The organism is Pseudonocardia sp. ICBG1293, from assembly GCF_020131355.1.
Classification (GTDB): Bacteria; Actinomycetota; Actinomycetes; order Mycobacteriales; family Pseudonocardiaceae; genus Pseudonocardia.
The window spans coordinates 1-111,233 of the sequence record NZ_JAHLEL010000009.1 but is presented as its reverse complement, the minus strand read 5'-3'; the positions used below and the strand labels follow the sequence as shown (position 1 = coordinate 111,233).

General features: G+C 74.0%; 123 protein-coding genes, 1 tRNA gene and 4 pseudogenes. 64 read left to right on the top strand and 64 right to left on the bottom strand.

Features of this window, described 5'->3' with window-relative positions; all coding sequences use genetic code 11:
- The first annotated feature begins 95 nt into the window (after nt 1-95).
- From KPF47_RS07020 to KPF47_RS06980, 9 genes are all read left to right on the top strand, one after another.
- Entirely contained in the window at nt 96-674 is a 579-nt protein-coding gene (locus tag KPF47_RS07020) for a L,D-transpeptidase (protein ID WP_224387711.1), read from the top strand.
- Between the two features lie 62 nt (nt 675-736).
- Nucleotides 737-1,552 carry a trans-aconitate 2-methyltransferase gene (locus KPF47_RS07015; protein WP_224387710.1) on the top strand — a complete coding sequence of 272 codons (816 nt, stop codon included), beginning with the start codon at nt 737-739 and terminating at the stop codon, nt 1,550-1,552.
- Nucleotides 1,553-1,661: 109 nt separating this feature from the next.
- Nucleotides 1,662-2,135 carry a hypothetical protein gene (locus KPF47_RS07010; RefSeq protein WP_224387709.1) on the top strand — a complete coding sequence of 158 codons (474 nt, stop codon included), beginning with the start codon at nt 1,662-1,664 and terminating at the stop codon, nt 2,133-2,135.
- A gap of 278 nt (nt 2,136-2,413) precedes the next feature.
- A complete protein-coding gene (locus KPF47_RS07005) occupies nt 2,414-2,875 on the top strand; it encodes an Asp23/Gls24 family envelope stress response protein (RefSeq protein ID WP_224387708.1) in 462 nt (153 codons plus the stop codon).
- Nucleotides 2,872-3,273, top strand: a complete 402-nt coding sequence (locus KPF47_RS07000; RefSeq protein ID WP_224387707.1) for a hypothetical protein — start codon at nt 2,872-2,874, stop codon at nt 3,271-3,273. Before KPF47_RS07005 ends, KPF47_RS07000 begins: the two co-directional genes overlap by 4 nt.
- A 68-nt stretch (nt 3,274-3,341) precedes the next feature.
- Nucleotides 3,342-3,554, top strand: a complete 213-nt coding sequence (locus KPF47_RS06995) for a hypothetical protein (RefSeq protein ID WP_224387706.1) — start codon at nt 3,342-3,344, stop codon at nt 3,552-3,554.
- 5 nt (nt 3,555-3,559) lie between these two features.
- Entirely contained in the window at nt 3,560-4,063 is a 504-nt protein-coding gene (locus tag KPF47_RS06990) for an Asp23/Gls24 family envelope stress response protein (protein WP_224387705.1), read from the top strand.
- Nucleotides 4,060-4,605, top strand: a complete 546-nt coding sequence (locus KPF47_RS06985) for a DUF6286 domain-containing protein (RefSeq protein WP_224387704.1) — start codon at nt 4,060-4,062, stop codon at nt 4,603-4,605. The genes KPF47_RS06990 and KPF47_RS06985 overlap by 4 nt, the downstream gene beginning before the upstream one ends.
- On the top strand, nt 4,605-5,204 hold the full coding sequence (locus tag KPF47_RS06980) for an alkaline shock response membrane anchor protein AmaP (protein ID WP_224387703.1): 600 nt from the start codon (nt 4,605-4,607) through the stop codon (nt 5,202-5,204). Before KPF47_RS06985 ends, KPF47_RS06980 begins: the two co-directional genes overlap by 1 nt.
- A 75-nt stretch (nt 5,205-5,279) precedes the next feature.
- Here KPF47_RS06980 and KPF47_RS06975 read toward each other — a convergent pair whose 3' ends face one another.
- From KPF47_RS06975 to KPF47_RS06965, 3 genes are all read right to left on the bottom strand, one after another.
- The gene (locus KPF47_RS06975) at nt 5,280-5,429 is read right to left on the bottom strand and encodes a hypothetical protein (protein ID WP_224387702.1); all 150 of its coding nucleotides are present in this window, start codon (nt 5,427-5,429) and stop codon (nt 5,280-5,282) included.
- A 9-nt stretch (nt 5,430-5,438) separates the two neighbouring features.
- Nucleotides 5,439-5,906, bottom strand: a complete 468-nt coding sequence (locus tag KPF47_RS06970) for a hypothetical protein (protein ID WP_224387701.1) — start codon at nt 5,904-5,906, stop codon at nt 5,439-5,441.
- A gap of 265 nt (nt 5,907-6,171) precedes the next feature.
- The gene (locus KPF47_RS06965; RefSeq protein ID WP_224387700.1) at nt 6,172-7,263 is read right to left on the bottom strand and encodes an aldo/keto reductase; all 1,092 of its coding nucleotides are present in this window, start codon (nt 7,261-7,263) and stop codon (nt 6,172-6,174) included.
- Between the two features lie 196 nt (nt 7,264-7,459).
- On the opposite strand from KPF47_RS06965, the gene KPF47_RS06960 reads away from it, so the two are divergent.
- Genes KPF47_RS06960 through KPF47_RS06945 form a run of 4 tightly spaced genes read left to right on the top strand, consistent with a single transcriptional unit; the run spans nt 7,460 to nt 11,803 of the window.
- On the top strand, nt 7,460-8,026 hold the full coding sequence (locus KPF47_RS06960) for a Chromate resistance protein ChrB (protein ID WP_224387699.1): 567 nt from the start codon (nt 7,460-7,462) through the stop codon (nt 8,024-8,026).
- Nucleotides 8,027-8,073: 47 nt separating this feature from the next.
- On the top strand, nt 8,074-10,602 hold the full coding sequence (locus tag KPF47_RS06955) for a cation-transporting P-type ATPase (RefSeq protein WP_224387698.1): 2,529 nt from the start codon (nt 8,074-8,076) through the stop codon (nt 10,600-10,602).
- A gap of 20 nt (nt 10,603-10,622) precedes the next feature.
- Nucleotides 10,623-11,336, top strand: a complete 714-nt coding sequence (locus KPF47_RS06950) for a S9 family peptidase (RefSeq protein ID WP_224387697.1) — start codon at nt 10,623-10,625, stop codon at nt 11,334-11,336.
- 35 nt (nt 11,337-11,371) lie between these two features.
- A complete protein-coding gene (locus KPF47_RS06945) occupies nt 11,372-11,803 on the top strand; it encodes an acyl-CoA thioesterase (protein WP_374108811.1) in 432 nt (143 codons plus the stop codon).
- Between the two features lie 64 nt (nt 11,804-11,867).
- Here KPF47_RS06945 and KPF47_RS06940 read toward each other — a convergent pair whose 3' ends face one another.
- The 5 genes from KPF47_RS06940 to KPF47_RS06920 all read right to left on the bottom strand — a co-directional run bounded on the left by KPF47_RS06940 (nt 11,868) and on the right by KPF47_RS06920 (nt 16,401).
- A complete protein-coding gene (locus KPF47_RS06940) occupies nt 11,868-12,260 on the bottom strand; it encodes a hypothetical protein (protein ID WP_224387695.1) in 393 nt (130 codons plus the stop codon).
- Between the two features lie 101 nt (nt 12,261-12,361).
- The gene (locus tag KPF47_RS06935) at nt 12,362-13,426 is read right to left on the bottom strand and encodes an IS630 family transposase (RefSeq protein WP_255658826.1); all 1,065 of its coding nucleotides are present in this window, start codon (nt 13,424-13,426) and stop codon (nt 12,362-12,364) included.
- Between the two features lie 287 nt (nt 13,427-13,713).
- Complete coding sequence (locus KPF47_RS06930; protein WP_062398646.1) at nt 13,714-14,061, bottom strand: hypothetical protein; 348 nt, start codon at nt 14,059-14,061, stop codon at nt 13,714-13,716.
- A 260-nt stretch (nt 14,062-14,321) separates the two neighbouring features.
- Nucleotides 14,322-15,323, bottom strand: coding sequence for a manganese catalase family protein (locus KPF47_RS06925; protein ID WP_224387694.1), 1,002 nt, complete (start codon nt 15,321-15,323; stop codon nt 14,322-14,324).
- 148 nt (nt 15,324-15,471) lie between these two features.
- A complete protein-coding gene (locus KPF47_RS06920) occupies nt 15,472-16,401 on the bottom strand; it encodes an oxygenase MpaB family protein (protein ID WP_224387693.1) in 930 nt (309 codons plus the stop codon).
- Nucleotides 16,402-16,489: 88 nt separating this feature from the next.
- Here KPF47_RS06920 and KPF47_RS06915 point away from each other — a divergent pair, with 88 nt between their 5' ends.
- Nucleotides 16,490-17,131, top strand: a complete 642-nt coding sequence (locus tag KPF47_RS06915) for a TetR/AcrR family transcriptional regulator (protein ID WP_224387692.1) — start codon at nt 16,490-16,492, stop codon at nt 17,129-17,131.
- Here KPF47_RS06915 and KPF47_RS06910 read toward each other — a convergent pair.
- The 4 genes from KPF47_RS06910 to KPF47_RS06895 form a co-directional block, all read right to left on the bottom strand.
- Nucleotides 17,119-17,517 carry a hypothetical protein gene (locus KPF47_RS06910; RefSeq protein ID WP_224387691.1) on the bottom strand — a complete coding sequence of 133 codons (399 nt, stop codon included), beginning with the start codon at nt 17,515-17,517 and terminating at the stop codon, nt 17,119-17,121. The genes KPF47_RS06915 and KPF47_RS06910 overlap by 13 nt on opposite strands.
- Nucleotides 17,466-18,815 (bottom strand): hypothetical protein, encoded by a 1,350-nt coding sequence (locus KPF47_RS06905; RefSeq protein ID WP_224387690.1) that lies wholly within the window; start codon nt 18,813-18,815, stop codon nt 17,466-17,468. Before KPF47_RS06905 ends, KPF47_RS06910 begins: the two co-directional genes overlap by 52 nt.
- Nucleotides 18,816-18,920: 105 nt before the next feature.
- Complete coding sequence (locus KPF47_RS06900) at nt 18,921-19,067, bottom strand: hypothetical protein (RefSeq protein WP_224387689.1); 147 nt, start codon at nt 19,065-19,067, stop codon at nt 18,921-18,923.
- The gene (locus KPF47_RS06895) at nt 19,064-19,213 is read right to left on the bottom strand and encodes a hypothetical protein (protein WP_224387688.1); all 150 of its coding nucleotides are present in this window, start codon (nt 19,211-19,213) and stop codon (nt 19,064-19,066) included. Before KPF47_RS06895 ends, KPF47_RS06900 begins: the two co-directional genes overlap by 4 nt.
- 78 nt (nt 19,214-19,291) lie before the next feature.
- Here KPF47_RS06895 and KPF47_RS06890 point away from each other — a divergent pair, with 78 nt between their 5' ends.
- Nucleotides 19,292-19,894 (top strand): DUF5134 domain-containing protein, encoded by a 603-nt coding sequence (locus KPF47_RS06890; protein WP_224387687.1) that lies wholly within the window; start codon nt 19,292-19,294, stop codon nt 19,892-19,894.
- Here KPF47_RS06890 and KPF47_RS06885 read toward each other — a convergent pair.
- From KPF47_RS06885 to KPF47_RS06850, 8 genes are all read right to left on the bottom strand, one after another.
- The gene (locus KPF47_RS06885) at nt 19,872-20,654 is read right to left on the bottom strand and encodes a nitrile hydratase subunit alpha (protein WP_224387686.1); all 783 of its coding nucleotides are present in this window, start codon (nt 20,652-20,654) and stop codon (nt 19,872-19,874) included. The two genes, KPF47_RS06890 and KPF47_RS06885, sit on opposite strands and share 23 nt — an antisense overlap.
- Nucleotides 20,655-20,746: 92 nt before the next feature.
- Entirely contained in the window at nt 20,747-21,154 is a 408-nt protein-coding gene (locus KPF47_RS06880) for a nitrile hydratase accessory protein (protein WP_224387685.1), read from the bottom strand.
- Nucleotides 21,151-21,783: a nitrile hydratase subunit alpha gene (gene nthA / locus KPF47_RS06875; RefSeq protein ID WP_224387684.1), complete on the bottom strand. Its 633-nt coding sequence runs from the start codon at nt 21,781-21,783 to the stop codon at nt 21,151-21,153. The genes KPF47_RS06880 and nthA overlap by 4 nt, the downstream gene beginning before the upstream one ends.
- A gap of 3 nt (nt 21,784-21,786) precedes the next feature.
- The gene (gene nthB / locus KPF47_RS06870) at nt 21,787-22,491 is read right to left on the bottom strand and encodes a nitrile hydratase subunit beta (protein WP_224387683.1); all 705 of its coding nucleotides are present in this window, start codon (nt 22,489-22,491) and stop codon (nt 21,787-21,789) included.
- Nucleotides 22,488-24,047 carry an amidase gene (locus KPF47_RS06865; RefSeq protein ID WP_224387682.1) on the bottom strand — a complete coding sequence of 520 codons (1,560 nt, stop codon included), beginning with the start codon at nt 24,045-24,047 and terminating at the stop codon, nt 22,488-22,490. Before KPF47_RS06865 ends, nthB begins: the two co-directional genes overlap by 4 nt.
- A 107-nt stretch (nt 24,048-24,154) precedes the next feature.
- Nucleotides 24,155-25,588 (bottom strand): substrate-binding protein, encoded by a 1,434-nt coding sequence (locus KPF47_RS06860; RefSeq protein WP_224387681.1) that lies wholly within the window; start codon nt 25,586-25,588, stop codon nt 24,155-24,157.
- A 31-nt stretch (nt 25,589-25,619) separates the two neighbouring features.
- Nucleotides 25,620-25,994 carry a helix-turn-helix transcriptional regulator gene (locus KPF47_RS06855; protein WP_224387680.1) on the bottom strand — a complete coding sequence of 125 codons (375 nt, stop codon included), beginning with the start codon at nt 25,992-25,994 and terminating at the stop codon, nt 25,620-25,622.
- A 46-nt stretch (nt 25,995-26,040) separates the two neighbouring features.
- Complete coding sequence (locus tag KPF47_RS06850) at nt 26,041-26,625, bottom strand: hypothetical protein (RefSeq protein WP_224387679.1); 585 nt, start codon at nt 26,623-26,625, stop codon at nt 26,041-26,043.
- 104 nt (nt 26,626-26,729) lie between these two features.
- Between KPF47_RS06850 and KPF47_RS06845 the strand changes: the two genes are divergently transcribed.
- Nucleotides 26,730-27,335 (top strand): TetR/AcrR family transcriptional regulator, encoded by a 606-nt coding sequence (locus tag KPF47_RS06845; protein WP_224387678.1) that lies wholly within the window; start codon nt 26,730-26,732, stop codon nt 27,333-27,335.
- A gap of 198 nt (nt 27,336-27,533) precedes the next feature.
- Here the strand turns inward: KPF47_RS06845 and KPF47_RS06840 are convergent, their stop codons facing one another.
- A complete protein-coding gene (locus KPF47_RS06840; protein WP_224387677.1) occupies nt 27,534-28,481 on the bottom strand; it encodes a LysR family transcriptional regulator in 948 nt (315 codons plus the stop codon).
- Nucleotides 28,482-28,642: 161 nt separating this feature from the next.
- On the opposite strand from KPF47_RS06840, the gene KPF47_RS06835 reads away from it, so the two are divergent.
- The gene (locus tag KPF47_RS06835; RefSeq protein WP_224387676.1) at nt 28,643-29,242 is read left to right on the top strand and encodes a hypothetical protein; all 600 of its coding nucleotides are present in this window, start codon (nt 28,643-28,645) and stop codon (nt 29,240-29,242) included.
- 20 nt (nt 29,243-29,262) lie between these two features.
- A pseudogene (locus KPF47_RS40750) lies at nt 29,263-30,103 on the top strand (mycofactocin-coupled SDR family oxidoreductase).
- A gap of 34 nt (nt 30,104-30,137) precedes the next feature.
- Here KPF47_RS40750 and KPF47_RS06825 read toward each other — a convergent pair.
- Together KPF47_RS06825 and KPF47_RS06820 are read right to left on the bottom strand one after the other, a co-directional pair.
- The gene (locus tag KPF47_RS06825) at nt 30,138-30,437 is read right to left on the bottom strand and encodes a GNAT family N-acetyltransferase (protein WP_374108803.1); all 300 of its coding nucleotides are present in this window, start codon (nt 30,435-30,437) and stop codon (nt 30,138-30,140) included.
- Nucleotides 30,438-30,696: 259 nt separating this feature from the next.
- Nucleotides 30,697-32,565 carry a GAF domain-containing SpoIIE family protein phosphatase gene (locus KPF47_RS06820; RefSeq protein WP_224387675.1) on the bottom strand — a complete coding sequence of 623 codons (1,869 nt, stop codon included), beginning with the start codon at nt 32,563-32,565 and terminating at the stop codon, nt 30,697-30,699.
- A 189-nt stretch (nt 32,566-32,754) separates the two neighbouring features.
- Here KPF47_RS06820 and KPF47_RS06815 point away from each other — a divergent pair, with 189 nt between their 5' ends.
- Nucleotides 32,755-33,456: a GAF and ANTAR domain-containing protein gene (locus tag KPF47_RS06815; RefSeq protein ID WP_224387674.1), complete on the top strand. Its 702-nt coding sequence runs from the start codon at nt 32,755-32,757 to the stop codon at nt 33,454-33,456.
- Between the two features lie 302 nt (nt 33,457-33,758).
- A complete protein-coding gene (locus KPF47_RS06810) occupies nt 33,759-34,142 on the top strand; it encodes a hypothetical protein (RefSeq protein WP_224387673.1) in 384 nt (127 codons plus the stop codon).
- Between the two features lie 97 nt (nt 34,143-34,239).
- Here the strand turns inward: KPF47_RS06810 and KPF47_RS06805 are convergent, their stop codons facing one another.
- From KPF47_RS06805 to KPF47_RS06785, 5 genes are all read right to left on the bottom strand, one after another.
- A complete protein-coding gene (locus KPF47_RS06805) occupies nt 34,240-35,223 on the bottom strand; it encodes a ferritin-like domain-containing protein (RefSeq protein WP_224387672.1) in 984 nt (327 codons plus the stop codon).
- A gap of 124 nt (nt 35,224-35,347) precedes the next feature.
- Entirely contained in the window at nt 35,348-35,572 is a 225-nt protein-coding gene (locus KPF47_RS06800) for a hypothetical protein (RefSeq protein ID WP_224387671.1), read from the bottom strand.
- Between the two features lie 230 nt (nt 35,573-35,802).
- The gene (locus KPF47_RS06795) at nt 35,803-36,573 is read right to left on the bottom strand and encodes an SDR family oxidoreductase (RefSeq protein ID WP_224387670.1); all 771 of its coding nucleotides are present in this window, start codon (nt 36,571-36,573) and stop codon (nt 35,803-35,805) included.
- Nucleotides 36,570-36,830 carry a hypothetical protein gene (locus KPF47_RS06790; RefSeq protein ID WP_224387669.1) on the bottom strand — a complete coding sequence of 87 codons (261 nt, stop codon included), beginning with the start codon at nt 36,828-36,830 and terminating at the stop codon, nt 36,570-36,572. The genes KPF47_RS06795 and KPF47_RS06790 overlap by 4 nt, the downstream gene beginning before the upstream one ends.
- Nucleotides 36,827-37,576 carry a polysaccharide deacetylase family protein gene (locus KPF47_RS06785; protein WP_224387668.1) on the bottom strand — a complete coding sequence of 250 codons (750 nt, stop codon included), beginning with the start codon at nt 37,574-37,576 and terminating at the stop codon, nt 36,827-36,829. The genes KPF47_RS06790 and KPF47_RS06785 overlap by 4 nt, the downstream gene beginning before the upstream one ends.
- A gap of 109 nt (nt 37,577-37,685) precedes the next feature.
- Here KPF47_RS06785 and KPF47_RS06780 point away from each other — a divergent pair, with 109 nt between their 5' ends.
- Nucleotides 37,686-38,885: a CdaR family transcriptional regulator gene (locus tag KPF47_RS06780; protein ID WP_224387667.1), complete on the top strand. Its 1,200-nt coding sequence runs from the start codon at nt 37,686-37,688 to the stop codon at nt 38,883-38,885.
- Here the strand turns inward: KPF47_RS06780 and KPF47_RS06775 are convergent.
- Nucleotides 38,872-39,861, bottom strand: a complete 990-nt coding sequence (locus tag KPF47_RS06775) for an NADP-dependent oxidoreductase (RefSeq protein ID WP_224387666.1) — start codon at nt 39,859-39,861, stop codon at nt 38,872-38,874. The two genes, KPF47_RS06780 and KPF47_RS06775, sit on opposite strands and share 14 nt — an antisense overlap.
- A 109-nt stretch (nt 39,862-39,970) precedes the next feature.
- Between KPF47_RS06775 and KPF47_RS06770 the strand changes: the two genes are divergently transcribed.
- Nucleotides 39,971-41,581, top strand: coding sequence for a long-chain fatty acid--CoA ligase (locus KPF47_RS06770; RefSeq protein WP_224387665.1), 1,611 nt, complete (start codon nt 39,971-39,973; stop codon nt 41,579-41,581).
- A gap of 71 nt (nt 41,582-41,652) precedes the next feature.
- On the opposite strand, the gene KPF47_RS06765 is transcribed toward KPF47_RS06770, so the two are convergent.
- A complete protein-coding gene (locus tag KPF47_RS06765; RefSeq protein ID WP_224387664.1) occupies nt 41,653-42,252 on the bottom strand; it encodes a TetR/AcrR family transcriptional regulator in 600 nt (199 codons plus the stop codon).
- 89 nt (nt 42,253-42,341) lie between these two features.
- Between KPF47_RS06765 and KPF47_RS06760 the strand changes: the two genes are divergently transcribed.
- The 3 genes from KPF47_RS06760 to KPF47_RS06750 all read left to right on the top strand — a co-directional run bounded on the left by KPF47_RS06760 (nt 42,342) and on the right by KPF47_RS06750 (nt 45,481).
- Nucleotides 42,342-43,091, top strand: a complete 750-nt coding sequence (locus tag KPF47_RS06760) for an SDR family NAD(P)-dependent oxidoreductase (protein WP_224387663.1) — start codon at nt 42,342-42,344, stop codon at nt 43,089-43,091.
- A 137-nt stretch (nt 43,092-43,228) separates the two neighbouring features.
- On the top strand, nt 43,229-45,154 hold the full coding sequence (locus KPF47_RS06755; protein WP_224387662.1) for a S9 family peptidase: 1,926 nt from the start codon (nt 43,229-43,231) through the stop codon (nt 45,152-45,154).
- Nucleotides 45,155-45,157: 3 nt separating this feature from the next.
- Entirely contained in the window at nt 45,158-45,481 is a 324-nt protein-coding gene (locus tag KPF47_RS06750; RefSeq protein ID WP_224387661.1) for a multidrug efflux SMR transporter, read from the top strand.
- Nucleotides 45,482-45,519: 38 nt separating this feature from the next.
- On the opposite strand, the gene KPF47_RS06745 is transcribed toward KPF47_RS06750, so the two are convergent.
- Complete coding sequence (locus KPF47_RS06745; RefSeq protein ID WP_224387660.1) at nt 45,520-46,401, bottom strand: SDR family oxidoreductase; 882 nt, start codon at nt 46,399-46,401, stop codon at nt 45,520-45,522.
- A gap of 84 nt (nt 46,402-46,485) precedes the next feature.
- Here KPF47_RS06745 and KPF47_RS06740 point away from each other — a divergent pair, with 84 nt between their 5' ends.
- Nucleotides 46,486-47,058, top strand: coding sequence for a TetR/AcrR family transcriptional regulator (locus tag KPF47_RS06740; protein ID WP_224387659.1), 573 nt, complete (start codon nt 46,486-46,488; stop codon nt 47,056-47,058).
- 190 nt (nt 47,059-47,248) lie between these two features.
- Here the strand turns inward: KPF47_RS06740 and KPF47_RS06735 are convergent, their stop codons facing one another.
- Both KPF47_RS06735 and KPF47_RS06730 read right to left on the bottom strand, forming a co-directional pair.
- Entirely contained in the window at nt 47,249-47,911 is a 663-nt protein-coding gene (locus KPF47_RS06735; RefSeq protein ID WP_224387658.1) for a GntR family transcriptional regulator, read from the bottom strand.
- A 67-nt stretch (nt 47,912-47,978) separates the two neighbouring features.
- On the bottom strand, nt 47,979-48,764 hold the full coding sequence (locus KPF47_RS06730) for a carboxymuconolactone decarboxylase family protein (RefSeq protein WP_224387657.1): 786 nt from the start codon (nt 48,762-48,764) through the stop codon (nt 47,979-47,981).
- A 66-nt stretch (nt 48,765-48,830) separates the two neighbouring features.
- On the opposite strand from KPF47_RS06730, the gene KPF47_RS06725 reads away from it, so the two are divergent.
- From KPF47_RS06725 to KPF47_RS06685, 10 genes are all read left to right on the top strand, one after another.
- A complete protein-coding gene (locus KPF47_RS06725; RefSeq protein WP_224387656.1) occupies nt 48,831-49,538 on the top strand; it encodes a nuclear transport factor 2 family protein in 708 nt (235 codons plus the stop codon).
- Between the two features lie 74 nt (nt 49,539-49,612).
- On the top strand, nt 49,613-50,359 hold the full coding sequence (locus tag KPF47_RS06720) for an N-acyl homoserine lactonase family protein (protein ID WP_224387655.1): 747 nt from the start codon (nt 49,613-49,615) through the stop codon (nt 50,357-50,359).
- 43 nt (nt 50,360-50,402) lie between these two features.
- Nucleotides 50,403-51,875 (top strand): aldehyde dehydrogenase family protein, encoded by a 1,473-nt coding sequence (locus KPF47_RS06715; RefSeq protein ID WP_224387654.1) that lies wholly within the window; start codon nt 50,403-50,405, stop codon nt 51,873-51,875.
- Nucleotides 51,850-52,470 carry an FAD-dependent oxidoreductase gene (locus KPF47_RS38445; RefSeq protein ID WP_308015341.1) on the top strand — a complete coding sequence of 207 codons (621 nt, stop codon included), beginning with the start codon at nt 51,850-51,852 and terminating at the stop codon, nt 52,468-52,470. The genes KPF47_RS06715 and KPF47_RS38445 overlap by 26 nt, the downstream gene beginning before the upstream one ends.
- Nucleotides 52,451-53,290: an FAD-binding protein gene (locus KPF47_RS38440; protein ID WP_255659237.1), complete on the top strand. Its 840-nt coding sequence runs from the start codon at nt 52,451-52,453 to the stop codon at nt 53,288-53,290. Before KPF47_RS38445 ends, KPF47_RS38440 begins: the two co-directional genes overlap by 20 nt.
- Nucleotides 53,287-54,351, top strand: a complete 1,065-nt coding sequence (locus tag KPF47_RS06705) for a PrpF domain-containing protein (protein WP_224387653.1) — start codon at nt 53,287-53,289, stop codon at nt 54,349-54,351. Before KPF47_RS38440 ends, KPF47_RS06705 begins: the two co-directional genes overlap by 4 nt.
- Nucleotides 54,348-55,220 (top strand): oxaloacetate decarboxylase, encoded by an 873-nt coding sequence (locus tag KPF47_RS06700; RefSeq protein WP_224387652.1) that lies wholly within the window; start codon nt 54,348-54,350, stop codon nt 55,218-55,220. The genes KPF47_RS06705 and KPF47_RS06700 overlap by 4 nt, the downstream gene beginning before the upstream one ends.
- 2 nt (nt 55,221-55,222) lie before the next feature.
- A complete protein-coding gene (locus KPF47_RS06695) occupies nt 55,223-56,209 on the top strand; it encodes a tripartite tricarboxylate transporter substrate binding protein (RefSeq protein WP_224387651.1) in 987 nt (328 codons plus the stop codon).
- A complete protein-coding gene (locus KPF47_RS06690; protein ID WP_224387650.1) occupies nt 56,206-56,766 on the top strand; it encodes a tripartite tricarboxylate transporter TctB family protein in 561 nt (186 codons plus the stop codon). Before KPF47_RS06695 ends, KPF47_RS06690 begins: the two co-directional genes overlap by 4 nt.
- Nucleotides 56,767-56,781: 15 nt before the next feature.
- The gene (locus KPF47_RS06685; RefSeq protein ID WP_224387649.1) at nt 56,782-58,296 is read left to right on the top strand and encodes a tripartite tricarboxylate transporter permease; all 1,515 of its coding nucleotides are present in this window, start codon (nt 56,782-56,784) and stop codon (nt 58,294-58,296) included.
- A 125-nt stretch (nt 58,297-58,421) separates the two neighbouring features.
- Here KPF47_RS06685 and KPF47_RS06680 read toward each other — a convergent pair whose 3' ends face one another.
- Complete coding sequence (locus tag KPF47_RS06680; RefSeq protein ID WP_224387648.1) at nt 58,422-58,802, bottom strand: helix-turn-helix domain-containing protein; 381 nt, start codon at nt 58,800-58,802, stop codon at nt 58,422-58,424.
- Nucleotides 58,803-58,907: 105 nt separating this feature from the next.
- On the opposite strand from KPF47_RS06680, the gene KPF47_RS06675 reads away from it, so the two are divergent.
- A complete protein-coding gene (locus KPF47_RS06675; RefSeq protein WP_224387846.1) occupies nt 58,908-59,714 on the top strand; it encodes an alpha/beta fold hydrolase in 807 nt (268 codons plus the stop codon).
- A gap of 174 nt (nt 59,715-59,888) precedes the next feature.
- Here KPF47_RS06675 and KPF47_RS39920 read toward each other — a convergent pair whose 3' ends face one another.
- The 7 genes from KPF47_RS39920 to KPF47_RS06640 form a co-directional block, all read right to left on the bottom strand.
- Nucleotides 59,889-60,278, bottom strand: coding sequence for a DUF4190 domain-containing protein (locus tag KPF47_RS39920; RefSeq protein ID WP_224387647.1), 390 nt, complete (start codon nt 60,276-60,278; stop codon nt 59,889-59,891).
- 758 nt (nt 60,279-61,036) lie between these two features.
- Nucleotides 61,037-61,113, bottom strand: a tRNA-Thr gene (locus KPF47_RS06665).
- A 54-nt stretch (nt 61,114-61,167) separates the two neighbouring features.
- Nucleotides 61,168-61,674, bottom strand: coding sequence for a 2'-5' RNA ligase family protein (locus tag KPF47_RS06660; RefSeq protein ID WP_224387646.1), 507 nt, complete (start codon nt 61,672-61,674; stop codon nt 61,168-61,170).
- A complete protein-coding gene (locus KPF47_RS06655; protein ID WP_224387645.1) occupies nt 61,667-62,818 on the bottom strand; it encodes a DNA polymerase III subunit delta' in 1,152 nt (383 codons plus the stop codon). Before KPF47_RS06655 ends, KPF47_RS06660 begins: the two co-directional genes overlap by 8 nt.
- The gene (locus tag KPF47_RS06650) at nt 62,815-64,089 is read right to left on the bottom strand and encodes an MFS transporter (protein WP_224387845.1); all 1,275 of its coding nucleotides are present in this window, start codon (nt 64,087-64,089) and stop codon (nt 62,815-62,817) included. The genes KPF47_RS06655 and KPF47_RS06650 overlap by 4 nt, the downstream gene beginning before the upstream one ends.
- A 127-nt stretch (nt 64,090-64,216) precedes the next feature.
- The gene (locus KPF47_RS06645; RefSeq protein ID WP_224387644.1) at nt 64,217-64,933 is read right to left on the bottom strand and encodes a hypothetical protein; all 717 of its coding nucleotides are present in this window, start codon (nt 64,931-64,933) and stop codon (nt 64,217-64,219) included.
- 127 nt (nt 64,934-65,060) lie between these two features.
- On the bottom strand, nt 65,061-67,463 hold the full coding sequence (locus KPF47_RS06640; RefSeq protein ID WP_308015340.1) for a penicillin-binding protein: 2,403 nt from the start codon (nt 67,461-67,463) through the stop codon (nt 65,061-65,063).
- A 193-nt stretch (nt 67,464-67,656) separates the two neighbouring features.
- On the opposite strand from KPF47_RS06640, the gene KPF47_RS06635 reads away from it, so the two are divergent.
- Nucleotides 67,657-67,980 carry a WhiB family transcriptional regulator gene (locus KPF47_RS06635; protein ID WP_224387843.1) on the top strand — a complete coding sequence of 108 codons (324 nt, stop codon included), beginning with the start codon at nt 67,657-67,659 and terminating at the stop codon, nt 67,978-67,980.
- Nucleotides 67,981-67,998: 18 nt separating this feature from the next.
- A complete protein-coding gene (locus KPF47_RS06630; RefSeq protein WP_224387643.1) occupies nt 67,999-68,676 on the top strand; it encodes a class I SAM-dependent methyltransferase in 678 nt (225 codons plus the stop codon).
- Nucleotides 68,677-68,678: 2 nt separating this feature from the next.
- Here the strand turns inward: KPF47_RS06630 and KPF47_RS06625 are convergent, their stop codons facing one another.
- Nucleotides 68,679-69,122, bottom strand: coding sequence for a MarR family winged helix-turn-helix transcriptional regulator (locus KPF47_RS06625; protein ID WP_224387642.1), 444 nt, complete (start codon nt 69,120-69,122; stop codon nt 68,679-68,681).
- Between the two features lie 90 nt (nt 69,123-69,212).
- On the opposite strand from KPF47_RS06625, the gene KPF47_RS06620 reads away from it, so the two are divergent.
- A complete protein-coding gene (locus tag KPF47_RS06620; protein WP_224387641.1) occupies nt 69,213-69,476 on the top strand; it encodes a hypothetical protein in 264 nt (87 codons plus the stop codon).
- Between the two features lie 24 nt (nt 69,477-69,500).
- Here KPF47_RS06620 and KPF47_RS06615 read toward each other — a convergent pair whose 3' ends face one another.
- Entirely contained in the window at nt 69,501-70,640 is a 1,140-nt protein-coding gene (locus KPF47_RS06615) for an ArsA family ATPase (RefSeq protein WP_224387640.1), read from the bottom strand.
- On the bottom strand, nt 70,637-71,689 hold the full coding sequence (locus KPF47_RS06610; RefSeq protein ID WP_224387639.1) for an ArsA-related P-loop ATPase: 1,053 nt from the start codon (nt 71,687-71,689) through the stop codon (nt 70,637-70,639). The genes KPF47_RS06615 and KPF47_RS06610 overlap by 4 nt, the downstream gene beginning before the upstream one ends.
- Before the next feature lie 165 nt (nt 71,690-71,854).
- Here KPF47_RS06610 and KPF47_RS06605 point away from each other — a divergent pair, with 165 nt between their 5' ends.
- From KPF47_RS06605 to KPF47_RS06590, 4 genes are all read left to right on the top strand, one after another.
- Complete coding sequence (locus KPF47_RS06605; RefSeq protein ID WP_139282840.1) at nt 71,855-72,025, top strand: DUF4177 domain-containing protein; 171 nt, start codon at nt 71,855-71,857, stop codon at nt 72,023-72,025.
- Nucleotides 72,022-72,480, top strand: coding sequence for a RidA family protein (locus KPF47_RS06600; RefSeq protein ID WP_224387638.1), 459 nt, complete (start codon nt 72,022-72,024; stop codon nt 72,478-72,480). Before KPF47_RS06605 ends, KPF47_RS06600 begins: the two co-directional genes overlap by 4 nt.
- A gap of 1 nt (nt 72,481) precedes the next feature.
- Nucleotides 72,482-73,045 carry a hypothetical protein gene (locus KPF47_RS06595; protein ID WP_224387637.1) on the top strand — a complete coding sequence of 188 codons (564 nt, stop codon included), beginning with the start codon at nt 72,482-72,484 and terminating at the stop codon, nt 73,043-73,045.
- Between the two features lie 67 nt (nt 73,046-73,112).
- Entirely contained in the window at nt 73,113-76,187 is a 3,075-nt protein-coding gene (locus KPF47_RS06590) for a hypothetical protein (protein ID WP_224387636.1), read from the top strand.
- Nucleotides 76,188-76,220: 33 nt separating this feature from the next.
- On the opposite strand, the gene KPF47_RS06585 is transcribed toward KPF47_RS06590, so the two are convergent.
- On the bottom strand, nt 76,221-77,114 hold the full coding sequence (locus KPF47_RS06585) for a Gfo/Idh/MocA family protein (protein ID WP_224387635.1): 894 nt from the start codon (nt 77,112-77,114) through the stop codon (nt 76,221-76,223).
- A 52-nt stretch (nt 77,115-77,166) separates the two neighbouring features.
- Between KPF47_RS06585 and KPF47_RS06580 the strand changes: the two genes are divergently transcribed.
- The 5 genes from KPF47_RS06580 (at nt 77,167) to KPF47_RS06560 (ending at nt 81,035) form a co-directional block, all read left to right on the top strand.
- On the top strand, nt 77,167-77,970 hold the full coding sequence (locus KPF47_RS06580; protein WP_224387634.1) for an NUDIX hydrolase: 804 nt from the start codon (nt 77,167-77,169) through the stop codon (nt 77,968-77,970).
- Nucleotides 77,967-78,755, top strand: a complete 789-nt coding sequence (locus KPF47_RS06575) for an MBL fold metallo-hydrolase (RefSeq protein ID WP_224387633.1) — start codon at nt 77,967-77,969, stop codon at nt 78,753-78,755. The genes KPF47_RS06580 and KPF47_RS06575 overlap by 4 nt, the downstream gene beginning before the upstream one ends.
- Before the next feature lie 109 nt (nt 78,756-78,864).
- Nucleotides 78,865-79,617 carry an amino acid ABC transporter substrate-binding protein gene (locus KPF47_RS06570; protein WP_224387632.1) on the top strand — a complete coding sequence of 251 codons (753 nt, stop codon included), beginning with the start codon at nt 78,865-78,867 and terminating at the stop codon, nt 79,615-79,617.
- Nucleotides 79,618-80,286, top strand: coding sequence for an amino acid ABC transporter permease (locus KPF47_RS06565; protein ID WP_224387631.1), 669 nt, complete (start codon nt 79,618-79,620; stop codon nt 80,284-80,286).
- Entirely contained in the window at nt 80,283-81,035 is a 753-nt protein-coding gene (locus tag KPF47_RS06560) for an amino acid ABC transporter ATP-binding protein (protein WP_305080410.1), read from the top strand. The genes KPF47_RS06565 and KPF47_RS06560 overlap by 4 nt, the downstream gene beginning before the upstream one ends.
- On the opposite strand, the gene KPF47_RS06555 is transcribed toward KPF47_RS06560, so the two are convergent.
- The 4 genes from KPF47_RS06555 to KPF47_RS06540 all read right to left on the bottom strand — a co-directional run bounded on the left by KPF47_RS06555 (nt 81,032) and on the right by KPF47_RS06540 (nt 84,109).
- The gene (locus KPF47_RS06555) at nt 81,032-81,724 is read right to left on the bottom strand and encodes an HD domain-containing protein (protein ID WP_224387630.1); all 693 of its coding nucleotides are present in this window, start codon (nt 81,722-81,724) and stop codon (nt 81,032-81,034) included. The genes KPF47_RS06560 and KPF47_RS06555 overlap by 4 nt on opposite strands.
- Complete coding sequence (locus tag KPF47_RS06550; protein WP_224387629.1) at nt 81,721-82,983, bottom strand: MFS transporter; 1,263 nt, start codon at nt 82,981-82,983, stop codon at nt 81,721-81,723. The genes KPF47_RS06555 and KPF47_RS06550 overlap by 4 nt, the downstream gene beginning before the upstream one ends.
- Nucleotides 82,984-83,023: 40 nt before the next feature.
- On the bottom strand, nt 83,024-83,698 hold the full coding sequence (locus tag KPF47_RS06545) for a Crp/Fnr family transcriptional regulator (protein ID WP_224387628.1): 675 nt from the start codon (nt 83,696-83,698) through the stop codon (nt 83,024-83,026).
- A 162-nt stretch (nt 83,699-83,860) separates the two neighbouring features.
- The gene (locus KPF47_RS06540; protein WP_043282623.1) at nt 83,861-84,109 is read right to left on the bottom strand and encodes a hypothetical protein; all 249 of its coding nucleotides are present in this window, start codon (nt 84,107-84,109) and stop codon (nt 83,861-83,863) included.
- Between the two features lie 318 nt (nt 84,110-84,427).
- Here KPF47_RS06540 and nth point away from each other — a divergent pair, with 318 nt between their 5' ends.
- The 5 genes from nth to KPF47_RS06515 all read left to right on the top strand — a co-directional run bounded on the left by nth (nt 84,428) and on the right by KPF47_RS06515 (nt 89,074).
- A complete protein-coding gene (nth, locus tag KPF47_RS06535; RefSeq protein ID WP_255659254.1) occupies nt 84,428-85,192 on the top strand; it encodes an endonuclease III in 765 nt (254 codons plus the stop codon).
- On the top strand, nt 85,189-85,860 hold the full coding sequence (locus tag KPF47_RS06530; RefSeq protein WP_224387627.1) for a TlpA disulfide reductase family protein: 672 nt from the start codon (nt 85,189-85,191) through the stop codon (nt 85,858-85,860). Before nth ends, KPF47_RS06530 begins: the two co-directional genes overlap by 4 nt.
- Nucleotides 85,857-86,603, top strand: coding sequence for a CoA pyrophosphatase (locus tag KPF47_RS06525; protein ID WP_224387626.1), 747 nt, complete (start codon nt 85,857-85,859; stop codon nt 86,601-86,603). Before KPF47_RS06530 ends, KPF47_RS06525 begins: the two co-directional genes overlap by 4 nt.
- A 2-nt stretch (nt 86,604-86,605) precedes the next feature.
- Nucleotides 86,606-87,805, top strand: coding sequence for a MarP family serine protease (locus KPF47_RS06520; RefSeq protein WP_374108810.1), 1,200 nt, complete (start codon nt 86,606-86,608; stop codon nt 87,803-87,805).
- Nucleotides 87,806-87,868: 63 nt separating this feature from the next.
- Complete coding sequence (locus KPF47_RS06515; RefSeq protein WP_224387624.1) at nt 87,869-89,074, top strand: MFS transporter; 1,206 nt, start codon at nt 87,869-87,871, stop codon at nt 89,072-89,074.
- Here KPF47_RS06515 and KPF47_RS06510 read toward each other — a convergent pair.
- Nucleotides 89,056-89,871: an MBL fold metallo-hydrolase gene (locus tag KPF47_RS06510; protein ID WP_224387623.1), complete on the bottom strand. Its 816-nt coding sequence runs from the start codon at nt 89,869-89,871 to the stop codon at nt 89,056-89,058. The genes KPF47_RS06515 and KPF47_RS06510 overlap by 19 nt on opposite strands.
- Before the next feature lie 92 nt (nt 89,872-89,963).
- Here KPF47_RS06510 and KPF47_RS06505 point away from each other — a divergent pair, with 92 nt between their 5' ends.
- Nucleotides 89,964-90,815 carry a helix-turn-helix domain-containing protein gene (locus KPF47_RS06505; protein ID WP_224387622.1) on the top strand — a complete coding sequence of 284 codons (852 nt, stop codon included), beginning with the start codon at nt 89,964-89,966 and terminating at the stop codon, nt 90,813-90,815.
- On the opposite strand, the gene KPF47_RS06500 is transcribed toward KPF47_RS06505, so the two are convergent.
- On the bottom strand, nt 90,805-92,079 hold the full coding sequence (locus tag KPF47_RS06500) for an adenylosuccinate synthase (RefSeq protein ID WP_224387621.1): 1,275 nt from the start codon (nt 92,077-92,079) through the stop codon (nt 90,805-90,807). The two genes, KPF47_RS06505 and KPF47_RS06500, sit on opposite strands and share 11 nt — an antisense overlap.
- A gap of 204 nt (nt 92,080-92,283) precedes the next feature.
- Between KPF47_RS06500 and KPF47_RS06495 the strand changes: the two genes are divergently transcribed.
- The gene (locus tag KPF47_RS06495) at nt 92,284-92,865 is read left to right on the top strand and encodes a hypothetical protein (RefSeq protein ID WP_224387620.1); all 582 of its coding nucleotides are present in this window, start codon (nt 92,284-92,286) and stop codon (nt 92,863-92,865) included.
- Here the strand turns inward: KPF47_RS06495 and KPF47_RS39670 are convergent, their stop codons facing one another.
- Together KPF47_RS39670 and KPF47_RS06480 are read right to left on the bottom strand one after the other, a co-directional pair.
- A complete protein-coding gene (locus tag KPF47_RS39670; RefSeq protein ID WP_305080408.1) occupies nt 92,866-94,410 on the bottom strand; it encodes a hypothetical protein in 1,545 nt (514 codons plus the stop codon).
- Between the two features lie 11 nt (nt 94,411-94,421).
- Nucleotides 94,422-94,799, bottom strand: coding sequence for a hypothetical protein (locus tag KPF47_RS06480; protein WP_224387617.1), 378 nt, complete (start codon nt 94,797-94,799; stop codon nt 94,422-94,424).
- Nucleotides 94,800-95,010: 211 nt separating this feature from the next.
- Here KPF47_RS06480 and KPF47_RS06475 point away from each other — a divergent pair, with 211 nt between their 5' ends.
- From KPF47_RS06475 to KPF47_RS06465, 3 genes are all read left to right on the top strand, one after another.
- On the top strand, nt 95,011-95,304 hold the full coding sequence (locus KPF47_RS06475; protein ID WP_224387616.1) for a transposase: 294 nt from the start codon (nt 95,011-95,013) through the stop codon (nt 95,302-95,304).
- Nucleotides 95,305-95,351: 47 nt separating this feature from the next.
- Nucleotides 95,352-96,185, top strand: coding sequence for an IS3 family transposase (locus KPF47_RS06470; RefSeq protein ID WP_308015338.1), 834 nt, complete (start codon nt 95,352-95,354; stop codon nt 96,183-96,185).
- 438 nt (nt 96,186-96,623) lie between these two features.
- Nucleotides 96,624-97,469, top strand: a complete 846-nt coding sequence (locus tag KPF47_RS06465; RefSeq protein ID WP_224386179.1) for an IS5 family transposase — start codon at nt 96,624-96,626, stop codon at nt 97,467-97,469.
- A 31-nt stretch (nt 97,470-97,500) separates the two neighbouring features.
- Here KPF47_RS06465 and KPF47_RS06460 read toward each other — a convergent pair.
- Nucleotides 97,501-98,093: pseudogene (locus tag KPF47_RS06460) on the bottom strand (plasmid pRiA4b ORF-3 family protein).
- A gap of 294 nt (nt 98,094-98,387) precedes the next feature.
- On the opposite strand from KPF47_RS06460, the pseudogene KPF47_RS06455 reads away from it, so the two are divergent.
- Nucleotides 98,388-99,245 (top strand): annotated as a pseudogene (locus KPF47_RS06455) (IS5 family transposase).
- A 3-nt stretch (nt 99,246-99,248) separates the two neighbouring features.
- On the opposite strand, the gene KPF47_RS06450 reads toward KPF47_RS06455, so the two are convergent.
- The 5 genes from KPF47_RS06450 to fbaA all read right to left on the bottom strand — a co-directional run bounded on the left by KPF47_RS06450 (nt 99,249) and on the right by fbaA (nt 103,057).
- Entirely contained in the window at nt 99,249-99,533 is a 285-nt protein-coding gene (locus KPF47_RS06450) for a DUF3558 domain-containing protein (RefSeq protein WP_224387615.1), read from the bottom strand.
- A 74-nt stretch (nt 99,534-99,607) separates the two neighbouring features.
- Nucleotides 99,608-100,285, bottom strand: coding sequence for a 1-acyl-sn-glycerol-3-phosphate acyltransferase (locus KPF47_RS06445; protein WP_224387614.1), 678 nt, complete (start codon nt 100,283-100,285; stop codon nt 99,608-99,610).
- Between the two features lie 120 nt (nt 100,286-100,405).
- Nucleotides 100,406-101,551, bottom strand: a complete 1,146-nt coding sequence (locus KPF47_RS06440; protein WP_224387613.1) for an aromatic acid exporter family protein — start codon at nt 101,549-101,551, stop codon at nt 100,406-100,408.
- Between the two features lie 5 nt (nt 101,552-101,556).
- Nucleotides 101,557-101,970, bottom strand: coding sequence for a DUF3151 domain-containing protein (locus KPF47_RS06435; protein ID WP_224387612.1), 414 nt, complete (start codon nt 101,968-101,970; stop codon nt 101,557-101,559).
- 58 nt (nt 101,971-102,028) lie between these two features.
- A complete protein-coding gene (fbaA, locus tag KPF47_RS06430; RefSeq protein ID WP_224387611.1) occupies nt 102,029-103,057 on the bottom strand; it encodes a class II fructose-bisphosphate aldolase in 1,029 nt (342 codons plus the stop codon).
- Nucleotides 103,058-103,246: 189 nt separating this feature from the next.
- Here fbaA and KPF47_RS06425 point away from each other — a divergent pair, with 189 nt between their 5' ends.
- The 3 genes and pseudogenes from KPF47_RS06425 to KPF47_RS39915 form a co-directional block, all read left to right on the top strand.
- Complete coding sequence (locus tag KPF47_RS06425; RefSeq protein WP_224387610.1) at nt 103,247-103,936, top strand: RNA polymerase sigma factor; 690 nt, start codon at nt 103,247-103,249, stop codon at nt 103,934-103,936.
- The gene (locus tag KPF47_RS06420) at nt 103,933-104,280 is read left to right on the top strand and encodes a hypothetical protein (RefSeq protein WP_224387609.1); all 348 of its coding nucleotides are present in this window, start codon (nt 103,933-103,935) and stop codon (nt 104,278-104,280) included. The genes KPF47_RS06425 and KPF47_RS06420 overlap by 4 nt, the downstream gene beginning before the upstream one ends.
- A 69-nt stretch (nt 104,281-104,349) precedes the next feature.
- Nucleotides 104,350-105,000 (top strand): annotated as a pseudogene (locus tag KPF47_RS39915) (DedA family protein); the annotation flags it as partial.
- Between the two features lie 380 nt (nt 105,001-105,380).
- On the opposite strand, the gene KPF47_RS06410 reads toward KPF47_RS39915, so the two are convergent.
- The 3 genes from KPF47_RS06410 to KPF47_RS06400 are packed head-to-tail and all read right to left on the bottom strand — an operon-like array spanning nt 105,381 to nt 107,355.
- Nucleotides 105,381-106,028, bottom strand: a complete 648-nt coding sequence (locus tag KPF47_RS06410; RefSeq protein WP_224387608.1) for an RNA methyltransferase — start codon at nt 106,026-106,028, stop codon at nt 105,381-105,383.
- Nucleotides 106,025-106,585, bottom strand: a complete 561-nt coding sequence (pyrE, locus tag KPF47_RS06405; protein ID WP_224387607.1) for an orotate phosphoribosyltransferase — start codon at nt 106,583-106,585, stop codon at nt 106,025-106,027. The genes KPF47_RS06410 and pyrE overlap by 4 nt, the downstream gene beginning before the upstream one ends.
- Entirely contained in the window at nt 106,582-107,355 is a 774-nt protein-coding gene (locus KPF47_RS06400; RefSeq protein ID WP_224387606.1) for an SDR family oxidoreductase, read from the bottom strand. Before KPF47_RS06400 ends, pyrE begins: the two co-directional genes overlap by 4 nt.
- Before the next feature lie 152 nt (nt 107,356-107,507).
- Here KPF47_RS06400 and KPF47_RS06395 point away from each other — a divergent pair, with 152 nt between their 5' ends.
- A complete protein-coding gene (locus tag KPF47_RS06395; RefSeq protein WP_224387605.1) occupies nt 107,508-109,106 on the top strand; it encodes an NAD(P)/FAD-dependent oxidoreductase in 1,599 nt (532 codons plus the stop codon).
- On the opposite strand, the gene KPF47_RS06390 is transcribed toward KPF47_RS06395, so the two are convergent.
- The gene (locus KPF47_RS06390) at nt 109,103-110,104 is read right to left on the bottom strand and encodes an adenosine deaminase (protein WP_224387604.1); all 1,002 of its coding nucleotides are present in this window, start codon (nt 110,102-110,104) and stop codon (nt 109,103-109,105) included. The genes KPF47_RS06395 and KPF47_RS06390 overlap by 4 nt on opposite strands.
- A 33-nt stretch (nt 110,105-110,137) precedes the next feature.
- Nucleotides 110,138-111,148 carry an SDR family NAD(P)-dependent oxidoreductase gene (locus tag KPF47_RS06385; protein ID WP_224387603.1) on the bottom strand — a complete coding sequence of 337 codons (1,011 nt, stop codon included), beginning with the start codon at nt 111,146-111,148 and terminating at the stop codon, nt 110,138-110,140.
- Nucleotides 111,149-111,233 lie beyond the last annotated feature (85 nt).

The window sequence follows — 111,233 nt, the reverse complement described above, 5'->3', positions numbered from 1 at the left end:
ACGCAACCCGAGCGCTCCCCACGCGTCTCCCACCGTGACGGAACGATCACGTGGCGTCGTCTCCCCCGGGCGGCGCGGACGAACAGGAGCACCCCATGGACACCGTCCGGCAGCGGCCCCGCCGCCTCGTCGCACTGGGCCTCGGACTGGCCACCGTCGCGGGTGTCGCCGTCGCCGGGACGGCACTGGCCGGGTCCCCCGCCGCCGAGCAGGCGCGCACGCAGCCGCTCGTGCCGGGCACCCCGTGCTCGGTCACCGCCAAGGCCTGCGTCGACCTGGACTCGCAGCGGTCCTGGCTCATCCAGGACGGCAAGGTGATCCGCGGCCCGATCGGCATCTCCTCGGGCGGCAACGGCCAGGAGACCCCGGTCGGCCACTCGCTGCGCGTCTACCGCAAGGACGCGACCCACAAGAGCGAGGAGTCGCGGCTGCCCAACGGCGACCCGGCGCCCATGCCCTGGTCGGTGTTCTTCAACGACGGCGGCATCGCCTTCCACAGCGGCGACCCGAACCGGTCCTCGGCCGGCTGCATCCACGTCCCGCCGGACGAGGCCAAGGCGTACTTCAACTACCTGCAGATCGGCGACCAGGTGCAGGTCGTGAAGGCCTCGGAGGAGACCGCGGCGCGCCTCACGGCGTCACCACATCGAGGGTCGCCAGGGCCTCCTGCGTAACGCACGGACCGCCGGTACGCGACACACCGGGCGTACCACCCGTCCGTCCCTGGGAGTGCCCGATGGCCGAGAGCCACCCCGCCCGTCGCACGCCGATCGACCACGCCCGGCGGGTCGCCCGGCTCTCCCTGAGCGGGGGCGCGCGGGCCGCCGCGGCACCGGTGCGCGGGCTGGCCCGGCTCGGCCGCGAGTCCGGGGCCCCGCGCTGGACCGGTCAGACGTGGCTCTGGCAGCCGGGCTGGGGGCGGCGCACGCACGACCGGCTCTACCGCAGCCCCGCCCCGTACTCGATCGGCCTGTCGGCCTACGAGCAGCAGAAGTACGGCACGATCATGGACACGCTCGCCGGGCGCCGCTTCGACCGGGTGCTGGAGGTCGGCTGCGGTGAGGGCGACCTGTCGGTACGCCTCGCCGGCCACACCGCGGCGCTGCTCGGGGTGGACATCTGTGCCGCCGCCGTCGAGCGGGCCGCCGCCCGGGTGCCGTCGGGGACCTTCGTCCGTCGCACGCTCCCGCACGAGATGCCCGAGGGCGACTTCGACCTGATCGTCTGCTCGGACGTCCTGTACTACTGGGAGCCGGTGACGCTGCGGGTCGGCCTGACCACCCTGCTGGACCGCCTGCGCCCGGGCGGGATGCTGCTGGCCTACCACTACCGCGGGGCGTTCGGACAGGCCGGCACGGCCGACCGGGTGCACGAGACGCTCGCCGCCAAAGCCGCCGCGCACGGGACGACGATGCGGACGCACCGGTCCGTCGACGGCGTCGGCCCCGACGGTGCCGGGGCGCGGTTCGACGTCGTCGTCCGCCCCGAGGTCGTGGTGCCGGCACCGCGACTCCCGCAGCCGGACGTCGCAGCGCGCGCACGCCGTTCCTGAGGGAGCTGCTGCGCCGGGTGGCGGTGCGCCCGCTGGACCGTCCGGTCGTTCTCGTCAGGGCGACGTGGACCTGTCGTGACCGGCCGTATCCTGGCTACCGTCCGGGTCCATGACGGTCGAATCCGACGGGCCCGCCGGGATGGCCGACGCCCAGCGCGTGGTCACGATCCCCGAGCTGAGCGCTCCGAGCTACCTCCAGGCGGTGCTGTCGATCGCCTACCGCGACGAGCGCAACAGCGTCCCGCTCACCGTCGCCACCCCGGCCGGGCTGGTGTTCGGCAACGCCGTGCACCCGTCGGCCTGGCTCCGCGGGCTCGGGGACCAGCTGCGCCGGCTCACCGCGGGCGACCCGGGCAACGAGTCCGCGGCGTCGATGGCCGACATGTTCGACGAGATGGCCGACGGCCGCGGGGACGAACGACCCGGCCGGGACGTCCCGGTGAAGGACATCCACTGGATCTACTTCACCGACGCGCTGGTGGTCCCGACCGCCGCGGGCGGGCCGAACTACGTCGAGCCGGCCTGCTGGCAGGTGGCGCTGCGCGACGTCACCGGCTGGACGATCGGCCTCCCGCCCGCCTGAGAGCCCCGTCCGATGATCATCCGAACGTGTGATCGCAAACCCGGGGCGCGCGGACCCCGCGGAACGCCCCCGTCGCAGGTCAACGCGCATCCGTGCAGGTCGGCGGCCCGTCGCCGGCGCCGTGCTGTGACGACGGCCACCCGAAGTCGTGCGTGAGGATGCGCCACCTCCCGGACTCCCATGTGTGTCGAGCGGATCGAGAGGGCACAACCGGTACGAACCGGCCCCCGATCCGGCCACTGTGAGGCCCGGTACCGGGCCACGACCTGGAGGCGCACATGAGCACCACCGAGACCAAGACCCCGGCCGTCACCGGCACCCCGTCGGCGCTGCAGTCCGAGCACGGCAGCACCCGCATCGCCGAGACGGTCGTCTCGAAGATCGCCGGCCTGGCCGCCCGCGAGGTCAGCGGCATCCACGCGCTCGGCGGCGCCGCCCGTGCGTTCGGTGCGCTCCGCGAGCGCATCCCGGGCGGCACCACCAACGCCTCGCAGGGCGTGTCGGTCGAGGTCGGCGAGAAGCAGGCCGCTGTCGACATCAACGTCGTCGTCGAGTACGGCGTCTCCATCGCCGACCTGGCGAAGGCCGTCCGTCGCAACGTCATCTCCGCCCTGGAGCGGATGACCGGGCTCGAGGTCGTCGAGGTCAACATCTCGGTCGACGACGTCCACCTGCCGTCCGACGACGACGGCAAGGACGACGAGCCGAAGAAGATCGAGTCCACCTCGCGGGTGGCGTGAGCGCCCGCACCGCCGCGGGTGGCGACGGATCCGTCGCCACGGGAGCGATCGACACCGACCGGGTCGCCGGCGCGGTCCTGGGCTGCCCCGGAGTGGCCCAGCTGCACGGCGGCCGGTTCGGTGAGATCGCGACCTACCTGCCCGGACGCCGGGTGAGCGGCATCCGCGTGGACCCGGCGGCCCCGGCCGTCGAGGTCCATGTGGTCGGCCGTTACCCGGCCCCCGTGGCCGAGATCGACCGCCAGGTCCGCACCGCGCTGCTCCCGGTCGTCGGGGGCGCACGGGTGGACGTGGTGGTCGGCGACTACGCCGGCCCGTCCGAGACGACGCCGATCCGGCCGTCGGACTCGACCCCCGCCACCGGCGAGCTCCCGGCCCCTCCCGCGGCCACCCCCTGACCCGCCCGGACGCCCGTCCGTACCACCCGGACGTCCGGTACCTCCTCGTCCCGAAGGACGTGACTGTGATGTCCCTGTCCACCAACACCCAGATCGGTCTGCTCGCCGGTCTCCTCCTGGCCATCGCCGGCATCGTCGGCGGCTTCGGCGGCTTCGTGCTCGCCCTGATCCTCGGCGCGATCGGCCTCGGCGTCGGTCGCTGGCTCGACGGCGACCTCGACCTGTCCGAGCTCTCCGAGCGGTCGGGGCTGTCCGGGCGCGGCCGCGACAAGGTCCGGTGAACCCGGTGAACACCGCCGGACCGACGGGGACGGCGACCGGTGACCCGGACACGATCCGGGCCACCAGGGCCGCCCCTCCCCCGCCGGACGACACCCCGACCCGCACGATCGACACCGGCACGGGCCCCGGCGCCGCCGGCACGGCCGCGGAGGACCGCGGCCGGGTCGACGTCGCCGACCAGGTCGTGCAGAAGATCGCGCTCGGGGCCCTGGAGGAGACCGAGGGCGTCGGCGGCACCGCAGGCACCGTCGGGCGGATGCTCGGCCGTGCCGACTCCGCGGGCCACCCCCGCGTCGAGGCGACCGTCTCCGGACGGTCGACGCGGATCGACGCGCGGATCTCCGTCGCCTACCCGTCCCCGGTGGCCGCGGTCTGCGACCGCGCCCGCGCGCACGTCGTGCGGCAGGTCGAGGCGCTGACCGGGTTGTCCGTCGCACGGGTCGACGTCGTCGTCACCGCGCTCACCGTCCCGGGCGCGGCCCGGCAGACCGGGAGGGAGCTCGAATGATCCGCCGCCCCCGCAAGTCCCTCGCCGCGGGCCTCGTCGCCCTGGTCCTGCTCGCGCTCTGCGTCGTCGTCGCGGTCGCGGTCGTGCAGCTGCTCCTCGGGCAGCAGCCGATCGTCGACTTCGGTGCGCTGGGCTCCGCCGTCGCCGGGTTCACCGGTGCCGACGTGCCCGTGCTCGTCGTGTCCGGCCTGGTCGCACTGGTCGGGCTGGTCCTCGTCGTGGTCGCACTGCGACCCGGCACCCCGACCGTGTTCCCGCTGACCCCCGCGGACGGTGCCGAGCACCTCGACTCCGGCATCACCCGGCGCAGCCTGAACCGGGCGCTGGCCGACGCCGCCACCGGCGTCGACGGCGTCACCAAGGTGTCGGTGAAGAGCACCGGCCGGCGTGCCGCCGTCACCGCCCACGCGGCGTTCGGCGACCCGTCGGACCTGCGCGACCGGGTCCGCACCGCCGTGGCCGAGCGGCTCGACGCGGTCGGGCCGGCCCGCACCCCGAAGGTCACGGTGTCCGTGACCGGCACGAAGCAGCAGGAGGCGTGATGGCCAGCGCGACCCCACCGGCCCGGCTCAACCGGACCCTGCTGTTCCTGATCGGTCTCGTCCTGCTCGCCGCGGGCGTGTTCGGGCTGTTGTTCGGCACCGGCGTGCTGCGACAGCTCCTCCCGGGGATCGACCCCTCAGTCCCGCTGCTCCCGGCCGGCCTGACGCTGCCCGGGTGGGCGCCGTGGGTGACCCTCGCCGTCGCCGTCGTCGTCGGGCTGCTGGCGTTGCGCTGGCTACTCGCCCAGGCCCGGCGCAGGCCGCGCACCTCGGCCTGGACCCTGCCGTCGGCGCAGGTCGCGGGCCGCGACGCCGGCACGACCCGGATCCACTCCGACCACGCCGCCGATGCACTGGCGGCCGACATCGAGAGCTACGACGGCGTCCAGCGCGCCGCCGCCGCGCTCGTCGGGGACCGGCGCCGCCCGGAGATCCACCTCGACGTGACCGCGGACGACGGCACCGACCTCGCCGCGCTGCGCAGCCGGATCACCGACCACGCGCTGCCCCGGCTGCGGTCCGCACTGGACATCGGGTCCGGGCGCGCGGACCTGGTGCTGCGCCTGGCCGAGGAGAAGGAGCACTCGCGGGTGGGCTGACCGCCACGCGCGCACGACGACGGGGCCCCGGTGATCCGGGGCCCCGTCGTCGTGTGGTCGTCGTGTGCGGGAGGGTCAGCGCGACCGGTCGACGAACCCGGCGCCGGCGATCCGCAGGCCGCTGCCACCCGCCATCCGGAGCAGCCCGGCCATGGCGATGACCAGACCGACCATCTCGAGGGTCTCCTCGGTGCCGGCGAGGACGTTGTAGGTGAAGGACTGCACGTCACCGGTCTACTCGAACAGGGCGCCCCCCGCCGACTCCAGCCCGACCGCCCCGAACAGGAACACCGCCGCCCCCGCGACGACGAGGTGGGCACCCGGCCGGCGCAGCACCATCGGCAGGCACAGCGCGGCGACGACCGCGACCAGCGCCACGGCCGGGATGATCCAGGCGTAGGTCAGGAACCCGCTGGTCCCGAACGTGGTGTGGATGATCCAGCCGACCTGCTCGTGGTTGGCGGCGGTCTCGTCCATCGCGACGACCGCGCAGGACAGGCTGAGCAGGATCCAGCGCCACCGCTCCCGGCGCACCGAGTTCGCCGCGATCAGCGCGAGGAGCGCGGCGTTGGTCAGATGCATCGCGGAGCTGAACCAGGTCGAGACGTTCAGCTCGGTGCCCAGGCGGATCGGGGCCGGGATCTCGAACCCGGGCCGTCCGATGCCGTAGACGGCGGCACCGTAGTGCGCCAGCGCCAGCACGGCCACGATCGCGGCGGCGGTGCCGACGACCGGCCCGCGGCGCAGGAGCGCCAGGTGCGGCGCGCCGGGCGCGGCGGGCTGGGCCTGCGGCGACGGCTCCGGACGGGCCGGGGTCGCGCTACCGGATGTCGCCGCGGGGGCGGTCCGGCGGTGGCGTCCGGCTCCTCGGCGAAGCGTGGGAAGACGACCGTGGCCGGGTCGTCGTCGGCGCTGTGCGCGCCGCGACCCTGGGCGCCGCGGCCCCGGTCGAGATGGTCCTGGGCGGTCATGTCCCCTCCTCCTCACCGCGCGGCCGCGCGACGTCGGCGGGCGACGTCGACGGGGCCGCGAGGTGGCTGGAAGGTAAACGAGCGTACGTCCGCCGGGAAACGCAGGGGCAGCTCCAGGGCCGCGCCGAGCGGGTCGCCCAGTACCGCTCGGCCGGTTCGGCCAGCGTGGCGAGCTCGTCGACCGCGTCCGCGGGCAGCGTGAGCTCCGCGCCCGCGAGGTTCGACGCGAGCTGCCCGGTCCCGACGGGCCCGAGCAGCACCCGCCACGCCCACGGGTTCGCCAGCGCCGCCGCGACGGCGATCCGGTCCAGCGGCACCCCGGTCCGCACCGCCAGCGCGGCGGCCGCGCGGGCACCGTCGGTGCCGTCCTCGCCGCCGGGGGCGAGCCTGCCGTTCGCGAAGACCTCCTTCACGATCACCCGGGCCCCGGCGTCGGCCGCCTCGGCGAGCGCCGGACCGGCCGAGGGTTCCAGGGGGTTCCAGGTGCTCTGGAACGAGGTGAACAGCGGTTCGCCGTCCACCCGCACCTCCAGCGCCCGGCGCACGGCGTCGGCCTGCGCGGGCCCGGAGGTGGAGATGCCGACCCGGACCCCCCGGTCGCGCAGGTGGGCCATCGCGCGGTGCACCCGCACGTCGTCGAGGACGCCGGTGTCGAGGGTGGCCGAGTGCACGTGGTAGATCCCGAGGTGGTCGCCGAGCAGCTCGTGGGTCGACGCGTACTGCTCGGTGAAGGCGTCGAGCGAATGGTCCTTGACCTCGTGGGTGTCGGCCTCGGTGCGCCACCCGCCCACGTAGCGGTAGCCCCACTTCGAGCCGATCTCGACCGGGTCCCCGCCGCCGGTGACCCCGGGCCGGTCGGCGAGCCAGGCGGCGAGGAACTCCTCGGCGCGGCCGTAGGAGCGGGCGACGTCGACGTAGCGCACGCCCGCGGCGTACGCGGCGTCGAGCAGGGCGCGGGAGCGGTCGCGCAGGGTGGCGACGTCGCGGTCGTCCCCGAGCTCACCGGCGCGACCGGAGGTGATGTAGGCGGGACGGGCGATCGCGGCCAGACCGAGGCCGAGACGGTGGGCGGGGGCGGGGGCGGGCATGGGTCCAGCCTGCCGTACCCGCGGCACGACAGGGGTACGCGGTGAACCCGTCGGGGCCGGTCCCGGGGTCGTGGTGTGCCACCCGGCGGGATGCGGCGCCCGCGCCGGTTCGCGATCGCGCCTCGCGGACGCCGGCTGCCGGGCCGGCGGACGAAACACCTGTTGCACCACCGGGGCGGCCGGTAGCGTCCCCGGCATGACCGACGCCCCGTCCGGTGGCTGGGTCCTGCTGCTCGCGCAGCTGCCCGCCTCGCCCTCGAGCCCCCGGGTCACGCTGTGGCGCCGGGCTCGCGCCGCGGGTGCGGTCGGCCTGCAGAACGGCGCCTGGGTGCTGCCCGCGACCGACGAGCACCGCACGTTCCTGGCGGGACTGGCCACCTACGTCCGGGAGTCGGGCGGTACCGCCTTCGCCCTCGACGTCGCCCCGGGTGCGGCCGACGACGGGATCGTGACCCGGATCCGTGCCGAGCGCGGCAAGGAGTTCGCCGAGTTCACCGAGCGCGGCGACGCGCTGCTGGCCGAGCTGGACAAGGAGTCCGCGCGGGACAACTACTCCTTCGCCGGGCTGGAGGAGAACGAGCAGGACCTCGAGCGCCTCACCCGCTGGCTGGCCACGATCGCGTCCCGGGACTTCTTCCCCGACGAGCGCGGCAAGGACGCGGAGGCCCTGCTCGAACGCTGCCGGCGCGCGCTCGACGCCTTCACCGCCGCCGTCTACCGCGCCGAGGGCGTGGCCCCCGACCTGCCGCCCCGCACCGGATGAGCCGGCGGACGAGTGCGGGATGAGCACGGGATGAGCACGGCGGTCCGGTGACCGCCCCGGCGCACGCCACGACCGGTGCGGCGGTCGTCGAGACCCTCGGCACCGACGCCGTCCACGGCCTGACCCGCGCCGAGGCCGCCGCCCGGCGGGCGCGGTACGGCCCCAACCGGTGGGTCGTCCCGCGCCGGGTGACCTTCCTGCGTGTGCTGGCCGACGAGGTCACCGAGCCGATGATGCTGCTGCTCGCCGCGATCGCGGTGTTCTACGGCGTCTGGGGCGGGCCGGCCGACACCGCCGCGGTCGTCGTGATCATCGCCGCGGTCGTCGGGTTCGAGGTGTTCGCCGAGTTCCGGGCGAAGGCCGTGATCGCCTCGCTGGGCGAGCTGACCGCGCCGACGACGCCGGTGGTGCGCGGGGGGAGCACCGTCTCGGTCGGGGTCCGGGACGTGGTGCCCGGCGACCTCGTGCCGCTGGCCGCGGGCACGCGGGTCCCCGCCGACCTGCGGCTGGTCGAGACCTGGGGGCTGCGCGTCGACGAGTCCGCCCTCACCGGCGAACCCGTCGCCGCACCCAAGGACGCCGCCCGGGTGCTCTCCGGTGACACCGCCCTGGCCGACCGCACGAATCTCGTGTTCGCCGGGACGACGGTCGTCGCCGGGCGGGCCCGTGGCGTCGTCGTCGCGACGGGGACGGCCACCGAGCTCGGCACGCTGACCGGGCTGGTCGTCGCCGCGCGGCCACCGCGGACCGCGCTGCAGCAGGGCATGCGCGAACTCGCCGGCGCCCTCGCGACGCTGGCGATCGCGTTCAGCGTGCTCGTCCCACTGGTCGGGGTGCTGACCGGGCAGCCGTGGCGGGAGATGGTGCTGACCGGTCTCACGCTGGCCTTCGCGACCGTCCCGGAGGAGCTGCCGCTCATCGTGAGCCTGGTGCTCGGGCTGGGTGCGTACCGGCTGTCGCGACGCCGCGGGCTGGTCCGGCGGCTGCACGCGGCGGAGGCGCTGGGGCTGGTGACGGTGCTCGCCACGGACAAGACCGGGACGCTCACCCGTAACGTGATGACCGTCGCCCGGGTCGAGCCGGTCGCGGGCGTCGACGGCGACACCCTGCTCGCACTCGGCGCGGCCTGCACCGAGACCGCCCCCGAGCCCGACGGCGGCTGGTCCGGTGACCCGACCGACGTCGCGTTCCTGGTCGCGGCCCGCGACCGGGGACTGCCGACCCCCGCCGAGCCGGTCGCGCGGTTCCCGTTCGATCCCGCCCGGGAGACGATGACGGTCGTCCTGCCCGCCGGGACGTCGGGCACCGCCACGGTGGTGACCACCGGCTCGCCGGAGTCGGTACTGGCCCGCTGCGGTGCGCCGTCGCCGGAGACGGCGGGCCGGGTCGCCGTGCTCGCCGCGGGCGGCCTGCGGGTGATCGCGGTGGCGAGCAGGCCCGTGTCGCGGGTCCCGGCGACCGTCGACGACGCCGAGCGCGACCTCGTCCTCGCCGGTCTGGTGGCGCTGTCGGACCCGCCGCGCCCCGGTGCCGCCGAGGCCGTGGCCGCCGCGCGCCGGGCCGGGGTGCGGGTGGTGATGGTGACCGGTGACCACCCCGCCTGCGCCCGGGCCGTCGCCGCGGAGGTCGGCATCGACCCCGACCCGGTGCTGACCGGCCGCGACCTCGACGGGCTCGACGACGCGACCCTGGCGCTCGCCGTCGCCTCCACCCCGGTGTTCGCCCGGGTCACCCCGGCGCACAAGCTGCGCCTGGTCACCGCCCTGCAGGCCGGCGGCGAGGTGGTGGCGGTGACCGGGGACGGCGTGAACGACGCCCCCGCGCTGGCCCGGGCCGACGTCGGCGTCGCCATGGGCTCCTCGGGCACCGACGTGGCCCGCGAGGCGGCCGGCCTGGTGCTCGCCGACGACGACGTCTCCACCCTCACCCGGGCGCTGCGCGAGGGCCGCACCCTGCACGGGAACCTCCGCAAGGGCGTCGCGTACTACCTGGCCTGCAAGGCAGGCCTGGTCGCGACCGTCGCCACCGGGGTGCTCGCCGGGATGGCGGTGCCGTTCACCCCGATCCAGATCGTGGTGCTGGAGATGTTCATGGACATCGCGGGGAGCGCGACCTTCGCCGCCGAGCCCGCCGAGCGCGACGCGATGTCCCGGCCCCCGCGGGACGCCGGCGCGCGCTTCCTGGACCGGGCCCTGCTCGGCGACCTCGCCGCCGGGGCCGCGGCGTTGTCCGTCGCGGTCGGCGGGCTGTACCTGGTGACCGCCTCGCAGACGGTCGCGTTCGTGGGGTGGCTGTCCGGGCACGTGGCGCTGGCCTGGGTGATGCGCACCGAGCGGACGTCCGTGCTGCGGTCCGGGCTGCTCGCGAACCGGTTCCTGCCGTGGTGGACGGTGGTGACCGCGGTGGCGGTGGCCGTCCTCATGACGGTGCCGGTGCTCCGGGAGACGCTGCGCCTGACCCCGCTGACCGGTCCGCAGTGGACGGCTGCGGTGCTGGTCCCGGTGGCGGCGGTCGCGGTGCTGGAGCTGGTCCGGACCGGGCGCCGGCGGGCCGCCACGGGGCGCCCGGCGGGGTGATCCGTGCTAGACCACCGGACGTGAACGGACCGGTCCTGTCCCGCCCCGCCCCCGAGCCACCCCGCACCGTCGCCGTAGGCGACCACCCCGACCAGGTCATGGACCTGTGGCCCGACGGCGGGCCGGGACGGCCGCTGGTCGTGCTGGTGCACGGCGGGTTCTGGCGGCCCCGGGTCGACCGGGTGTACGTGCGGTCGATGGCGGCCGCGCTGCACGCACGGGGACTTCCGGTGGCCTCGCTGGAGTACCGGCGTGTCCCCGGCGACCCGGACGCGACGGTCGCCGACGTGCTCGCCGGCCTGCGGGCCGCGCACGCCGTCGCCGGTCCGGTCGTCACGGTGGGGCACTCCGCGGGCGGGCACCTCGTGCTGCACGCCGCGGCCGCCGAGCCGTCGCTGGTACGGGCGACGCTGCCGATCGCCCCGGTCGCGGACCTGGGGCTGGCCGACGCGGAGAACCTGGGCGACGGCGCCGTCCGCGCCTTTCTCGGCGGTCCGGCGTCCGGACGTACCGACCTGGACCCGGCTGCGGGTCCGACGCCGCCCGGGCCGGTGACGATCCTGCACGGCGACGCCGACGCCAACGTCCCGCTGCCGGTCTCCCGCTCCTACCTCGACCGGCACCCGTCGGCGCGGCTGGTCGAGCTGCCCGGCCACGACCACTTCGCCCCGGTCGACCCGCTGTCGACGGCCTGGGAGACGGTGGCCCGGGAGATCCTGGCGGCCGCGTCGTGACCGCACCCGACGAGCTGCCGCGCCACCACCTGGCGATGACCGTGCTGATGACGCCGGACATGGCGAACTTCTCCGGCAACGTCCACGGCGGCGCGATCCTCAAGCTGCTCGACCAGGTCGCGTTCTCCTGCGCGAGCCGCTGGGCGCAGACCTACGTGGTGACGCTGTCGGTGGACCGGGTGCGCTTCCGCGAGCCGATCTACATCGGTGAGCTCGTCACGTTCCAGGCGTCGGTGAACTACACCGGGCGCAGCTCGATGGAGATCGGTATCCGGGTCACGACGGAGAACATCACCGAGCGGACCCGGCGGCACGCCAACAGCTGCTACTTCACCATGGTCGCGATGGACGAGCACCGGCGTCCGGTCCCGGTCCCGGTCCCGGAGCTGACGCCGTCCACCGACATCGAGCACCGCCGCTGGGCGCAGGCGCGCACCCGGAGCGAGGCGCGACGGGCCGCGGGCTGACCCCGGACACGACGGTGCCCCGGGACCGTCGGCGGTCCCGGGGCACGTCGAGGTGCGGCAGAGGTCAGTTGACCGAGTCGCCCGCGCCGGAGGACTGGCCGCAGCTGTCGGACTGGTCGGTGACCGAGTCGCCGGAGGCGGCCTTCGCCTTGCCGCCGATGCCGAGGGCACCGGTGACGCCGCTGAGCAGGTTCGCGTCCTCGACCGGGACCTGCACGCCCAGCACGTTGACCGGGATGTTGTTGTTGCAGATCTGGATCGGCACGTTGACGTTGTTGCCGTTCAGGCCGGAGACCAGGCCCTTGGCGTCCTTGTCGATGTGGCCCGACTCGTGCGAGCCGTGGTGCTTGCCGTCCTTGGCGGAGTCGCCCGCGTAGTCGCCGGCGAACGCCAGCGGGGAGACGGCGAGCAGGGACGCGGCGGACGCCGCGACGATGATTCCGGCCTTCTTCAGCACAGTTCTTCTCCTGATGAGGTCTCAGGGCCGTGGTGAAGGCCCCGTTCCATGACGGCACGCTGACAAAAAAAGGGGGGAGCCCGTGCCGACTGGCTGTGAATCTAGTGTCGCGTAAACGATGTTCTTTGACCGGGTCGGCAGTGGTTGAGTAGGTGGTCTGCGGGTTTGGTCCAGATGAACGGGTGGCAGCGTTCGTTCCAGCCGTCGATGAACCGGCCGATCGCGCCGATCAGTTCTCTGACGCTGCCGAAGCTGCCACGGCGAATGGCCTGGCGGGTGATGACCCCGAAAAAGACCTCGACCATGTTCAGCCACGATCCCGAGGTCGGGGTGAAGTGCAGGGTGATCCGCGGGTTGCGGGCCAGCCAGGCCTTCACTGCGGGGTGCTTGTGGGTCGCGTAGTTGTCCACCACCAGGTGCAGCTTGCGCCGCGGGTAGGCCTTCGCGACCTGCTTGAGGAACCGCAGGAACTCCTGATGGCGATGCCGCGGCAGGCACGCCTGCTCGACCCGCCCGGTCGCGACCTCTAACGCCGCGAACAGCGTGGTGGTGCCGTGACGGACGTAGTCATGCGTCCGTTTCTCCGGGATACCGGGCATGATCGGCAGGATCGGCGCTGTCCGGTCCAGGGCCTGGACCTGGGATTTCTCGTCGACGCAGAGCACGACGGCCTTGTCCGGCGGGTTCAGATACAACCCGACGATGTCGCGGACCTTGGCTTCGAGCTCGGGATCGGTGGAGAACTTGAACGTCTCGGACTTCCACGGCTGCAGCCCCCACCGCCGCCAAATCTTGCCGATCCACACGTGGGAGATCCCGAGCTCGGCACCGAGCAGCCGTGACGACCAGTGCGTGACTCCGAGCCGCTCAGGCGGCGGTTCCAGCGTGGCGAGCACGACCGCGACCTCGTCGATCACCGGCGGCCGGCCCGCCTTGGGCCGGTCGGCCAGCCCGGCGATCCCCTCAGCGGCGTAACGCTTCTTCCACCCGATCACCGTCGCCTTCGACGCCCCGACCAGTGTGACGATGTCCTTGACCGCCACCCCGTCCGCGGCCAGCAACACGATCCTGCCCCGTCGGGCCAGTCCCGCCGAAACCGACGAGGAACGCAGCCAGGACTCCAGCACCTCGCGGTCGGCGGCCGGAACGTCCACGGTCACAGTCAACGGCACAGCTCATGATCCCGTAAACCAGCCCGTGAGTAAAGTAACCTAGTTACCGCAACACTAGTGGGGCGCGAGGGCCCGAACAATTGACTTACCACCATCGGGTGGCCGAATTACTTTCCGTTCGGATACTCCCACGATCGGGTCGAAACCGATCGGGGCGAACCGCCCGGAGCGGCGCCCGGACCGCCGACGGCGGCCACGGCGGGTGGCGGTCCCACCCGCTCCGGACACGGACGTGCCCCGGGACCGCGAGGTCCCGGGGCACGTCAGCGACGAGGAGTCGGTCAGTTGACCGAGTCGCCCGCGCCGGCCTCCTGGCCGCAGGTGTCGGACTGGTCGGTGGCGGAGTCGCCCGACACGGCCTTGCCCTTGCCCGCGATGCCGGCGGCACCGGTGAGGCCGTTGCCCGCAGCGGCGTCCTCGACCGGAACCTGGACACCCAGGACGTTGACCGGGACGTTGTTGTTGCACGCCTGGACCGGCACCTGGGCGTTGTTGCCGTTCGCGCCGGCGACGAGGCCCTTCGCGTCCTTGTCGATGACGCTGTCCGAGCCGGCGAACGCCAGCGGCGACAGGCCGATCAGGGCGACGGCGGACACGGCGGCGACGAAACCGGCCTTCTTCTTCTGCACAGTCTTCTCCTGGTGAGTCACGGATCCATTCGGATCCGGGCACGTGCCGGCCCGACGACAAAGGGGGGAGCCCGAACCGGCTGAGCAGAACCGTAATGGCGGGAAAGGGCGCGGATCAACCTGGAAACACCATCGTGGGGAACAATCACCGAGCGTCAGTTATTCACACGATACGGTTCCGTCGCCGAGTCGGCGGTTCCGCACGACGACGGGGCGGGAACCGGCGCCCCGGTTCCCGCCCCGTCGTGGTCGGAGACGCGTCAGCCGACGCGGCCCCACTCACCCGTGGGCTCGTCACCCTCCATCTCGGCGACGGCCTGGACCATCGCCAGCAGCTCCGGGTCGAGACCCGGCCCGAACTCCTCCGGGCGCTCGACGGCGATGTCCATCGGGACGCCGTCGGGCGCCTGCGCGGTCGACAGCGTCGTCCCGTCGTTCGACGGCGACGGGCCGCGGTAGAGCTTCCCGGCCTCGGAGAGCTGGTCGAGGCTGAACGTGTACTGCTTGCTCTGCAGACCCTGGTCCAGCAGCGCCGCCACCTCGGGGAACTTCTCGGCGTTCGTCTTCGGGATCGGCAGCAGCGTGTTCCAGTTGACCCCGAGCGCCTCGAGCGCCTTGGCGTAGGCGTTCTCGTGGGCCTGGTCGCGGACGATCAGGTACGCGATCGTCGAGCGCGCCGTCCTGTTCGCCGTCATCTCGTAGAGCCGGCACTTCTGCAGCCGGCCGGTCGACTCGAGCATGAGGTTGTAGAGCAGGTTGAGCGGCAGGTTGCCGCTGTCGTAGACGTACTTGCCCGTCCACGGGTCGCCCTGCGCGTCGACCGGCAGCGCGCCCTGCGCCCCCACCAGGTAGTGGTGGATGTTGCCCTCGGTCAGCGCCGAGCTCAGCGGTGTCGCGCCGCCTGCGCCCGGCGTGGCCATGTCGTCGTCCACGCTGCCCCGGTAGCGGGGCGAACCGTCGGCGAGCCGGGCGATCGTCGTGGCGATCAGCTCGACGTGCCCGATCTCCTCGGTCCCGACGCCGTAGAGCAGGTCGCGGAAGGGTTTCCCGTCCGGACCGCGGAAGTTGAAGCTCTGGAACAGGTACTGCATCATCGTGCGCATCTCGCCGAACTGGCCGCCCAGCCCCTCCTGCAGGGCGTTCGCCGCGGCGGGGTCGGGCTCGTCGGGGACGATCTCGTTCAACAGTCGCTGGACGTGCAGGAACGCGGAATGACACCTCGTCGGGCTGTGGGGTGCGACCCCCTCGGGGGTCGTGGACACGGCCTGCGGGGTTGAAGCCGTCGGGCCCCGCCTACCCGGGCCTGTCCGCCCCACACCCCGTCCATCCGCGGCCCGGGCGTTCCGGGGCCTCCGCGACCGGCGCCGGGTGCCGTGGCGCGGCTGCGCGACGGGGCCCGTCGGCAGCGCGTCACCCCGTCTCGTCGCCCCGGCCACCGGGCCTGCGGTAGCCGACCTCCGCGGGCCCGTCGGCCCCGGCGCACCGGTGCCGCCCGAAGGTCCGGCTCAGGGACCGGTCGAGCCGCACCGGACGCACCACGACGCCGTCGAGGTAGGCGCGCCCGACCGCGCGCACCGCCGCCCGGACCGCGGGCCGCGGGCGGGGCAGACCGTGGGTCTCCCGCAGGTTCGCCGGGGAGAGGACCCCCAGGACCTCCCGCCCGTAGGGCCGGAGCGGGGCCGGCAGCACCCGGGCGGCGAAGTCGTCGGCCAGTGCGTCGGCGACGGCCCGGCCCGCCTCGCTCGGAGCGAACTCCCGGCGCTCGTAGTCGCGCGCCCAGGCCCGCATCTGCTCCCGCGAACCGGGGATGTCACGCAGCCGCTGGCGCTGCGCGACCGCCCGCCAGAACTGCCAGTGGGCCTCGAGCTCGGCCGGGGTGAAGGGGTTCGCCCCCAGCTCCGCGGCGATGTCCGCCGGGTCGAGCGCCAGCGTGCTCAGCGTGTAGAGCGCGTCGTCGTCACGGATCGGGAAGTGCGCGTGGATCTCGTTCATCCGCTCGATCCAGGCGATGCCCTCCGGCGAGTCCGGCCCGAGGTCGAGGAAGCGGCCGAAGAACAGGATGGTGTCGTCGTTGCGCAGCGCGGTGTCGCGCACGATGTCGCCCGTGCCACACCGCCACAGGATGCGGGCCATGGCGGGCACCGCGACCTGCTTCATGAACGCCACGGTGAACAGCCCGAGCACCAGCCGCCGGTCGCCGTGCAGGGTCTGCAGGCTGGACCGCGCGATCTCGGTGTGGTCGGTCGCCGGGTCCAGCCGCGCGATGCGCCGGCGCTCGACGCCACCGATCGTCCACCGCGACCCGGCCGGGGCCGACGGACTTCCGGACGCACTGCTCATCGGACGGTCTCCGTTCCCGAAAAGTTGACACTGCTTCGTGTCAACTTCAACGATGCTTCCGGACACCGCCCCGTGTCAAGATGCGGCGATGGCCCACAGCGTGACCCGACCGCACCGCGGCGTCAGTGCCGCGGACCGGACGGCCGCGCGGCGGGCGCGCCTGCTCGTCGCGGGCCGGGAGCAGATCGCCGACGGCGGCATCGCCGGCGCGTCGATCGACGCCGTCTGCCGGCGGGCCGGGCTGACGAAGCGCTACTTCTACGAGAGCTTCGAGGGCCTGGACGCCCTGCTGGTGGCCCTGTTCGACGAGGCGGTCTCGGCACTGGGAGGCGCGCTGGGCGAGGCGCTGACCGTCGCACCGCCGGACTTCGAGCTGCGGGTGCGGACCGCCGTACGCACGGTGCTCAGCACCCTGTCCGCCGACCGGGGCTGGTCCCGGCTGTGGGTCGAGGCGCAGGCGCACCCGGCGCTGCGGGCCCGGCGCCACGCCGCGCTCGACGGGTTCGTCGCCGCCCTGTCCGCCGAGCTGACGGCCCCCGGCACCGGGCGGCAGGATCCCGCGACGACCCTGCTGGTCCTGGTCGCCGGGGTCACCGAACTCGTCGAGCGACGACTGCAGGACGACCTGGACATCGGCGACGAGACGCTGGTCGACCAGCTCGTGCTGATCGGCGTGGCCGCCTGCGCCCCGCTGCGCCCCGGCGCCGCGGGCGGAGGTCAGGCCGGGTAGAGCCGCACCTCGAGACGGTCGCCGAGGTCCACCTCGACCAGGGCACGTCCGTCCCCGTCGGCGACGACCTCGTCCGTCCTCGCCCCGGTCACCCGGTGGACGGCACCGGGCACGAGACGATCGACGGCGAGCACCGTCCGCACCGGACCCGCGCCCGGGCGCAGCACCAGGTCGAGCGCCCGGCCGTCGGTCACCGCGCGGGCCACCAGCACGTCCGGGTAGGCCACGTCGGCCAGCCGCGGGCCGGTGCGCCACCCCTGCGGGACCCCTCCGTGCCCCAGCAGGTCACGCAGCGCGTGCCGCCGCCCGAAGCGGCCGAGGACGGCGCAGAAGTTCACCATCGGCGACGCGTCGGCGTAGCGGCGCGCCCCGTCGCGTTCCTCCACCGTCTCCCGCTCCGCGAGCAGCGCGGCCGCGGCATCGCCATCTCGTCGTCGCCGATCTCCCGGGCGGCCATCGTGATCGCGACCTGGGCGAAGGTGTCCCGGCCGAGCCGGTAGGAGCCGACGTCCACCCGGTTCGACGCCCGGGGCGGCAGGACGGGGCGGCCGTCGCGCAGCGAGAGCTCGTTGCGGCGCAGCTGCCACCACGCCCGCTGCGCCAGGTCGGGGAACGCGGGGTGCATCCAGTAGACGGTGTTGAGCTGCACCGCGGCACCGGTCCAGAAGTTCCACGACAGACCGAGGTGCCGGGCCCGCACGCCGACGATGCGGCCGTCGGGACGCAGGAACTCGTGCTCGTAGGACCACCGGAGCCGCTCGCGCAGGTCCTCGACGTAGGTGCTCCCGTGCGCCCGGTCGTGGCCGAGCATCGCGTTGATCCCGAACGCGTTGCAGACGGTGTAGACCCAGTTCGGCTCGCAGGGGATCAGCGTGTAGTCCGAGCGGTCCATGCCGTCGTGGATCTGCCGGGCGACGGCGTGGTGGTCGTACGGGTAGGCCTCCTCGGGCGACCAGCGGAAGGTCAGCGCGCCCGGCTCGGCGTAGCGCCGGTCGTTCAGCAGGGCGTAGAAGCCCAGCATCGTGCCGTGCCAGCCGGTCAGCATGATGTTCTCGTCGGTGGCCAGCGGGTCCCGGGAGGTCGAGAGGTTGCCCCAGAGGTTCTCGGTCCGCCAGTAGCCCCACACGCGACGGTCGAGCATCTTCTCGATCGCGTTGCGCTGGGCCTCGGCCAGGTAGCCGGAGAAGGCGGGGGTCCGGGTGTACTGCGACATCCCGAGACCGGTCCCCAGCGAGGTGAGCTGGTAGCGCAGGGCACCCTCGCGGTACTGCTCCAGGACGATGAACCCGTCGAACCGGTCGAGCGGCTGCAGGGCGATGTCCAGCGCGTAGCGCAGGTGCGCCAGGTCCTCCGGGGAGCTCTCCGCCACCGGCGGGCCGGTGTCGAGGTCCGGCGGGCCGCTGATCACGAACGGTGTCGCGGCGAGCTCGGCGTTCAGTGCCGCCCGCCGCCGGTGCTGCACACGGTGCCGCGCGAGGTGGACGACGACCGCGAGGACCAGCAGGACGACCGGGAGCGCGGGGACCACGGCGGCCGCCGCGCCCGGCTCGGTCCGCGGCGCGACCGTCAGCGCCGCGACGACCGCCGCAGCCGTCCAGACCAGCGGCGGGAGCACGACCGGGCCCGCGTACCACCACAGGGCCAGCGACACGACGAACGTCACGAGCGCGACGGCCGCCGCCACGGACGCCCCGTCGAGCAGGAAGCCCCAGCCCGGCAGGACCAGACCGTGGCCGAACGCGGTGAGCGCCGGGCCGGCGCCGAGCCACCCGGGCAGCGAGCCGGCGAGTCACACCACCGCGTAGACCGCCAGCGCCCGTCGCATCCGGCGCGCGGTCACCGGGCCGAACGCGGGCACGTCGGGCAGCAGGACGGTGACCCCGCCGCCGTCCCCCCGGCTCGGCGCGGGACCGGCCGGGTGGGCCGTGGCGCTCATCGGGTCGTCCCGGCGACCGCTCCGGGCGCGGCACGCCGGGCGGGCGGCGCGAACGGGACGGGTGGCGGCGCCGCCGACGGGCGCAGCCGGAACCACAGCTCACGTACGTGGGCGACCACCAGCGCCAGGGCGACACAACACGCCATCACGTCCTCCTCGACGTCGACCGGGTGACGGGGACAGCGTTATGTTGATACGGCGCCGTGTCAACTATGCTCCGATCCGTGTCCGGGACGGGGTCGTTCGAGACGGTGCTCGTCGTGGCGCTGCTCGCGGCGTCGCTCGTCGGGGTCGCACGCCTGGGCGACGGCAGGCGGGTCGACACGGTGTGGACGACCCGGGAGTCCGACGCCGCGCACGTGGTCATGAACCTGTCGATGGCCGCGATGCACGGACCGCTGTGGGGGCCGACGACGAGGTCGTGGGTCCTGGCCGTGATGGCGGTGGGCGTCCTCGCGACCGGCCTGGGCGTGCTCCGCCCGCCTGCCGGGCCCGGGCGACGGGCCGCGCTCGTCCACCACCTGCTCGCCTTCGCCACCATGGGGCTGGTCGTGCTCCTCGGGCACGACCCCGCCCACGGTCACGGGCACGGGCACGGCCTGCCCGGCGGCACCCCGGTCGCGGTCGTCGTGGCGGCGCTGGCGGTGTGGTTCGCGTTCGACCTGGTCGTGACGGTCGTCGTCGCGCTGGTCGGGCCACCGGCCCGGGTGCTCCCGGCGGGCGTCGGGGCACCGGCCGGACGTGACCTGGCCGCGGTGCGGGTGGCTGCGGTGCCACACGGGGTGATGGACGCCGCGATGGTCGTCATGCTCCTGGCGGCGCTGTGATGCCCCCGGATCGGCGCGGCGTCGTGACGGCCCGCACGGCCGCGGCCGCCGCGGCCGGCCATGCGGCGTAGAACTCCGCCGACGGCGACGCGTGGACCGCGGCGGCGAGCAACGGGCGCAGGTCCGGGCGGTCGGTCCCGACGGCCAGGACGAGTGCCACCGAGCGGAGCTGCCACGGCCGGTCGAGCAGCCGCTCGTCGAGGTCGTAACCGGGCAGGCCGTGGGCCCACCGCGCGTCCGGCGGTGCCGGGGGCGGAGCGGGGTCGAGACCGCGCAGCGCCGCCCGGCTGACGCGTCCCTCCAGGTCGGCCGGGCCGTCGCCGCACCGCTCCGGCGCACACGGCACGACCAGGTGGTGGACGCGGGCCGAGTCCGACCAGATCGCGGTGCGGACCCCGGGGCCGGTCTCCCCCGCGACGTCGAGCAGGTACTCCGAGCGCGGCCGGTACCAGCTCGGGGGCACCCCGAGCACCGGCCAGCCACTGCACCCGGTCGCGGCGGGGAGCACCACGTTGCGGACACCGGGGGTGTCGCGGTGGGTGCGCCAGACCCGGCCGCACCCGCAGTGGCCGAGCCGGGCACCGACCGCGTCCGCGGTGTCGGACCGCCCGGCCCCGGTCCAGATCCGGGCGACCGCACGGGCGCCGGCGCGGGGGCCGACCTCGTCGGCGTGGTGGTCGTACCAGCGGTCGATCGTCGCGGCGGTGGTGAGGCCGTGCCGGAGCACCGCGCGTTCGGCCAGGTTGACCAGGAGATCCACGGTGCCGGCTCCGATCGGGGCGTCGGGGACGATGCGGTGAGGACGTGCGGGGCCGGGTCGCAGGGAGCACGGACCGGCCCCGCACGCGTCGTTCAGCGGGCCGGGTCGATCGCGACCGGCTCCCGTCGTGCCTCGTGGTGGTTCGCGTTGCGCGGCGTGGCCAGCACCCGGCGGGTGCGGTCGTCGAGCGCGACGGAGTCCGACAGGGCCCCGCTCGCGGCCAGCGTGTGCTCGAGCGCGTCCAGCCAGTGCAGGTAGTAGCTCCACGGCTCGCCGCCGTCGCCGTTCTCCCAGGCCCGGATCGCCTCGACGAGGGAGAGCTGGAACTCGCTCCACTCGTAGTGGCCCTCGTGGTAGGCGGCGACCGCCATGGCGAAGGCCCGCAGCTCCCACGGCTCGGAGAACGGCTTGTCCGCACCGGGCATGTCGCAGACGAGCTTCTCGATCCGGCGGCGGGCGTCGCCCAGCTCGGTGGCGTCGGTCCTGACCCCGGCGCTCATCCCTGCGCCGCCTCGGTGAACACGGGCTTCGGCTGCCCGACGCCGATCATCGAGTCCCGGGTCACCAGCGCGGCCAGCTCGTCCTCCGACAGGTGCTCGGAGCCCGCCGGGCGCTGCGGCAGCACCCAGTAGCGCAGCTCCGAGCTGGAGTCCCACACCCGGATCTCGACGCTGTCGGGCAACGGCAGGTCGAAGTCCTCGGCCAGCACCTTCCGCGGCTCGCGCACGATCCGGGCACGGAACGGCGGGGCCTTGTACCAGTTCGGGGGCAGCCCGAGCACCGGCCACGGGTAGCAGGAGCACAGCGTGCAGACGATGACGTGGTGGACGTCGTCGGTGTTCTCGACGGCGACCATCTCCTCACCCTGCAGTCCGCCGATCCCGACCTCGCGGCAGGCGGCGGAGGCGTCGGCCAGCAGCCGCGCCTTGAACTCCGGGTCGGTCCACGCCTTGGCGACGACCTTCGCGCCCAGCTGGGGGCCGACCTCGTTCTCGTGGACCTCGGCGAGACGGTCGACGGCCGCGGTGGTCATCACGCCCTTCTCGATCAGCAGCGCCTCCAGGGCCTTGACCCGGGCGGTGATCTCCTCCTGGGTGCGGAGCGGGGTGTCGGTGGGCTTCGCGGTCATGGGTCAGGCTCCCTGGGTGGCCGGGACGGGCGAGAGGTACGGCTCCCACACGTCGAAGTAGTTGGCGCCGTTCGGGTCCGCGTACTCCGCACCCCACAGCTCGGTGGCGTCGAAGCGGACGGTGTAGAGGTGCTCGGGGCAGTCGCCCAGGCCGTTGCCCGCGGTGTCGGGGTAGAGGTACGTGCCGTGCGACGCGGTGACGACGCCGCGGCGACCGCGGATGTAGCGGGCCCGGCGGGTGTGGCCGTACGGGCTCTCGGTGGAGACGACGACCTCGTCGCCGACGGAGAACTGCGCGACCTTGTCCGACTCGCGGTGGGCCGGGAACCCGTTGGTGACCGCCCAGTCGACGAACTCGACGATCTCGGTGTCGGTCTCGCGCTCGGGCAGCGGGGCGTCCGGGTTCTCCAGGTAGTACCGGGTCCGTGCCTCCAGCTCGGCCGGGTCCAGCAGGCCCGCGGCCTCGGCGTAGTGCTCGACGGAGTGTGCCCAGTGCTCGTAGTAGTTCGAGATCAGGTACTCGGCGGGGTCCATCTTCTCGATGCCGTGCCGGAACTGGTCCACGTTGAACAGCCCGGCGCGGGCGCTCTGCGCGAACATCGCGAAGGCGCGCTTCTCCCACTCGGCCCGGAACACGGGCTCGGACATGTGGTCGTTGTCGACCCTGCCCAGCCCGTCGGTGCCGCCGAGATCGAAGACTCCGTTCACAGCTGTCCTCCCACGGTGGTGAGGGCCGGTGGGGCGGGGAAGCCGCCGACGGCCTGCTCGAAGGTGTGCGCGACCCGGAGAACGGTCGCGTCGTCGAAGCGCCGGCCGACGATCATCAGGCCGGTCGGGAGTCCGTCCACGAGTCCGGCCGGGACCGAGGTCGCGGGGTGCCCGGACACGTCGAACGGGGCACAGTTCCCGATCATCCCCAGCGCGGCGGGCAGGTAGCTGTCGAGGCCGGCGTCGAGCCCGAGCAGCTCGGTCGCGGTGTAGGGCACGGTCGGCATGACCAGCACGTCGTAGCCGGTCAGGGCCGCGTCGTAGGCCGCACGCACCTCGAAGGCCAGGTTGCGGGCCATCCCGTAGTAGGCGCCACCGCCGTGACCGAAGGTGTAGCCGCCCGAGAGGCCGACGAGCTTGACCGTCTTGGACAGCTCCGACCCGCGCGCGTGGCGCCTGCGGTGGTAGTGCGCGATCAGCTCGGGGTCGTACAGGCCGGGGTAGTTCATGCCGTAGGCGTTGCCGTCGATCATCTGGTGCGCGGCACCCTCGGTCCCGATGACGTTCCAGACCGCCATCGCGTCCAGGTGCCAGGGGATCGAGATCTCCTCGGCGACCAACCCGGCCTCGGTCAGGGTCCCGATCGCCGCACGCACTGCCTCGTCGACGGCCGGGTCGCTCTCCGGGCGGGCGAAGCCCTCGGTCACGATCCCGACCCGCAACCCGCCCGCCGACCGCTCCAACGCCGCGAGGTAGTCGACCGTGTCGAGCTCGGTGGGCTGACGCACGTCGAGCCCGTCGACCCCGGCGATCACACCCAGCATCGCCGCCGCGTCGGACACCGTGCGGGTGATCGGGCCCAGATGGTCGATCGTGGCCTCGATCGGGAACGCGCCGGTGTAGGGCACCAGACCGTGGGTGGGCTTGTGCCCGACCGTGCCCGAGAAGGCCGACGGCATACGGACGGAGCCGCCCTGGTCACCGCCGACGGCCATGTCCACCGCGCCGGACCCGACCAGCGCGGCGCTCCCGGACGACGACCCGCCCGCCGCGCGGGAGGGGTCCCAGGGGTTGCGCACCGGCCACGGCCGGGAGGTGAAGCTGGCCCCGGAGAAGCAGAGGTCCTCGCACATCGCCTTGCCGGTGATCGTCGCGCCGGCCGCGAGCAGCCGGGTCGCCACCGTCGCGTCACGGGACGGGACGAACCCCTCGACCGTGGCCGACCCGTTGGTCATCGGGACCCCGGCCAACGAGATGTTGTCCTTGAGCGCCACGGTCCGCCCGGCCAACGGGCCCTCCGCCGCACCCTGGACCGAGGTCGTCACGTACCAGCCACCCAGCGGGTTGTCCGCCGGCTCGGACCACTCACGCTGCGGCGCCTGCGGCGCGGTGGCCCGGTAGAGCTCCTCGACCCGCTCGGAGGAGGCGAGCGTCGCCGCCACCGCCGGACCGAACTCGGCCAGCTCGGCATCCGTCAGGCCGAACGCGTAGTGCTCGTTCAGGGCCGCCAGGCGGGCGGCGTCGGGGGTGGGATCGCCATCGGCGGTGCTCCTCACATCGGGGATGCGAGAAAGCTAGGGATGCTGCCTGCTCATGTCAATGGATACAGACGCGTTGACATGAGCGCTGATCCGTTCGACCCACGGCCGTCACACGGTGGTCTTCACGACCGCCCCTCGCCGCCGTCCATCGCGCCGAAGGTGGCGCCCCGCGCGGCCGCGAGGTGCAGCGGCTGCTCGACGTGATGGCGCCCGTCGAGCGCCAGGGTGCCGCGCGGGAGGTCGTACCGACCGAACCGGATCTCGTCGGCCACCGGCACCGGGTCGGTCGACCGCACCCGTCGGGCCGCGGCGGCCCATACGTGGATCGCCTCGAACATCGACTCCGAGAGCGACGACAACGGCGGGGCCCACGGCCCGAAGCGCGAGCGGTAGCGCTCCAGCAGGGTCCCGTTGCGCTCGGTCTGCAGGTGCTGGAAGTAGCCGGACACCCCGTGGATGCCCTCCGCGGCACGCGGCCCGACCCGCTCCAGCGTCGCCTCGTCCATCGCCGGGCCGAGGCTGACCGTCCGGTCGCGCAACCCCATCGCGTGGCACTGGCGCTCGAACGCGGCGGCGTCGGCCCCGACGAGGGTGTTGAGCACGACGTCGGCCCCCGAGGCCGCGATCCGCTCGACCAGCGGGGCGAAGTCCCGGGCCCCGAGCGGGGCGTAGCCCTCGCCGACCAGCACCGCACCGTGCTCCGGGAGCACCTGCCGCGCGACGGCGTTGACCTGTCGGGGCCACACGTAGTCGTTCCCCGCGAGGAACCAGCGCCGGCCCCCGGCGGCCCGCATGACCGGGCCGGCCGCCGTCGCGAGCTGGGTCGCGGGCCGCTCCCCGAGCCGGATCCGCAGCCGGGACTCCCCGCCGCCCTCGTTCATGTTCGTGTGGACGACGAGCACGTCGCGGCCGGTCAGGGCGGCCGACACGGCGTGGTAGGTCGCCGAGGTCGTCGTCAGGAAGATCGTCCGACAGCCCGCCCCGGCCAGGCGCATCGCCTCCAACGCCCCGGTGCCGGGATCGGTGGCGTCGTCGGCCTCCAGCAGGTCCACCGGGCTGCCGCCGACACCGCCCGCGGCGTTGATCTCCTCGACGGCGAGCGCGGCCACGTTCGCGACGGCCGAGGCGAACAGCCCACCGGAGCCGGACCGGCTGGTGAGGACCCCGATACGCGGTCCGGTGACGGCGTGGTCGCGGACCGGGTGCCCGCGGCGGCGCAGCAGCCACTGCAGCCCACCCTCGTCGATCCCGGCCTCCAGCCGGATCCGGGTCCCGCCGGGCGCGGCGGTGAACCGCAGCCGGATGCGGCCCCGCCAGGGCTGGTCGTGGGTGATCGTGATGGTGCGCGGCCCCCGGAGCTCGCTGATCCGGCCGAGCACGTCGACCGGCGGCCCGCCCGCGATCGGCGCGCGCAGGGTGACCGGCTCGCCCACCGCGACCCGGTCGCACAGGGCACCGAACAGCCAGCCCGCGTCGGGGTCGCGCCCGAAACGCCCGAAGAGGACGGCCGGATCGGCGGCGGCGAACTCCTCCACCGCGAGCGCGATCGTCCCCATCGGGGTCAGCCCCGGCGCGGGCGGGAGCCGGTCATCCGGTGACGTCCTCCCGGTCCGTCGCGGGGCGAGCCTCGACCGCGGCGGCCACCTCACCGAGGGACGACTGGAACAGGCTGCGGAGCAGCGCGATGACGTCGGCGGCCGCGCCACCGGGCTCGATGGAGCAGTAGCGGTACCGCCCGGATCGCCGCTCGGTGATCAGGCCCGCGACGCGCAGCACCCGCAGATGGGTCGAGACCGCGGTCCGGCCGACCGAGGTGATGTGGTCCGCCAGGTCACCGGCACTGCACTCGTCGTGCTCGGAGAGCACGGCCAGGATCCGGCGGCGGACGGGATCGGCGAGCGCGTCGAAGGCGGGCCCCGCGTCCCGGCCGACGCCGGCCGACGCGTCAGGAACCGGTGACATGTCCCGGAGTCTAACCCGGACGACCGGCACGTCGGGGGTGACACCGTCACGCGGACGTGGCCCGGCCGAGCCGCAGCGCCGACACCAGGAAGAAGACCCCGCCGAGCAGGGCGTAGCCGGCGACCCCGCTCAGGGACGCCCCGGCGCCCGAGGCCATCAGCACGAACGAGGCGCCCGCGACGACCGAGAGGGACCCGCTCGCGATCATGGCGCCCTGGCCGCCCGCCGCGCGGCGCCGCAGGGCGACGACGAGCTGGGCGACCCCGGCGACGACGGCCCAGGCACCCCAGACGCGCAGCACCGCCGGCACCCCCGAGCCGAGGGCGACGACGAGCCCGACGGCCGCGAGCCCGCCCAGGACGATCGTGGCGTACAGGCCCGGGGCCACCCCGGTCGCGCGCGAGGAGCGGGCGTCGACCGCGGCGGCGGCCACGTCCACCAGCGGGTAGAGCACCAGCAGCGCCGCGGTCAGCGGACCGATGTCGGCCGCGTTCAGCAGCAGCAGCGCCGCCCAGAGCAGCGCGAACGCGAACCGTGCGAGGTACAGGCGCCGCAGTGCGACGGTGCCGTCGACCGGTCCCGGGTGGGGGGTCCGTGCGGTGCGCCGGCCGGTCGTGGGCGAGCTGGACATGATGCCTCCTGGAGAGAGAAAGACCGTTCTTCCTTGTGGGCCCGAGCATGCACCCCCACGCCACGGGAGGCAAGACCGATCGTTCTTTCTGCTACCGTGGGGCCGTGGCTGCACCGACACGCACGACGTCCGGGGCCGGGCGCTCCGAGGCCCGCGAGCGACTGCTCGCGACGGCGAGCGGGCTGTTCTACCGGGAGGGCATCCGGGCGGTCGGGGTGGAGCGGATCCTCGCCGAGACCCCGACCACGCGCGCCACGTTCTACCGGCACTTCCCCTCGAAGGAGGCGCTCGTCGTCGCCTACCTGCGCGGCGTCGACGCCCACACCCGCGCCGCCCTGCAGGACGCCCTCGCCTCGGCCGCCGCACCCGACGACGCCGTCCGCGCCGTCGGTACCGCGCTGGTGGACGACCTGACCGGTGCGGACTTCCGGGGATGCGCGTTCCTCAAGGCCGCGGCCGAGTTCCCCGACCCCGAGGACCCCGTGCGCCGGGTCGTGGCCGAACACCGCAGCTGGTACGTCGCCACCCTCACCGAGCTGTTCGCCCGGGTCTTCGGCTCCGCACCGGGGCGCGGGCGGCCCGAGCACGCGGCCCAGCACTTCCTGATGATGCGCGACGGGGCCATGGCCGGTGCCGACATCGACGGGGCGGGCCACGTCGGCGCCGCGTTCCGGCGCGGGCTGGAGGGGCTGCTCACGCTGACCCACTGAGGCCGGCGACCGCGGGCGTGGCGCACCCCGCGGGTCCGTGCCGGATCACGAAGGGCCACGCCGAGTTCACGGCCTCCGCGCCCTCGTGCCGGGACATGCCCGGCCCGATGCGGCCTGACGATGGATCACCAGGTCCCGGTCACCGGCGACACCGCCACGCCGACCTGCCACCTGCTCCTCCTCGCGAACACGGGCCGGCTAGGTCGGCGGCAGCGTCGACACCGTCGAGGCCGGGATGACCGGGATCCGACCCGGGTCCGCCGGCCGGACGGCGCGCACCGCCCGGCGGAGCGCCTCCACCAGGCCCGACCGGTCCCCGCTACGGGTGCAGAGCGAGATCGGGCAGGGGTCGACGTCGGCGACCGGGACGAACACGACCTCCGGGTGCCGAACGCTGTCGATCACGGAGCTGCCGGTGATGGCGACGGCCGCGCCGGCGGCGACGACCTCGAGCAGCTCGTCCATGGTGTGCACGGCGGGGCCGTAGGTCACGGGCACCCCGCTGGGCCGCGGGTCGCAGGCCCACCACCGCACCCAGTCCTGGTCGGTCTCGTCGTCGGACACGTGCGGCTCCCCGTCGAGGTCGGCGAGCACGACGGTCGTCCGGCCGGCGAGCCGGTGGTCGCGCGGGAGCGCGACGACACGCGGTTCGAGACGGACCAGGTCGAGCCGCAGCCCGTCGGTGTCGGTGACGGGCGGGCGGACCAGCGAGGCGTCGACGGTCCCGGCGCGGACGGCCTCGGCCTGGTCGGGCCACGGCAGCTGGACCAGCTGCACGGACGCACCCGGGACCTCCTGCTGCACCAGCTCGACGATCCGGCGGGTGTGGGGCCCGGTGACGGCGGTCATGAACCCCAGCCGTACGACCCCGGCGAGGGTGCGGCGGTGTGCCTCGACCGCCGCGACGGCCCGGTCGGCGGCGGCCAGGGCCACCCGGGCCTCGGCCAGGAAGCGGTGTCCCGCCTCGGTCGGGACGAGCGGGTGCCTGCTGCGGTCCAGCAGCTCGGCGCCCAGCTTGCGCTCCAACGTGCGGATCTGCTTGCTCAGCGCAGGCCCGCTGACGTACAGCCGGGCCGCGGCCCGGCCGAGGTGTCCCTCGTCGGCGACGGCCGCGAGGTACCGCACGAGATGCAGGTTGAGGTCCACGTCGACTCCCTCCGCTGGAAGTGTCCCACGCCACCGTCGGTCCGGACCACTGAGCTGCGGTGATAACCATCCGGTTCCGATCGGCGGCCACAGATGTCCTGGACCTCCCCCGGTCCGCGCGGCGAGGCTCCAGGCGTCCCACCGACGGCAGGAGCCACACCATGAGCCGCTACGAACACGAGTTCGTGACCATGTTCGCCGGGTTGGAGAAGCAGCTGGAGGGCATCGACAACCCACGCCATCGCGCGATCCTCAAGAACTACCGGCGGCACGGGCTGCTGGAGGTCGCCGGCCGCTACAAGGAACTCCTCGCCCCCGACATGACCGTCGAGCACCCGCAGTACCGCCTGCACGAGGGCGGGCAGTCCATCGTCCTCGACGGGATGGAGCAGGTGGTCGCGTTCTACGAGTCGCTGACGGCGGCCAACGCGATCGTCATGTGGGTCGCCGAGCAGGACATCGCGGTCAACGACCACGGCTTCTCCGGCGAGGTCGTGTTCAACGCCTTCGTCCCCGCCCCGATGCTGGGGGAGAGCGCCTTCTCCGACATCCGCGCCGGTGACGACCCGGAGGAGATGTATCTGCTGCGCCGCACGCTGGCGTTCGTCTGGCCCTACGACGAGCGCGCCCGGCTCATCGGCGAGCACGTCTACGAGGACGGCGCGTCCCGCGACGTCAGCCGGCCCGACCCGGCCGACGTCATCACCGCCGCCCGCGCCGCCGAGCTGCTCGCGCCCGAGATCGACCGGGTCCTGCCGTGAGCGCCGGAGCCGGCGGCCGGCTGGCCGGCAGGGTCGCGCTGATCACCGGCGGGGCACGCGGGCAGGGACGGTCGCACGCCGTCCGGCTCGCCGAGGAGGGCGCCGACATCGTCCTGGTCGACCACTGCGCCCCCGTCGCCTCGGCGCCCTACCCGGCCGCCGACCCCGCGGACCTCGAGCAGACCGTGAAGCTCGTCCGGGACCTCGACCGGCGGGTCCTCGCGGTCCGGGCCGACGTCCGCGACCTGTCCGCGCTCCGGGCCGCGGTCGCCGACACCGTCTCCGAGTTCGGCCGCCTCGACATCGTCCTGGCCAACGCCGGCATCGCGAGCTACGCGCCTGCGCTGGAGATGGCCGAGGACGCCTGGCAGGAGATGATCGACATCAACCTCACCGGGGCGTGGAAGACCGTCCGCGCCGCCGCACCCGCGATCGTCGACGGCGGCCGCGGCGGGGCGGTCGTGCTCACCAGCTCCGTCGCCGGGCTGATGGGGTTCCCGAACCTCGCCCACTACTGCGCGGCCAAGCACGGCCTGGTGGGCCTGATGAAGGTGCTCGCGGTCGAGCTCGCGCCGCATCCGGGTCAACACCGTGCACCCCACCCACGTCGACACCGACATGATCCAGAACCCGGCGATCCACGGCCTGTTCACCGGGGGCGCCCCGGGGGCCGACCGGGCCATGGCCGCCCCGGTCATGAAGGCGATGCATGCGCTGCCGATCTCCTGGGTCGACCCGGTCGACATCAGCAACGCCGTCGTGTGGCTCGCCTCCGAGGAGGCCCGCTACGTGACCGGGGTGGCGCTGCCCGTCGACGGTGGGATCACCGCGCCGTTCAAGATCCCGCACGACGCCGTCTGAGGCGCCGGGGCCGCGGGCGGACCCGGGGGCGCGGTCAGTCCGTGACCCGGCTGCGGGAGCGGTACTCCAGGTGGGAGTACTCGGGGTGGCGGGCCAGCCAGCCCGAGACGAAGGGGCACACGGCGAGCACCCGCAGCCCCTCGGCCTGCACCGCCTCGATCGCACCGCGGGCCAGCGCGGAGCCCACCCCGTGGCCCTCGAACGCCGGGTCGACCTCGGTGTGCAGGAAGGCGACGAGCTCGGCGGTGCGGGTGTAGGCGGCGAACCCGGCGAGCGTCTCGCCGTCGTGGGCCTCGAACCGGTTCGCGGACCGGTGGTCGGACACGGTGATCATCAGGTCTGCTCCGGGGTGGTCGGGATGCGTCGTCGGGCTGCGGGGCTCCCGGGCCTCCGGTGCACCCGGCCGGCCGGGTGCACCGGGCGTGCGGCGAGGCTAGGTCGGGCCCGGGTCACCGTGGATCGGCCGCGCAATCGGTCATCGCCCGGAGGCCGCCACCCCGTCGGGGCCGGAGGACCCGCACGTGCAGGGGAGCCCCCCGGACCGGCCGGCCACCGCTGCGACGTCGGCAGCGGCGGACGGGCGGGACGGCCGCTCAGCGGTCCGCGGCCCCGAACCGGACGACGAGGACCGCGGCGTCGTCCCCGGAGCCGGTCGCGCGGGTGGCCGTGACGCGGTCGATGATCGCGTCGGGGGTGTGGTCGTGCGCCCCGGCGAGCTGGGACAGGAGCCGGTCGATGCCCCGGTCGATGTCCGAGCCCCGACGCTCCACCACACCGTCGGTGTAGAGGACCAGGGTGCTGCCGGGTTCGACCGTCCGCCGGTGGTCGGTGCGCGGCAGGCCGAGGGCGAACTCGTAACCGAAGAGCGCGTCGTGCGCGTCCAGCAGCTCCGCGGAGCCGTCCGGGTGCACGAGGACCGGGGGCGGATGGCCGGCGTTGGTCCAGGCCATCGACCAGCTCCCGCCCTCGACCGGCCGCAGCCGGGCCACGATCGCGGTCCCCCCGGCACCGAGCCCCAGGCCGTGGTTGGCCTGTTCGAACGCGGACAGGACGGCGGAGGGCGGGCCGCCGGGGTGGTCCCAGGCCGCCTGGCGCAGCATCGACCGGACCTGGCCCATCATCGTCACCGCGGGCAGGTCGTGACCGGCGATGTCGCCGAAGGACAGCGAGACGATCCGTTCCGCGGGACGGCCGGGATCGGCGAGGACCAGACAGTCGTACCAGTCACCGCCGACGTCGAGCCGGTCGTCGGCCGGCGAGTAGCGGACCGCCATGGACAGCCCGGCCACGGCCGGGAGGGCCGTGAGCATGGCGTCCTGCATCTGCCGGGCGACCAGGGCCCGGTGCTCCAGGGCCCGGGCGCGGGCGAGCGCCTGACCGGCGTACCCGGCGATGGTGGTGATGGTCAGGAGGTCCGCGGTGCGCACGGCGTCGGGCCGCGACCAGCCGAGCAGGATCGCGCCCGCCGGTCGGTCCGGCCCGGGGACCGGCGCCGCGACCACGGTGTCCAGTCCCAGCGCTGCCACCGCGGCGGAGACCTCGGCAGGCATCTGCGAGGCGAGGTCCCCCCGGTCGCGGTAGTGCACGACGCGCTGCTCGCGCATCGCGAGCGCGGTCGGGGTCGAGGTGAGCGGGGATCGGGTCGTGCGGTGCGGCGCCGCGGCGTCGACGTCGCCGTCGGCGGTCTCGTGGACGGACCGGGACCCGGCGGGCAGCGTGTGCAGGCGGCCGGAGTCGTCGCGCAGCACGGTCTCCACGTGGGCGGGCCCCAGCTCACCGCGGAGCAGCATGTCGATCCGGTCCCGGACGTCGCGCACCGTGACGGTGTCGGTGAAGTGCTGGGACGCGGCCAGCAGTACGCGGCTGCGGTCGTGGGCGTCCTGGGCGACGGACTCGGCGACGTCGCGCCGGTCGCGCTCGGCGCCCGCGTCGAACACGCGCAACCGCAGCCGCAGCTCGGTGGAACAGCTACGGGCGATCCGCTCCAGGGTCCGGATGCCGTCGGGGCTCCAGGTCCGCGGGACGGAGTCGATGGCGCACAGCGAGCCCAGCACGTTGCCCTCGTCGTCGGTCAACGGCATACCGGCGTAGGCGACCACACCGATGTCGGGGATCGCCAGGTTGTCCCGCACCCGGGCATCGGTACGGGCATCGGTGATCAGGAGCGGGCTGCCCGAGGTGACCACGTGCCGGCAGAACGAGTGCGACAGCGGCGTCTCCCCGCTGCTCGCGAAGGGCTCGGGCAGGCCGGAACGGCCCGGGAAGACCTGCCGGTCCGCCCGGACCAGGGTCACCAGGGCGGTCGGGACCGCGAGGGCGTCGCGTACCCAGTCCGCGAAGCGGTCCATCTCCACATCACGCGCGGGCCCCAGGCCCAGGTGCTGGAGGGCGGCCAGACGCTCCGGCGCGTAGAGCGCCTCGCACCGTGGCCAGATGTCGTGGGGGGCTGCTGGCTGCTCCATCGATTCGTCCCTTGTCGCCGACGGCACGAGAAAGGAGGTCGGGGTCGTGCGGGGAGCCGAGCCTAGGGGATGCGGAGTCGCCCGCGGCCGCTCGCCGCTCCCGGCCACCCATCCGGGCCGGCGCCACCCGACGAGGTCCGGTGACGCATCGGCGGAAACCGGACCACCGGTATCTACGAACACCGTGCGATGGAGAACTCAGCTGACCTCGGTGCGGCGGTACTCGGGCTCGTCGCGGCCGAGGGCGGGGATCCCGCCGCGGTACTGGCCGATCTCGTCGGATCGGTCGAGCGCCTCGTCGGGCTCACCGCCGGCGCGGCCCTGCTGACCGAGGGAGCGGTCCGCGGCGTCGAGGCGTCCGGTCCCACGGGTCCGCGTGCGGCGCTGGCCGCCGGGTTCGGCCAGGGGCCCGGTGGGGAGAGCGCCCGGACCGGCCGTCCCGTGCACTGTGCGGACCTCGCCCGCGAGCGTTCGCGGTGGCTCGTGTTCGCCGCGAAGGCGCTCGCCGCCGGGGTCGACGCCGCCTGGGCCCTCCCGCTGCGGCACGGGCCGGACACCGTGGGCGCGCTGTTGGTGCTGGGACCCGCGGACGCCGCCCCCGACCTGCAGGTGCTGGGGCTGCTCGCCGAGGCGGCCGCGGTCGCGCTCCTGCGCTCCATGGCCTCGCAGCGCGCGACGACCGAGCTGCACCAGCTCCGGACGGCGCTGACGAGCCGGGTGGCCGTCGAGCAGGCGAAGGGGATGCTCGCGGTGCACGGCGGTGTCGACGTGGGGGCGGCGTTCGAGCTCCTGCGTGGTCACGCGCGCCGCAACGGGCGCCCGCTCGGCGAGGTGGCGACGTCCGTGGTCCACGGCGCCACCGATCCCGCGACCATTCTCGAATGGCGTTGAAAAGCTATTCATCGCGCAACACCAAGGCGCGTTCGCCACGGCACCGAATGCAGTTTTCACACCATCGGGTGGCACGTGCCCGATGCATGACGCAAACATGACGCGGATTTTACGCATGGAACTGAAACAGCAGCTCAGAGCCCTATCCGGGGTCGGATCACCTATTCTCCAGCGTGCCGTTCCGGCGTCGCGGAGCGATTTTCGTCACCGCCCCCCAGGTCACCTTCGCCGAGTGGACGGATAGCGTCGGAAACAGCACATCGGCGCCCCCTTTGTGCATCACCGAATGAAGGAGAACACTCATGCGCAAGTCCGTGCGTACCGTCGTCGCGTCCGCGATGGCCGTTCCGATGACCCTCGGCGTGGCCGGCATGGCGTTCGCCGACGAGGGAGACTCCACCCGCGAGCAGACCCAGACCACCGAGGGCACCGTCTCGGGCGAGCAGGGCGCGTCCACCGAGCAGCGCAACTCCAGCCTCGCCCCGGTCACCCAGCTCAACCCGGCGTTCAACGTCTCCGACGTCCTCGGCCTGAGCGACTTCGCGAACGAGGACTCCGCGAGCGGCGACGGACAGACCGTCGTCCAGGACAACTCGATCGACTCGACCACCGAGCAGGGGGCCGCCGCCTCCACCGAGCAGGCGCAGAAGAGCGTCCTCGACCAGGCCACCGGCCTGCAGGGCTGAGCGGACCACCGGACGACGACGGGGCGGGGCCACCGGTGGGTGGCCCCGCCCCGTCGTCGTGGATCAGGACGGTGTCCGCCGTCGGCGGACCATCGGGTCAGCCGTTCGCGTCGCTGGTGTCGACGTCGCCGTTCACCCCGTCAGGGAAGAACCCGCCGCGGGTCACGGCACGGGGGTCGAGGTAGACGATGTTGAGGACCTGACCGGGCGTGCGGGAGAAGGCGATGGAGTTCTCGTCGGCCGGGACGATGTTCGCGTTCCCCGCCCGGTCGACGATGCCCTGGTCCAGGTCGGCGGGGCCGTCGAGCGAGTCGCGGGCGTCGGAGATCTTGCCGACGGTCTCCGCGGCGCCGCCCTGCAGCAGCAGGGTCCGCACGAGACCGGCGTGGTAGGCCTCGACCGCGAGGATCCCGGCCGCCGCCTCCAGGAAGGTCTTGTTCGACACGAGGGGCGCCGCGCCCTTGTAGGCGGTCACCCCGACGTCCTCGAAGATGAAGGCCCCCAGGAGGAAGCTGGTCTCGTCCTTGAACGGGTCGAAGGTCTCGTTCGCGCCCACGACGCCGGCCGCCCGAGCCGCGGCGGTGAACGCCTCCTGCAGGTCGATCTCGGGCCGGGCGACCTTCGCGTCGCCGAGTGCGGCACGCAGGAAGTCGACGTGGGCCCGCTCGTCCTGGGCGATCTCCTCGGCGTACTGGCGGCCGAGCTTGGTCTCGAACGAGACCTTGTAGCCCCCGGTCACACCGCCGAGCTCGCCCTTCCCGTCGATCTGGGAGTCCTTCAGACCGTTGCCCGTCACGGCGCGCAGGTAGAACTCGGCCTCCAGGTACTCCAGGTTGAGTGCGAAGTTCAGGACGGCGGCGTCGGAGACACCGCCGTCGTCCTCGCTGCTCCCCTGCAGGCCGAGACCACCGAGCAGGCCGCCCTCGCTCGCCGAGGCGATACCGCTGCCGAGGACGCCGAGGCCGGCGACCCCGGCTCCGGTCAGCCCCGCCGCGCGCAGGAACCGCCTGCGGTCCATCGCGCTGTCGGTACTGCGTTCGATGGAGTCGTTCAGGAACTTCTTGCTGAATCCGTGGAACACGAGAACTCCTCGTGTCGGCCCGATGGGACGGCCGGGTCCGGGGCCGTGTCTCCGAGGTCGGGCTCGGAATGGGCGCCGCACCGGCGCACCTACACCGTCAACGACGCGGCGCCGACACTCGTCATCACCCGATCGGGTGAATACCGCGACGGCCGGGCCCTCCACGACCCCCGGCCTCCCGCACGCCGTCCGTCGCGATGCGCGCCTGGAGGACGAGACGGGCGCGCAGGACGAGCTCCCGCGCCTCCGCGGGGTCGACCACACCCGCGGCCACCGCCGCGGTGAGCCGGTGCGGGAGCTGGTCGACCAGCGCGACGTGGACGTCGAGCGGGATGTCCCCTTCCGCCATACGACTCCGTCTGTCGAGCGCGTGCCCACGGCACAGCGGCCGGCCAGGGGTGCGGGTCCGGGCACACGTGGCAGCCGACGGTCGGATGAGCCCCGGAATCTACGGCAGCGAGGCGGACGGCGCGGACGCGCCCGGCGGCGGCCGGACGTCACGGCGGTCCACCCGGACGGGTCAGGACGAGCCGCCGGGCGCCCCGGCGTCCGCCGACGCCCGTCCCGCCGGCACCGGGATCAGGTGCCGCACCCCGTGATCCCGCCGTCCACCGGCAGGACGACGCCGGTGACGTACGACCCGGCCGGCGAGACGAGGTAGCGGCCGGCGCCCACGATGTCGTCCGCGGTGCCGAGCCGCCGGAGCGGAACGGCGTTCTCGATCAGGGTCCGGCCGGAGTCCGAGGCGAGGGCGGCGGCCGTCATGTCGCTCGGGAACGCGCCCGGCGCGATCGCGTTGACCAGCACCCCGTCCTGCGCGAGGACGGCGGCGAGGTGGCGGGTCAGCATGTGCACCGCGGCCTTGGCGGCCGAGTAGGAGTAGTTCTCGAACACCGGTACCCGCAGCCCGTCGACCGATCCGATGTTCACCACCCGCGCCGCGTGCCCGCCGCCTGCCGACCGGCGCAGTGCCGGCAGCAGCGCCGTGGTGAGCTCGAACAGGCCGACCACGTTGGTGCCCAGCACGCGGTCCCACCCCGCGCGGGGGAAGTCGTCGAGCGGGGCGCCCCAGGTGACGCCGGCGTTGTTGACCAGCACGTCGAGGGACCCGCCGAACTCCGCGTGCACGCCGTCGAGCACGGCGGCGACCCCCTCGGGCGTGCTCACGTCCGCGGGCACCGCGGGGCAGCCGAGCCGTTCGGACGCGGCCCGGCACGCGTCGACCTTGCGGGAGGTCACCAGGACCCGGGCCCCGGCGTCGCGCAGCCCCTCGGCGACCATCGCACCGATCCCCCGCGTCCCGCCGGTGACGACGACCGTGCGACCGCCGATGTCGAACAGGTCCGTCATGCCTCCACCACCGGGTTCCAGTCCAGGTCGGTCGTCACCGGTGCGGAGCCGACGGCCCGGGCCGCGGCGACGAGGGCCGGGCCGAGCAGGTCGGCCTCGGTCATCCCCTCCACCGGGCAGCAGCGCTGCACCTCGTGCAGGACGCGGGGCGGCGTGTCGGCGACGCCGATCCCCGCGTGCTCGGCCCACTTCTGCGTGGAGTTGCGGAAGTACCGGGTCACCGTCGGGGGCACGATCTGGTTCGCCGGGTCGCTCATCGCCTCCTCCAGCGTGATGAACCGGACGCCGGCGGCCGCGTAGCCGGCGAGGACCTCGGCGTAGGCGTCGGCGGCGATCGGGGTGCCGTGATGTGCGCGGGCTGCCTTCCGAAGACCTCCCGGGCCGCGGCGGCCTGGTTGCGGAGCGCGTCGACCGCCGTCTCGGCGAAGCGACGCCGCACCCAGGCCGCGGCCCCGGTGTCCCCGGTGCGCAGGGTGCGCAGGTAGGCCACGAGGAACTGCACGTCGTAGAACCAGTGGGTGATCGGTGCGGGCAGCAGGCCACGACGGGCGAGGTGGGTCTGCACCTGGTCGGTCTTGTCCCTCGTGTCGCCCCACATGTCGAAGGCGTAGCGGAAGTACCGGGTGGGGGCCTTCGCCAGCCACGGCTCGAGCAGCTCGAGGTTGCGGTCGAGATCGGCGACGTAGGACGGGACGTCGGTCCAGTTGAGACTGGCGTGCGCGTGGGTGTGGGCCGCGACGTGGTGGCCGCGTCCGGTCCAGCGGTCGAGCGCCGAGAGCCACTGCGGGTGGTCCTCGACCGGCGCGGTGGAGGTGAAGGCGTACACCTCGGGGACCCGGTACCGCTCGAACGCGTCGCACAGCCGCCCGAGCACGACGTCCGGGTCGTAGCCGGGCGGGAAGCCGGCGCCTCTCCACATGAACGGGTCGTCGAGCGTGACGGCGAGCCGCAGGGGCTCCTGCGCGGGTCCGCTCTCGCCGGTGAGCGCGGTGGTGTCGGTCATGGAACGAGCGTGGTGGGCGCCGCCGGAGGCCCGCGACCCGTCCGGCGCACACCGCCCGGTGTGGTCCCGGCACACCCGGGCGGGCCGCGGACGACCCTACGATGCGCCCATGCCGAGCTCCGGGACCGGAGCCAGGTCGACGACGCCGTCGCACCCGTCCGCCGCGGAGTTCGTCACCTGGCTCGACCAGTGCGCCGCCCGCATCGTCGAGGACATGTACGACGCCGTCGTCGCCGCCACGCCCGCGGTGGCGCGCGACGACACGGACCGCCGTCTGCTCCGCGAGGCCCTGGGCTCCCACGTGCCGCTGCTGCGGGAGGCCGCACGATCGGCGACGCCCGGGGTGCGGGTCCAGCTGGGCAGGCCTGCCGAGCGCTGGGCGCGCCGGCGGGCCAGGGCGGGGACCGACCTGGCCGACCTGGTCCTCGCCTACGACGCCGCGGCGGACGTGATCGTCACGACCTTCGCGGCGCACCTGCGCGGGACCGGGGTGCCCGACGCCCGCCGCGCGGACGCCCTCGAGACCGTGCTGGACCGGCTCTTCCGCTACCTGCGCACCGCCTGCGCCGCCGCGACCGCGGCCTACGCCCAGGAGCGCGAGCTCCTGCGTCAGCGCGACGCCTCCGACCTCCGGGCCGTGCTCGCCGAGGTGCTCGCGGGGACGGCGCAGGTCGGCGCGGCGGAGGCGCGCCTGGGCTACCGCTTCGCGGACTCCCACACCGCGTTCGTGATCTGGGGTCCGCACGCCACCCCCGCCGAGCTCGACAGTGCGGTCGCCCGGCTCCGCGCCCTCGTCCGTCCCCGTCAGCTGGTCGCGGTCCCGGACGGCCCCACGGCCGTCCACGGCTGGTTCTCCGGTGACGAGGCCGAAGACTGGACGCCCGGCGCGTCCGGGCTGCGCCTGGCCCTCGGCAGCACGCACCGGGGTCTCGCCGGGTTCCGTGCCTCGCACCGGGAGGCGGCACGGGCACACCGGCTCGCCACGCACCGGGTCGACGGCCCGGTGGTCCGGTTCGACGACGTCGTGCTGCTGGCCCTGGCCGACGGCGACCCCGGACTCGCCGTGCCCTGGGCGAGGGCCCTGCTGGGGCCCCTCGCCGACCCCGCCCACGACGAGCTCCTGCAGACCCTGCGGATCTGGCTGGCCGAGCTGGGCAGCCCGACCCGCACGGCCCGCAGGCTCACCGTGCACCCCAACACGGTGGTCAAACGGCTCGAACGGGTCGCCGCGCTGCTCCCGGTTCCGGTGGACGCGCGGTCCGCGGTGTTGCGGGTCGCGGTCGAGCTCGCCCCCCTCACCCGAGGCTGACCACCAGCTTCCCCACGTGGTCGCCGCCGAAGGAGTCGACGAACGTCGGGACGACGCTGTCGAAACCCTCCACCACGGTCTCGAACGCACGCAGCGTGCCCGCCTCGACCTGCGCGCCGAGCTCGGCCTCGCACCGCGCCGCGCGGTCGCCGTGGTCGACCACGACGAACCCCTCGGCCCGGATGCGCTTGGTCACCAGCAGCCCGAAGTTGCGCGGTCCCGGGGGCCGGACGACGTCGTTGTACCCGGCGATCAGCCCGCACAGCGCCATCCGCCCACCGTTGTTCATCCGGTCCAGGACGGCCTCCATCATCGGGCCACCGACGTTCTCGAACACCGCGTCCACCCCGTCCGGGGTCGCGTCGCGGAGCTGCTCCGCCCAGTCGTCGGCCCGGTGGTCGACGACCGCGTCGACGCCGAGCTCCCCGGTCAGCAGCGCACCCTTGCGCGGGCCGCCCGCACTCGCGACGACGCGCGCCCCCGCGATCCGGGCCAGCTGGACCGCGGTCGAACCGACTGCGCCGGCGGCGGCGGACACGAACACCGTCTCCCCGGCCCGCGGCGCGCAGATGTCCCCCATGCCCACCCACGCGGTCAGGCCCGTCATGCCGAGCACACCCAGCCGGGCGGTCGAGGCGTCGGGGAGCCGGTCCCACCGCTGCGGGTCCTCGATCAGCACCTCCTCCTGCCAGCCGGTGAAGCCGCGGACCACGTCCCCCGGGACGAGGTCCGGGTGCCGGGACTCCTCGACCACGGCGATGCCGAGCGAGCGGACGACCTCGCCCACCCCGACCGGCGGGAGGTAGCTCGGGCGGTCGTCGAGCCAGCCGCGGATGGCCGGGTCGATGCTGAGGTGGCGGGTCCGGGCCCGGACCCCGCCCTCGGGGCAGGGCCGTCGGGCGACCTCGACGCGCGCGAAGTCTGAGCTGCGGACCCGGCCGTGGGGCCGCTGGGCGAGAACGACGGAGTGAGGCACCTCCCCAGGCTGGGGGCGGCACCGGGGCCCGGCCATGGTGCCGGGCACCACCGTGCGGTGGCGGCCGGGCCTCTGGGCCGGGGCGCCCGGCCTCCCTAGCGTCCGGTGGATGCCGGACACCCTGCTCTCCGCCTTCGACGCCCACGTGACCGCCGATCCGGACGCCGTCGCCCTGTGCTCGGGCGACGGTGCGGTGCGCTGGACCCGGCGCGAGTACGCCGCGAGGGCGCTCCGGCTCGCGTCCGCGTTCGGCGCCCTCGGGGTCCGCCCGGGGGACACCGTCGCGCTCCTGATCGGGAACCGGCCGGAGTGGCAGCTCAGCGACCTGGCGGCGCTGATGGCGGGCGCGACACCGTTCTCCCTCTACGTCACCGCACCCCCTCCGGAGTCCGCCGAGCTCGTCGCCCGGGCGGGCGCCCGTCTGGTGGTCGCCGATCCCGACCTGCTGCGTGCGGGCCACGTCCCGGCCGGGGTCCCGGTCGTCACCGTCGACGAGCTGGACCGGCTGCCGACCGATCCCGCGTTCGTCCGCCACGAACCGGAGCCGGACGACGTCGCGACCCTGATCTTCACCTCGGGTACGACCGGGAGGCCGAAGAGCGTCGAGCTCACCCACTCCGCGATCGTCTTCCAGCTCCGCGCCCTGGACTCCGTCGTCGGCCTGGAGGGCGGCACGACGGTCTCCTACCTCCCCCACGCGCACATCGTCGACCGGGTGATCGGCCACTACGCCGCGCTGGTCGGCGGCACGGGCGTGACGACCGTGGCCGACCCGGCCACCCTGTTCGAGGTCCTCCGGCAGGTCCGGCCACGGCTGTTCACCTCCGTACCCCGGATCTGGCAGCGCATCGAACGGCAGATGCGCGAGATGCTCCGCGACGGCGTCACCCACGAGCAGCTGGCCACCCGGTTCGGGCTCGACGGTGCCCGGTGGCTGGTCACGGGCTCGGCACCGCTGCCCACCCCGACCCACGAGTTCTTCGACTCGGTCGGGCTGCCCCTGCACGACCTCTGGGGCCTGAGCGAGACCACCGCCGTCGCGACCTACACCGGTCCGGACGACGCCTACCGGGACCGGGCCGGGACGGTCGGTCGCCCGCTCCCCGGCACCACCGTCCGGATCGACGACGACGGCGAGATCCTCGTGCGCGGACCCCACCTCGCCCGCGGCTACCGCGGCGATCCGCAGGCCACGGCGGACTCGTTCGTCGACGGGTGGTTCCGGACCGGGGACCTCGGGGAGTGGCGGGGCGGGTTCCTCAGGGTCACGGGCCGCAAGAAGGACCTCATCATCACCGCGGGCGGGGAGAACATCTCGCCCGCCCGGATCGAGGACGTCCTGGCCGGGTCCCCCGTCGTCGACCAGGTGCTCGTCGTCGGCGACGGACGGCCCTTCCTCGTCGCCCTCCTGGTGCCCGACTTCGCCGAACTCGCCCGCCACGGTCTGCACGGCGACCCCGAGGACGTCGTCGCCGACCCGCGGACCCGCGTGCTGGTCGAGAAGGCGCTCGACACCGCGAACCGCACGCTCGGCCGGGCGGAGAGGATCCGTGCCCACGCCGTCCTGCCGCGGGCGTGGACCGGGGACTCGGGCGAGCTCACCCCGACGCTGAAGCTGCGCCGTGCGGCGGTCGAGCAGGGCCACCGTGCCCTCGGCGACGAGCTCTACGCCACCGCCCGCCCGGGCGAGCGGCCCATCGACCGGGCCCCGACGGGCTGACCGGGCTCGGACCGCTCCCGTCGCGACCGTGCGACGGCCCGGCGGCGTCGTCCCCGGCCCGGACCGCCGCCCTAACCGGGAGGCCAGTGCCGCAGGGCGGCGTCGGCGACCCGGACCAGGTCCTCGCGGGTCGCGCCGCTCATCGCCTGCACGGTCATGCCGTTCGCGACGGTGAGCAGGTAACGGGTGATCAGGTCGGGTTGCGCGTCGGAGGGCAGGTCGCCGGCCGCGAGGGCCTCCCGGAAGCAGCGCTCCAGACTCTCCTGCCCCTGGCTGCGCCACTGCGCGAGCGTGTCGCGTGCAGCCTCCCCGGCACCGGTGACACTCAGCGCGCTGCGGACCCCGAGACACCCCGTGGGGTGGCCGGGCCGGGTGGCGGCGTGCGCCGCACCGACGAGGAACCGGCGCGCGACCTCACGCGCGTCCGGCGCCTCCAGGGCCCGCGCCAGGTAGCCGCCGGGCCCCTCCGCGTAGCGCGCCACCGCCCGGAGGAACAGGTCCTCCTTGTTCCCGAACGCCGCATACATGCTCTTGCGGGCGATGCCCATGGCCTCGGTGAGGTCGGTCAGGCTGGCCCCGTCGTAGCCCCGTTCCCAGAACACCACGATCGCCCGCTCCAGCGCCTCGTCGGCGTCGAAGCCCCGGGGCCGCCCCCTCGGTGCGCTGCTCACCGCTCCATCGTAGCTTTCGGCATCGATCGGTGCAGATGTGTTAGCGTCGATTCTGCACCGATCGGTAACCAAATGAGGGAGTGACGGGGATGTCGTGGTTCGAGGGCAGGACGGCCGTCGTCACGGGCGGCGGAACGGCCGGGATCGGCCGCGCGACCGCCGCGCGGCTGGCGACCGAGGGGGCGCACGTGTTCATCAGCGGACGGCGCGAGGCCGAGCTCGACGAGGCCGTCGGGGTGATCGGCCCGAACGTGACGGCGGTGCCGGGCGACATCACGGTCCCCGCCGACCTCGACCGGCTCTACGCGGCCGTCGCCGACCGGGGCAGGGGGCTGGACGTGCTGGTCGCGAACGCGGCCGCGGCGTCCTTCGCGACGCTGGACACGATCGCCGAGGAGGAATTCTACCGGATCTTCGACGTCAACGTCAAGGGAACCCTGTTCACGGTCCGCAAGGCGCTCCCGCTGCTCAACGAGGGCAGCTCGGTCGTCGTCACCGGGTCGACCACCGCCGACCGCGGCGTCGCGTCGATGGGCGCCTACTCGGCCTCCAAGGCCGCCGTGCGGTCGTTGGTCCGCACCTGGGCCGTCGAGCTCGCGGACCGGGGCATCCGGGTCAACGCCGTCACCCCCGGCCCGACCGACACGTCGGGGGTGACCGAGCTGGTCGGCGCGGAGAACGTCGAGGCGTACAAGTCGGCCCAGGGCGCGCAGATGCTGCTCGGCCGGGTGGCCCGCCCGGACGAGGTAGCGGCCGCGATCACGTTCCTCGCCTCGCCGGAGAGCAGCTTCGTGCTCGGCGCGGAGCTCTACGTCGACGGTGGGGCGAACCAGGTCTGACCCTGCTCCGGCCCGGCCGCGGGGACGGTGCCGGACCCGCGGCCGGGCCGACGTCACACCGGGCCGACTTGACCCGGCCGCGACGGCACGGATTCGACTCCACGGTGTCCGCACCACCCGACACCGGAGGCCGCACCATGACGACGACCGCACCCGCCCCGATCACCGTCGAGGAGTTCTTCGCCCCGCCCGCCCGCATCGGCGCCCGGATCTCACCGGACGGCACCTCGGTGGCCTACCTCGCCCCGTGGCGGGACCGGCTCAACGTGGTCGTCCGGGATCTCGACGGGGACTGGCCCGACACCGACGACCCGGACGACCCGGCGGCCCGGCGCCTCACCTCCGACGACCACCGCAGCATCGACACGTTCTTCTGGGCCCCCGGCTCGACCCACCTGCTCTACCTGCAGGACGCCGACGGCGACGAGAACCACCACCTGCTGCGCGTCGACCCGGGACGCCCGGACGAGCCCGCGGTCGACCTGACCCCGTTCCCGGGGGTCCGCGTGCTGGGTACGCAGTTCTGTCCCGACCGGCCCGGCTCGGTGTTCGTCGTGCTCAACCTCCGCCGCGCCGACCTGATGGACCTGCACGAGATCGACCTGGCCACCGGCCGCCCGACCCTGCTCGCCGAGAGCCCCGGTGACGTCGTCGCCTGGGTCCGGACCCCGACCGGGCGGATCGTCTGCTTCGGCATCGCCGAGGACGGCACCCACCTCCTGTCGGAGTGGACCGGCGGCGCCCCTCGCCTCGTCGCCGAGCTCTCCGGGCTCGACCACCCCTTCGGCGCCGTGCCGTGCGTCCCCACCCCCGACGGGTCGGGACTGTGGATCGGGTCGCCCCGCGGCTCGGACCGCACCCGGCTGGTCCGGGTCGACCTCGACACCGGCGAGCAGACCGGGGTGGACAGCCACCCGGTGTTCGACCTGGACACCCCCCGGCCCGAGGCCGACCCCCGCTTCCCGTCCTCGCTGATCGTGCACCCGGCGACCGGGGAGCTGCTCGGGGCCCGCTACCTCGGCACGCGTCAGGAGATCCACGCCCTCGACGACCACTTCGCCGAGGTCCTGCCCCGGCTGGCCGCGCTCTCCGACGGCGACCTGGCCCACGTGTCCTGCGACGACACCGCACGACGCTGGGTCGTGGACTTCACCCACGACCGCGACCACCGCGTCACCTGGTCCTACGACCACGACACCGGAGCGGCACGGAGGCTGTTCCGGCCCCACCCCCACCTCGACCCGGCCCGGCTGGCGCCGGTCACGCCGATCACCGTGCGCTCCCGGGACGGCCTGGACCTGCCCTGCCACCTGACCCTGCCGGTCGGTGTCGAGCCCCGGGACCTGCCGACCGTGGTGCTGCTGCACGGCGGTCCCTGGTACCGCGACAGCTGGGGCTACGACCCCGAGGTCCAGCTCCTGGCCCACCGCGGGTACGCCGTGCTGCAGGTGAACTTCCGCGGCTCCACCGGCTACGGCAAGGCCTTCACCCAGGCCGCGATCGGCGAGTTCGCCGGCCGCATGCACGACGACGTGATCGACGCCCTCGACCGGGCGATCGCGCTGGGACACGTCGACCGCGACCGGGTCGCGATCTACGGGAGCTCCTACGGCGGCTACGCCGCGCTCGGCGGGGCGGCGTTCACCCCCGACCGCTTCGCCGCCGCGGTCAGCTACACCGGCATGTCCGACCTCACCGACCTCATCGAGCGGGTCGTCCCCTTCGCCCGCCGGGCCGTGGTCAACAGCTACGGCCGCTACATCGGCGACGCCGACGACCCGGCCCAGGCGGCCGACATGCTCGCCCGGTCCCCCATCAGCCGGGTCGGCGACATCACCGCACCGGTCCTGCTGATCCACGGCGCGAACGACGTCCGCGTGCACCGCAGCAACTCCGACCGGGTCGCCGAGGCGCTGCGCGCCCGCGGCGCCGAGGTCGAGTACCTGGTCAACGAGCGGGAGGGCCACTGGTTCGTCAACCCGGACAGCAACGTCGAGCTCTACCGCACCCTCGAGCGGTTCCTGGCCCGGCACCTCGGCGGGCGCGCCACCGGGGAGGGCTGACCCGTGCCCTACCTGCTGCTCGCCGGCGCGATCGTCCTGGAGGTCCTCGCGACGATCAACCTGCGGCTGTCCGAGGGGTTCAGCCGGCTCGCCCCGTCGGTCCTGGTGGTGGTCGGCTACCTCGGCGCGTTCGGCCTCCTCTCCCAGGTGCTGAAGGCCGGCGTACCGGTGGGGCTCGCCTACGGCATCTGGGCGGCCGCCGGGGTCGCGCTCGTCGCGATCGTCGGCGCGGTGTTCCTCGGCGACACCCAGACCCCGGTGCAGTACGGCGGCATCGCCCTGGTCATCGCCGGGGTACTGGCCCTGGAGCTCGGCGGCACGCACTGAGCGCCCGTCCGGGGCGGCGACGCGGCACGGTCCGCAGGTCAGGGCTCGATGTTCTCCAGGTCCTCCATCAGGCCGGGATGTGTCGGCCGCCAGCCCAGCGCCGTCCGGGTCCGGGCGCTGGAGGCCGGCTGGTCCATCGCGAAGATCGGTCCGAACGGGCCGAACGCCTCCTCCGGGACCGAGGAGACCGGCAGGCCGAGCCGGCGGCCGATCACCGCGGCGATGTCGCGGACGGCGTCACCCTCGTCCGCGACGGCGTGCCAGGCCGTGCCGGCCGGCGCGGACTCGAGGACCAGGCGGAAGAGGACGGCCGCATCGCGGGCGTGGACGGCGGGCCAGCGCTGCGTGCCGTCGCCGGGATAGCCCGCGACACCGGTCCGGCGGGCCTGGTCGGTCATCAGCCCGGCGAACCCGCCCCGGCCCCGGTCGTGCACGGTGCGCGGCATCCGTACCGCGGTCGCCCGGACCCCGCGGGCGGCCAGGCCCAGCAGCGCCCCGACCGATCGGGCCCGACCCCCGACCGGTCCCTCCAGGGGCAGCGGGTCGGCCTCGGTCGAGGCGCGACCGGCCACCCAGGGCGTCCCGGAGACGGTGACGATCGGACGCTCGCTGCCGATCAGCCGGTCGCCGAGGGCCGCCATCGAGGCGCTCTCCTCGGCGACGGCGGCGGCGAGCGCCTCGGGGGTGTCGTAGCCGGGGCTGAAGGCGAGGCTGACCACGCCGTCGGCCTGGTCGGCGCCGGCGCGCAGGACGTCGAGATCCGCCAGACCACCGCGCAGGACCTGCGCACCGGCCTCCTTCAACGCCTGCTCGGAGCGGTCCGTGCGGGCGAGCGCGAGAACGGTGTGACCGTGTCCGAGCAGTTCGGCGACGACCGGTGCACCGATCGTGCCCGTACCGCCGGTGACGAAGACGTGCATCTGTCCTCCAGTGACGAGACACTTGTCGCATCACCGTACACCGCTGACGGGACTGTTGTCGCATCACTCTGCTACGGTCGTCCCGTGGCGCGATGGGAGCCGGGTGCGCGGGAACGACTGGTCGTCGCGGCCGTCGAGCTCTTCAACGAGCAGGGGTACGACGCCACCACCGTCGCCCAGCTCGCCGAACGCGCCGGCGTCACCCGCAGCACCTTCTTCCGGCACTTCTCCGACAAGCGCGAGGTGCTCGTCGCCGGCCAGGAGACACTGAGCCGCCTGCTGGCCGAGGGGGTCGCCGGGGCACCGGCCGGAGCGGGTCCGCTGGCCGCCGTCGCCGCGGGTCTCGAGCGGGCGTCGAGCCACATGGGGCCGCTGAACCGCGATCTCGGCCCGCGGCTCGAGGCGGCCGTGGCGGCCAGCGCCGAGCTCCAGGAGCGGGACGCCCTGAAGAGGGTCGGACTCGCCGCCGCCATGTCCGCCGCACTCGTCGCCCGCGGCGTCCCCGACCCGGCCGCCCGACTCGCGGCCGAGCTGGGGGTCCTCGCCTTCAAGCAGGGTTACGCCCGGTGGTCGGAGCTCGACGACACGTCCGGGCTCGCCGAGCACGCCCTGGCCGCGCTGGACGAGCTCCGCGCCGCCGCCGCGACGCTCGATTGAGCGCCCCGCACCGTTCGACTCATCGGGTGCGCACCCCTGATCCGGTTCCGCACACGGTCCGCTGGACACCGTCGTTCGACAGCCCGGGAGGACATGGAGGGTCCGAACCCACTCGTCCGCCGGAGCGGGCACCGGGTCCAGGACGCGAGAGCCACCGGCGCCCACTGACGGTTTCCCGAGACGACGATGCTCAGTCGTCCAACGGAACGCTGCTCAACGAGCTCGTCATCGCGTGCCGGAGATGATCGCCCATCCGCTCACGGGCGCTGACCCGGTCCCGGCTCGCGATGGCGCGCACGATGGCCTCGTGCTCGGCCATCGCGTCGACCGCCCGTTCCGGGCGGCTCCCCGACATCGCCCGAGCCAGCGTGAGATGGGCGTGGACCTCCGACAGATGGCTGACCAGCACGGCGTTACGGGACAACTCCGCGATCCTGTGGTGCAGATCGACGCCGTGGGGATAGGGCCCGGGCCCCGACTGCGACATCTGATCGGAGAGGCCCGCCATCGTGGACAACAGGTCGGTCGCCTCCTGGTCGGTGATCCGCTCGGCGGCCAGTCCTGCGGCCATCTCCTCCAGCGCGATCCGCAGCTCGAAGAGATCGGCGATCTCGCGTCGGGAGAAGGTGCGCACGAACGCCCCGCGATGGCTGACCAACGTGACGAGTCCCGATGCGGCGAGCCGCTGCAACGCCTCCCGCAGCGGTCCACGACTGATGCCCAGCTCGCGGGCCAGATCGACCTCGTTGAGTCGTTCGCCGGGCGCGAACCGGCCCTCGATGATCCAGCGCCGCAGGATCTCCTCGGTCTGCGCCCGGTAACCGCTGTCGTCGCGCCGGATCAACGACTGCACGTCGCCACCAGTCCCGCCGTCCGTTCTCCCTGTGCGCGGCACCGGTCCCAGGACGTCCGGCCGGATGTCATCGTGCACCCGGTTCCGTGCCCTCCGCCCGGTCCGCGAACTCCTCCGCGACCACCCGCGCGTACTCCGTGAGTGTGTGCACGCCGACCATCGCGACCACTTCGAGCACCTCGACGATCTCGTGCCAGTCTACGCCGCCGTCCAGCGCCGCCCGGATGTGGTGTTGCACCGCGGGAAGGTGCAGATGGGTCGCCGAGGCGGCCGCGGCGACCGCCAAAAGCAGGCGGAACGGCTCTCGTAGAACGCCTCGCTCCCGGGTCACCTCGGAGTATCTGCGCGCTGCTGCCAGGTACCGCGGGGCCAAGGCCTCCGCGGCAGCCGGCCACGGCCCCGGTGCGACGGCCGGCGCGTCGTTCCCGGGGCGGGCCGCCAGCTCGCCGGCCAGCAGCGGCAACACCGACATCATGGTGTGTCCACCGACCTCGGAGACCACGGCCAGCACCGCCATCGCCTCCGCCGGTGTCGCCCCGTGCCCGATGGCATTGCGCAGGTGGACCCGGACGCCGGTCTCGTACAGGTGCGTCGTCGAGGCGTTCATCGCCACGTAGACGAGCTCGCGCTCCTTCGGGCTCAGCGTCCCGTCCTGCCACGGCACCGACGACAGGTCGATGTAGGCGTCGAGCAGGTTCGGGTCGGCGTCGAGCACCGGGTCCCACAACGGGTCCCAGAAGCCGCGGGCGTCCTCGAACTTCGCCCGGACCCGGACCTTCTCGGCCTCGGTCTCCTCGGGCCCGGTCGTGGGTGCGGTGGTCGGTGCGGTCGGCTCGTTCACCGGTGCGGTCACTGCCTTCCCCCTTCTGTCGCGATATCCTACGGTACCGCCAACTGTAAACAGATGACAGGAGTGACTGTGGCAGACATCGATGTCGCCGATGCCGTCGGAATCCGGGCGCTCTACGCCCGGTACGCACACGCGATCGACAGTGGGGACGGGGAGACCTGGGCGGACTGCTACACCGCCGACGGCACGTACTGGTCGTCGACGTTCGGCACCCGCAGCGGGCGCGACGCACTGCGGACGTTCGCCGTCGCCCACTACAGGGAATGGCACGAGCAGGGGATCTCCACCCAGCACTGGATCAACCAGAGTCTGTTCGAGCCCATGTCGTGGGGTGTCGCGGCCCGGACCTACGTGCTGCTGATGGGCGCCCGGGAGGCCGGGAGGCCGGGAGGCCGGGAGGCCGGGAGGCCGGGAGGCCGGGAGGCCGGGAGGCCGGGAGGCCGGGAGGCCGGGAGGCCGGGAGGCCGGGAGGCCGGGAGGCCGGGAGGCCGGGAGGCCGGGAGGGCCGGGAGGCCGGGAGGCCGGGAGGCCGGGAGGCCGGGAGGCCGGGAGGCCGGGAGGCCGGGAGGCCGGGAGGCCGGGAGGCCGGGAGGCCGGGAGGCCGGGAGGCCGGGAGGCCGGGAGGCCGGGAGGCCGGGAGGCCGGGAGGCGATGCTGCAGACAGTCTACCACGACGAGCTGGTCCGGGACGGAGGCGGGTGGCGCCTGCGTCGTCGCGCCTCGCACGCCCAGTGCCGGCTCGTTCTGCCAGCCGCGAACCATACTGTTGACAGTTGACGATCGCCGGGAGAGGGTCCCCCACAACGGGGTCGCGACGACGCGGCCGGCCGCACGGACGTCTGGAGGACGACATGTGGAAGCTCCATCCCCTGAACTTCGGGGAATGGCCCGACTTCGAACTCTCCCGGTTCCTCTACAACAAGGGGTTCGGCCAGAAGATCCGGGCGATCGCCACGGGCTTCCTCGCCGTCGACGGTGACCGGGCCGTCCTCATCGACGCGGGCATCTACGACGAGGAGCGCGCGCTGGCCGACCACGACCAGCGCGTCGTCAACACCGGAGCGGGCCGGGTACGGGCGGCACTGGCCGAGTACGACATCGAGCCGGAGGACATCACCGACGTCGTCCTGACCCACCTGCACTGGGACCACGCGGCCAACGTCCCGCTGTTCACCAGGGCCCAGGTCCACGTCCAGGCCGCCGAGATCGAGTACGCGGAGGACCCGCTTCCGCCGCACCAGGTCTCCTTCGACCACGGCCTGTCCCAGCCGGCCCCCTGGACACTCGTCCGCGACCGGATCAACGTGCTCGACGGCGACACCGAGCTGGCGCCCGGACTGAGCACATTCCACCTGCCCGGGCACACCCCCGGCTCGCAGGGCGTGAAGGTGTGCACCGAGCTGCGCAGCTACCTGCTCGCCGGCGACAACGTCGACCTGCAGGCGAACTGGGACGGCGACGAACACCTGCGGCACCGCCCCTGGATGGTCTACGTCGACATGCGCGACTACTGGGCGAGCCTCATGCGCATGGAGTCCCTGGCCGACGTCATCGTGCCGTCGCACGACCCGAACGTCTTCGAGCGGGAGGTCTGGTGACCCCCGCCGGCCAGCACACCAGCACACAGGACCGGAGGCTCCCGTGAGCGTGCCCCAGCACGAACTGTTCATCGACGGGCGGAGGGTTCCGTCCGCCCCGCAGGACCGATTCGACGCGGTCAACCCCTACACCGGGCTGCCGCACGCGTCGGTCCCCCGGGCGACCCCCGCCCAGGTCGACGCCGCGGTGGCCGCCGCGCGCTCGGCGTTCCCGGCCTGGCGTGCGATGCCGCCGGTCCGTCGGGCCGACATGATCCGGGCCCTGGCCGACCTGCTGGAAGCCGACGGCGACCGGATGGGCGATCTGGAGAGCACCGACAACGGCAAGGTCGTCCGTGAGACCCGGGCGCAGATGCGCTTCGCGGCCCGCCAGTACCGCTACTTCGCCAACCTCTCGGAGAACCTGCAGGGGGCGACGATCCCCCTCGACGACCCGTCGCTGGTCGATATGACCCACGCCGAACCACTCGGGGTCTGCGTGCTGATCACCGCGTGGAACTCGCCGATGGGGCTGTTGTCCAACAAGCTCGCCCCGGCCCTCGCCGCGGGGAACACCGTGGTCATCAAGCCCAGCGAGCACGCATCCGTGACGACGCTGGAGTTCATGAACCTCGTGGAACGGGCCGGGTTCCCGCCGGGCGTGGTGAACGTGGTGACCGGCGAGGCGGACGTCGGCCGGGCGCTGACCGACCGCGACGACATCGCGAAGATCTCCTTCACCGGCAGCCCGGGCGTCGGTGCGGCCATCGCCGCGGTCGCCGGGGCGAACCTGGTCCCGCTGACCCTCGAGCTCGGGGGCAAGAGCCCGAACATCATCTTCGCCGACGCCGACCTCGATGCGGCCCTGTCCGGAGCGTTCGCCGGCATCTTCGCGGCCACCGGCCAGACCTGCGTCGCCGGATCGCGGCTGCTGGTCGAGAGATCCGTCTACGACGAGGTCTGCACCGCACTGGCGGAGCGGTCACGGACGATCCGGCTGGGCGATCCGACCGTCGTCGAGACCGAGATGGGGACCTGCGCGAACCGTCAGCAGTACGACCGGGTGCTCGGCCACATCGAGGCGGCCAGGAAGGACGGCGCCCGGCTGATCGCCGGCGGTGGTCCGGCCGAGGATCTACAGCCCGGGCTGTTCGTCCAGCCGACGATCTTCGCCGACGTCACCCCGGACATGCAGCTGGCCCAGGAGGAGGTCTTCGGACCGGTACTCGCGGTCATGCCCTTCGACGACGAGCAACACGCCGTCCGGATCGCCAACGACACCCGCTACGGCCTCGCTGCCGGGGTGTGGACGCGCAGCATCGACCGAGCGCTGCGGATGACCCGCGAACTGCGGGCCGGGACGGTCTGGGTCAACACCTACCGCGCCGTCGCGGTACAGGCGCCGTTCGGCGGGTTCGGGCACAGCGGGCACGGCCGCGAACGCGGCACGGTCGCCCTGCAGGACTACCTGACCACCAAGAACGTCATGATCGACATTGGGGGTGCCACCCGTGACCCGTTCGCCCTCCGTACCTGAGCCGGACGCCGACGTCCTGGTCGTCGGCTGCGGCGCGGCCGGGCTGGCCGCCGCGGTCAGCGCGAAGGAGGAACGGCCGGACGCCCGCGTCGTCGTCCTCGAACGCAGCCGCGAGACCGAGCGCGGCGGCAACACCCGCTGGTCCAGCGCCTTCTTCCGGGTGGGAGAGGACCTGCGCCCCGCCGACGGCTTCGAGGACGACTTCGCCGCCTTCACCGGCGGTGCCGCCGATCCGGACTACGTCCGGCGGCTGCGCGAGCTGGCACCGGACACCCTGGAGTGGCTGGTCGGGCACGGCGTCCGGTTCGAGATGGTCCCGATGTTCTTCCTGACCGCTCGGCGGCCCCGGCTCGGCATCGCCGGCGGTGGCGGTGCGATCGTCGAGCGCCTGGCCGACGCCGCCGGACGGCTCGGCGTCGAGTTCCGCTACGAGACGACCGCCGTCGACCTCCTGACCGTCGGCGACGGGTCCTCGACCCGGGTCGTCGGGCTCCGGCCCCGGCGACGTCGCCGAGGAGCTGCGCGCACCGGCGGTGATCCTCGCGAGCGGCGGGTACGAGGGGAACCCGCAGCTGATGACCGAGCACTTCGGTGAGAACGCCGAGTTCCTGAAGCCGGTGGCCCGCGGCGGCACGTTCAACCGCGGCGAGGGCATCGGGATGGCGATCGGCGCCGGCGCGGCGCCGTCGGGCGAGTGGGGCAACTTCCACGGCGAGCCGGTGGACCCGCGGTCGCGGATCGCCGAGCCGGTCGTCATGACGTTCCCGTACGGGATCCTGGTCAACGCCGACGGCGAACGGTTCGTCGACGAGGCCTCCAGCACTGTCGACGAGATCTACGAGGACGTCTGCCGGGCGATCTTCGCCCAGCCCGGGAACATCTCCTACCTCATCGGGGACCGCAGGCTCCCGGAGCTGCCCGGCTTCACCAGGGCCGTTCTGTCCGACCAGCCGCCCTTCCGCTGTGACACCCTGGCCGACCTGGCACGGGTGCTCGACATCGATGCGCCGACGCTGGCCGCGACGGTGGACGCCTACAACGCCGCGGTGCCGGACGGCGAACCCGGCTTCGACCCGGCGGTCGCCGACGGTCTGGCCACGACCGGTGTCCGGCCGCCGAAGTCGAACTGGGCCCGGGCTGTCGTCGAGCCACCGTTCGTGGCCTATCCGGTCGCGACCGCCGTGTGCTTCACCTTCGGCGGGATCGCGGTCGACAACGCCGCCCGGGTCCTCGACGGCGACGGCACCCCGATCGACGGGCTCTGGGCCGCGGGCGAGATGACCGGCGTGTACCACCGCAAGTACCCGGGGGCGACCTCGGTGCTGCGCTCGCTGGTGTTCGGCCGGGAGGCGGCGCGGAACGCACTGGGCTCAGCGGACGCGGTGCCGTCCGCTGTGACCGGGGGTGGCGGGTGAGGAGCATCCGGGCCGATCTGGTCCGGGGCGGGACGAGCCGCGGGGTGTTCGTGCACCTCGACGACCTGCCCGTCGACCGAGCCGAACGCGACCGGCTGGTACTCGCACTGCTGGGGACGCCCGACCCGATGCAGGTCGACGGACTCGGCGGCGGTCACTCCTCGACCAGCAAGCTGGTGGCGGCCCGGGCGTCGAGTGCACCCGACATCGATCTGGACTACCTGTTCCTGCAGGTCGGGATCGACGAGCCGGTGGTGGACGCCTCGGGCAACTGCGGGAACCTGTCCTACGCGGTCGGCCCGTGGGGGATCGAGCGCGGGCTCGCCGCGCCCGGTGCCGTCCGTCTCCGCAACCTCAACACCGGCCGCACCCTGGTGGCGACGACGCGCCCGGGGCCCGGCTCCGGGACGTACCCGACGGGGACGGCCGTCGACGTCGACCACCTGGACCCGGCCGGGACGGACGGCAGGCACGCACTGCCGACCGGCTCCGCCGTCGACCACTGCCGGTGGCGGCGCGGGATCCTGCCGGTGACCGTCGCCGACGTCACCTCCCCCGTCCTGATGGTGCGCGCCGAGGATCTCGGCCGCACCGGCCACGAGTCCCGTGCGGCGCTCGCCGCGGACACCGAGCTGCTCGACGACCTGGAACAGGTGCGCGCCGAGCTGGCCGCCGAGCTGGGTCACACCGGTCACGGCGGTCCCAGCCGGGCGGTGCCGCGGATCGCGATCCTGGCCGGCCCGCGGTCGTCGGACCGCGACGTCGAGACTCGCAGCATCTCCCTGCAACGGGTGCACCACGCCGTACCGGCGACGTCGGCGATGTGCGTCGCCGCCGCGAGCCGGATCGCCGGGACCGTCGCCTGCGACGTCGCGGGCGGCGTGACCGCCTCCGGCCCGGCGAGCGTTCGGGTCGGGCACCTGCGCGGCGTGCTGGAGGTCCGTACCGACGCGCACGGCGCGGCCGCCGCACGGCGGATCGGCTCCGTCGGTGTCACGGGCACCGCGCGCACCCTGCTGACCGGGACCGCACAGGTCCCCCACGGAGAGGAACGACCGTGACCGACACGGGAAACCCGTTGCACGCACTCGTCGCACCCGGGTCGGCGACCCCGGCGATCGGCGCCTCCAACGCACTGACCGCCCGGCTGATCGAGGACCTCGGCTTCGGTGCGGTGTACGTCACCGGCGCCGGCGTGGCGAACACCTATCTCGGGGTCCCCGACATCGGGCTGGTGTCGCTCACCGAGCTCGCCGAGCACGTGCGGGCCATCACCGAGTCCGTCTCGCTCCCGGTGATCGTCGACGCCGACACCGGCTTCGGCAACGCGCTCGGGGTGCGGCGGACGGTCCGGATGCTCGAACGCGCCGGAGCGGCCGCGATCCAGATCGAGGACCAGGAATCGCCCAAGCGGTGCGGCCACTTCGACGGCCAGACCGTGATCAGCCGGTCGGAGATGGTGCAGAAGATCCGGGCCGCCGTGGACACCCGGGCCGGGGACCTGCTGCTGATCGCCCGCACGGACGCCATCAACGCCGTCGGGTTCGACGACGCGATCGAGCGGGCGCACGCCTACCGGGAGGCCGGGGCGGACGTGGTCTTCGTCGAGGGCCCCGCGGACCGGGCACAGCTGGAGACGGTGCCCGGGCTGCTCCCGGGCGTCCCGCTGGTCGCGAACCTCGTCGAGGGCGGGCGGACGCCGATCGTCGACCGCGCCGAGCTCGCGAGGATGGGATACGGGATCGCGCTGTTCGCCAACGTCGCCCTCCAGGCGTCGCTGCACGGGATGCGCGAGGCACTGACGCTGCTGCGTGACACGGGGGACATGAGCCGTGTCCGGGACGTCGTCCTGCCGTGGGCCGAGCGCCAGCGGCTGGTGGGCAAGCCGGAGTTCGACGAGGCGGAGCGACGCTACGCCGCAGGGAGGTAGGAATGAAGATCCACAGAGTGGTGGTCTCCATCGTCGCGTGCGCCGCACTGGCGGTCGCTGCGGGATGCGGAGCACCCGACCCCGGGGCCTACCCGGAGGACGACATCACGTTCATCGTCCCGGCGTCGCCCGGCGGGTCGACCGATCCGATCGCCCGGCAGTTCGCCCGGCAGCTGGAGACCGAGCTGGGGGTGTCGGTCATCGTCCAGAACCGCGACGGCGGCGGCACGACCGTGGGAACCAACAACGTGCTCCAGTCCCGGCCGGACGGCTACACGATCGGCATGTTCATCGACAGCGCGCTGGCGCTGATCCCGCAGCTCCAGGACCTCCCGTACGAACCGGGAGACGCCGAACTGCTCGCGGGGATCGCCGACCAGCCCGCCAACCTGGCGGTCCGCGCGGACTCACCGTGGCAGACGGCGCAGGAGTTCCTCGACGACGCCCGCGCCAACCCCGGCACCATCCAGGTGGCGAACTCCGGTGCGATGGCCGTGACCGATCTGGAGGTCCGCAAACTCGCCGAGGCGGCCGGGGTGGACATCCAGTCCGTCGCGTTCGGTGGAGGCGGGGCCGAGGCGTTCAAGGCACTCGTCGGTGGGCAGGTGGACGCCGTCGTCGGGCGGGCCGCGACGTTCGCCGGTGACGTGGCCGCCGGCAACGTCCGGGTGCTCGCCACCTTCGGTGACGAGCCGTTCGCGGCGGCGCCGGGGGCGGTGCCGACCTCCGAACTCGGTTTCGACGTCGGCGACACCCCGGAGGTGGTCGGCATCGGCGCACCCCGCGGCCTCCCGCCGCAGGTGCGCGACCGGCTCGTCACGGCCACGAACGCCGTGGCCGGCAGCGAGGAGTTCCAGACGTTCGTGCGGGAACGTGGACTGCGGCCCCGCCCACAGGACCCACAGGAGTACCAGGCGACGATCGACCGGACCCGCGACGCGTACGCCGCGCTGCTGGAGCGGACCGGGCTGCTCGAGCAGGCCGGATGACCGGCCCCGCACACCAGCCCGGTACCGATCCCGGCCCGGGCGTCACCTCCGCCCCCGCGCCCGGCCCCGAGCCGGTCGACGAGCCCGGCGCCGGTCCGGGCGGCGGCCGGCGCGGACGAGCCGTGGTCGCCGCCGTCGTCCTGCTGTTCGCGCTGGGCTACCTGAGCCAGGCGGCCGCGCTGTCACTCGGTACCCCCGAACAACCCGGCCCCGCGCTGTTCCCGCTCGCAGTGGGGGCGTTCCTCGCCGTCGCCTGTCTCGCCACGATCATCGAGGAGCTGCGCAGCGGCGGTCGGGGGCCGGTCGACCTGCCGCGCGACGACGGGCGCACCAAGGCCGTCGTGCTCGTCGCGGCGACGGTGGGGTACGTCCTGCTGCTCCCGTTCCTGGGGCACCTGGTCACCACCGCGGTGTTCTGCGTCGGGCTGCTGCGGGTGCTCAGCGGACGGTCCTGGCGGTGGTCGGTGCTCGCCGGCGCCGGTATGGGCGTAGCCGTCCACCTGCTGTTCGTGACTGCGCTCGGGGTCTCCATGCCCGTCGGCGTCCTCGAGATCTGAGCGGAGGCGAGATCAGTGGAAACCCTCGACGGCCTGATGCACGGCCTGACCGTCGCCATGCTGCCGATCAACCTCGGAGCCGCGTTCCTCGGCGTGCTGCTGGGAATGCTGACCGGGGTGCTGCCCGGCCTGGGAACGGTGGCCGGGGCGGCACTCGTCCTGCCGCTGACCTTCACCCTGGACAACCCGGAGACCGGCATCATCATGATCGCCGGCATCTACTACGGGGCCATGTACGGCGGCTCGATCACCTCGATCCTGCTCAAGGTCCCGGGCGAGGCCGCCTCGGTCGTCGCGGCGATGGACGGCTATGAGCTGGCCAGGAAGGGCCGGGCGGGACCGGTTCTCGGCATCACGACGGTCGGGTCCTTCGTCGCCGGGATGATCACCGCGGTCGTGGTCACGTTCTTCTCGCCGCTGCTCGCCTCGGTCGGCCTCATGTTCGGACCCGCCGAGCTGTTCGCGCTGGTCGCCGGCAGCCTCCTGGTGCTCTCGACGGTGTCCGGCGGCGGCCTGAACAGCAACCTGCTCCCCCTCGGACTGGGTATGGCGGTGGCCACGGTGGGGCAGGAGCCGGTGACGGCACTGTCCCGCTTCACCTTCGGCAGCGGGGACCTGAGCCAGGGCATCGGTCTGGTCCCGGTGGCGGTGGGCGCGTTCGGACTCGCGGAGCTGCTGTTCCTGGTCTCCGGTGCCCGGCCGCGTGGGGACCGCACCCGGGTCCGGGTGCGGGACCTCATTCCCTCCCGCGAGGAGTTCCGCCGCTCGGTCGCGCCGTGGCTGCGCGGCACCGGGATCGGAGCCTTCCTCGGTCTGCTCCCGGGACCCTCGGCGGCGATGTCGGCATTCGCCTCCTACAAGGTGGAGAAGAGCGTCTCCAAGCATCCGGAACGGTTCGGGACGGGTGAGATCGAGGGTGTCTCCGGACCGGAGGCGGCCAACAACGCGGCGTCGACGTCCAGCATCGTCCCGATCCTGACGCTGGGCATCCCGTTCTCCAGCACCCTGGCACTGGCGCTGTCGGCGATGCTGATCCACGGGGTGCAACCCGGCCCCACGTTGATCCAGGACAACCCGGACATCTTCTGGGGCGTCATCGCGTCGATCTTCCTGGGCAACCTCATGCTGGTGGTCCTGAACATCCCGATGATCGGGGTGTGGGTCCGGCTGCTGAGCATGCCGCAGCACCTGTTGGTGACCGGCATCGTGGCGATCTCCGTCGTCGGTGCCTACAGCGTCAACAACAGCATGCTCGACGTGTACCTGCTCGTGATCTTCGGTCTGATCGGCTACGTGCTGCGGCTCTACGACTTCCAGATGGCGACGCTCATCCTCGGTGTCGCGCTGGGTCCGTTCCTCGAGACCTACCTGCGCCAGGGCCTGGCCCTCAGCCGAGGCAGCGTGACGGACATGGTGTTCGGTTCGTCGATCTCGATCGCGGTGTGGGCCCTCGTCGTGCTGGCCGTGGTGGTGGCTCCGCTGGCGCGGTTCGCGGTCCTGCGCCGGGGCCGCACCATCGAGAGGGTCTGACCGGGCGACGACCGGTGGCCCCACCCCGCGCGAGCCCGCCCCGGCAGGCCATCGGGTCGGGTGGGGTCCCGGCCTTCCGACCCGTCCTGCTCGACACCCGATCGCCGGGAACGGCCGGCCCCTGCTCATCGGACCGCCCGGGCCGCCTCGATCCGTGTGCGGTGGTCGTCGATGTGGGCCATGTTCTGCTGGGCCCACTCGCGCAGCGCGGAGAGCGGGATCTCCAGGGACGTCCCGAGCTCGGTGAGCCGGTAGTGCACGCGGGGCGGGACGGTGTCCTCGACACGGCGGGCGACCAGACCGTCGAGCACGAGGTTCTGCAGCGTCGTGGACAGCATCTTCTGCGAGATCCCCGGCGCCCGCCGCCGCAGCTCGGTGAACCGCAGCTCGCCGCCGTCGGCCAGCGACCCGACCACCATCGAGGTCCACTTCGTGCCGAGCCGGTCGAGCAGGCGACGGGTCGGACAGTCCGGGGAGAACAGGTCCCCGAGCCGGGGGTCGGTCACCCCGGGCTCACCAGGTGCCGCCGACGTGCCGTCTTCCGTCTCCATGGTGGGTGAGCTTAGGTGATGTGGTCACCAATGGTTACCGAGTAGGAGGTCCTCGTGCGGATGGTCGCCGTGAACGGGGTGGAGCTGGCCGTGGACGAGGTGGGCCAGGGGCCGCCGGTGGTGCTCGTGCACGGCTTCCCGCACACCGGTCTGGTGTGGTCCGAGGTCCGCGACGCCCTGCGGGAGGACCACCGGGTCGTGGTCCCGGACCTGCGCGGGTTCGGCGCGAGCACCCGCACGACCGAGGGGCTCGACGCCGGGACCCTCTCGATGGACCTGGAGGAGCTGGTCGTCTCCCTCGGGGCCGGGCCGGCGCTCGTCGTGGCGATCGACGCCGGGGTCCCCGCCGCGTTCCTGCTCGGCATGCGTCGCCCGGACCTCCTGACGCGGCTCGTCCTGGTCGAGTCGACCCTGGGGGGACTTCCCGGCGCCGAGACGTTCTTCGCGGCCGGCCCTCCGTGGTGGTTCGGCTTCCACCAGGTCCGCGGCCTCGCGGAGAGCGTGCTGCGCGGCAACGAGGCGGCCTACGCCGAGTGGTTCCTCGACCAGGGCACCCGCGGGCGGGGAGCCCGTCCGGACCTGCGCTCCGCGATCGCCCGGACGTTCGCGCGCCCGGACGCCCTGCACTGCGCGCTCGCCCTCTACCGGGCACTGCCCGAGTCCGGACAGCAGATCTCCGCGGCGGTGGCCGGTGCCCGGTTGACGGTGCCCACGACCGCGGTCGGAGCGGTGCCGGTCGGCCGCGCGCTGGAGAACCAGCTGCGCGGGGTCGCCGACGTCCTCGACGGGCACCTGGTCGAGGACTGCGGGCACATCGTGCCCCTCGACCGGCCGGAGGAGCTCGTGGGGCTGCTGCGGCACGGGTGATCGAGCAGGGTGCAGCTCCTCGGTGGAGGCGGTCGCCGGTGACGTCGCCGCGGCGATCCTGTCCTGCGGCCACGGCCGGGCGGACGCCGTACGACGTCCGCGGGGCCGACGCGGACCCGCTCGATGTGCGAGAGCGGTACGACCAGGACTCCGTCGAGCCCGTGTCGCGGCATGTCAGAACATCAAGTTCAGGACCACGAAGAACGCGAACACGTCGACGACGCCGAGCACGATCGCGGCGACCGCGTCGATCCGGCCCGGCCGTCCCGGCTCGATGCGGTTCACGGCCACGATGCCGAGGGCCAGGGCGATCGGACCGAGGAGAATTCCGAGCAGGAACAAGCCGATCACGCCGCAGACGACACCGGCCACGGCCAGGCTGCGACCCGATCTCGCCCGAGCGGCGGCCTGCACCGCAGCCTGACCGCTCTGCCAGACCTGGAACTGCTGCCACGCCTGCCAGTCCAGCGGGGGCGGCAGGAACTGCTGCGGCTGTCCCGGGTGGAACGGGCGCTGCGGCGGGAACGGCGGCTGCGGCGGGAACGGCGGCTGCGGCGTGGTCACGGTGCGCTCCAGGGGGTGTGGCGGGTCCGATGCCCGACATGTCGCACACCTCGTTGCTCCGGTTAGCGCATCAGCTCGTAGGTCATCGATTGTGAGGACACCCCGGACGGGTACCGGAGGGCCGTGGGCTCACCGTCTCGGCGCACGGAGTCGGGGACGGGAACGGGCGCCGAACTGCTCCGGCTCCACGACCGAGCGGCTCGGGACCGTCGGACCTGTGTCCCGCGGGCTGCGGCGTACAGCCCGACCGCGCGGGGAGGCGGGGCCGTGAGGGCACCCGGCCCGGGGCCGGGTGCTGGGCACTGCGTCGGTCGGGGCGGCGAGGAGAGAGCGCCGCCGGTCTCGTCGTTCCTGACCGGCCTCATCGCGGCGCCGACGTGTGGGTAGCCGTGGGCCACCCGCCATACGGCCTCCTGACGGTCCAGCCCCGATCCCGGCGCACCGGCCGACCGTCGCCGGGCCGGTGGCCCTCCGGGCGAGCCGGAGGTGGTCGGTGAGCTCGGGTGGTCGGCCGAGCTCGAAGGCGAGGACCGAGGGCTCGACCGACTCGGCGAGCAGCACCGCGGATCACCCGTCCCGACCGGCAGAGTCCGGCGTCCGGTCGGTACCGGACCACCGGACGTTCACCCCATCGGCGAGCTCCGTGCGCTCGTGAGCGGCGACCCCGAGCGGACGGCACAACGCCGCGCGCCGCTGAACCCACCGGCACTGCCCGCCGTGGGGAAGACACCTCGACACGCGTGTCCGACTGGAGAAGATGGAGCCGCCTTGGGGAGTCGAACCCCAGACCTACGCATTACGAGTGCGTCGCTCTAACCGACTGAGCTAAGGCGGCGTGGTGCGTCAACAGCATACCGACCGGCCCCCGGCGCTCCCACAGCCCCCCGGGTCACCCCACGAAGGGGAACCGCGGCCCCGGCTCCCACGGCCCGCCGTCGTAGCGCCACAGGGCGAGACCGGAGACGCCGGCCTCCCACGGGGTGAATCCGGCGGTCAGGTCGTCGTGCAGCGCACGGGCGGCGGCCGGGTCGACCTTGTTCTGGACGGTCACGTGCAGGTCGGTCTTCCCGGCGTCCTGGCGGGTCAGGCGGGACCGCCACCGGTCGGCGACGCCACGGCGCAGGGCCGTCAGCTCGGGGCAGTCGAGGGTGAACGCGACACCGCGGCCGAGCAGCCGCAGACCGGTCACCCGGGCGGTCATCGGGGCGCGGTCGGTCGCCGCGGTCAGGTCCGCGGCGAGCTCGGCGGCGGCGTCGCCGGGCAGGGCGTGGAACAGCGTCAGGTGCGCGGCGAGCTGGTTGCGCCCGGACGGGAAGTGGCGTTCCCGCAGCTCGTCGAACCGGCTCTGGGTGGCGTCGTCGAGCTGTCCGGTGAGCACGAGCGGCCGGTCATCCACGGTGCAGCGCCGTCATCATGGCCTCGACGGCGATCCGCGGCTTCACGTTCTGCTCCAACGCGTCGCGGCAGGCGAGCACCGCCTCGAGCCGGCGCAGGCTCGACTCCGGGCCCCACTCGGCGGCGGCCACCCGGATCTCGCGGTCGCGGTCCGGGTTGGTCAGCGACACCGTCGCACCGGTCGACGCGACGATCGCGTCGCGGTAGAAGCCCGCCAGATCGACGAGGGCGCGGTCGAGTGCGTCCCGCTGGGTACGGGTGGCCCGGCTCTTCTGCCGCTTCTCCAGGTCCCGCTCGGCCGCCTTCGCCGAGCGCGCCGCCGACGCGGCGCCCTTGCCCGTGCCGCCGGCCCCCATCGCGACGGCCAGCTCCTCGCGTTCGGACTCGTCGCGGGAGGACCGCAGCTCGTCGGCCTCGGCCTCGGCGGCGCGGATCAGCACGTCGGCGTGGAAGAACGCGTCACCGAGACGACGGAGCTTGGTCGGGACGCCCAGGATCTCCTCGCGCCGGGCACGGGCCTGTGGGTCGCGGGCGAGGCGCCGCGCGCGGCCGACGTGGCCGCCGCACACCGACGCCGCCCACCCGGCCTGGTCGGGGTCGATGCCGTCGCGGTCGCGCAACACCCCGGCGACGGCCTCGGGCGACGGGCTGCGCAGGTGCACCATCCGGCACCGCGACCGGATGGTGACGGGCACGTCGTCGGGGTGGTCCGACGGCGCGCAGAGCAGGAACACCGTCTCCGGGGCGGGCTCCTCCACCGCCTTGAGCAGTGCGTTCGAGGCGCCCTCGGTGAGCCGGTCGGCATCGGCGATGATCACGATCTGCCAGGTGCCGGTGGCGGGCCTGCGAGCGGCGAGCTGGACCAGCGAGCGCATCTCGGCGACCGAGATGGACAGTCCCTCCGGGACGATCTCGCGCACGTCGGAGTGGGTACCGGCCATCACGGTCCGGCAGGCCGCGCACTCACCGCAGCCGTGGAACGGGCACTGCAGCGCGGCGGCGAAGGCACGGGCCGCGTTCGACCGGCCGGAGCCGGGCGGGCCGGTGAACAACCAGGCGTGGGTCATCGCCGCCGGGTCCGACGCCGCACCGTCCAGCTCGGCGACGGCGGCCGGCTGGCCCACCACGTCGTCCCACACGCTCACGACGCCCCCTCCTCGGTCATCTGCCGGCGCGCGACGACGCCGACCACGGCCGCCAGGATGCCCCCTCCGGCGAGGACGAACCGCGTGCCGTCGACCAGCAGCGTGGTGTCGCCGACGGTCACCGCCCGCGTCGCCACCACACCGACGACGACCGGCACGACCGACATCGCCCCCAGCAGGACCAGCCGCACCAGGGACTGGACGAACGCGTTGACCCGGCCGCGGATCCCGTCGGCGACCTCGGTGCCGATGATCGTGAGCCCGGTGAGGAACGCGACGCCGGCGAACGTGCCCACCGCGAGTACCGCGGCGATCGCCATGAACAGGTGCACCGCGACCGCGACGACGACGAGCGACACCCCGGCGCCGATGATCGCGCTGCCGAACAACCGCCGGTGCGGCACCTGCCGGGCCAGTACCGGGCCGAGGGCCATCCCCCCGGCGAGACCGGCGAACACCGAGGCGAACAGGATCGAGTACGCCGCGTCCCCGCCGCCGAGGCTCGACGCGTAGAGCTTGGCCGTCGCGATCACCGCGCCGCCCGCGGTGAAGGCGCCCACGATGCCGACGACCAGCCCGCGCACGAGCGGGGTGCGGACGACGAAGGCGTAGCCGTCGCGCAGCAGGAACAGCATCGAGGGCGGGGCGTGCCGCCGCCCGGCCCCGGTGGCGCGACCGGAGATCTCCGGGATCGCGAAGTACACGACCAGCGCCGATCCCAGGAAGGCGAACCCGTTGAGGCACAGCGCCGCGTACACGGTGGCCACCTGGTCCGCACCGAACAGCGGGCCGACCTTGCTGACCAGCGCGAACAGCCCTGCGCCGGCGGCGACGGCGACACCGTAGGTCACCAGCAGACCCAGCTGCGCGGCGCTCTCCATCTGCGCCGGGCTGCGCAGCAGGTTCGGGACCGCCGCGTCCTTCGCCGGGATCCAGAACATGGTGCACAGCTCGAGGAGCAGGGTCACCACGAGCAGCCACCACAGCTGCCCGACGAACGGGATCGACAGCAGCAGCACGAACTTCGCGAGGTCGCAGGTGACCATGACCTTGCGCCGGTCGAACCGGTCGGCGAGGACCCCGGCCAGCGGCCCGAACAGCAGCGACGGCACCAGCTTCGTCGCGACGACCCCGCCGAGGGCGAAGCTCTGCGCGGTGAACCCGGCGCCCGCGGTGAGGTGGGTGGCCAGCGAGGTGAGCGCCAGCAGCGCCAGCCACTCACCGGTCGCGGTCACCGCGGTGACCGACCACAGCCGGCGGAAGGCGGGGATCGCGAGGACCGACGTGAGACGGTGCGACGTCGGTGACGGGGTCGTGATCGCGGCTCACCTCCTCCTCACCCGGCGCGGCGTGCGGATCTTCAGGCTAGACCGGGCCACCGACAGCGGCCGCGCTGCCTCAGACGATGGTGGACAGCGTCTGGACGAGGATGACCAGGTAGATCAGGACGAAGACGATCGTGAACACCCGCGCCCCGATCCGGCCGCGGGTCATCCGGGAGAAACCGAGCAGCCCGTTGTCCAGGTCGACCGGCGGCCGGGCCGAGACCGCGGGCGGACGGTAGACGACGCCGGCGGGGTCGTCCCCGGTCGCGCGCGGGCGGCGCGGCGCGGGAAGCCGGGGCACCGGCCCGGTCGGGGACCGCCGGGGTGCCGGTGGGACCGGCGACGAGGGCGGGGCCGTCACCGGACGACGGGAGCCGGGGACGGAGTCGTCCGCGGCCGCAGCGTCGTCCGGTGTGGCGACGGCGGCGGGGCCGGAGCCGTCCGCGTCGCCCTGCGGGGCGGGGTCGTCCTGCGGGGTGGGAATGGCGGCGGGGCCGGGCCTGCGGCGACGGACCGCGGTCAGGGTCCGCTGGGTGGGACCGTCGACGTCGGGTTCGCGGGCGAGATGCGCGTCCCCCTCCGACGGGAGGTCGCGCCGCTCCCCGGACCCGGACCCGGAGCCGGACCCGTCCGACGGTGTGGCCGGTTCCACGGGCGCAGGTGGGGCCGTCGGCCCCTGCTGCCGGGCCAGCCGGTCCGCCTCGCGCTCGGCGACCAGCCGCGCCACGCCCCAGCGCCCGTCGTCGGCGGGGGCCGGCGCGGGACGCCTGCTCCTCCACCGCACGGCCATGACGGCATGCTAGGCCTCGACCAGCGGCGATGCCCTGTCACGACGGGGCATGGCGCCCGGTACGACCCGGCCGGGTGACCCGGCCGGGCCGGTGCTGCCGGGTCGCCCTGCGCGTGCGGAGCCTGCGTCAGCCGCCCTCGGGCGGAGGGCCGTCGCCCTCGGGCCGGTTCGCCGGCGGGCCGCCGTCGGTCCCGCCCGGGGCCGGTGCGGGGCCCGGGGTGCCCGGCGGCGGCGGCGGAGCGGGGACCGAACCGCTGCTGACCTGCAGGGTCACCTGCTCGCCCGGCAGCGCGGCGCCGCGCGGCTCCTGCCCCACGACCGTGCCCTCCGGGGCGTTGTTGTCGACGGTGCGGGTCGTGACCTGCCAGCCCGCGCCCTCCAGCTCCCCGCGGGCGCCGGACTCCGACCGTCCGACGACGTCCGGGATGCGCGACTCGGCGCCGCCGCCGAGGTACCGCGGGTCGGTCGGCGGCAGCGGGGTCGGCGGCGTGTTCGCCACCAGCGGGGTGACCGCGCCGTACCAGGTCCGGGCGGGCGTCTTGCCGCCGAAGATGTTGCCGTTGCCGCACGCGAACGGTGCGCCGCCGCCGTCGCAGAGGGGCCGGGGACGGTTGGAGTTGTCGAAGGTGATGACCGCGCCGGCCATCTCCGGGATCGCGCCCATGAACGCCGCCGACTTGTGCTGCTGGGTCGTCCCGGTCTTGCCGGCCATCGGCCGGGTCCAGCCGGCGGCCCGCGCCGCGGCGGCGGAGGTACCGGCGATGTCGTCCTTGCTCAGGCCGGTGACCAGGGTGTTCGCCAGGCCCGGGTCGACGGCCTGCTGGCACGGCTCCTCGGTGATCGGGACCGGCTGGCCCTCGGCGTCGGTGATCGAGTCGATCGGCGTCGGCGGGCACCACTTGCCCTGGGAGAACAGGGTGGCGCCGACGTTCGCCAGCTCCAGCACCGAGGTCGGGGTGACGCCGAGGGTGAACGACGCCAGCCGCTGATCCTTGATCACCTCGGCGATCGACCGGTCGGTGCGCTTGCCCGAGCCCGGGTCGACGAACGGGGTCGTGGCCAGGGACTTCATGCCGAGACGGACGGCCATGTCGACCACGTCCGGCACCCCGGTGAACTCCTCCAGCTTGATGAACGCGGTGTTCGGCGACTGCGCCAGCGCGTCGGTCATGCTCATCCGCGGCGGCAGGCCCTCGCTCGCGTTGCCGACCGGGATCGGGCGGCCGCTGCCGTCGACGTAGATCGGGGAGGCGTAGCCCGACGGCGGCACCTGCATCGAGTAGTTGATGCCGAGGCCCTTCTCCAGCGCGGTGGCCGCGGTGAAGATCTTGTACGTGGACCCGGCACCGAGGTTGACCGGCTGGTACGGCAGGCCGTAGCTGGTCTCCTCGGCGTCGGCGTTCAGACCGAAGGTGCGGCTCGACCCCATCGCGAGCACCCGGTGTGCGTCCTGGCCGGGCTTCACCAGCGACATCACGTTCGCGACGTTGGGGGTGTCCGGCGCGACCTCCTTGTCGAGGGAGCGCTTGACCTCCTCCATCGCCCGGCGGTCCAGGGTCGTGCGGATGGTGTAGCCGCCGCGCTGGATCTGCTCCTCGGTGAACCCGGCCTCGGTCAGGTACTGCACGACGTACTTGCAGAAGAAGCCCATGTCCCCGGCGCCGTTGCAGCCGTTGGGCACCCGGACCAGCGGGTTCGCGACGCCGAGCGGGGCCGCCATCGCCTGCCGGGCCTGGGCGTCGTCGATCATCTGCTGCTGGCGCATCTGGTCGATCACGACGTTGCGCCGCTGCAGCGCGGTCTCCGGGTTCTGCACCGGGTCGAACTGGGTGGTCGAGCGGACTATCCCGGCGAGCATCGCGGCCTGCGGGACGGTCAGCTTGTCCGGCGTGGTGTTGAAGTAGGTGCGCGCCCCGGCGGCGACGCCGTAGGAGCCGTTCCCCAGGAAGACGATGTTGAGGTAGCGGTTGAGGATCTCGTCCTTGGACAGCTGGCGCTCCAGCTGCAGGGCGATCCGCGCCTCCTTGAGCTTGCGGGCCGGGGTCTGCTCGGTGGCCTTGAGCCGCTCGGCCTCGCTCGTCGCGTCGACGTAGAGCATGTAGTTCTTGACGTACTGCTGGGTGATCGTCGAGGCGCCCTGGACGACGTCGCCCGACGCCGAGTTCGCGACGACCGCGCGCAGCGTCCCCTGCCAGTCGACGCCGTCGTGGTCGTAGAACCGGCGGTCCTCGATCGCCAGCATCGCGCCCTTCATCGCGGTCGAGATCTGGTCGTTCGTGACCTCGGTGCGGTTCTGGTCGAACAGGTAGGCGATCGGGCGGCCGCCGGAGTCGGTGAGGGTCGTCGTCAGCGGGGGGCGGGTGCCGACCAGGTCCGCCGAGCTGGACGTGACGCTGTCGCCCGCCTCGTTCGACAGCACGCCGAGGCCACCCACCAGTGGGAAGGCCATGCCCGCCGTGACCACACCGAGCAGGACGCACAGGCCGGCGAGGACGCCGAGCGGGCGGAGCAGACGCCGGGGGAACCTCACACGGGCAAGCCTACGGGCCCCGAGGTCAGGACACGGTCAGGATCGTGTCCCCGGTTGCGTAGTTTTGCGCGCTGACCCGGCTCCCCTCCGCAGCCGAGGATCGAGGCATCACCTCGCGGGCCACCGGGCCCGCGCCGGCCCGAAAGGCGACCCGAGGCTCGACACCCTGCGTCCCGTCACCGGCAGGCCCCGCCTGCGGCCCGCCGTCGTCGTCCGCGCGTGCACCGCGGTCTGGAACTGGCGCTCCGCCGCGCGCTGCCGCACCTCCGACGCCGAGGACCTGTTCGTCACCGGCGCCGACCAGCGCGAGGCGCGCGAGTTCTGCCTGTCCTGCCCGGTGCGCACCGAGTGCCTGGCGCACGCCCTGGACCATCAGGTCGAGTTCGGCGTGTGGGGCGGCATGACCGAGCGGGAGCGGCGGGCGGTGCTCCGGCGACGCCCGGAGGTGCGCGACTGGGCGAGCCTGCTGGGCCGTGCGCGCTCCGACCACTACGCCGGACGCCGTAGGAGCGCCTGACCCGCTAGCGTCCGAGGGGTGCTCGAACTCCTGACCGGTCTCTACCGGACGCACGCCGACGATCTCGCCGCGGTGATCGACCGGCAGCGCGCCCTCCTGGCGACCGGGTCGATCACCCCGCAGCTCGACGACGTCGAGGCCGAGATCACCTACCTGCTGCTGCGCCACCACCGGCCGTCGCAGGTGGTCGAGATCGGCACGTACTACGGCTGGTCCACCGCATGGATCCTGTCGGCGCTGCGCGACAACGGGTCCGGGCACCTGTCCTCGTTCGACCTGGTGGACCACGTGCGCCGCACCGTGCCCGACGACCTGGCCACGGGACGCTGGACGTTCCACCCCGGCGACCTGCGCGAGAACCTGGAGAAGGTCCCGCACGACACCGGCTACCTGTTCGTCGACGCCGATCACGGGCGCCGGTTCGCGCGCTGGTACCTGGAGCACCTGTTCGGACGGATCACGCCGGGTACCCCGACCAGCGTGCACGACGTGTTCCACCTGCCGCGGGCGCGCCCGTTCACCGAGGGCTCGGAGGTGCTGCGCCGGCTGGAGCGCACCGGGACGCCGTGGTTCACCGCGTCCCGCCCGGCCGCGCCCGGGGCGCTGCGCGCGCTCGACGCCGTTCGCGCGGAGCTGGGCATCACCGGTGCGCGCGGCACCACGCGCAACCCGATGATCTTCTTCGCGATGCCCTGAGCTCAGCTGCGCGAGGAACGCAGCCCGGCGACGACGCCCTCCAGCACGGTGGCGAACCGGTCCGCCTCCGCCGGGTCGAGCCCGGCGAGCAGGTCGGCCAGGCGCGCGTCGAGCCGGGACCGGGTGCGTTCGACGGCCGCCCGGCCGGCGGCGGTGAGCTCGACGGCGACGGCGCGGGCGTCGTCGCCGTGCGGGCGGCGGCGCAGCAGCCCGTGGCCGACCAGTGCACCGACGTGCCTGCTGGTGACGCTGCGGTCCAGCCCCACCGCGGAGGCCAGCTCGGTCGTGGTGACACCGTCACCGAGGCGGGCCAGACCGGACAGGACCGGGTAGGTCGTCGCGTCGAGGCCGTCGATCCCTCCGGTCAGCGACGCGTGCAGGCCGGTCCGGGTGTCGCGCAGGAGCAGCAGGCCCAGCGCGTCGGCACACCGGTGTTCGGGGGTCACGCGGTCATTCTACGTGCATCTTGCACGCACATGGGCGAGCGGCGTAGCGTCCCGATACGTGCATAGTGCACGCTGATGGAGGGAGTGGCCATGACCGGAGCGGTGGACCCCCGGGACGTCCTGCCCGACGGCGACGACTGGGCCGAGCTGGGCGGGACACGGGTGCGCAAGGGCACGGTGGCGGCGTTCGTCGCCTCGGCCCGGTCGCTGGAGGCACTGCCGCCGGGCGACCCGGCCGAGGCCGGGCTCACCGCACACCTGCGGGAGCTGCTGCCCGGGTTGCGCGCGGTCGGGGTGCTGGAGGTGTTCGCGCCACGCTCGGCCCGGCTGCGGGACGCGCTCGGCCCGACCTGAGCCCTCCCGCCGAGCCCCTGCGGCTCAGCCGACGGTGGACGCGGCGGCGGGCTCGGCCTCCCCGGCCAGCAGCGCGCCCACCCGGCGCAGGCCGTCCAGGTCGGCGATGTCGCCGGCCAGCGCGGGCACCCGGGCGACCGCCACCCGCGGGTGCGCCGCGGAGAACCGGGTGAGCAGGTGTTCCTCACGTTCGTGCAGGTCGGCGCGGTCGGCGTGCAGGCGCAGCACCGCGGCGGCGATCTGCGAGCCGGGTCCGCCGACCTGCTCGGCCGCGGCGCGGGCGCGGGCCGCGGAGACCGGGGCGAGCACCGGATGGGTCCGGTTCAGCACCAGCCCGGCCAGCAGCATGTCCTCCGAGGAGAGCCGTTCGGTGAAGTAGGCGGCCTCGCGCAGCGCGTCCGGCTCGGGCGCGGCGACGACGAGGAACGCCGTCCCCTCCGAGCGGAGCAGCGCGTAGGTCTTCTCGGCCCGCTCGGCGAACCCGCCGAACAGGGTGTCGAAGGCCTGGACGAACGCCGACGCGTCCTGCAGCATCTGGCCGCCGATGATCGACCCGACGGCCTTGGCGAACAGCCCGAACCCGGCCTCGACGATCCGGCGCAGCCCGCGACCCCCCGCCCGGGCGGGCGCGGCGAGCAGCCGGATCATGCGGCCGTCGAGGAAGCGCGACATGCGTTGCGGGGCGTCGAGGAAGTCCAGCGCCGACCGCGACGGCGGGGTGTCGACGACGACGAGGTCCCACGTCCCGGCGCCGGCGAGCTGGCCCAGCTTCTCCATCGCCATGTACTCCTGCGTGCCGGAGAACGAGGAGGAGATGGTCTGGTAGAAGGGATTCTCGATGATCTTCTGAGCCCGCTCGGGCGGGGCGTGCGACTCCACCATCTCGTCGAAGGTGCGGCGCATGTCCAGCATCATCGCGGCGAGCTCGCCGTCGGCGGCCTTCACCGGCGCGGGGTCGTTGGACAGCTCGTCCACCCCGAGCGCCTGCGCCAGCCGGCGCGCCGGGTCGATGGTGAGCACGACGACCTGACGGCCCCGCTCCGCGGCGCGCACCGCGATCGCGGCGGAGGTGGTCGTCTTCCCGACACCACCGGAGCCGCAGCAGACGATCACCCGGGTGTCCGGGTCGTCGATCAGCGCGTCGACGTCCAGGGGGGCGGTCATCGGCGGGCCTCCAGGTGCACGCCCTGCGCGGTCATCGACTCGGCCAGCTCGTAGAGCGAGCCGAGGTCCACGCCGCCGAGCAGGGCGGGCAGCGTGAGCCGCGACAGCGGCGGGGTCGGTTCGGTCTCCAGGCGCCGGAGCGCGGTGGTCTCCCCCGCGACGGCGACGGCGTGCTCGACGGTCTCGGCGACCAGCCCGTCGATCTCGTCGGGGGCCAGCTCGATCCCGGCGCTCTGCAGGCCGTTGCGGATGCGGGCGGCGTCCACCCGCCCGCCCGCGGCGGCGGTGACCGACCGGTCGGGCAGCCACTGTTCGCGCATCCGGTTGACCACGACCGTGCCGAGCGGGATGCCGGCGGCCTCCAGCTCGGCGGCCGCGTCGAGCGTCTCGGTGACCGGCAGGTCCGACAGCAGCGTGACCAGGTGCACGGCCGTGAGCGGGGAGTGGATGAGCTGGTCGACGCCCTTGGCCTGGCCGTGGATCGGGCCGACCTTGGCCAGGTCGGCCATCGCCTTGGTGACGTCGAGGAAGGTGACCAGGCGCCCGGTCGGCGGGGCGTCGAGGACGACGGCGTCGTAGGTGGGGCGCCCGTCGGCCTCGGTGCGGGTGACGCACTCCTTGGCCTTGCCGGTGAGCAGCACGTCGCGCAGGCCGGGGGCCAGCGTGGTCGCGAACTCGATCGCGCCCATCCGCCGCAGGGTCCGCCCGGCGACGCCGAGCCGGTAGAACATCTCGAAGTACTCCAGCAGCGCGGCCTCGGCGTCGACCGCCAGCGCCCGCACCTCACCACCGCCGGGTGCCACCGCGATGCGCCGCTCCTCGTAGGGCAGCGGGGCCGTGTCGAAGACCTGGGCGATGCCCTGGCGGCCCTCGACCTCGACGAGCAGCACCCGCTTGCCGCCGCCGGCCAGTGCGAGTGCCAGGGACGCGGCCACGGTGGTCTTGCCGGTGCCGCCCTTGCCGGAGACCACGTGGAACCGCGCACGGGAGAGCGCGTCGGGCCACGGGGCGGGGCGGGCACCGGCCTCGGGCCGGACGGTCGTCGTCACGGGATCCAGCCTACGAGCGCCCACCGACAGCGGCCCGTCGGCGAGGTGCGTGCCACAACGGACCGGCGCGTCCGGTTCCCCGACGGCGGGCGTCCGTCGCAGCGGGACGGCCATCCGTCGCGCCACGGCGGCCCGGTGTCGGGTGCCCGGGTTACAGTCCCGGCCATGAGCTCCCCGGTCGTGAAGTGGGAATACCTGACCGCCCCCCTGCTGATCCACAACACCAAGGCGATCCTGGACAACTTCGGCCAGGACGGCTGGGAACTGGTCACGGTGACCAGCGGCGCCAACGCCGAGCAGCTGGTGGCGTTCTTCAAGCGGCCGGTGCAGCAGTGAGCGCACTCGCCCGGCTGAAGGAACTGGGCCTGGCCCTGCCCGCGGTGGCGGCCCCGGCCGGGGCCTACATCCCGGCCCGGCGCAGCGGGAACCTCGTGTTCACCGCCGGCCAGGTCCCGTTCGTGGACGGGAAGGTCGCCGCGACCGGCAAGGTCGGCGACACGGTCTCCGCCGAGCAGGCCTACGACCTGGCCCGGATCTGCACACTGAACGCGCTGGCCGCGATCGACGGCCTGGTCGGTCTCGACGCCGTCACCGGTGTGGTGAAGGTGGTCGGGTTCGTCGCCTCGGACCCCGCGTTCACCGGGCAGCCCGGCGTGGTCAACGGAGCGTCCGACCTGCTCGGCGAGGTCTTCGGCGAGGCCGGGGCGCACGCCCGCTCGGCCGTCGGCGTCGCCGTGCTGCCGCTCGACGTGCCGGTCGAGGTGGAGCTGACCGTCGAGGTCGGCAGCTGACATGGACGGGCTCGCCGGGGTCCCGGCCGGTCACGAGCTGCTGCTGCGGCTCGCCGGCCGGATTCCCGACGAGCTGCTCTGGCGGCTGCGCGACTGGCTGGCCGCCGGGGACACCGCGGCCCTGGGCGCGGTCCCGCCGCGCACGCTGCTGCGCCGGCGGGTCGGGCTGACCGGGCACGAGCGCACCCTGCTCGCCGAGGTCGTCGGGCCGGACGCCCCGTCACGTCGCCTGGTGGACGCGGTGCTGCCCGGCACACCGCCCGCCCCGCCCGCGTTCACCGCGGGTGAGCCGGACCTGGCCGCGTGGTCGGCGCTGTCGGTCGTGCGGGACGAGGCGTCCGCGCTGCTGCTGGCCGTCCGCGAGGACGGCGCCCGTGTCCTGCTGGTGCGCGACGCCCGCCGCCCGCACCTGCTCGCCGCCGCGGTCGCCCGCCTGCTGCGCGTCCACGGTGACCGCGTCCCGCGCGTCGAGGCCCTCACCGGCGACGCCCCGACCGAGTACCACGAGGCCGCGTGCACCGCGGCGGCGTCGTTGTGGAGCCGCGAGCCGGTCCCCACCGGCTGACGCGGGACCGCGAAGGAGGCCCCTGTCCGACCCCACGTACCGCCTGCTGCGGGAACTGGCCGGCCGGGTGGACGACGACCTGCTCGCCACCGGACGTGAGCTCGTCGCCGTCGGCGAGGAGGGGCACGCGCTGGAGCTGCTGGTCGCCGAGCTCGTCGCGGGTCGGGCGGTGCTGCCGCACGCGGTGCGCTCCGCGCTGGTGGCCGAGGCCGCCGCCCGCCGGGTGCAGCCCGACGCCGACCTCTGCCTGCCGCCCGCCGCGGACACCGCCACCGGCCGGCACCGGTTCGACGGCGACGGCCCGCCCGGCGCCGCGGAGGAGGTCGCGGCCGCGCTCGGCGCGGTCCCGGTCCCGGAGTCGGGCTGGACGCTCGCCTGGCGCACGACGCCCGCCGGTGCCGCCACCGGGCCGTTGCCGCAGGCCGTGCTGCTGGCCCGCACCGGCTCGCAGGGCGCACCCGAGGTCCTGACCTACCAGGCGCAGTCGGCGCTGTCGCGGGTCGGGCTGACCGTGGCGGTCGAGGTCGGCGACGACGCCCCGGACCCCGACTACCACCGCGCCGCCCACGAGGTGGCTCGGCCGCTACCCGCGACGCCGTCTCCCGCTTCCGGTGCGCCCGTGACGGAGGAGCTCGCGGGGGACGCCGGGCCGGCACCGGACGCGCCCCGTGCCGACCTGCCGGACGGGAGCGAGCCGGCCACGGCGGAGCGTCTCCCGGCCGCACCCACCGCGGTCGCGGCCCTGCCCGACGGGACACCGTCCCCGCCCGACGAGCCCCTGGGCTCCGGCTCCGGCTCCGGCTCCGGCTCCGGCTCCGAGCAGGGTCGGTGGTCGGATGCGGATCCGTGGTCCGGCGACACCGCGGGCCGCCGCGAGACGTGGTCCGGCGACACCCCGGACGACGCACCGCTCGCCGGTGACCCGGCCGGGTCCGTGCCGGTGGACCCCGCCGGCACGACCGGGAGCGGCGACGAGACCGCGACGGCGTCCGTCCCGGCGCCCCTCGACCACATCGGCCCCCGGTCGGCGGCGGTCCCGGACGCTCCGCGGACGGACCGGGACCCGGTGACCGACCCCGGCCCCCACGACGCCGGCGTCCTCACGTCCGGCGGGGACCGTGCCGACCCCGGTGCCTCCGACGTGGAGGACCGCTCCTCCGGACCCACGGCCGCGCCGCTCACCGGCGGGCCCACCTCGCGCCCGACCGGCGGACCTACGGGACCGGTCGTCCCCGGAACCATCCCGGAGCCCGGCACGTCGGACTCCGGCGTGGCCGGGGCGCCGGGAGCCGACGGCTCCCGCACGGACCGGGACGCGGTCGCGGCCGGCACCGCGACGGGCTCGACCGCCGTGACGGACCCCGCTGCGGTGACGGAGCCCGCCGCGGTGACGGAGCCGGCTCCCGGACCCGGCACGCCCCGTCGTGACGCGAGCCCGGCCCCCCGGGACGACACGCCGCGGCCCGGGACGGGCGCGGCGGCCGCCCCGGGAACGGTGGCACCGCGTGACCCCACCGCCCCGCGCGGGCCCGCACCGGTCCCGTCCGAGCGCGCAGACACGGTGCACCCGGCCCCGCGGCCGTCGCCGCCGATCCGGGCGTTGCGGGAGGCCTCCGCCGACGACTGGTTCGACTCGCCGGCCGCGCAGCCCGGGGCCCCGGACGCGACGCCGCCGAGCGGGGTCGACGAGGTCGGCGGCACCCCCCGGCACCGGTTCGTCGCCGACCCCGTCGCCTCCACCCACGACCACCGGCCGGGTGCGAACGGCGCGCTGCCCGGGACCGCGGGCCGCGGACCCGGAGCGGCCCCGCCGGAGCGGCGTCCGAGCCCGCCCGCCGCGTCACCGCCGCCCGACCGGCCGTCCCCCTCGGACGGACCGGCACCCCGGGTTGCGCCCACGCGCCCCGCGATCCCGGCCACCTCGGCACCGACGGCCGCCCCCGCGCTGCCGGCCACCGTCGCGAGCCCGGCCGCGACCGGCCCCGGGACGCCCCCGCTCGGCCCCGGCGCACCGCTGCCGGGCCGGGCCGGCGCAGGCCCGGCGCCCGCGGGTGGCGGACCCGGTCCGGTCGCCGGGCGCCCGCCCGTCGGACCGCCCGCCGCACCGGCTCCCGACGAGGCGTCCTGGCTCGCCGACTGGACCTCCGGTGCGTGGGCGGGGGAGATCCCACCGGCGGACACCTCGGCGAGGACCACGCCCACCGGGGTCGGTGACACCGTCCCGGGCACGCCGCAGGTCGTCCCCACCACGGCGACCACGGCGACCGTCGAGGAGGACCACCGGGAGGGCGCCGGGGCCCCCGCGGACCGCGCGACCACCGGGGACGACCCGGCCCCGTTCACGTCCGGTCCGGCACACGTCGGGCCCGGGGTCCCCCGGGACCGGTTCGACGCGCCTGCGGCGGGGGCCGGGGTGAACGGAGCATCCCCGTTCCCCGGACCGGCGCCCGCCGACCCGGCTCCGCGCGCACACCAAGGCCCTCCCGACACCCGCCCCGCCGACACCCGCTCTGTTGACACCGGCTCCGGTCACGCCGAGCCGGCCGTCACCGGATCGCCCGACACCGCGCCGGCCGACGCCGCGCCGGCCGTCACCGGGCCTGCCCACGCCGGGCCTTCCCCTGCCGGACCTGTCCACGCCGGGCCCGCCGACGCCGGATCGACCGACACCGGACCGACCGGCCCGGGGACCGGACCGGGGACCGACGGGCCCGGGGCACCCGGATCCGCGGCTGCCCCCGGCCAGGGCGGCCCCACCCGCGACGAGGTACCCACCCCGCCCCCCGGCGTCCCGATCCTGCGCGCCCCGGTCCCGACGGCCCCGGCCGACGGGGACCGCCGACCCCGGCACCTCCTGCTCACCGACGACGAGCCGGAGGAGTGGGACGAGCCCGTCGAGGACCCCACGGAACCGGCCGACGTGGTGGCGCCCCCGCCGCCGGCGGCGGATCCCGCGGTCGCGCCCACGGCGGAACCGGCGCCGAGGCCACGGCCCCGCCCACGTCCCGCCGGGGGCCTGGCCGACCGGCTCACCCCCACCGAGCAGGACCTGCTGCAACGGCTGCACGAGGAGCTCGCGGCCCGGGAGAACGGCGGCGAGCCGACCCCGCGCAACGGGACCGCACGCACCGACCGGGGCTGACGGCCGGGCCGGGCCCCGGCGGGGAGCGGTCCCTCAGCCGACCGCCTGGGCGATCCGGTCGATCACCCGCTGCAGGTGCAGCGCGCGGGCCGCGTCCACCGGGAGATCGGCACCGGAGCCGATCGCCTCGGCGAGGTCGTCGAGCAGCGCGCCGAAGCAGGCGACCGCGTCGGCCGGGCGACGGTCGAGCACGTAGCGGCCGCGGCCGTCGGCACCGAGCCCGCCGACCAGCGCCACCTCGAACTCCGTCGGGTCCACCGGGACGCGCAGCGAGAGCACCACCGAGCTGCGGGCGCCGCCGTCGTGGACGAGGCCGATCCGCCACAGGTCGGGCTCGTCGCGGTGGGCGTGGTCGACGTCCACGACCGGGCCCAGTGCCGCGTCCAGCAGGTCCACCACGTGCGGGCCGACGTCGAGCAGCGCCCCGTGCTCGGCCCGCCACGACGACGCCGCGAACGGCCCGCCGAGCAGCGCCCCGGACAGCCAGCGGGCGGTCGCGGTCGTCCCGGGCCCACCGGCACCCGCCGGGACCGCGTCGAGCCACGCCCGGATGGCCGGGTCGAAGCGCAGGGTCAGCATCGTCGCCGACCGGACACCGGAGGCCGCGACCGCGTCGGCGGCCCGTTGCGCGGCGGGCAGGTCCGCGGCCAGCGGCTTCTCCAGCACCACGTGCTTGCCGGCACCCACCACCCGCTCCAGCAGCTCCGCCTGGACCGCGGGCGGGACGGCGAACGCGACGGCGTCGCAGGCGTCGATCAGATCGTCGAGCGAGGCGTGCACCGGGCCACCGGAGACCGCGGCGACCTCGGCGGCCGCGTCCGGCCGTCGTGCCCACACCCCGGCCGCCGACCAGCGGGGATGCGCCGCGATGGCGGGGGCGTGCACCTGACGCGCCCACGGTCCGGCGCCGAGCAGTCCGATACGCATGCGGGCATTCTCACCGCCGACCGGCCCCGATCATGACCTAGGGTCGGCGGCCATGAGCGATGATCCGGCGGCGCAGCCGGTCGAGCCGAGGGCCGCCGCGACGGTCCTGCTGGTCCGCGACGAGCCGGACGGCGGCCTGCAGGTCTTCCTGCAGCGCCGGGTGGCCGGGATGGCGTTCGCCGGTGGCATGACCGTGTTCCCCGGCGGGAGCGTCTCCGCCGGTGACGAGCCGGATCCCGCGCGCTGGCGCGGGCCGGGGCCCGAGCGGTTCGGCGCCCGGCTGGGTCAGCCCGCCGACCTGGCCGCCGCCCTGGTGACCGCCGCCGTGCGCGAGACCTTCGAGGAGTGCGGCGTGCTGCTGGCCGCCCCCGCCGGTACCGAGCCCGGACCGGTGGCCGGCGCCGCGGCCTGGCGGGACGACCTCGTCGCCCACCGCACCACCCTGCCGGAGCTGCTCGCGGCCCACGACCTGGAGCTGCGCGCGGACCTGCTGGTCCCGTGGTCGCGCTGGATCACCCCGCCGCGCAACCCGCAGCGCTACGACACCGCGTTCCTCGTCGCCCGTGTGCCGGACGGCCAGGTCGCCGACGACGCCACCACCGAGGCCGTCGAGGCCCGCTGGTGGACCCCGGCCGAGGCCCTGAGCGGGCACGCCGGGGACGAGCTGCAGCTCATGCCGCCCACCCTGCGGACCCTGCAGGAGCTGGCCCGGCACGACACCGCGGCCGACGTGCTGGCCGCCGCGGCGGCGCGGGACATCGAGCCGATCACCCCCGACGTGCGGCGCGAGGGGCGGATGGTCACGATCACCCTGCCCGGCGACCCCGACTGGATCTACGAGGAGACGACCCGGTGAGCCATCCGCTCTACGGCGCCCTGCGCGCCGCGCACCCGCTGGCGTCGGTGCTGCTGCAGGACAACCCCGGCCCGATGACGCTGGAGGGCACCAACACCTGGGTACTGGCCGCACCGGACGCGCACGACCGGGTCGTCGTCGACCCGGGTGAGGACGACGGCACCCACCTGGAGGCACTGGCCGACGGGCCGCCGGTGACCGCGGTGGTCCTGACCCACCGCCACCACGACCACGCCGGCGGGATCGGCCGGTTCGTCGAGCTGACCGGTGCGCCCGTGTTCGCCGCGGACCCGTCGCTGGCGTCGGGCACGACCCCGTTGCTCGACGGCGTCGTCGTCGTCGGGGGCGGGGTCGAGCTGGAGGTGCTGACCACCCCCGGCCACACCTCGGACTCGGTCTCGCTGCTGCTGCGCGGCCCCGGCGCCGACGGCGTCGCGCTGCTCTCCGGCGACACCGTCCTGGGCCGCGGGACCACCGTCATCGCCCACCCCGACGGCACCCTCGGGCCCTATCTGGACTCGCTGCGCCGGATCGCGGAGCTCCCCGCGGGCACGCCGGTCCTGCCCGGCCACGGGCCCGAGCTCCCGGACGCCGCCGAGACCGCGCGGCACTACCTCGCGCATCGCGAACAGCGGTTGGGGCAGGTCCGGGCGGCACTGGAGCAGCTCGGGCCGGACGCGTCGGCCCGCGACGTCGTCGAGGTCGTCTACGCCGACGTCGACACCTCGCTGTGGGACGCCGCCGAGCTGTCCGTACACGCCCAGCTCGACCATCTCCGTGGGTGAGCGGTTCCGCGCGGTGCGTTGAACCGGTTGCGGCGACTGGCCTAGGGTCCCCTCGATCTCGCGGGGCGACGCGATCCGTCCTTCCGCACCACCGGAGAAGGAGACCCCCGTGCGCCGCACGATCCTGGCCGTGGCCACCGCGCTGCTGGCCCTCACCACCCTCGTCGGCTGCAGCAGCGGTGGGGCCGACACGCTGCGCATCGGCACCGAGGGGACCTACAGCCCGTTCAGCTTCCAGGGTCCCGACGGCGAGCTGACCGGCTACGACGTCGAGGTGGCCCGCGCGGTCGGCGCCAAGCTGGGCAAGGAGGTCGAGTTCGTCCAGACCCCGTGGGACTCGATCTTCGCCGCGCTCGAGTCGCAGCGGATCGACCTCGTCGCCAACCAGGTCACGATCAACGACGAGCGGAGGGCGAAGTACGACCTCTCGACCCCCTACACCGTGTCCGAGGGTGTGATCGTCACCCGCGCCGACGACACCGCCGTCCGGACCCTCGCCGACCTGCGGGGCCGCACCACCGCGCAGTCCGCGACCAGCAACTGGGCCGAGGTCGCCCGCGGGGCCGGCGCGAACGTCGAGGCCGTCGAGGGCTTCGTGCAGGCCGTGCAGCTCCTCAAGGACGGCCGGGTCGACGCCACCGTCAACGACACCCTCGCCGTCGGCGAGTACGAGAAGACGACCGGCGACAGGGGCGTGAAGGTCGCCGGCACCACCGGGGACACGAGCGAGCAGGCCTTCGCCGCCCGCAAGGACAGCGGCCTGATGCCCGACGTGGACCGGGCGCTGGCCGAGCTGCGGACCGACGGCACCCTGGCGCAGCTGTCCGAGAAGTACTTCGGCTCGGACGTCAGCGGGAAGTAGATGGATCCCGCCACCTGGGAGCTGATCGGCCGCAACCTGTGGCCGATGCTGAAGGCGACGGTCACGATGACCATCCCGCTGACGGCGATCAGCTTCGTGATCGGGCTGGTGCTGGCGCTGCTGCTGGCACTGGCCCGCATCTCCTCGATCACGCCGCTGTCGTGGCTGGCCCGCGTCTACATCTCGGTCATCCGCGGCACCCCGCTGCTGGTGCAGCTGTTCATCGTGTTCTACGCGCTGCCGCAGCTCGGGCTGGTGATCGACCCGTTCCCGTCGGCGGTGATCGCGTTCAGCCTCAACGTCGGCGGCTACGCGGCCGAGGTCATCCGGGCGGCGATCCTGTCCATCCCGAAGGGACAGTGGGAGGCCGCGCAGACCATCGGCATGGGGTATCCGACGACGTTGCGCCGGGTGATCCTCCCCCAGGCCGCGCGCACCGCCGTCCCCCCGTTGTCGAACACGCTGATCTCGCTGGTGAAGGACACCTCGCTGGCCTCGACCATCCTGGTGACCGAGCTGCTACGGGTCGCCCAGCTGGCCGCGGCGCCGACGTTCGACTTCTTCGCCCTCTACGGCGTGGCCGCGGTGTACTACTGGATCGTCTGCCTGATCCTCTCGTCCGTGCAGGTACGGGTGGAGACGCGGCTGGAGAGGTACGTGGCGCGATGAGCGACCTGCTGACCGTCCGGGGCCTGCGCAAGTCCTTCGGGACGCTGGAGGTCCTGCGCGACATCGGGTTCGACGTCCCGGCCGGCACCGTCACCGCGGTGATCGGACCGTCCGGGTCCGGCAAGACGACGGTGCTGCGCACGCTGAACGCGCTGGACCGGGCCGACGCGGGTGTCATCACGATCGGCGACCTGGCGGTCGACTTCGGCGCCCCCGTCGACCGGTCCACGCTGGCCCGGTTCCGGTCCCGCACCGCGATGGTGTTCCAGTCGCACAACCTGTTCCCGCACCGCACCGTGCTGGAGAACGTCATCGAGGGGCCGGTGGTGGTGCAGAAGCGGCCCCGGGCCGAGGCGACCGCGGACGCCCGGCGGCTGCTGGACCAGGTGGGGCTGGCCGAGAAGTCCGACCAGTACCCGTACCAGCTCTCGGGGGGTCAGCAGCAGCGTGTCGGGATCGCCCGCGCGCTGGCCCTCGACCCGCAGCTGATGCTGTTCGACGAGCCCACCTCCGCGCTGGACCCCGAGCTCGTCGGGGACGTCCTGCGGGTGATCAAGGACCTGGCCACGGCGGGCCGCACGATGGTGATCGTCACCCACGAGATCCGCTTCGCCCAGCAGGTGGCCGACCAGGTCCTGTTCGTCGACGGCGGCGTGGTGGCGGAGTCCGGTCCGCCGTCGCAGGTGCTGGTCGAGCCCGCGCAACCCCGCACCCGGCAGTTCCTGAAGCGGATCCTCGACCCGATCTAGACCCCGGGCGGGGCGCCGGCGGCGGCGCCGTGCGCGTCGAGCCACTCCTCGCGGAACCGGCGCAGGAACTCCTCCAGCGCCGCGTGCCGCCGCTCGCCCATCTCCCGGCCGGCGGCGGTGCGCAGCTCGCCGCGCAGCCGGAGCAGCTTCTCGTGGAAGTGGGCGACGACCGAGCCGGTCGGCCCGGACCGGTAGCCACCGGCCGCGACGCCCGCGGCCGGGTCCCACAGGGGCTCGCCGATGGCCCCGCCGTAGGCGAACGCGCGGGCGATGCCGGTGGCGCCCATCGCGTCGAGCATGTCCGCGTCGTGCAGGCAGGCGGCGAACCGGTCCGCGGTGGGTGCCGTGGCCGTCTCGGAGAACGAGTAGCGGCCGGTGGCCTCGACGGCGTCGAGCACCGGGTCCCACAGCTGCTCGGCGACCCCGCCGCGACGCAGCGCGTCCCGGGCGTCGTCGCGGACCTCCGCGGGTGCGACGACGCGGCCCAGCCGGGCCTCGGCGGCCCGGTGGTGGTCGTGCACGTACGCGGCGACGGCGGCGACGAAGCCGTCCAGGCCCTCGCGCACCGCGAGCCGGGCCGACAGCCCGGCGACCCGGTCGAGGTGCCCGAGATCGTGTGCGACGTCCGCACCGGCCATGTCGCCGGCGACGACGTCGCGCAGCCGCCGCAGCTCCCCCGCCTCGCTCACGCCGGGCTCCCGGCCGTCGCGACGCGGGGCTCGGTGTCGGCGACCGAGCCCCGACGCAGCCACAGCAGCCCCGCGACCAGCAGCCCCAGTGCGCCGCCCGCCGCGTACCCGCCCGGTCCGACCAGGTCGATCATGGCGCCGGACAGGGCCTGCCCGGCGGAGACACCGAGCACCGCGGCCATCACCATCCAGTTGAACGCCTCGGTCGCCGACCCGGCCGGAGCGGTCTGCTCGACGCCGAGGGAGTGCGCGGTGACCTGCGGGGTGATCAGGGCGCCGGCCACCATCATCACCACGGCCAGCAGCACCAGCGAGCCGAGCGGGGAGACCAGCCCCATCGCCGTCACCAGGACGGCGAACCCGGCGAGCAGGACCGGCAGCCGCAGGTGCAGCGGCCGCGGCCAGGGCCGCATCCCGTAGAGCACCCCGGTCAGCACCGAGACCACCGACCAGAGCGAGAGCAGGACACCGCCGGCGGCGGGCGAGCCGGCGAACGCGGTCGCGGCGATCACGCCGACCTCGGCGGTCCCCGCCACCAGCCCGAACCCGAGCGAGGCCAGCGCCACCGTCCGCAGCCCGGGGCGGCGGAACACCCCGAGCAGCCCGGCCTCGACCGGCAGCGACCCGTCGGCACGCTCGGCGCGGATGCGGGCCGAGCGGCGGCGGACGGCGGCGGTGAGCGCGAACCAGGTGGTGCCGACGATCTCGGCGGTCGCCGCGACGACCAGCGCGGTGCCCGGCCACGGCGTCGCCACCACCAGCACCGCGGCCAGCGCGGGACCCATGATGAAGAAGATCTCGAGGCTGATCGCCTCGTAGGTGTAGGCGGCCTCGCGACGCGGCCCGGGCGGGGTCAGGTCCGACCACAGTGCCCGCGACGACCCCTCGAACGCCGGCGTCGCGAGCCCGGTCACCACGGCGACCGCGACGGTGAGCGGCAGCGCGGCCCGGGACTCGATGCTCAGGACCAGCCCGGTGACGCAGAGCAGGTAGACCGCGACGAGCACCAGCATCGGCCGGGTCGCACCCAGCCGGTCGAGCAGCCGCCCCTGCACGACGGTGCCGACCGCGGTCCCGACCAGCAGGGCCGCCGAGACGGCGCCGGCGACGGCGTAGGAGCCGTGGACCTCACGGACGTAGAGCAGGGTGGCGAGGCTGTGCATCGCGATCGGGAAACGACCGAGGACGGAGGCACAGACCGGCGCGGCCGCCCCGGGGGTCCCCAGGGCGGCGCGGTAGTCGGACAGGGCGGCGGGCACACCCCAGCATCACACGCTCTGGGACGGCCGTACCAGAGGATTAGCGTGCGCGACGCGTGAGCCGCTCCGGCTCCAGGATCAGCACGCTCTTGCCCTCCAGCCGCAGCCAGCCACGGTGCGCGAAGTCGGCGAGCGCCTTGTTCACGGTCTCCCGGGAGGCGCCGACGAGCTGGGCGATCTCCTCCTGGGTGAGGTCGTGGGTCACCCGCAGCAGGCCCGACTCCTGGGAGCCGAACTGGCGCGCGAGCTGGAGCAGCGACTTCGCCACGCGGCCCGGCACGTCGGTGAAGATCAGGTCCGCGAGCATGTTGTTGGTGCGGCGCAGCCGGCGGGCCAGCACGCGCAGCAGCTGCTCGGCGATCTCCGGCCGCTTGCCGATCCACTCCCGCAGCGCGCTGCGGTCCATGGTGTAGCAGCGCACCTCGGTGACCGCGGTCGCCGAGGACGTGCGCGGGCCCGGGTCGAAGATCGACAGCTCACCGAACATGTCCGACGGGCCGGCCACCATCAGCAGGTTCTCCCGACCGTCGGGGGACTTGCGGCCGAGCTTCACCTTCCCGCCCGACACGATGTAGAGGCGGTCACCGGGCTCACCCTCGGAGAAGATGACCTGCCCGCGGGAGAACTCGGCAGCCTCCAGAGCTTCGGCCAGCGCCTCGGCGGCCTGGGGCTCCACACCTTGGAAGATCCCTGCCCGGATCAGAACCTCGTCCACTGCAATGCTCCTCGTTCACCGGCCGTATCGTCACGGCGGGTCGTCGGCGCGTCAGTGTAGAGGTCTTCGCCACACACGTGCGCACCACTGGCCCGATCGGATTGACATCCGATCGGGTCCGATTCGTCGCGGGGCGCTGTCACGCGCCCGCAGGGGATCTTGTCAGGCCGACGGGACCTGGCTCCGACGAGCCCCCCGACGGCGCCGGTTGCGCAGCCGGAACAGCTCCAGCGCGCGCCCCGTGCCGGAGCGGAACAGGGCGCGGACCTCGTCCGGACGCGGCTGTTCCAGCATCTCGTCCAGCTCGTCCTGACGCACGGTGGACTCCCGCATGCGGGACTCGACGCGCTCCATGCCGAGCGCGAAGAACATCACGAGCAACGGGACGAGGACGCTCAACCAGGCAGTCATGGCACCTCCGATCCTCCCGTACGGGTTCGGACTCCGGCCGGTCGGGGGTCACCGGGTCGGGGTCTTCGTGACGCGTTCGTGACCTCGCGGCCCGTTCGGCGTAGCGCCGGGCGGGACGGGCACCGCTCGTCGGACGCACCGGCGCGCCGACCGGTCGAGCGTCGCGCCCCGCGGACCGGACGGCGCCCGGCGGCGAGCGGTGCACGGCGCGACACCGTGACACGACTGTCGGTACCCACCCGTACTCTCGGTCACGTGAGCACCTCCGCCGGACGGACGTCGCGGGCGACGCGGCCCACCCCCCGCGCCGCCGCCGGTCTGGCCGCGCGCGTCGCGGCCGGGGAGAGCCCGATCGGGCGAGCGCGCCGGGTGAACCGCATACTCCGGTCGCTGGCGCAGGCCTACCCGCATGCGCACTGCGAGCTGGACTTCACCACCCCGCTGGACCTGGCCGTCGCGACGATCCTGTCCGCGCAGTGCACCGACGAGCGGGTCAACCGGGTCACCCCCGCCCTGTTCGCCCGGTACCCCACCGCGGCGGACTACGCGGGCGCCGACCGGACCGAGCTCGAGGAGCTCATCCGCCCCACCGGCTTCTACCGGAACAAGGCGACCTCGCTGACCGGGCTGGGCGCCGCCGTCGTCGAGCGGCACGGTGGGGAGCTGCCGTCCACGCTGGACGAGCTCGTGAAGCTCCCCGGGATCGGCCGCAAGACCGCGAACGTCATCCTGGGGAACGCGTTCGACGTCCCGGGGATCACCGTGGACACCCATTTCGGACGCCTGGTCCGCCGCTGGGGATGGACGATCGAGGAGGACCCGGTCAAGGTCGAGCACGCGATCGGCGAGCTGGTCCCGCGCCGGGACTGGATGATCGTGTCCCACCACGTGATCTTCCACGGCCGCCGCGTGTGCCACTCCCGCAAGCCGGCCTGCGGCGCCTGCACGCTCGCCGCCGACTGCCCCGCCTTCGGATCCGGTCCGACCGACCCGGTGGAGGCTGCGGCGCTGGTCAAGGGCCCGGAGCGCGACCACCTGCTCGCCCTCGCGGGGCTCGCGGGGCCGCCCGGGGACGGCCGGTGACCCGGGCAGGCGCCTCCCGCTCCGAGATCGTGTCGACCGTGGTCGTCGTCGTGCTGGTCGCGGTCGCGGTCTGGGCGCTGTGGCCGTCGGGGTCCGGCACCACCGGGACCGGCGGGACCAGCACCGCGGCGAGCGCCGCCCCGGCCGACCGGCCCGAGACCGACCCGGCCGCCGCGGACCCACGCGAGCTGGCCACCGCCCGCGCCTCGGCCGCACTGGCTCCCTGCCCCGCCCCGAGCGGCGGCACCCCGGCCGGCCCGCTCGCCGGGATCACCGTGCCCTGCCTGGGCGCCGACGGCCGGACCGACCTGGGCGCAGCCCTCGCCGGGCGCCCGACCCTGGTCAACTTCTGGGCGTCGTGGTGCGTGCCGTGCCGCGACGAGCTGCCCGCGCTGCAGGCCTACGCGCAGCGTCCCGGCGCGCTCCCCGTCCTGACCGTCGACGTCCAGGACGACCCGGTGGCCGCACTCACCCTGTCCGCGCAGCTGGGGGTGACCCTGCCGGCCGTGACCGACCCGCAGCGGGCCGTCCGCCGCGCGCTCGACACCCCGCCGCTGCTGCCGGTCAGCTACGTGACCCGGGCCGACGGCGGCGTCACGATGGTGGACCCGCCCGTCCCGTTCCGGACCGCCGAGGACGTGGCGACCGCCGTGGAACGGTTCCGGTGACCGCACCGGCGGGCGTGCCGCGGGTGCCCGAGCCCGACCCCACGGCGACGCCGGCGTCGCTGCGCCCGCTCGTCGACGGCGCGCTGGGACTCGACCCGGCCTGGTTCGGATGGCGACGGCTGCAGCCCGACAGCGGCGAGCCGCGCCGGGCCTCGGTGCTGATGCTGTTCGCCGACGAGGGGTCCGGCGGGCCGGACGTGCTGCTCACCGAGCGCGCGGCGACGCTGCGCTCGCACGCCGGGCAGGTCGCCTTCCCCGGCGGCAGGCTCGACCCGACCGACACCGGGCCGGTGCACGCCGCGCTGCGGGAGGCCCGGGAGGAGACCGGGCTGGACCCGTCCGGGGTCGTGCCGCTGGCCGTCCTGCCCGACCTGTTCCTCCCGCCCACCGGCTTCCTGGTGACCCCGGTGCTGGCGCACTGGGCGTCGCCGTCGCCGGTGCGGGTGGTCGACACCGCCGAGGTCGCCCGGGTCGCCCGGGTCCCGGTGTCGGTGCTGACCGACCCGACGAACCGGTTCACCGTGCGCGGGCCCAGCGGGCACACCGGCCCCGCCTTCGACGCCGCGGGTCTGATGGTCTGGGGTTTCACCGCGGGCCTGCTGTCCGCACTGCTGCAGCGGTCCGGCTGGGAACGTCCGTGGGACGCCGGTCTGGTCCTGGATCTCGACGACGCCTGGGCCCGCGCCCGGCGGCACGAACCGGAAGGAGTCCGGGTGGACGACCACGGCGTGGTGGACCGGTGAGCATCAGCTGGGTCGACGTCGTCGTCGTGATCCTCGCCCTGCTGGCCGCGGCGTCCGGCTGGCGACACGGGGTCGCGGTGGCGCTGCTGTCGTTCGTCGGCGTGCTGACCGGCGCGGTGCTCGGGCTCCGGCTCGCCCCGCTGCTGGCCGGGCAGGTGGAGTCCCAGCAGGGGAAGGTGCTGCTGGGGATCGGCGTGGTGGTGCTGCTCGTCGCGCTGGGCGAGGCGACGGGGGTCTACCTCGGGCGGTTCATCCGCGACCGGATCCGCGGCGAGGGCACCCTGAAGGTCGACTCGACGCTGGGGGCCGGCGTACAGGCGGTCGCGGTGGTGGTGGCGGCCTGGTTGATCGCGCTGCCGCTGTCCTCGACGAGCTTCTCCACCCTGACCAGCGGACTGCGCGACTCGCGGGTGCTCGCCGGCGTGGACGACGTCATGCCGGATGCGGCCCGCAGGCTCCCCGCCGAGCTGCGCCAGCTGCTCGACGACTCGGGCTTCCCCGACGTCGTCAGTCCGTTCTCGCGGACTCCGGTCGCCGCGGTCGGTCCGCCGGACTCCGAGCTCGCGCGGTCCCCGGTGGTCACCGAGCTGCGCGACCGCGTGCTCAAGGTCCGCGGACGTGCCCCGTCCTGCCGGCGCGCCCTGGAGGGCACCGGCTTCGTCGTCGCCCCGCAGCGGGTGATGACCAACGCGCACGTGGTCGCCGGCACCTCGAGCACCACCGTCGAGGTGACCACGGCGAGCGGACGGGCCCGCCAGCTCGACGCACAGGTCGTGCACTACGACCCCGAGGTCGACGTGGCCGTGCTCGACGTGCCCGACCTCGACGAGGAGCCGCTGCAGTTCAGCCCGGACCCGGCCCGCGTCGGCGACGACGTGATCATCCTGGGCTACCCGCTGGACGGTCCCTACACGGTCACCCCGGGCAAGGTCCGCGAGCGGATCCGGCTGCGCGGCCCGGACATCTACGAGCAGGGCAGCGTGCTGCGCGACGTGTACACCGTCCGCGCGGTCGTGCGGTCCGGCAACTCCGGCGGCCCGATGATCACCCCCGACGGACGGGTGGTCGGCGTCGTGTTCGGCGCCGCGCTGGACGACACCGAGACCGGCTTCGTGCTCACCGCCGAGCAGGTCGGGCAGGCGTTGAACGTGGCCGCGGGCGGTGCGTCGACCCCGGCCGACACGGGCAACTGCGCCTCCTGAGCGACAGCGCATTCCCACGATCCGGGAAGGAATGGCCGGATCGTGGGACAGATGCTTAGGTTCATGACCTCCGTCGACGTCACCCGCACCCGCCGTCGCTGGCTGGTGCTGGCCGTCGGGGTGTTCGCCCAGACCGCGGCCTGCTCGTTCGTCTACGGGCTCCCGTTCGTGGTGCCGCTGCTGCGCGACACCGAGGGGCTGTCGCTGGCCCAGGTCGGCGCGTACGTCGGCGCTCCGACGGTCGGGCTGCTGTGCACGCTCGTGCTGTGGGGCGCCGCCGCCGACCGGTCCGGCGAACGCGGGGTGATGACGGCCGGACTCGCCCTGTGCGCGGCGGCCGTCGCGGGCGCGGCGCTGCTGCCGGTCGGGCCCGGGCCGCTGCTGCTGGTGCTGCTCGGACTGGGCGGCGCGGGCGCGGCGTCGGTGTTCGCCGCGAGCGGGCGGATGGTGATGGGGTGGTTCGCCGCACACGAGCGCGGCACCGCGATGGGGATCCGGCAGACCTCGCAGCCGCTGGGCGTCGCGGTGGCCGGGCTGACCCTGCCGACGCTCGCGGCGGCCGTCGAACCGTTCCGGGCGCTGGCGCTGCCCGCGGCGCTGTGCCTGGTCGCGGCGGTACTGGTGCTGACGCTGGCCCCGGACCCGCCCCGGCCGTCCCGGCCCGCCGGTGCGGAGCCGGAGCGTTCCCCGTACCGGACACCGGTGCTGTGGCGGGTGCACGGGGCCAGCGCGCTGCTGGTCGTCTCCCAGTTCGCCGTGTCCGCGTTCGGTACCGAGTACCTGGTCCGCGAACAGGGCTGGCACGTGGCCGCGGCGGGCGCCTTCGTCGCGTGCGGCCAGATCGCCGGGGCGGCCGGGCGCATCGCGACCGGGGTCTGGTCGGACCGGGTCGGCTCGCGGCTGCGCCCGATGCGCCAGGTCGCGGTGGCCGCGACCGCCGTGCTGCTGCTCTTCGCCCTCGGTGACGCCGTCGCGGGATGGCTGGCCGTGGCGATGCTCGCCGTCGGGGCGGTCGTCACCGTCGCCCCGAACGGCCTGGCGTTCACCAGTACCGCCGAGATCGCCGGCCCGGCCTGGTCCGGGCGGGCGCTGGGGGTGCAGAACACCGGGCAGAACGCGGTCGCCTCGGTCGTCCCGGCGGCGCTGGGGCTGCTGGTCGGCACGACCGGCTACGCGGCGGCATTCGCCATCGCCGCGATCGCACCGCTGATCGCGGTACCGGTCACCCCGGTCCGCGACGAGCGACGGCGTCAGCGCGACGGCGTGTAGGCGAAGCCGTCGCCGGCCTGCCGGACACGTCCGGGGGCGAAGTGCGACGGCAGCAACAGCCCGCCGGAGCGGGCGAGGCGCTCGCACAGGTCGCGGCGGGTCCGGGCGGCACGGGCCGGGTCGGCGTCGCCCGCCTGCGCGAGGTCGAGGTCGGCGAACTGCAGCGGGTGGTGCAGGACGTCGCCCCCGATCACCACCTCCGGTCCACCGGGCGGCCCGATCTCGACGACGAGATGGCCGGGGGTGTGCCCGGGGGCGGACCGCAGCCGCACCCCGTGACCGAGGTCGACCCCGTCCTCCCTGGCGTCGACCGGGTGGACCAGACCGGCCGCCAGGACCGGCGCCACGCTGTCCTCCCAGGTCCGGGCGAGGCCTGCCGGCTCCCCGTGGCGGTGCACCGCACGCAGTGCATCGAGGTCGGCGCGCGACACGAGGTGGCGGGCCGCGGGGAACGCGGGGCGGCCGTCGCCGGTGGTGAGCCCGCCGCAGTGGTCCGGGTGCAGGTGCGCGCAGACGACGACGTCGACGTCGTCCGGCACGACCCGCTCCGCGAGCCGGACCGCCCAGCCGGCGTCGAGCATGTGGTGGGCGGGCATCCCGGGCCGGTCGCGGCCGTCGCCGTTGCCGGCGTCGACCAGCACCGTCAGGTCCGGCGTGCGGATCAGGTGGGTCGCGATCGTCAGGGAGATCCGGCCGTCGCCGGGGTGGCCGGGGAACAGGTCCCGCACGTCGAAGGGCCAGTCGTCGAGCTCGGTGATCCGCTCGACCGTCACCGGTCCGCACTGGTGGAGGGGCACGGGCCGATCGTCGGCGCCGCCGCTGCGATCGGGGAGTCCCCGCTGCGGGGTATCCCGCGCAGGAGGTGGCTCGCGGCCCCGGCCCGCGCACAATGGACGGCGTGACCGCTCTCGGGGAGTTCCTCGCCGCCCGCCGGGCCCGGCTCGACCCCGACGCGCTCGGGCTACCGGTGACCGGTGCGCGACGTGTCCCGGGGCTGCGCCGGGAGGAGCTGGCCGGGCTGGCCGGGGTGAGCCCGTCGTACTACACGCGGCTGGAGCAGGGGCACTCCCGTGGCGCGTCCCCGGCGGTGCTGGACGCGCTGGCCCGGGTGCTCGACCTCGACGAGGGCGAGCGCGCGCACCTGCACCGGATCGCGGCGACGGCGGCCCGCCCGGTCCCGCTGCGCAGCGGGCCGCCCGAGCGCGTCGACTCCCGCACCACCGACCTGCTGGCCGCGATGCCGGACGTGCCCGCGCTCGTCCTCGGCCGGTCCGCGGACGTGCTGGCCTGGAACCCGCTCGGGCACACGCTGCTCGCGCCGCACCTCGACCCGCTCGCCCCCGGCCGTCCGCGACACCGTCCGAGCCTGGTGGCGATGGCGGTGCTGGACCCGCACGTACGCGCCCTCTACGCCGACCCCGTCGCCCGCGCCAGGGCCCTCGTCGCGGCGCTGCGGCTGGCCGCCGGTCGCCACCCCGACGATGCCCGGCTGTCCGCGCTGGTCGGCGACCTGTCCGTGCGCAGCGACGAGTTCGCCCGGCTGTGGGCCGACCACCGGGCGCGCCCGTGCGACCGGGAACGGCACACGCTGCACCACCCGCTGGTCGGCGAGGTGACCCTCGACCACCAGGTGCTCGACGTCGGCCGGTCGCCCGACCGGACCCTGCTCGTGCTGACCGCGCCGCCCGGCGGCCCGGACCGCGACGCGCTCGGGCTGCTGGGGTGCCGGCTCAGCGGGTGATCGTCTGGTCCCGGCCGGGGCCGACGCCGATCGCGGACACCGGCGCACCGGTGAGCTCCTCGATCCGTGCCACGTAGGCCTGCGCCGCGGCCGGCAGGTCCTCCCAGGTGCGGGCGCCGGACAGGTCCTCGACCCAGCCCGGCATCTCCTCGTACACCGGGACGGCGTGGTGGAAGCCGGTCTGGGTCATCGGCATCTCGTCGACGCGGTGGCCGTCGACCTCGTAGCCGACGCAGATCGGCACCGACTCCAGCCCGGACAGCACGTCCAGCTTGGTCAGGAACAGGTCGGTGATCCCGTTGACGCGGACCGCGTAGCGGCCGATGACGGCGTCGAACCAGCCGCAGCGGCGCGCGCGGCCGGTGTTCACGCCGACCTCGCCGCCGGTCTTGCGGAGGAACTCGCCCATCTCGTCGTGCAGCTCGGTCGGGAAGGGACCGGAGCCGACGCGGGTGGTGTACGCCTTCAGGATCCCGATCACCCGGGTGATCTTGTTCGGGCCGATGCCGGAGCCGACCGATGCGCCGCCCGCGGTCGGGTTCGAGCTGGTCACGAAGGGGTAGGTGCCGTGGTCGACGTCGAGCAGGGTGCCCTGCGACCCCTCCAGCAGCAGCGTCTCGCCGCGCTCCAGGGCCTCGTTCAGCAGCAGCCGGGTGTCCACGATCTTGTCGGCGAACTCCTTCGACTGCTCCAGGACGGTGTCGACGACCTCGTGGAAGTCCAGCGCCCGCCGGTTGTAGACCTTGACCAGGATCTGGTTCTCCAGCTCGAGGGCGGCCTCCACCTTCTGGTGCAGGATCTTCTCGTCGAGCAGGTCCGCGGCGCGGACGCCGACCCGGGCGACCTTGTCCTGGTAGGCGGGGCCGATGCCGCGACCGGTCGTGCCGATCTTGGCCTTGCCGAGGTAGCGCTCGGTGACCCGGTCGATCGCCACGTGGTACGGCATGATCAGGTGCGAGTCGGCCGAGATCAGCAGGCCGGACGTGTCGACGCCGCGGCGCTCCAGACCGGCCTTCTCCTCGATCAGCGCCTCGGGGTTCACGACGACCCCGTTGCCGATGACGTTCTTCACGCCCGGGGACAGGATCCCGGACGGGATGAGCTTCAGCGCGAAGTCGCGGCCGTCCGGCGTGACGACGGTGTGCCCGGCGTTGTTGCCGCCCTGGTAGCGGACGACCCAGCCGAACTGCCCGCCCAGCAGGTCGGTCGCCTTGCCCTTGCCCTCGTCGCCCCACTGGGCGCCGATCAACACGATTGCGGGCATGTAAGAGACTCCAGTTCACACACGCTCGTCACGGTCGCGGACCCGGGCGTGATTTCCGGTTTCCGCGGCGAGGAGGGTACTCGATCAGTGGTCCCGACCGATCCCGAAGCGGTGCTCCTCGACTGCCTGCCGCAGCGGCGTCACCGTCTTCCCTTCCACGGTATCCGGCCCGGCGCGCGCCGGGAACGCCCACCGTCGTCGCTGGTGTCCGATCCCGCGGTGCGTTCGGTCACCGTGGGTCCGCGTCCCGGCAAGACCGAGATCGACGGCCTGCTCCCCGTCCCGCGGCTGATCGTCCACGGCGACGACGCCGACCTGGCCGCCGTGGTCCTGCGGCTGCTCCGGCGGGACGCGCTGGCGACCGAGGTCGCCTACCTGCCGGTGTCGCGCCGGTCGCGGGCCGCCGCGAACTGGGGCCTGCCGACCCGGTTCGACGACGCCGTCGCCCTCGCCCGGACCGGCACCGCGCGCGAGATGCCGCTGGTGCGCGACGACAACGGCGGGGTGCTCGCCGGCCGCGGTGAGATCCCCGACCTGTACGGCGAGGCCTACTGCGACGCGACGCGGGTGCTGCACGGCCGGGTGCCCGCACTCGTCGTGGACGCGGGGCCCGACGGCGTGCACGTCCGGGCCGGGCGCGGCGTGACCGGCGCGACCGGACGGGCGATCCAGATCGGTACGACGGGCGCCACCCCCGTGCGCGACGGTGTCGCGCACCCGCGGGAGATCAAGCGGTGGGCCTGGTACCGGCACACCGAACCGTGGCGGCCGGTACTGCCGGCCTGATCAGCGGCCGGGCTCCTCGGGCGCGAGGACCGCGTCGGTCGCGGTGACCCCGACGTCGAACACCTCGTCGGTGGGGACGACGTAGCGGTTGCGGTGGTCCTGGCCCTCACCGCGGCCGCCCGGGACGCCGCCGGCCATCGGGCCGTAGCCGCCGGGGACGCCGCGGCCCTCCGCAGGCCGGGCGCCCCACGGCTCGCCCCCCGCGGGACGCGGCGTGGACGTGCGGGGCTCGGTGCCCCATGCGGTCCCGCCACCACCACCGCCACCGCCACGGGCACCCGGCGCGTGCGGTTCGGTCGCGCCACCCGGCAGGCGGGCGGAGCCGGGGAGCTCGCCGAACGAGGACCGGTAGCCGCGGCCCGCACCGCTCCCGAGGCCCGCACCGCTCCCGAGGCCCGCACCGCTCCCGAGGCCCTGGGGACCGCCGCCGATGCCCGGCCGGGTCCCCGGGCCGGGGCCGAACAGCTGGTGGCGCTGGGCCCGGTCACCGAACCGGCGGGCGAGGTCCTCGCGGGCGCGGGTGACGTCCGGCAGCGGCTGCGACGCCGCTCCCGGCATACGTTCCGGCCCCGGCGGGCGGCGGGACCCCGAGTCCCCGGGGCCCCCTGCCCCGGCGCCACGGCCGGTGCCGGACGGCGACGTCGGCCCGGCCGGGAGACCGACGGCGGGCCGCTCCCCGACCCCTCCGGCACCGCCACGTCCGGCACCGCTCCCCGCTCCGCCACCTCCGGTACCGGCTCCTGCCCCCGCACCGCCGCCGCCACCGGTCGCGCCACCGGCGCCGCTGCCCGCGCCGGACGGGCCGGGGAAGGCCGGCACCGCCCCGGGAGCCGATCCGCCAACCGGCGAGACGCCCGACCCCGGCGGCCCCGGTGACGGGGCGGGACCACCGCCGCCCGGAGCGCCGACGAATCCGGGACCCGGTCCCTGCGCCCCGCCCTGCCCGCTCCCCGCTCCCGGGGACGTCGCGCCCGCCGGGGCACCCGCGGCCGCCGCCGGCGGAGGTGCGGCGGCGGCCTCGGTGGTGAAACGGTCGTCGATCGCGGACGTCTCGGACTCGTACTGCCGGAGCGCGCGGTTGGCGACCTCGTCGTTGATCTGGTTGTGCTCGGCGATGGTGACGTGATCGGCACCCCGGCCCTGCAGGGTCTGCCAGGCCTCGCTGATGTTGTCGCCCGCGCGCTGGATCCAGGAGAACTCGGCCGGGTCCATGAACCGGACCTGCCCGCGCATCCGCTCGAACGCACTGCCGTGGTCGAGCATCCGGTCGGCGCCGTTGCTGGCGACCGAGGCGGTGCCGTCGACGCCGGTCGCGGTGCGGTCCAGGGATTCCTGGGCCGCCCGGGCCGCGGGACCCTGCCACGAGATGCCGAGATCGGCCATGCCGCGGTCGAGGGTCTGTTTGGTACTCGCCATGTCCTCGACGAGGGAGCGCAGGCTGTCCGATGTCTGCTGGGTCGCGGCGGCGCCCGGTTTGCCGAGGATCCAGGCCGACTTGGTCGCGATGTCGAAGGCTTCGTAGTAGTAGCAGCGGGGGAGAGGCACGACTGGCCGTCCTAACGCTCGGCCAAGGGTCCGCCGTAGGACGGAGAGGCGGATTTCAGGTTCGTGGTGCTCTCGTCCTCCATCAGTCCGTACTCCTGCGCCGCCTCTTTCAACCGGTCACGCGCGGCTACCACCTCGAGCAAGTAGTCCAGATGTACTTGCGTGATGAAGTCGATCTTCGGCTGGAAGACAGATGCGGCGTCGAGCGAGACAGGATCGTCCCCGCACGGCGGAATCCTCCGGAGGCTGTCCGCCGTAAAGCGGCTCTTGTGAAGAGCGCGAGCCTGCTCGTCCATCCGCGCGTAGACGTTCATGACATTGTCCACGTCGATCTGGAGCATGAGCGCGTCGCTGATCGAGCCGCGCGGTTCGTGTGCGGACGTCTCCATGCGGCGGAGGATAGGTCGAGGAGGCTGCCGCGCAGGTCCGGTCGCATGAAGGTGTTCACAGTCGCGAATCAGACCTCGAAGCACTCAGCTCGAACGAGCGACCGCCAAATAGCTCTTCGCCAGAGTCTCGGTCAGGCGGCATATGAGCTTGGCCCCTGGTACCGGACACCTGTCCTGAGGCGGACGCCGTCCGCCGGGAAGGATGTCGTTCGTGCCCGCTCCTCACCCGCCGGAGTTCCGGCAACGCGCTATCGACCTGGCCCGTTCGAAGGTCAAGCCGATCTCGGAAATCGCCAAGGACCTGTCGTTGTCGGAGTCGTGTCTGCGGAACTGGGTCTCCCAGGCCGACGCAGACGACGGTGACCCGCGCTCCACACGTCTGTCGAGCGCGGAGAAAAGTGAGATCGTCGAACTCCGAAAGAAGGCCCGCCGGCTCGAGATCGAGAACGAGATCCTCAAGCGTGCTGCCGCGTACTTCGCCCGGGAGAACATCCTCCCAAAGTAGTTTTCCCGCTGGTCCGTGAACTCGCCGACGATGGATTCGACGTCGCGGTGACCTGCCGGGTCCTTGGCGTCCGCCGCCAGGGCTACTACGAATGGCACTCCGGGGCGACATCGCTACGGACGCAGGAGAACGAACTGCTCCTCAAACACATCGAGAAAATCCACGCAGAGTCCCGGGGCACCTACGGATGGCCACGTGTGCACGCCGAGCTCACCCTCGGACTCGGTATCACGGTGAACCACAAACGCGTCGCTCGGCTGATGCGCCAGGCCGGGATCCAGGGCCTCTACCGGCGACGCAACCACGGCTGCACCGTCCGGGACCAGCACGCCGACCCCTACACCGACCTGGTCGACCGCGACTTCACCGTCGACGGACCGGATGAGATCTGGTGCACCGACATCACCGAACACCCCACCCGAGAAGGGAAAGTCTACTGCGCGGCAGTCATCGATGTATTCTCCCGGAAAGCAGTCGGATGGTCCATCGCCGACAACATGCGCACCGAACTCGTCATCGACGCCCTCGGCATGGCCATACTCCGCCGACGCCCGCAATACCACGCCACGATCCTACATTCCAACCACGGCACCCAATTCACATCATGGGCATTCGGTCGACGTCTGGTCGCCGCTGGAATCGTCCCATCGATGGGCTCGATCGGAGATTGCTACGATAACTCTCTGGTCGAATCATTCTGGGGTACCATGCAACTCGAACTGCTCGATTCCAGAACCTGGAAAACCCGCGCAGAGCTTGCCGCCGCCATCTTCGAATGGATAGAATGCTGGTACAATCCGTTACGGCGCCATTCCAGTATTGGGATGCTCTCCCCGAACGACTTCGAAGCAGCCCACACCCCGCCCAACCACACCCACTGACCCCACACCGTCGGTGTCCGGACTACGGGGCCAAGCTCAATACGTCATCGATCGATCCACGGTTCCGCTCGTCGTACCCGGAATCACGGACCTGAACTCGAACGCTCCCAGACGGGGCAGCATCCAGATACAGCTCACACAACGGTGCGGTGTCCTCGCTGTCGACGACCCGGACGGCGCCGAAGCCATCGACTGTGGTGAGCATTGCGCCGCGCGCGGTCGCAAGCTGGGTGGCCGGGGTGCTTAGAGGTCATTTCAGAACGAGGTCGACGTGTCTGTTGTAGACGACAAGCGGCTATCTGACCTGCCGTTTGATCTGTCGTCGAGGGGTCAATGGAAACTCGACAAGTCGTTCTGAAACGACCTCTTAGAGGTCGTTTCAGAAGTCGGCGTGTCGGTCCTGTGTGGATCGGCGCTGGTAGCTGATCATGTCCGGTCGTGGCGCGGCGATCTTGTGTCGAGCGATTGGTGAGCGACGAGCTGTGGGCGCTGGTGGAGCCGCTGCTGCCCAAGCCGCGCAAGCACAAGCGGGGACGGACAGGCCGTCCGCGGGTGCCGGATCGGGCCGCTCTGGCCGGGATCGTGTTCGTGCTCAAGACCGGGATCAGCTGGAACGCGCTGCCCGCCGAGCTCGGCTGTGGGTCCGGAGTGACCTGCTGGCGGCGGCTACGGCAGTGGCAGCAGGCCGGGGTCTGGGCCCAGCTGCACCGGGTGATGCTCGACCGCCTCGCCCAGCAGGGCCTGCTGGACTGGTCGCGGGCGGCGGTGGACAGCGTGAGCGTGCGGGCCAAGCGCCGCGGCGAGGCCACCGGGCCCTCGCCGACCGATCGCGGGAAGGCGGGCAGCAAGTACCACGTGCTCTGCGACCGAGGCGGGCTCCCGCTGCATGCGCTGGTCACCGGGGCGAACACCCACGACAGTCGGATGCTCGCCCCGCTGCTGGACACCAACCCCGGCGTCCGCGAACGGGCGGGACAGCCGGGGCGTCCGCGACGTCGGCCGGACAAGGTGCACGCCGACAAGGGCTACGACTATCCCCGCTGCCGCCGCTACCTGAGTGGGCGTGGGATCGGGGTGCGGATCGCCCGGCGCGGGATCGAGGACTCCACCCGGCTCGGGCGGGTCCGCTGGGTCGTCGAGCGCACCATGTCCTGGCTGCTGGACTTCCGCCGCCTCGCGCTGCGCTACGACCGCGCCGAATCCACGATCACCGCGCTGTTATCGCTGGCCTGCGCCCTGATCTGCCACCGCCGCCTCACCAAGCCGAAGCCGAAGCCGAAGTGATGGTCGACCCAGCCCTCGCTGAGGCACTCGCCTACGAGGTCGGGGCCAGCGGCCGCCAGGCCAGCCACTCCAAGGCCCGGTCGGCCTCGTCAGGGTCGAAGCGGTGCGGGTCGAACGGCCCGCCCGCCCACTCCAGGCGCTCGGCGCGGTCGGGATGGTCAGGGTCGGCGAGCACGGCCTGGAAGTCCTCATACCCCCGATCCCGCCGACGTCCTCGGGCGGGCACGCCCCCTGCCCGGCGACGCATCGCGGATAGCACACTCCCGGCTCGACGGCCGCGACCGCCTCGACGGTGATCTCGTGGGCCCAGTTGTCACCGAAGTCGTAGACGTAACCGAACCGGTCACCAGCCTTGACCAGCCGAAACAGCTTCTCTTTCGTCTCGTCGGCGACATCCTGTCCGGGCCAGTCCGGGTCTGGGATCCCGTAGCGGCGCCCGACGATCTCGAACTCGTGCAGATGAGAGTTCGTCCAGCCCATCACTGACTGCACCACCTCGTGCAACACCGCCAAGTCGACCTCGCCCGGCACCTGCACCCGACGCCGGACCGCCGGCACCACCTCGGTCAGGACGATCTCCAACTCGAAAATCTTCGTCTTCTCAGACACACGAGGCGCGACCATCAGCCGATGCTGCCAGCCCCGCCGTCACCGGCAGAACCGGGCCCACCACTTCTGAAACGACGTCTTAGAGGTCATTTCAGAACGAGGTCGACGTGTCTGTTGTAGACGACAAGCGGCTATCTGACCTGCCGTTTGATCTGTCGTCGAGGGGTCAATGGAAACTCGACAAGTCGTTCTGAAACGACCTCTTAGAGCGTCCGGCAGTAGAGGTGGCCGTGTGTCGGTGTTGGTAGAGACACGGACCTGCAAGTGATCATGGGATTGCTGATGTCCTGATGGTCGCCTGGAGGGTCCGTGCCTCTATTGCCAGAATCGCTGATCGACCCCCTCTGGGTCGAGTTCGCTGCCCTGATCGAGGCAGAGCGGCGCCCGGAGTTCGACCCGGCCCATCCGTGGGGATGTCACCGCCGCCGTATCCCCGACCGCCTGGTGTTCGAGCACGTGCTCGCGGCGTTGGTGCACGGCAGCGGCTACGAACGCATTGCCACCCCCGGCTGCTCGGACCGCACGATCCGCCGCCGTCTCGCCCAGTGGGCCGCCGCTGGCGTCGGGGAGCAGGTCCTTCGGGCCGCGCTGGCCGGCTATGACTAGATGATCGGTCTCGACCTCGACGATCTGTCTGCCGACGGAGCGATCACCAAGGCTCCCTGCGGTGGCGAGGTCGCCGGCTGTAACCCGGTCGACCGGGGCAAACAGGGCACCAAACGCTCCGTGGTCTGCGACGGTGCGGGGATCCCGCTGCACCTGATCAGCGCCCGCGCCAATGACCACGACTCGCCGTTGCTGAAACCGACCCTGATCGGGATCTACGACATGATCGGGCCGCTGCCCGAGCGACCGTGCCTGCACCTGGACCGGGGCTATGACTCAGGCAAGACCCGCGATCTGCTCGAACGACTCGGGTTCGACGCACAGATCGCCACCAAGGGCCGGCCCGCCCCGATCCAGGTCGGTAAGCGGTGGCCGGTCGAGCGCACCCATTCCTGGATGAACGGCTACGGCAAGCTGCGCCGGTTCACCGATCGCCGGAAGATCATCGTCGAGTTCTACCTCAACCTCGCCGCCGCGCTCACCGTGATCCGCCGGCTGATCAACCGTGCCCGCAGCCGCTACCGCTGGACAACCCGACCCACGACCCGTCGACTCCGATAACCATCAATCGCCGGACGCTCTTATCGTCTGCACCGTGTAGCTCTCGACGGTGTCGTAGTTGGCCCACGAGCACACGCGGCTCTGGCCGTCCGCCAACTCGACGACTGCGGGCTCGTCACCCTCGACACCCAGCCGCTGACGAAGCTCGGGCGTCATCGCCCGACACGGGTCGACGTTCGCCACGTCGATCTCCTCCGGCCGCTCCGGAAACGGCCCCGCCGGCTCCACAGCCCCACACCCCACCACCACACCACACACGAACAGCAGCGCGAGAACGAGTCGGACCACCGGCGACACTCCCCCGGACACGGACAGGACCGCCGCAGGCTAGCCCGCCGACCTCACGAACGGGCCCGAACCGCTCAGGCCGCCGCGGCCGAGTCGTCCGGCCGCCGGTGATAGCTGTCCACATAGGTCTGCTCGGACAGGTCCGCGATGGCGTACATGATCTCGTCGGTGACCGCCCGCCGGATCGTCGGGGCGCCCTCCAGACCCTCGTAGCGGCTGAACTCCAGCGGCCGTCCGAAGCGGATCTCGACGCGCGCCAGACGCGGGAACAGCCGCCCGATCGGCTGCACGCGCTCGGTCCCGATCAGGCCGACGGGGACGACGACCGCCCCGGTCGACAGGGCCAGCGACGCGACGCCGGTGTGTCCGCGGTGCAGCCTGCCGTCGAGCGAGCGGGTGCCCTCCGGATAGATGCCGAACGCGCCACCGCGCTCCAGGACCGCGCGTCCCGCGGCGAGCGCGGCGAGGCCGGCGCGGGCGTTGGACCGGTCGACCGGGATGTAGCCGAGCGCGCCCAGGAACGCGGCCATCAGACGTCCGCGCAGGCCACAGCCGGTGAAGTACTCGGCCTTGCCCAGGAACGCGACCCGGCGCGGGGCGACGAGCGGGATGAACGCCGTGTCGACGGCCGCCCGGTGGTTGGCCGCGAGGATCACCGGCCCGGTGGCCGGGATGCGGTCCGCACCGTGCACCCGGGGCCGCCACACGAGCCGGGCCAGTGGTGCGAGGACGTAGCGGAGGAACAGCTGCACCGTGAACCCCGATCAGTGAGCGACGTCCACAACTCCGTGCAGGGGGAACCGACGTCCCGGCGCCGAACGACGCCCGATTCTGCTCCGTGACCGGCCCGTGACGGAAGACCTTCCGCCCGTTCAGTCCACCTGCGGGTCGGTGAGCTGCTCCCGCAGTGCCCGCAACGCCTCGCTGCGGGTCATCCCGGTCGCCTGCAGCAGGTCGACCGCGATCGAGCGGACCTGCGCGACCAGCACCGGCGCCGAGACCGCCGGGGCACCGTGCGGGCCGTTCTCCGCCTGCGGCGGCACGACCGCACCGGGGTCGGCGAGGACGGGTGCGTGCTGCACCGCCTCCAGGATCGGACCGCGGGCCCGCTCCCGGTCGCCGTCCTGACCGAGCTCCCCGATCAGCGCCTCGACGGCGACGGCGAGCTCGGTGATGGCGTCCGGCAGACCGGGCGGCACCGGTTCGCCGTCCTCGATCGCGGTCATCGCACGCCGGGCGAGCACGCGGGCGTTGCGATGGGCGTAGTCGGCGCGCTCGGCCAGCGTGCGGTAACGGCGGAGCATGTCCCGGCGCGGCCGGTGCATCGGCGAGACCGCCACGACCTCGCCCGCGGAGCTGACGGCGGCGCGGAGCTCGTCGATGACGGTCTGGGTGTCACGGGCCCGGGCCAGCGCCCGCGACGCGCTCTCCCGGTTCCCCTCCCGGAGCGCTGTCGCGGTCTCGGTGAGCACGGTGATCAGGTCGTCGAGCACCCGGCGCGCCACCCTCCGGCAGATCCGGACCGGGTGCGCGGGGATGACCGCGGCGACCAGGATCCCGGCGAGACCGCCGATCAGGGCGTCGATGCACCGGTCGATCCCGCCGGTCTCGGTGGGCGGGAGCAGCGTCGTCACCAGTACCGCGGAGACCGCGGCCTGGTTGACGAACAGCGTCCCGCCGTCGGTGAACACCGCGATCACCAGCGCGAGCGCGACGACGAGCACCAGCTGCCACAGTCCGCTGCCGATCTGCGCGATCAGCAGGTCCCCGACGAGCACGCCGATGCTCACGCCGACGACGAGCTCGGCGGTGCGTCGCAGCCGGGAGTTCAACGACATCCCCAGGCTCAGCACCGCCGCGATCGGCGCGAAGAACGGCCGCGTGTGCCCGACCAGGTCGCCGGCCACCCAGAGCGCGAGCCCCGCGGCCACGGAGCACTGCAGGATCGGCAGCCAGGAGGCGCGGACCCGCCGGGCACCGGCCCGGCCGCGTGAGCGGACCCGGTCCCACGCGGCCACCGGCGTCAGGACACGCCGAGGGCGGCGAGCGCCTCCGGGTCCGAGTCGGCGATCAGCGTGCGCAGACGCTCCACCTCGGGTGCCTCACCGACCGCCGCGGCGGCGCGCAGCAGCGCCCCGCACGACCGGAGGAAGCCCTGGTTCGGCTCGTGCGACCACGGCACCGGCCCGAAGCCCTTCCAGCCGTTGCGGCGCAACTGGTCCAGGCCGCGGTGGTAGCCGGTGCGGGCGTACGCGTAGGCGGCGACGGTCTCCCCGGCGTCGAGGGCGCGCTCGGCGAGCACCGCCCACGCGATCGACGACGACGGCGACCCCGCGGCCACCTCCGACGGGTCCTTGCCCGCCGCCAGGTCCGCGGCGGCGGGGTCGACCGGGAGGCGCGTGTCGTCGGGCTCGAGCAGGTTGCCGTGCAGACTCATGCCGCCATCCTGACCCGCGCCCACCGGTCGTCGCCAACCGGTGGGCGTGCGGGAGGGCTCAGAGGGCCTTTCCGGCGGACTTCAGGGACTCGCAGGCCTCGACGACCCGCTCGCTCATCCCGACCTCGGCCTTCTTCAGGTACGACCGCGGGTCGTAGACCTTCTTGTTGCCGACCTCGCCGTCGATCTTCAGGACGCCGTCGTAGTTGGCGAACATGTGCGACACGATCGGCCGGGTGAAGGCGTACTGGGTGTCGGTGTCGACGTTCATCTTCACGACGCCGTAGCCCAGCGCCTCGTGGATCTCCTCGAGCAGCGAGCCGGACCCGCCGTGGAAGACCAGGTCGAACGGCTTGCTGCCGGCGTCGAGCCCCAGCTTCTGCACGGCGACCTCCTGACCCTGCTTGAGGATCTCCGGACGCAGCTTCACGTTGCCTGGCTTGTAGACGCCGTGCACGTTGCCGAAGGTCGCGGCCAGCAGGTAACGGCCCTTCTCACCGGAGCCGAGGACCTCGACGGTCCGCTCGTAGTCGCCCGGCGCGGTGTAGAGCTTGTCGTTGATGTCGTTGGCGACACCGTCCTCCTCGCCACCGACGACGCCGATCTCCACCTCGAGGATGATCTTGGCCTTGGCCGCCTCGTCGAGGAGCTCGGAGGCGATCTTGAGGTTCTCCTCGAGCTCGACCGCCGAGCCGTCCCACATGTGCGACTGGAACAGCGGGTTCCGCCCCTTGCCCACCCGCTCCTGGCTGATCGCGATCAGCGGGCGGACGAAGCCGTCGAGCTTGTCCTTCGGGCAGTGGTCGGTGTGCAGGGCGATGTTCACCGGGTACTTGTCCGCGACGACGTGCGCGAACTCGGCGAGGCCGACCGAGCCGGTGACCATGTCCTTGACCCGGGTTCCGGACAGGAACTCCGCGCCACCGGTCGAGACCTGCACGATGCCGTCGGAGCCGGCCTCGGCGAAGCCGCGCAGCGCCGCGTTGAGGGTCTCGGTGCTCGTCACGTTGATCGCCGGGTAGGCGAACTCGCCGCTCTTGGCGTTGTCCAGCATCTGGTTGTAGATCTCGGGCGTGGCGATGGGCACGGGCTGCCTCCTCGTCGTGGCGGTCGCTGCTCCGCGCAGCGCTCCTTGTCTCCGGGTGAGTATCACGTACCCACGGGGATGGGGAGCCACCGTCTCGGATGGGCCTGGTCTCACCGCGGACCGCTCCGCCGACCGCTGCACCGGGTAATGCCGTGAGCCCGGTCGAGGGTGGTCGCTAGGGTGGTGCGCGTGGAGGAGGAGCGCGCCGAGAACGCCGTCGACCGGACGCTGGGCCGGTTGCGCGCCATCGACAGCCGTCCGGCGCCCGACGGCACCGGACCGCATCCGTTCGCCCCCGGTCCCGCGGCGGACCCGGTCGACGGACCCGGCGGTTCCGGGGCGCAGCAGGGCCCGGAGACACCACTGACGCTGGCCGACCTCTACCGCGACCACCGGCTGCGGCTGGTGCGCCTGGCGATGCTGCTGGTGGACATCCCCGCCACCGCGGAGGACGTGGTCCAGGAGGCGTTCACCGGTCTGCACCGGCACTGGACCGGCCTGCGGGACGAGACGGCCGCCGTCGCCTACCTGCGTGCCGCGGTGGTGAACGGGTCCCGTTCGGTCCTGCGGCGCCGGCGCACGGCGCGCGAGTACGTGCCGCCGCACGCGGCGAACGCCCGCTCGGCGGAGTCGCTGGCCATGCTGTCGGCCGAGCACCAGTCGGTCGTCGACGCGCTGGGCCAGCTCCCGCCGCGCCAGCGCGAGGTGCTCGTCCTGCGCTACTACGGCGGTCTGACCGAGTCCGAGATCTCCGAGGCCGCCGGGATGAGCCGCGGCACGGTGAAGTCGACCGCCAGCCGCGCGCTCGACGCCGTCGCCAGGATCATGGCCGAGCGCGCCGGGCCCGAGGCCGTGCGGCGCCCGGGGGAGCTGCGATGACCGGGCCGCAGCCGCCGCAGCCCGGCCACGACGACGCCGCCCGACGGATCGGTGAGGCGCTGCAGGCCCAGGCCCGCGGGCGCCCGATGCCGCAGCGGCCCGCGGCCGGTCCGCCCCCGGGGCCGCCGCGCGTCCCCGGCCGGCTGCCCCCGCCCGTCCCGCGCCCCGGTCCGCCCCCGCAGCGCCGCCCGCCGCAGGCCCCGGCCCCGGCGGCCCCCGTCCGCTCGGCGACCGGTCAGATCGTCTGGGCCGCGGTGATCGCGCTGCTGCTCGGCGCCCTGCTCGGCGGGGGTCTCGCGCTGGTGTCGGTGCTCCTGCCGGGTGCGCTGCCCGCGCTCGGCTGAGCCGCTCACCGCACCGTCGCGACGACGGCGGCGCAGGTCCCCGTCACCCGGCCGGTACCGTTTCTCGACGTGACGGTTCTCGCCGCGACGCAGACGCTCGCCCTCGGTCCCGACTGGCTCGACCCGGCGGTGATCATCGAGTCCCTGGGTCCCTGGGCCCTCGTCGGCGTCGCCGCGATCATCTTCGCGGAGTGCGGTCTGCTGCTCGGGTTCTTCCTCCCGGGCGACTCGCTGCTGTTCACCGCGGGCCTGTTCGTGGCCCAGGGCGCGATCGGCGTACCGCTGTGGCTGGTGTGCCTGGTCCTGGTGGTGTCCGCGTTCGCGGGCAACGCCGTCGGCTACGGGATCGGCTACCGCGCCGGCCCGGCGATCTTCGACAAGCCGAAGTCGAAGCTGTTCAACCCCCAGCACGTCGAGAAGACCCACGAGTTCTTCGAGAAGTACGGCAACCGGGCCATCGTCCTGGGCCGTTTCGTGCCGATCGTGCGGACGTTCATCACCGTCAGCGCGGGCGTCGCGCGGATGGACCCGCGGCGCTACCTGACGTACTCGCTGATCGGCGGGGTCGCGTGGGCGGCGGGGGTGACGGTGCTGGGCTACTTCCTGGGGCAGTTCGCGTTCGTCCGCGAGCACATCGACCTCATCCTGATCGCGATCGTGCTGGTCTCGGTGCTGCCGATCGTGTTCGAGGTGCTCCGGGCGCGGGCCGCGTCCAGGCGCGGGGGCCCCGCGGGCCCGGTCGACGGCGTCGCCGGCGCCGCCACCGGTGCGGCCGCCGCCACCGTCGCCGGGCACCCGGCCGACGACGACCCGGCCGCCGCCACCATGCAGATGCCGGCCGTCGGGAACGGCCCGGCGCCGCAGGCCGGGCACCCCCGGGGCGGGCAGGCCCCGTACGTTCCGCAGTCCGGTCGTGCCCCGCAGCACGGCGGGGCCGCACCACAGCGCGGTGGCGCAGTGCCGCCGCACGGTCCCGGCCCGCAGAACGGTGCGGAGCCGCCCTACCGCCACACCACCGGCCGCCCCGCCATGCCGCCCCGGCACGGCAACTGAGCATCGATCAGCACGTTTCCGCCCCGTCCGGGGCGGAAACGTGCTGATCACCAGGCGTCGGACAGGTCCGCGTGCTCCCGGATCCACGCGTGCATCACGATCCCGGAGGCCACACCGGCGTTGACCGACCGCGTCGAGCCGAACTGGGCGATCGACACCGCCAGGTCGGCGGCCTCACGCAGCTCCGGTGACAGGCCGGGGCCCTCGGCGCCGAACACGAGGACGCAGTCCCGCGGCAGCGACGTCCGCTCCAGCCGGGCCGCGCCCGGCACGTTGTCCACTGCGACCACGGCCAGGTCGTGCTCCTGCGCGAACGCGACCAGCCCGCCGGCGTCGGCGTGGTGGTGCAGTCGCAGATAGCGGTCGGTGACCATCGCGCCGCGACGGTTCCACCGGCGCCGCCCGACGATGTGCACACCGGCGACGCCGAACGCGTTCGCCGTGCGGACCACCGTGCCGATGTTGTGGTCGTGGCCGAGATTCTCGATCGCCACGTGGAACGGGTGCGCGCGGCGCTCCAGATCCGCCGCGACCGCCTCGCGGCGCCAGTAGCGGTAGCGGTCGACGACGTTGCGCCGGTCCCCCTGCTCCAGCAGCTCCGGGTCCCAGTGGTCGCCCCGCGGCCACGAGCCGGCCCACGGGCCGACCCCGACCTGCCCGGGGACCGACCACTCGCTGGGCCCGGGGTCGCTCATCCCAGCTGCAGGTCGGCCAACCCCAGCAGCGCGCGGTAGGGCACGCCCTCGGCCTCGACGGCCTGCCGGGCGCCGGTGTCGCGGTCGACGACGGTGCACACGCCGACCACGTCGGCGCCGGCCTCCAGCACCGAACGGACCGCGGTCAGGACCGACCCGCCGGTGGTGGAGGTGTCCTCGACGACGAGCACCGGACGACCGGTGATGTCCGGGCCCTCGATGAGCCGCTGCATGCCGTGCTTCTTCGTCTCCTTGCGGACGACGAAGGCGTCCACCGGGTCGGTGTCCGGCTCGGCCGCCGCCGCGTGCAGCACCGCCGTCGCGACCGGGTCCGCGCCCAGCGTCAGCCCGCCGACCGACCGGTAGGTCCAGTCCGCGGTGAGCTCGCGGAGCAGCCGTCCGATCAGCGGCGACGCCTCGTGGTGCAGCGTGACGCGGCGCAGGTCGATGTAGTAGTCGGCCTCCGCCCCGGAGGAGAGCGTGACCCGCTCGTGGACGACGGCGATCTCCCGGACCAGCGCGGCGAGCCGGGAGCGGTCGGTGTGTGCGGAGCTCATGTGCGATCCCTGTCGAACGTCGCCGTGATGCGTCGCAGGAGGCCGCGGGGCAGCACCCCGGTCACCCCCACGATCGCCTTGTACTGCGTGGAGGGCACCGAGACGACCCGGCCCCGGGCGAGGTCGGCGAGCGCCTCGTCGACGACCTGCGAGGCCTCCAGCCACAGCGGGCCGCGACGGGCGCCGACGTCGATGCCGGCCCGCTCGTGGAACTCGGTGCGCACGTAGCCGGGGCACAGCACCATCGCGCGCACGCCGGTGCCCTGCAGCGACGCGGCGACACCCTCGGTGAAGGAGATGACCCAGGCCTTGTCGGCCGGATAGGTGGACCCGCGCCCGGCCAGGAAGCCCGCCACGCTGGCCACGTTCAGCACCGCGCCGGTGCCGCGGTCCACCATCCCGGGCAGCGCGGCCCGGGTCAGCTCCAGCACGGCGGCCACGTTGACCTGCAGCTGGCGGGCCAGGTCGGCCGCGTCGAGGTCCAGGAACGAGGAGCCCAGCGCGAGCCCGGCGTTGTTGACGAGCAGGTCGACCGGCGCGACGTCGGGATCGGCGAGGCGGCGCACGACCCGGGCCCGCTGGTCCGGCTCCGACAGGTCGGCCGGCAGCACCTCGACCGCCACCCCGAGGTCGCGGTAACGCTGGGCGGCGGCCTGGAGACGGTCGGCGTCGCGCGCCACCAGCACGAGGTCGCGGCCGTCGGCGGCGAGCCGATCGGCGAACGCGGCCCCGATCCCCGACGACGCGCCCGTGATCATGACGGAGGGCACCCGGGGAGCGTAGTGCGTCCGCACCCGACCGGCGCAGGCGCGACGGTCACCGACGCGTCGGGTGTGACCCGTGCGACAGGGGTGTGCGGCGACCTCGTGAGACGGGCCGCTCTCGCGTGCCGCTGCATCACGAAGCCTTTACCGTCGAGCCCATGACGTCCGAGGCGCTGCCGATCCAGCGGCCGGTCGATCCCGCTTCCCCCGGCGCCTCCGACGCGCCGAGCGGCCCGTCGCCCCGTCACTCCAGGGTCGCCGTCGTCGGGGCGGGTTTCACCGGACTCGCCGTGGGCCTGGCCCTGCTGCGGCGGGGTGTGCACGACTTCGTCCTGCTGGAGCGGGCCGACGACGTCGGCGGGGTGTGGCGCGACAACACCTACCCCGGCGTCGGGGTCGACACGCCCTCGCCGCTCTACCAGCTGCGCGCCATGACCAACCCGGACTGGAGCGACCTCTACGCGCCCGGCCACGAGGTGCAGGACTACGCACGGCGGCTGGCCCGCTCGACCGGGCTGCTCGACCACGTCCGTTTCGACGCCGACGTGCTCTCCGCGCGCTGGGACCCCGTCGGCGCCCGCTGGCGGATCACGACGCCGTCCGGGGAGTTCACCGCGGACGTGCTGGTCAGCGCGGCCGGGCTGGTCGCCGACCCGAAGCTGCCCGACGTCGAGGGTCTCGCCGACTTCCCCGGGCCGGTGTTCCACTCCGCCCGCTGGGACCACGACGCACACCTCGCCGGTTCGCGCGTCGCGGTCGTCGGGACGGGGGCGACGGCGGTGCAGCTGGTGCCCGAGCTGCAGCCGCGCGTCGCCGAGCTGCACGTCCTGCAGCGCACCCCGGCCTGGATCCTGCCCAAGCCCGAGCGTCCGGTCGGCGAGCGCACCCGTCGTGCCCTGGCGGCGAACCCCCTGCTGTGCCGGATGCAGTTCGACGTCATCTACGTGGGTGCCGAGCTGCTCGCCGCCACCCGGCGCTCACGGCTGCTGCGCGAGGCGCTCACCCGCGTCGGCCGCAGGCACCTCGCGGCGCAGACCCCCGACCCGCGCCTGCGGGCCCGGCTGACCCCCGACTTCGACTACGCCTGCAAACGGCCGCTGGTCTCGAACGACTACCTGCCCGCGGTGAGCGCGCCGAACACGACGCTGCACACCGGCGGGCTCGCCCGGGTCGAGGGGCGGACCGTCGTCTCCGGCGACGGCAGCCGCGCGGAGGTCGACGCGATCGTGCTGACCACCGGGTTCGAGGTGGGGGCGACCGCACCGATCGCGCGCCGCATCCACGACGCGCACGGTCGCTCGCTGCACGACCACTGGGGCGCCTACCCGCGTGCCTACCTGGGAATGAGCTACCCCGGCTTCCCCAACCTGTTCCTCATGCAGGGCCCGAACGCCACCAGCGGGGCCAGCTCGACACTGCTGTTCTCCGAGGCGCAGGCGCGCTACGTCGCCGACGCCGTGTGCCGGATGGCGGCCGAGGGCATCCGCGCGCTCGACGTGAACCCCTCCGTCGAGGAGCGGTGGACCCGGCGGATCCGGCGCCGCTCGGCCCGCACCGTGTACGAGACCGGCGGCTGCGCGAGCTACTACCAGAACGACGAGGGCGTCAACGTCGTCATGTGGCCGGCGAACACCGCGGAGTACCAGCTGCGCACCCGGCGGTTCCGGCTGTCGCCGTTCGACGTCGAGCGGGGCCGGACCGGTGCCGGGCGCCCGCTGCATCCGTTGCGCCCGGTCCGGCTCGCCGCGACGGCCTAGCGGTCGGCGCCCCAGGCGTCGACCTCACCGATCAGGCGCTCCGTGGCCACGTCGTCGAGGAACGACGAGGTGAACGAGTTCGTGGCCAGCGTGCGGAGCTGCTCGTCGGTGAAGCCGAGTCCCTCGCGGACCGCGGCGTAGTTCGCGTCGGCGTACCCGCCGAAGTAGGCCGGGTCGTCGGAGTGCACCGACACGTTCAGCCCGGCCGCGAGCATCTCCGGCAGCGGGTGCAGCCCGATGCCGGGGACGCAGGCCAGCCGGACGTTGGACAGCGGGCAGACCGTCAGCGGGGTGCGCTCACGCACCAGGCGGGCGACCAGCGCGTCGTCCTCGATGGCGCGGATGCCGTGGTCGACCCGCAGCACCCCCAGCTCGTCGAGCGCCTCGGTGACGTAGCCGGCCGGCCCCTCCTCCCCGGCGTGCGCGACCGGCTTGAGCCCCAGCTCGCGGGCGCGGTCGAACACGGAGACGAACTTCGACGGCGGGTGCCCGACCTCGGCCGAGTCGAGCCCGACCCCGACGATCCGGTCCAGGTACGGCTCCGCCGCCCGCAGGGTCTGTTCGGCCTCGGCCGCCGACCGGTCGCGCAGGAAGCACAGGATCAGGCCCGCGGAGACCTCGCCCGCGTGGTGGTCGATCGCGTCGGTGAGGCCCCCGACGACGTCGCCGATCGGGACGCCGCGAGCGGTGTGCGCCTGCGGGTCGAAGAACATCTCGACGTGCCGGACGCCCTGCTCCGGGCAGGTCCGCAGGTACGCCGACGCGAGCTCGGCGAAGTCGTCGCGGGTCCGCAGGACGGCCATGTTGGCGTAGTAGACGTCGAGGAAGGACTGGAGGTCGGCGAAGTCGTAGGCGGCCCGCAGGTCCTCCACCGAGGCGTGCGGCAGCTCGACGTCGTGCCGGCGGGCCAGCTCGAACACGGTCTCGGGTTCGAGCGTGCCCTCGATGTGCAGGTGCAGCTCGGCCTTCGGCAGCGGCGGGGTCCCGGTGGTCGTCACCGGGACATCATCCCGCGCCGCTCCCGCGGTCGGTCAGGAGCTGGTGACCGTCGCCGTGGTGTGCGCGGAGTCCTGGTGGCTGCGCGAGCGGTCGCGGGCCGCGGCGGCGGCACGGGCGCGCTGCTGCGCGGTCCGCGTCGACCCGGCCGCCCAGTGCCGGCCGCAGTCGGTGGCCGCGGAGACCGCGCGGCCCGCTCCCGGGCGCGACGGCAGGTCGGGCAGCCGGACCGCGGTCCGTCCGGTCGCGCCGCCCAGCAGCTCCCCGGGTGAGGGCTGCGGAACGGAGCCGACCACGGTGGCCGGCGCGACGGGCGCCGTCACCGGAGCGGCCACCGGTGCGGGCGGCGTCCAGGTCGCGTCCGCGAGCAGCTCCACGCCGCGGCGGGCGGCACGGACCCCGGCCGAGACCGCACGCCGGCCCGCCATCGGGCGGCGCGGCTCGGCCTGCGGCTCGCTGACGACGACGCCGGCGTCGAGGTCGGCCAGGACGGCCTCGGCCGCCGCCGCGCCCCAGTACGCCCGGTCGTCGGCGCGGACGGCGACGACCCGCACCCCGCCGGCCAGCACGGTCGGGGCCAGCGCGGAGACGAAGGAGACCGCCCACTCGGTCGCGGGTCCGTCGGCCGGGGCGCAGGACCCGCCGAGGGCGACGATCCCGCCGGCGCGGCGGCGCAGCATGCCGGGGAGGGCGGCGTGGGTGAGGCGCATCGTCGCCGTCACGCCGAGACCGATCCGGGCCTGCTGCTCCTCGGGCGCGACCGAGGCGATGCCGGGTGCCTCGGACAACGCATCGTGGACCAGGACGTCCACGGCGGGCGCCTCGGGGCCGGTGAGGTAGGCCTCCAGGCGGAACAGGCCGTGCCGGGTACCGAGGTCGGCGACCAGGACGTCGGCCCGGACGCCGTACCGGACGGACAGCGCCCGGGCGGGATCGGCCACCCGGTCGGGGTCGCGGGTGACGAACAGGAGGTCGTGTCCGCGCGCGGCCAGTCGGTCGGCCAGTGCCGCGCCGAGACCCGAGCCGCCGCCGGTGATGAGAGCCATAGCCACACGATCAGGCTAGCGCTACCCGTTCGGCTTAGTACTCCAGCCGCAGTTTGTGATGTTGATGTGCGCTAAGCTTCGATCT

Coding starts and splice junctions, on each gene's coding strand:
- KPF47_RS07020 (WP_224387711.1), top strand. CDS start 96: ATGGACACCGTCCGGCAGCGGCCCCGCCGCCTCGTCGCACTGGGCCTC.
- KPF47_RS07015 (WP_224387710.1), top strand. CDS start 737: ATGGCCGAGAGCCACCCCGCCCGTCGCACGCCGATCGACCACGCCCGG.
- KPF47_RS07010 (WP_224387709.1), top strand. CDS start 1,662: ATGACGGTCGAATCCGACGGGCCCGCCGGGATGGCCGACGCCCAGCGC.
- KPF47_RS07005 (WP_224387708.1), top strand. CDS start 2,414: ATGAGCACCACCGAGACCAAGACCCCGGCCGTCACCGGCACCCCGTCG.
- KPF47_RS06995 (WP_224387706.1), top strand. CDS start 3,342: ATGTCCCTGTCCACCAACACCCAGATCGGTCTGCTCGCCGGTCTCCTC.
- KPF47_RS06985 (WP_224387704.1), top strand. CDS start 4,060: ATGATCCGCCGCCCCCGCAAGTCCCTCGCCGCGGGCCTCGTCGCCCTG.
- KPF47_RS06980 (WP_224387703.1), top strand. CDS start 4,605: ATGGCCAGCGCGACCCCACCGGCCCGGCTCAACCGGACCCTGCTGTTC.
- KPF47_RS06965 (WP_224387700.1), bottom strand. CDS start 7,263: ATGCCCGCCCCCGCCCCCGCCCACCGTCTCGGCCTCGGTCTGGCCGCG.
- KPF47_RS06960 (WP_224387699.1), top strand. CDS start 7,460: ATGACCGACGCCCCGTCCGGTGGCTGGGTCCTGCTGCTCGCGCAGCTG.
- KPF47_RS06945 (WP_374108811.1), top strand. CDS start 11,372: ATGACCGTGCTGATGACGCCGGACATGGCGAACTTCTCCGGCAACGTC.
- KPF47_RS06920 (WP_224387693.1), bottom strand. CDS start 16,401: ATGAGCAGTGCGTCCGGAAGTCCGTCGGCCCCGGCCGGGTCGCGGTGG.
- KPF47_RS06915 (WP_224387692.1), top strand. CDS start 16,490: ATGGCCCACAGCGTGACCCGACCGCACCGCGGCGTCAGTGCCGCGGAC.
- KPF47_RS06900 (WP_224387689.1), bottom strand. CDS start 19,067: ATGAGCGCCACGGCCCACCCGGCCGGTCCCGCGCCGAGCCGGGGGGAC.
- KPF47_RS06895 (WP_224387688.1), bottom strand. CDS start 19,213: ATGGCGTGTTGTGTCGCCCTGGCGCTGGTGGTCGCCCACGTACGTGAG.
- KPF47_RS06880 (WP_224387685.1), bottom strand. CDS start 21,154: ATGAGCGCCGGGGTCAGGACCGACGCCACCGAGCTGGGCGACGCCCGC.
- nthA (WP_224387684.1), bottom strand. CDS start 21,783: ATGACCGCGAAGCCCACCGACACCCCGCTCCGCACCCAGGAGGAGATC.
- KPF47_RS06860 (WP_224387681.1), bottom strand. CDS start 25,588: ATGGGGACGATCGCGCTCGCGGTGGAGGAGTTCGCCGCCGCCGATCCG.
- KPF47_RS06855 (WP_224387680.1), bottom strand. CDS start 25,994: ATGTCACCGGTTCCTGACGCGTCGGCCGGCGTCGGCCGGGACGCGGGG.
- KPF47_RS06850 (WP_224387679.1), bottom strand. CDS start 26,625: ATGTCCAGCTCGCCCACGACCGGCCGGCGCACCGCACGGACCCCCCAC.
- KPF47_RS06835 (WP_224387676.1), top strand. CDS start 28,643: ATGAGCCGCTACGAACACGAGTTCGTGACCATGTTCGCCGGGTTGGAG.
- KPF47_RS06825 (WP_374108803.1), bottom strand. CDS start 30,437: ATGATCACCGTGTCCGACCACCGGTCCGCGAACCGGTTCGAGGCCCAC.
- KPF47_RS06820 (WP_224387675.1), bottom strand. CDS start 32,565: ATGGAGCAGCCAGCAGCCCCCCACGACATCTGGCCACGGTGCGAGGCG.
- KPF47_RS06815 (WP_224387674.1), top strand. CDS start 32,755: ATGGAGAACTCAGCTGACCTCGGTGCGGCGGTACTCGGGCTCGTCGCG.
- KPF47_RS06810 (WP_224387673.1), top strand. CDS start 33,759: ATGCGCAAGTCCGTGCGTACCGTCGTCGCGTCCGCGATGGCCGTTCCG.
- KPF47_RS06800 (WP_224387671.1), bottom strand. CDS start 35,572: ATGGCGGAAGGGGACATCCCGCTCGACGTCCACGTCGCGCTGGTCGAC.
- KPF47_RS06795 (WP_224387670.1), bottom strand. CDS start 36,573: ATGACGGACCTGTTCGACATCGGCGGTCGCACGGTCGTCGTCACCGGC.
- KPF47_RS06790 (WP_224387669.1), bottom strand. CDS start 36,830: ATGAGCGACCCGGCGAACCAGATCGTGCCCCCGACGGTGACCCGGTAC.
- KPF47_RS06785 (WP_224387668.1), bottom strand. CDS start 37,576: ATGACCGACACCACCGCGCTCACCGGCGAGAGCGGACCCGCGCAGGAG.
- KPF47_RS06780 (WP_224387667.1), top strand. CDS start 37,686: ATGCCGAGCTCCGGGACCGGAGCCAGGTCGACGACGCCGTCGCACCCG.
- KPF47_RS06770 (WP_224387665.1), top strand. CDS start 39,971: ATGCCGGACACCCTGCTCTCCGCCTTCGACGCCCACGTGACCGCCGAT.
- KPF47_RS06760 (WP_224387663.1), top strand. CDS start 42,342: ATGTCGTGGTTCGAGGGCAGGACGGCCGTCGTCACGGGCGGCGGAACG.
- KPF47_RS06755 (WP_224387662.1), top strand. CDS start 43,229: ATGACGACGACCGCACCCGCCCCGATCACCGTCGAGGAGTTCTTCGCC.
- KPF47_RS06745 (WP_224387660.1), bottom strand. CDS start 46,401: ATGCACGTCTTCGTCACCGGCGGTACGGGCACGATCGGTGCACCGGTC.
- KPF47_RS06720 (WP_224387655.1), top strand. CDS start 49,613: ATGTGGAAGCTCCATCCCCTGAACTTCGGGGAATGGCCCGACTTCGAA.
- KPF47_RS38440 (WP_255659237.1), top strand. CDS start 52,451: ATGACCGAGCACTTCGGTGAGAACGCCGAGTTCCTGAAGCCGGTGGCC.
- KPF47_RS06695 (WP_224387651.1), top strand. CDS start 55,223: ATGAAGATCCACAGAGTGGTGGTCTCCATCGTCGCGTGCGCCGCACTG.
- KPF47_RS06690 (WP_224387650.1), top strand. CDS start 56,206: ATGACCGGCCCCGCACACCAGCCCGGTACCGATCCCGGCCCGGGCGTC.
- KPF47_RS06675 (WP_224387846.1), top strand. CDS start 58,908: ATGGTCGCCGTGAACGGGGTGGAGCTGGCCGTGGACGAGGTGGGCCAG.
- KPF47_RS06645 (WP_224387644.1), bottom strand. CDS start 64,933: ATGGCCGTGCGGTGGAGGAGCAGGCGTCCCGCGCCGGCCCCCGCCGAC.
- KPF47_RS06620 (WP_224387641.1), top strand. CDS start 69,213: ATGACCGGAGCGGTGGACCCCCGGGACGTCCTGCCCGACGGCGACGAC.
- KPF47_RS06615 (WP_224387640.1), bottom strand. CDS start 70,640: ATGACCGCCCCCCTGGACGTCGACGCGCTGATCGACGACCCGGACACC.
- KPF47_RS06605 (WP_139282840.1), top strand. CDS start 71,855: ATGAGCTCCCCGGTCGTGAAGTGGGAATACCTGACCGCCCCCCTGCTG.
- KPF47_RS06595 (WP_224387637.1), top strand. CDS start 72,482: ATGGACGGGCTCGCCGGGGTCCCGGCCGGTCACGAGCTGCTGCTGCGG.
- KPF47_RS06585 (WP_224387635.1), bottom strand. CDS start 77,114: ATGCGTATCGGACTGCTCGGCGCCGGACCGTGGGCGCGTCAGGTGCAC.
- KPF47_RS06580 (WP_224387634.1), top strand. CDS start 77,167: ATGAGCGATGATCCGGCGGCGCAGCCGGTCGAGCCGAGGGCCGCCGCG.
- KPF47_RS06565 (WP_224387631.1), top strand. CDS start 79,618: ATGGATCCCGCCACCTGGGAGCTGATCGGCCGCAACCTGTGGCCGATG.
- KPF47_RS06560 (WP_305080410.1), top strand. CDS start 80,283: ATGAGCGACCTGCTGACCGTCCGGGGCCTGCGCAAGTCCTTCGGGACG.
- KPF47_RS06540 (WP_043282623.1), bottom strand. CDS start 84,109: ATGACTGCCTGGTTGAGCGTCCTCGTCCCGTTGCTCGTGATGTTCTTC.
- KPF47_RS06515 (WP_224387624.1), top strand. CDS start 87,869: ATGACCTCCGTCGACGTCACCCGCACCCGCCGTCGCTGGCTGGTGCTG.
- KPF47_RS06505 (WP_224387622.1), top strand. CDS start 89,964: ATGGACGGCGTGACCGCTCTCGGGGAGTTCCTCGCCGCCCGCCGGGCC.
- KPF47_RS06500 (WP_224387621.1), bottom strand. CDS start 92,079: ATGCCCGCAATCGTGTTGATCGGCGCCCAGTGGGGCGACGAGGGCAAG.
- KPF47_RS06480 (WP_224387617.1), bottom strand. CDS start 94,799: ATGGAGACGTCCGCACACGAACCGCGCGGCTCGATCAGCGACGCGCTC.
- KPF47_RS06435 (WP_224387612.1), bottom strand. CDS start 101,970: ATGAGTCTGCACGGCAACCTGCTCGAGCCCGACGACACGCGCCTCCCG.
- KPF47_RS06420 (WP_224387609.1), top strand. CDS start 103,933: ATGACCGGGCCGCAGCCGCCGCAGCCCGGCCACGACGACGCCGCCCGA.
- KPF47_RS06410 (WP_224387608.1), bottom strand. CDS start 106,028: ATGAGCGACCCCGGGCCCAGCGAGTGGTCGGTCCCCGGGCAGGTCGGG.
- pyrE (WP_224387607.1), bottom strand. CDS start 106,585: ATGAGCTCCGCACACACCGACCGCTCCCGGCTCGCCGCGCTGGTCCGG.
- KPF47_RS06395 (WP_224387605.1), top strand. CDS start 107,508: ATGACGTCCGAGGCGCTGCCGATCCAGCGGCCGGTCGATCCCGCTTCC.
- KPF47_RS06385 (WP_224387603.1), bottom strand. CDS start 111,148: ATGGCTCTCATCACCGGCGGCGGCTCGGGTCTCGGCGCGGCACTGGCC.